Genomic DNA, 115,343 nt, shown 5'->3' with positions numbered 1-115,343 from the left:
GATATGATTTGAATATTTTGTTTTTTGGAAAAAGCCTCAAATACCGGACCTGGCCCTGTATACCCGATATCAATCTGATTGTTTAATAAGGCGTCGACAACCGCAGGCCCCGCCGAAAAAGCACGTGTTTCGAATTGTCCGTCAAATTGTTGTTCGAATAACTGATGATGGATTGCCAGTAAAGCCGGAGCGTGAGTTAAATTGGGTATAAATCCGATTCGGATTTGTTGTGTGGTTTGTTTCGTTTCCGAAGCGGCATCTCCAATGATTTCAACGACACCCGCTCTGAGATCCTGAGAAATGCTTTGTAAGTCCTGCGTTGATCCGGCAACGGTGAGTACGGAGGAGGCTTGTTTTTCAGATAAACGTGCTACTTCATAAGCGGATGACAACGATTGCTGGGCTAACGAAGTTACGGTGTGCAGATGCTGGATCAGCAGATCCTTGCGATGGCTGGCCGTATGCAGGAGCTGACTGGCCTCGGCTGAGTGTTCCGTGATATGAGACAGATTCAGATGGATCGAATCGAACTGCTGCTTCGTTTCTACAACCGCTTGAGAGACGTTTTGCGAGGATTTACGTGTCTCGTCTACAATTTCGCTGAAGGCTCTCACTTGCTGCTGCATACCCTGAAGCAATCCGGTAATAGTCCGTCCGTTGACCGCACTTTCGACGGCCAGCTTTCTCACCTCCTGGGCAACCACTGCAAAGCCTTTACCTTGCTCGCCAGCGTGGGCCGCTTCAATAGAAGCATTCAGGGAAAGCATTTGAATGCTTTGCGAGACTTGAAAAATAGATTCCATCGCTTTGGAAATAACTTCTGTCTTATGCTCCAGATCTTTCATGGTAGTATGTAATTTATTCGAGATTTCCTTATTATGTATCGATTGCTGAGCTAGTAAATCAACCGTGGACTTGCCGGTTTCCGCTGCATGCAGCGATTGGACCGTAGCGGTCTCCACGTGCTGGATCTGTTGGACGGCTGTGTTCAGAACCTCACCCAATGCTTCGGAATGGACCAGACTTTTCTCGGTTTCTTCGGACTGAAGTGCAGCAGCGTTAACAATTTCATGGATGGACAACGAGACGGTTTCCATATTTTCTATCGTATTCTTTACAAAATGAAGAAGTGAATCTGTAGAATCCGATAAGGTGCCGCTAGTTTGGTAGAGCTTTTTAAATTGTTCTACAGGATGGTTTGGCTGGACTGAATCTGCTTTTTCCAAGGCTTTAAAAGAATTGATAAAGTGTAGGCTTTTACTGAGCAGTGTCATGGAATCAACCTCCTATAAATAATAAAAAAACTGATCGTGTGCGGTACTTATCTAAGTCATGTATAATAAATTAAAACATAGTATTCTTATTGGAATAATTGATGAATAATTTATCACGCTTGTATTTATTTGTCAATTGAAATAAAAACAAGCCATTTCCTCGAAGGAAATGACTTGTAAATACAATTCAAACAGCTTATGAAGAAGCTGAATATGAGAAGGCATAGAGCAAAGCGACGGCTACACTTTGAATTTGGATAATTGATCCAGGAGCTCTTGCACCATCGCGCTTAATGCTTCGGAGGAGGAGGAGATTTCCTCCATGGACGCCAACTGTTCTTCAGAGGAGGCTGCTATGCTTTGCGAATTTGCCGAAGAGTCCTTGGCAATTCGGGCAGAGCGATCGATTGATGACGCCACCTGCTCGGAGCTTGCAGATATTTGCTGTACCGCGGCCGAAACCTCATCAATTTGTTGATTGACGCCGCTCATTTCCTTGGTGATCGCTTCAAATAACTGTCCGCTTTCCGACACGGATGCTACACCTTTGACGACCTCAAGCGTGCTTTGACCCATGGCGCTCATAGCCAGGCTTGTTTCCTGAGTCACGTCATGAATGAGTTGAGCTACATTTTCCGCAGCAAGCTTGGTCTGCTCGGCCAGTTTGCGGACCTCGGCGGCAACGACGGCGAAACCTTTTCCCTGCTCGCCAACACGTGCAGCCTCAATTGATGCATTCAGTGCAAGTAAATTGGTCTGTGTGCTGATGTTGGTGATGACTCCGATAATACTACCGATCTCTTCTGATTTGGCATTCAGACGGATAATAGAGGCCTCGGATTGGTCAACAGAGGAACGGATGACTTCCATTTGCTGAACCGCTTCATGAATGCTGTGGTTTCCTTTTTCCGTTTGATCCATAATTCCTTTGGCTGCCTCTGCAACGTTGACGGTCGAATTGGCAATTCGATTCATGCCCTGGGTCATTTCATCCATAGCTCTGGAAGAATCGTAGGCCTGCTGCTCTTGCGTCTCGGAGCCCATGGCTACCTCCTGGATCGCTTCAACAATCGTTTCGGTAGCGCGTGTCGTCTCTTCAGCACTGGCTGCCAGCTCCTGTGAAGTAGCTCCAGCTGACATGGATAAATCGCTGACCAGCTGAAGGAGCTGGCGAAGCTTCTGGATCATGACATTAAAATGCTCAGCCATGACGCCAAATTCGTCTTTGCTGTTGACAGGAACCGTATGGGTGAAATCGCCTTCTGCCAAGTTTTTCAATATGCTGATCACACTGTTCAGTGGATTCACAATGACCTTCCATACAATCAAGGCCAAGAGCAGCCCAAGTAATAATAAGGAAGCGACTGCAATCCCTATGGATATGTAAAGGCTGTCGTAATAGGCCTGAAGTACGGCCGTTAGAGGAACAACGGTTTCTATGTACCACTTGTCCTTGCTGCCCTGAACGGTAATTGAATCAAAGTCGCGAATGGAGGCTACACCGTTTACGTTGTTGGAAAACGTCTGGGTTTTCCCGTTTTGCAGTTGGTCCCACACTTGCTGCTTATCTGGACTATCTACATAATTTTTGGCAACCAGGTCAGACTTTCCACCATGAGCAATATACATGCCTTTGCCTGATATTACGGTGATGTAGCCACCTAATGGTTTTTCTTTCTCGATCTGCTTTTGCAGCGTATCCAATGCGATATCCGCACCTAATATTCCAATAAAATCTCCTTTGGCATCGAGAATAGGATATATAACAGAAGTCATCAATACCTGCTTGCCGTCAACCTGATAGGCGTAAGGCTCGATAATAGTGATCTGCTTGCTGCGTTTTGCTAATAAATAATAATCCCCAGCGCCTTCCTTCTCGTAGTCCTTCAGTGGTTCTATCACTTGTTTATCGTTGCTTCTAACAATATAGGGGATAAAACGACCTGTTGCATCGTCATAAGGTGCTTTATTTACATTAGCTTTATCATTACCATCAAAAGCATTGGGTTCCCACAGCGTGTAAAGAGCGAGAATGGATGGCTGCTTTTCCAATTCCTTGCCTAAAATTCGGATGATGTCCTCACGGGATTGCTTCTTTTGTGTGTTAGCATCCAGAGCGACTACGGATAAGCCCTTGAGAACCGAGCTGATACTGACCAATTCCTCCTCCAGGGAGATGGAAAAGTCTTGTCCTGCCTGGTGAGCGCTTAACATGCCTTTGTCCAGACTGATGGTATACAGCTGCTTCAGATTCAAAGCGATTAAACAAGCAAAAACGATGAGAAGAGAAAAGCCGAGTGTCAAGGAAAGCTTCAACGAAAGTTTTAAGTTTTTGTACCATTGCATAATAGAAGTCCCCTTCATACATAGATGATTTGTCTGACTACATATTAACATAGGCAGCTGGTGTATAGGATCATTTTAAACGTAAATTGTTAGGAAAGTGTACGGTTCAGATTAGAAATTATTTAATGTTATTCATATCTTTTGCAATCATTACCAAATGGAACGTCTGGTATAGGAAAGTAGAGTGTGATCATGGTATTGTAGTATGATAGATATGAGGTTAAATGTGTAATTTGGAACCAAGATGGAGGGTAGATCCAATGGCTAATCCCATAACGAATTTGCTTACAGGGGCCAACACGACGTTGGTCAAGGAACCCTTACTTGAAGTCACGGTTTCTTGGGAAAGCGCTCCGGCTGGGCTGGATATGAGCTGTTTTATGATAGGTGGCAATGGCAAAGTACCTTCGGATGATTACTTTATATTTTATAACCAGCCTGCCGATCCGCAGCAGCTTGTGGAATATAAGGCGACAGAGGCGAAGGCGATCGTTTTTTCCATTAATCTGGACAAGCTTTTGGCGACTGAAATTGATAAATGCGTATTCGCTGCAACATTGGATGGACCAGGAACCTTTAAGGGTGTCAACGGCTGCAAGGTGACAGGCCACACCTCTCAAGCAGACATCGTGTATGAAATCAAAGAGGCGGGCGATGAAACATCGCTGGTTTTAGTGGAATTGTATCGCCATCAAGGCTGGTGGAAGCTGCGTGCCATTGGCAGAGGATTTAACGGAGGGCTACAGCCATTGGCAGAGGCTCATGGTGTAAGTGTGGCTGATGAGGAGAATGAAGCTGTGATGGAAGCAGAGGACACTGCATCCAGTCCGGTACCCGCAGCGATACAAGCAGGGAATGAGTCATCTGCACCCGTACCAACACCAGCACCTGCAAATGCTCCTGCAAATGGAACCAAGCCGACTTCGGTTTTTGCAGACCAAGCCGCATCGACATCTGTGTTTTCCTCTCAATCGAGGTCAGCCTCGATATTTGCTTTACAGCCAGCTACGACATCCTTATTTGATGCTCAACGATCTCGGATATCGATGTTTGATGCCAAATCGGGAAGCGTAGTATTTAACTAAGGTTGAGAAATGTAAGTATAATCAATAAATAAACACGAAGCAGTCCGTAAGGGCTGCCTCGTGTTTATTTGCATCATAGGATAATAATCGCTGTCGATGATTCCCGAGTATGTCCTGCTTGTGCTAGTCTAATACCACATTGGCCGATCTCAATCTATTCTGGAGCTCCTGTACATTAATATGCTGAGGACTTACTCCATACTCTACAGCTAAACCCGCCGCAGTTCCCGCTGCTTGCCCAGTCGCCATGCAGCTGGGTGTTAAGCGCGTTGTCGCCAGAGCTTCGTGAGTTGTGGAGATGCAGCGTCCGGCGGTCAGTAGATTCGTAATTTTCTTGGACAGCAGGCAGCGGTAGGGGATATCGTAAGCGCCATCTCCTTGTACCCAAGCGGCTGTTACGCTTTTATTGGAGGGGTCGTGGATATCAATCGGATAGCCGCTGCGGGCAATGACATCCTCAAACCTGCGTCCCCCAACGACGTCCTCCGCTTGCAATGCATATTGGCCATCGATCCGTCTCGATTCCCGCACGCCGATCTGTGCCCCCACTTGAGAGATGGAGGCGCGCTCAAAGCCAGGCAGGTTTTGCTGCATGAAATCGGCTACCATCATCACCTGCTTGCGTCCAAGTGTCTCAGCCTCGGTCAAATCCTCGACATTCGTTCCGTTTAACCCCTGCACCCTCGTTGTATTGACCAGTACCTCATCGTCATTAGGACCTGTAAAAAACAGCACCTGATCACGATTGATCGGCAAATCGGCTTCCTTCCAATGCTTGAAAAAACCTAATACACCGGATAAAGGCAGCTCAGCGAGCTCGCTGAATGGTGTTTTTTTATAAAATTCATCAGGATGATCCATCATATACTGCTTCACCTTGGGCAAATCGACACCGCGCATGCGGAATTTCATCGTCATCGGCTGTGTTTTGCCGTCTTCGTCCCGACCCGTCAGGCAGGGTGCCCCTGATAAGTGAGCGACATCCGCATCTCCTGTCGTATCGATAAACACCTGTGCACTTACTTCTATTTTGCCGGACTTGGTCGTGATATGAACCGCTTCGATTCGATCTCCGTTCACTTGTACGTGGTCGACAAAGCTGTGCAGCAGCAGCTTTACCCCGGCGTCCTGAAGCATGTCAACAGCCAAAATTTTGTAAACCTCCGGGTGGTAAGGGGTAATGGTGTTGACGAACCCGACTGTGTCGCGGAGGTGCCCGGGTGAAGCATTTTGCGCCATCAAACGATCAATGATTTCCTGTCCAATGCCCTTGATCACCTGCTTGCCTTCCACCGTATGGAACGTCATCCACGGATAGACGAGTGCCGCTGTAGACATGCCTCCGATAAAACCGTACCGCTCGATCAAAATGGTTCTTTTACCGCTTCGTCCTGCTGCAATTGCTGCGCAAACCCCGGCTGGTCCTCCTCCACATACAACAATATCTGCCTCGATCCGGTTATTCTGAATGGTATTCGCCATGATGGTTATCGCTCCCGTTTGTGTAGAATGGTTTTCATATCGCTCATCTAGGGCTTATTATAAAGAAACAATAACTTTAAGTTGAGTTTAAATTTAGTTTAAAAAATGATTGCAATCGTTTAAATCATTTTCGATTTATCCAATTTTATATAAAGATCGGGTGAAGGTGAATGGCAAGAAAAAAAAGCATCACATTACTGCACATTGCACAGGAGCTTGGATTGACCATACAAACCGTCTCTAAGGCGCTGCGCGGACATCCGGGGATGTCGGAGGAGACCCGAGGGCTTGTCATCCAAACTGCCGCCGCTCTTGGATATCGTACAAAGGAGCAGCTGCGTCAGCTGGAGCAGGAGAGAATTGCACCGTTTCCTCTGTATACACGACGGTTTATTCTTGTGCAGAGTGAGCGGTCACTTGGTTTCCTGAGGCTGCTGCTGCAAGGACTGCACGAGCGGTTTGCTGAGTACGGCCATCGGATTGACACGCTGCTGCTTCCCGAGCCGACCTCACCCAAGCAATTCCGTCATTGGCTTGAGCTGCATAATGTAGGCTACGCCGATGGTATCTTTATCGCACCGCGGATTGTGCCGGGATTCATGGAGCAAAGCCTGCTGGAGCTTCAGCTGCCGCGGATTTTGCTTAATTACCCACCACCTGAGACCAAGGTAGACAGTGTGGTTTGGGATGTGTACGAAGCGATGTATATCGCAGTTCGAACGTTAGTCCGTGCAGGGCATCGACGAATTCTGTATGTGGGAGATATTCATCTGCAGCGCGGCTTTATCTTGCGTTGGCAGGCATTCCAGGAAGCAATGAAGGAAATCGGAGTGCACGTAACGGAAGAGGAGCATGCGGTCTCTCGCAGAGATTCCGGACAACCGTGGCTGGACGATTTTGCACTCAAATACGAAATCTATAAGCCTACAGCTGTGATCTGCGGAATTGATGAAGAGGTATCGCCAGTTTACTATAGGTTGCAGACTTGGACGAAGGTACCGGAGAACTGCTCACTAGTGGGGTTTTTGAACGAGCCGATTGATCATCTACCACTTGTCGACCGACCTGCGCTGCTGATCAGGGAAACGGGGTATCGTGCTGCCGACCGAATGCTTTGGCGCATTGCGAACCCGCAGCAGCCTTATGAGCATATTCGATTGAAGGGCGATTTTGTGAGAGGGGAGACGATAGGGAAAAGCTTTTCCTGACGACAATTTTAAGCGTGCTCTAACAGTAGCGAGACTATGAAGATTACTGCAGCAGGAAAACTTGATTAAAAAAGTAATTTCATCTATTAGGTAAGAAAACTGGGACCGTTGCCTATCGTGACAGCGGTCTTTTTTTGATTTGTCCGGTTGGGTACATACCGGACGTATCTTATTATGAAATTGTTAGGAAAATTAACATGGAAATCGTACCTTACTAAAATCGGTTTAATATTGATGTGTCATAATTACAGGGCAGGTTGATTGGGCACACGGATGAGGACCTGCTAACCAAGATTACTTATCATATCAGGCTAGATTTTTATATAGAGGGTATGTTTACATAACTATGAAGAACAGGATGTGCTTTACGATGAAATTTTATAAAAATATGAGTTTGACAAGGAAATTAATTCTCTCGTTCGCTATGATTTTATTAATTCCATCCTTGCTGATTGGAGCGGCTGCCTACATGACAGCCAAGGACCAACTGAAAAAGGAGCTGCGACTTACTGCAGACCAGAATGTGGCGATGATGAGCAGTTCCTTGGATCAATATGTACGGATGGAGATGAGCAATGTCGATGGATTGGCCAGGCTGCTGGCAAGCATCTCCATTGATCAGAAAGATACACATACACGAGAGCTGATTGACGCTTTTACATCAAATCATCCCGAGCTGGAGCTGCTGACTCTTGGGAACGAAAATGGTGCGTGGATGAAATCTCCGGATCCGGGTGCCCAAAAATATGATCCGAGAGAGCGGGACTGGTATAAAGACACCTTGAAAGACTCCAGTAAGGTGGTCATATCGAATCCCTATGTGTCGGCAACAACCGGTAATACCGTAGTGACCATTGCGAGAGCCTTGCCCGACAAAAAAGGAGCCATAGGAGTTAACTTGAGTCTTGCGAAGCTGGCCGAGTCTATCAATCAGGTCAAAGTAGGGAGTAAAGGCTATATTTACGTATTGGATAGAACGCAGCGTTTTCTGATGCATCGCGATCATAAGTCAGGTGAGGAAGCACAAGGGGATCATTACCCGTTATTTTATAAGGATGAGTCAGGAAGAGTAGAATATATACTTAAAGGTGAGTCTAAAGAGTCCTCTTACGGTACAGTGACCTCGGCCGGTTGGAAAGTAATCGGCACTATGGATGCGCAGGAAACGGAAGAAAAAGCTGCGAAAATTTTTGGCATTACCACGATAGTAGTTCTGGCCTCACTGTTGTTCGGCAGTTTGCTCGTGTATGGAATTATTCGTTCTATTAATCGTCCGATGAAAAGCTTGATGGGTACCGCGATCTCTTTAAGTGAGGGAGATTTACGGAATAATGTGCTTGTCGATTCCAAATGTGAGATTGGGAAACTTGGAGATAGCTTCAACAAAATGGTCGGCTCCCTGAAAACGATGATTGTCGATATTGGGGAAACCTCGGCTTCATTAGCGGCCTCATCCCAACAATTGAGTGCCAGCTCTGAGCAAAATAATAAGGCTACGGAGCAGATCGCTTTCTCTGCTCAGGAAATGGCAAATGGTACAGTAACTCTGGTTGCACGTATTTCTGATAGTGCCAGAGTCACTGGCATCATGATTGATGAATTGACCAAAATTTCCGAGCTTGTTCGCCGTTCTTCTTTGAGTGCTTCAGAGGCTCGGAACTGGTCGGATGAAGGATCTATGGTGTTGGGGTCGGTCATTCAACAAATGAACGTCATAGGAGACAAGGTTGGCGAGATGGAGACCATAGTCCGTGAGCAGGCATACCGTTCTCAGGAGATTTACCACGTGATTTCGCAAATCACCGAGATTACCAACCAGATCAATCTGCTTTCTTTGAATGCTTCGATTGAAGCGGCAAGAGCAGGCGAGCATGGAAAGGGATTTGCAGTTGTTGCTGCAGAGGTGAAGAAGCTGGCGAGCCAAACCTCGTTATCCTCTGAGCAGATTAATGTATGGGTCGGAGAGATCCAAGGTCAATCGGTTCAAGCTTTGAAGTCTATGGAGCTTGCTGCCAAAGAAGTATATGAAGGCAAGCAAGTAGTCAGTCGGATGGGTGAGTTGTTTACGGATATTAAGCATAAAATTACTGATGTGTCGGATCAAATGCAGGTAGCCGCTGAATCTTCGGAGAGTGTGACCAAGGGGACAGAGGAGCTCGGAGCTGTGATGAAGATCGTCTCCGAAATTACGGATGCAACAGCGGAAAACACAGAGCAAATTTCTGCCGCCGCGCAGCAGCAGATGGCTTCTATGGAGGAAATAACAGCCTCGGCACAGGCATTGTCTTACATGGCTGAGGAATTGCAAACCAAAATCGATACTTTCAAGAGCTAAGCTGACACACAGATGACATTTTGCATAAACTAAGGTATGATTTGGATAGCTACGAATTCAGGCGGCGTTCCCTTACGGAACGTCGTTTGTGTACAGACAGGAGTGAAGCGATGATATGGATTTACGTAAAATGAGAATTTATGATACAGAACATACACATTCAAGCGAAGAGCGGGACGAATACGAGAAAGACTACGCACGCTTGATACAATCGCCTGCTTTTCGGCGCTTACAGGGCAAATCGCAAGTGTTTGGAGCGGGCTCCGGAGATTATTATCGGACCCGGCTGACCCATTCACTCGAGGTTTCGCAGATTGCACGTGAAGTAGCCAGACGGATGCAAAAGGAGTACCCTTTTCTCGCTGCGCGCGAGCATCCCGGATTGATGCTGGACCCGGCTGTTGTGGAATGCGCGGCGCTTGCTCATGATTTGGGGCACCCGCCCTTTGGTCACAAGGGAGAAGAAGTATTGGATAGGCTGCTGGCTGAGGAGCATGGTCTCGCTTATGAGGGGAACGCCCAAAACTTTCGTATTCTGATGTTCCTGGAAAAACGGGCAGGCAGCGGCAGCGGTTTGGATTTGTCAGCGGCTGTGCTGCTCGGTATTAATAAGTACCCTTACTCTTTGGAAGAGGAGGGCAAACTTAAAGGCGTATACGCGATGGAGTGGGAAGCCATCAACTACTTGCGGGAGGCTTGGGCCATGCCAAAGGGCTGCGCAACATTAGAGGCGCAGCTGATGGACCTGTGCGACGATATCGCCTACTCCACCCATGATATCGAAGATGGGATTCGGGCCGGTAAAATATTGATGAACCCGACATTTTTTGCAGATAACAGGCTGCTTGAAAATCTAATCCAGGAAATCCTTGATGACGAAGGCAATGGAGCGGTTGGATGGGATCAGGTCGATATGCATGCTATGGTCAAGCAGGTATTGGCTGACTATTTGACACAATGGGAAATGATTTATTCCGAATGCAAATATGAATCCTCGCGCACACGTCGTGAAATGAAAGCAAGATGGGTGAGCATGTTTGCCCAAAAGGTAGGGATTATTGATGATCCGGCAAAAGGCTGGAAAAGAGTCACTTTCGTGCGTGACGGGCAGGAGGATCTGGATCTGCTGCGAACGATGGAAATCTTAAAAAAGCTGGCGTGGGTTACATTAATCAAGGATTTTCGGGTTCAGCGTTTGCAAAAGCGCAGTGAAATTATGCTTCAACGACTATGGGGCAGCTTCAAGGAGTATGAAACCGGAAGAATGATTATTCCCCCGGATTGGACCCAAAGCTATGAGCAGCATAAGCATAAATGGAGCTGGCCGCGTATGGTAGCTGATTATATATCGGGGATGACCGATGCGTATGCTGAGAAGGTGTATGCCGAGCTGTTTGCCAGTAAATCCGGATCGATCTATGAAATGGATTAATGACATGTAATATATGTAAATTGTATAAATATTAACGAGTCGTCGAAGCGGAATAGACAGGTGCAGCTGTCATCGATTTAAGACGCTGAACGAGCGGTCTCTCCACATACCAATAGAACATACAGCATAATAATAACGCTATCGTAAAGCAGAGCACAGTCGTGATGGTAGGACCACACCATACGTCAAGGTGAGCTGCTTTGGCGAGCTTCAGCGTGACAGACAGGAACCCAAGACTGGTTAGCAATATCGAATAGGAAGCATTGCCAAGAAATTGAGCGAACCCCAGCCAAGAGGGAGCCGCTGAACGCATAGATCCGATGCCAAGCAGAACGAGTGACGATCCAATGGTGTACAGAACATTCGGATAAGCGAAGGTCGGGTCGATATAACGCAGCACCCAGACAACAGGGAAAACCATCAATCCTGCTGCAAGTGAGTAGCCTCCCTTGCCAAGGTTAAATCGGCGAATAGTCCACGCAATCAGCATCCCCAGCACAAATTGCAAATGCATCCCATCAAACAGAAAATGCAGCCATGCGTTATCCTTCATATGTATCCAACCACAATTGATGAAGCCGACGATCAGCAGCCACAGTGAAAATAGGGCAAGGATCGTTTTTTTATTCAGAACGAACAGCAGTGAAAAGATCAAATAAAAAAACACAACATAGATGAGCGACCAGGCGACGCCAAGAATAGGTACTTGACTGTAAGGCAGCAGTAACAGGGAGGTAATAATCTCCAAGGGTTTTGTTTCGTAGCCATTACCAAACGCAGGAACGAGAAAATAGATCGGAATGACAGCGGCATTGACCAGCCAGTAAAGCGGATAAATACGCAGCAGCCTTTTGAGCATAAAGGGGCCCCACATGTGTGCTTTTCCGAAATGCCGATGATAGAGAGTAAACATCAAAAAACCAGTCAGCACAAAAAAATAAGCATAGCCTCCGGAACGATCCATGCCACTAACCGCCAAAAAGTTAATATGAAAATATTTCTGTGCCAACTGAGAGGTGTGAAACAGCATCACCAGTACAACAGCAATACCCCGAGCGGCTTGAATCAGGGGAATGGTTAAGCGATTGTCCATGATTTCAAATTCAGCTCCTAATATTTGGTTGTTATCTTGAGCCGTTATCATCTCATCTGAAAGTGAAAATATGATGACAACAGCCTGAAGATTAGCTGAATTTTAGCTTAAAATAATGAACCTACCGCAAGGGTAGCCATTCCCTGATTAGAAGCCTCCTGACAGGATCAGAAGCAGTTAAACTGCTCAATACGTTGAATATCCAAACCAAAATACAACCAGAAGCCTGCAGGTCCAAAACCGTACCACCGGTAACCAGCTATCGAATTACGGCCGACGTGAGTAAGGAACATCCAGTAGGCGTCACCGTTTCTTTGCCAAATGTACACATACCGATTGATACATCTACGGATACTGCCGGGATCAACCGCTAGGGCAGACACGCCTGATTGCTGCGGGATGAAGGAAGGAGGTGGGGATTGTGGTCCGCCAGTTGCGCCAGGGCCTCCTTGAGGTGTACCGGGAGGAAAGCCGCCACCACCGCCGCCTGGAAAAGATGGAGGAAAGCCACTACCGCCACCACCGGGAAAAGACGGAGGAAAGCCACCACCACCGCCGCCTGGAAAAGACGGAGCAAATCCTCCACCGCCACCACCGGGAAATGGTGAACCAGGAAAACTGGTGCCAGGCCCTTGTAATGAGCGAGTGGACAATCCACCACCAGTTCCTTGTGGAAAGCTGCCTGTTCCAATTCCTTTGGAATCAAGCGAACTGCTACCGGTGCCAGATGTCTGCGCCGTTACAGGAATTTTGTTAATACTTATCTTTTTTTTCGATTTTTTTGAAACTATTTGCTTTCGACTCATCTTCAGCAGCTCCTTATGTTGGCTCTCATCACAACATATGCTACAAACGCCCATGTGTTACTTGTCCTGAACGCTCTTCTACTTGCTGCTGCCAAATTTGATTGAAATAAAGCTTTCCATAGCTGCCTATCGATCTGATGTGATAAGTTGGAAGCAGCCCTATATATAAGGCATAGAGAGAAAAGGAGTGTTACTATGCTGGATGCTTCATCACATTCGCCAGCATCTTCAGGCGTAGCGCTGGATTTGCGCAAAACGGCACCATGGATTATTTTTATTATTTTTTTCGGTGTCCTCAATGAAACGGTTTTTAATGTTTCCACACCAAGTATTGCTGCACAGTACCATTTGACGCCTTCGGGGGTCAGCTGGGTTGTAACGATCTTTATTATTTTTTTCGGAAATTGGTTCGGTCATCTATGGCAAGCTTTCTGACGTCTACAGTCTTAAGAAGCTCATCGTGATCGGTATTATCGTGTACAATATTGGGTCGATTGTGGGGATCGTGTGTCAGGCTTGGTATCCGGCGGTCATTGCGGCAAGGGCGATACAGGGAGCAGGCGCATCTGCAATTCCGGCACTAATCATGGTTGTGGTCGCCAAATATTTTTTGCCTGCTGATCGGGGCAAAGTATTCGGAATTTTGAATTCCACCGTAGCTTTTGCGATTGGGATCGGTCCGGTGCTAGGCGGGTTTATCTCTGCAGCGTACCATTGGTCATTTTTGTTTTTGATTCCGCTGTTTACGTTGATTTCAATTCCCTTTTTTCGTAAGGTATTGCCGGATGACGAGTTGCGCGGCGGAAAGGTCGATATTCCCGGTGCGGCTATGATCGGCCTTAGTATCGCTTCGCTCGTCTTATTTTGTACCGATCCTACGTGGTATTACTTTATTATCGGTGCAGCTTTAATGGTTGGGTTCATCGTGCACATCCGAAGGGTGGATCATCCGTTCATCGAGCCATCGTTGCTGGCCAACCGCTTATTTCGCAGCGGGTTGATTGTTAGCTTCATCCTCAACTGTACCGTGATGAGTATTATGTTTGTGATGCCGCTTCTGCTAAGTGATCTTAAAGGATTGAATACGAGCGCTATCGGCTGGATTTTGTTCCCTGGTGCGATCAGTGCTGTTGTATTTGGACCGATCGGTGGGGGATTGGCGGATAAAAGGGGTAATAACTTCGTCATAGCGATTGGAGTCACCTTACTGGCTTGCAGCTTGATTATGCTATCGTCGTTATTGGGAATGAATGTCTGGTTTATATCGGGCGCTATGGTATTAACGTACATTGGGTTTTCATTTATTCAGACGGCGCTGGCCAATAGCGTGTCTTTGACACTTGATATGGAGCAAACCGGTGTCGGTATGGGTTTATTTAACCTGGTCGGATTTATATCGGGAGCTGTAGGGGCAGCGGCAGTGGCCAGAGTGTTGGACAAAAAGCTGATGAATTTCCCGCTTAATCCGTTGATGCACGAGGTGGGGGGATACCTTTACAGTAACCTGTTGCTCGTATGTGCGGTGGCAGTTGTGGTTGGTGCGACCGTGTTTTTTCGCAGCTACGGAACCATGAAGTTTAAATCTCAATAAGATCGGCAGCTATTCAGTCCCCTTCCATCTGTTGGAAGAGGACTTTTTGAGTTCAGGACAAACTTATTTATTAGCTAAGAAGGTAACCGTAGTTCCTTGACCAGGCTCACTCTGAATGTGCAGTCCTTTGCTATATATTTGCTTCAAACGTCGGTCTGTATTACGCACACCGATTCCAGCCCTAAGGTTGGAGGAGCTGTCGAGTATTTGCAGCCGCGTCTTCTCATCCATTCCCACGCCGTTATCGATGATCGATATTTACACGTGCTTGACATGCTCGATAATTTGGAGCCGCACCGTTCCGCCTTGGGAGCGCATTAATGCACCGTGTCGGACTGTGTTTTCAATCAATGGCTGAATAGAGAGGGGAGGGATAAGCAAGGATAGATTTTTATCCACCTCTCACACAATTTGCAGCCTTTCTTCAAACGTTCCTTTTCGATATATAAACAAGAACGAACGAGATCCAGTTCATGGGTGAGCGGAACGAGTCGATCCAGATTATGTGAATTAAAGCTAGCACATAAATAATTTCCAAACGTTTCTAGCAGTGTGTGCATGCGGTTAGTATCAATATCGCTTAAAGCCGCTATGGAGTTTAACATGTTAAATAAGAAATGCGGCTGGATTTGTGCCTGTAGATACGCCGCTTCAATGCGCAGCTGATCACGCACGGACTTTTTTAATGCGGTTAAAGCTCTCACTCTGGACATCAGTTCCATCGTATCTATCGGTTTAGTAACGTAATCGTTGGTACCTGCAAGGAAGCCGAACTCTATATCTTCAGGTCGATTGCGCGCGGTGAGAAGCAGTATGGGCAGCTCAGACATGGAAAAACGTTAAAAACGAAGCTATTCCTTTATTTATGTCAAAAAAGCTGCCATTTAATACCTGAGCAGCGTGAGTATCGCTTGACGGTAATTGCCCAATTTTGTATAGGGAAAATGTTCGAAAGATGAGTAAATATTCGGTTATATAAATAGCTTGATTTTTCAGTAACCATTGGTTACTATATAGTTAATAACCAATGGTTACACATGTAGAAAGGTGATGAGTAGATATGGAAAGTAGCGATAAAAGCATTCGTAAGCAGGGCGAGAGAGCGGAGGAAACGAAGCGCAATATTGCCGAATCAGCAGCGAAACTGTTTACAGCAAGAGGCTATGATGCAGTCACTATGCGGGAAATTGCGAAGGATGCGGGCTGCTCCCATACAACCATTTATTTATATTTTAAGGATAAGGAAGTACTTCTGGAGCAGCTTGCGATACCGCCGCTGCAAACTCTTGAGACGCTCCTATTATCGATACAGGCGCATGAGGAATGGTCAGAGGCTGAGAAGCTGAAGGAGAAGAGCCGTCAGTTTTTACGGTTTTGCCTGTCACACAAAAGCATGGTGGCCGTTATTCTTGGAGTGAAGTCCGTGAGGGTGGATGAGAAGGATCCTGAGGGGGACTTAAACAAGCTGCGCAATCGGATATTCGGCTATTTAACTGAAGGCATTGAGCACTTCATACCAGCGGCTAATGAACAGGCACGAATCGATCAATCACGTATTTATTTTTTCATGTTGTACGGAATGGTTTTCACTTATATGAACAGTGAAGAACCGCTGGAACCGCTGCTCAAGCGGATTTTACCCATTATGGATAAAGCAATTGAGGTTCTGCTAGCTGGTATGCTGCACAAGAGGGACAGTAGTCAGTTGGTGACAGCCATGAAGCCGGAAACGCAGCAGGATAAAAAGCAGGGTAAGCGAGAAAAATTGGAGAAGCAAGAAAAACAGGAGAAACAAGAAAAGCAGGACAAAAAACAGGATAAAAAGCGTAAGGACAAAAAGTCGAAAAAGCAGGAGGAGAAATAGCTATGAAAATCGTACGGATTTCCGAGCATATTTGGGCGTGCAAAATATGGTTAGTCATCCCGATCACAGTATGGATCGTGAAGTCGGAACAGGGACTTTCGCTGGTTGATACAGGCATTTCCTTAATGGCGGGCGGCCTGCTTAAGCAAATGCAGCAGATGGATGCGCCACTGGAGCGAATTTTATTAACCCATGGTCATTCCGACCACGTTGGCAGTATCAAAAAGATCCGACAGCAGCTTCATGTTCCTGTATTTGCTCATGCCGAGGAAATTCCTTATATGGAGGGCAAGCTTCCCTACCCGCGCCGATCCAAAGCAGAGGCATCTGTAGAAATCGATTTGGCCCAGCCGCTCGCTGTTTCTAGTAAAAGTACTGCATCTTCCCAATCTGAGCAGGCTTCAGATTCGCGTACCAGACAAGAAGCACGGTCAGGTGATATGCATGCTTTGGACGTCGTAGGCGGACTCACGCCTTACCTCACACCCGGGCATTCGCCAGGTCATGTGGCTTATTATCATCAAGAAGATAACGTACTGCTGGCGGGAGATCTGTTTACTGCGAACAGAGGCAAGCTCAAAAAGCCAATGGCGATGTTCACAGGCGATATGCAGCAAGCGATAGAGAGCAGTTCCATTATCGAGCAGCTTAAGCCTAAGGTACTCAGCATTTGTCACGGTGGAGAGGTATACTCTCCGTATGAGCAGTATGATTCTTTTCGACTTGCGTTTAAGTAACGTATTGATCTGTATCATTTATTTTTGTAAAAGGTATTGTCGAGGCTGGCAATCTATAGTAAGATCGAATTAAGCGCTTAACCTAATTAGGTTCAAGCGTCGGATTTTTACAGGTTAAGCGCTTAATCAACTTTGTCATTCATAAATAACACTAATGTATGCTGCTATGAACATCAGATCACTACAAATGGCCATTACCATTGGCGAACCCAATCACTGTTAATTGAATGAATCGATGGAAGGGAGACACGTGAATGAGTACGATTAGACTTACTATGGCTCAAGCTCTGCTTCGTTTTTTGGATAAGCAATATATTTCGCAGGATGGTGAAGAAACCAAGCTTTTTAAAGGAGTTATGGGTATTTTTGGTCACGGTAATGTGACGGGTCTTGGGGAAGCGCTGGAGCGGAGTGCAGGAGACCTGGTCTACATTCAAGGGAAAAATGAACAGGGGATGGTCCACGCCGCCGCTGCCTATGCCAAGCAAATGAATCGCAAACAAATATTTGCCTGCACGAGCTCGATTGGTCCCGGGGCTCTGAACATGGTTACTGCTGCTGCAACGGCAACGGTCAACCGGATACCTGTACTGCTGCTGCCAGGAGATAATTTTGCAACCAGACAACCGGATCCGGTGCTTCAACAGCTCGAGGTACAAGGAGATTATACCGTATCCGCTACGGATGCATTCAAGACAGTCAGCAAGTATTGGGATCGTATCGTGAGACCCGAGCAATTGCTTACAGCAGCAGTTCAGGCTGTTCGCGTGCTCACTGATCCTGCAGAAACAGGTGCGGTCACACTGGCTCTACCTCAGGATGTCCAGGCAGAAGCTTATGATTATCCACTTTCATTTTTTGAGAAAAAGGTACACTTTATTGACCGCCGTCCACCGGCCTCAGATTCATTGAATAGAGCTTTGGAGCTTATGAAGGGCAAAAAGAGACCGTTGATCGTTGCAGGTGGGGGTGTGCTGTATGCGTCCGCTACAAAGGAGTTGGCTGCATTTGCTGAAGCCTTCGGTATTCCGGTTGCAGAGACACAAGCTGGAAAAAGCTCGCTGCCGTGGAATCATCCCTTGAATGTTGGTGCGATCGGGGTAACAGGAGCACTTGCCGCAAATCTGCTTGCCAAGGATGCGGATCTGATCATTGGTGTAGGAACTCGCTATTCGGATTTTACAACGGCGTCCAAATCGGCTTTTGCACATCCTGAAGTACAGTTTATCAATATCAACATCAATGGATTCGATTCGGCAAAGCTTGGTGGAGCGTCAGTTACAGGGGATGCGCGAGAGTCGTTGAAAGCGCTTCAGGAAAAACTCGCTGCCGCGCATTACGAGAATGGCTATGGCTCTTCTGAAATTGCGGACTTGAAGAAACGTTGGGATGGCGAGGTTGATCGCTTGTATGCAGCCCAGCATGAAGACGGATTATCCCAAACCCGCGCGCTTGGCGTCATTAATGAAACGCTGGATGCCTCCTCGGTTATTGTGTGTGCTGCGGGCAGCCTTCCCGGAGATTTACATCGGCTGTGGAGGACGCTTGAGCCAAAGACGTACCATATGGAATACGGATTCTCATGCATGGGATATGAGATTGCTGGTGCTTTTGGAGCTGCTCTTGCCGAGCCGGAGCGTGAGGTGTATGCAGTTGTGGGAGACGGCAGCTATTTGATGATGCATTCCGAGCTGGTTACTAGCCTGCAGGAAGGTCGCAAAATAACGATTTTGCTGTTCGATAACCACGGCTTCCAGTGTATTCATAATTTGCAAAGAGGTCATGGAAGCGACGGCTTCGGTAATGAATTCCGTTATCGCTCCGAAACTACAGGTCGTTTAACCGGTAATGTGATGCCGATCGATTTTGCTGCACATGCGCGTGCCTTGGGAGCAAAAGCGTACAAAGCGAATACTGCCGAGGAACTGCAAGTCGCGCTGCTGCAAGCCAAGGAAGAGACGATTACGACATTGATTGAAATTCCGGTTGTCGCTGGAACGAATACGGATGGTTATGAATCGTGGTGGAATGTGGGCGTGCCCGAGGTTTCGGTCAGTGATAAAGTGCTTGCCGCACATCAGGAAATGAAATCCCGTATTCAGGCGGTCAAGCTGATTTAATATTAAAAGTTTATGGAATGCATGGTCATCTAATCGAATTTATAAAAGGAGAGTTTGTGCATGCTGGAACTGCCATTTAAGCTGGGCATCCATCCGATCAATTGGGTAGGCGAGGACGTTAAGGAGCACGGTGACGATACGACCTATGAGCAAATTCTGGATGATATTCAGGCTCTGGGTCTGACAGGAACGGAAATGGGCCGCAAGTACCCGACAGATCCGGAAATTTTGCAGAAGGAACTGTCCAAGCGTGGGATTCAGCTCGTATCACAGTGGAAATCGGTGCTGTTTTCTGATCCGGCATACCGGGAATCGGAATTGGCCGCTTACCGTAAGCACGTGGAATTTTTACATGGAATGGGCAGTACGGTGATCAGCACCTGCGAGGTTGGAGGCTCATTGCACTTTGACCCACGTCGCACACCGAACGAAAAGGAGGTGCTGCGGCTGGATGAAGCAGGCTGGCAGAGCCTCGCCGAAGGCTTGAATGCAGCTGGCGCCATTGCTCAGGAGTATGGTTTAAAGCTGACCTATCATCATCACGGCGGAACCGCAGTGGAAAGTCCGGAAGAAATTGATCGATTGATGGAGCTGACCGATCCTACTAAGGTATATCTGCTCTATGATACGGGTCATGCTTATTACGGAGATGCTGATCCCCTGCAGGTTCTGCTCAAGCACTATGACCGTATTGCGTATATTCATTTCAAGGATATTCGCCAGGAGGTGCTGGATGAGGCACGTGCCGAACAAGTCGATTTTGTTACGTGTATTCGCAAAGGCGTGTTCACCGTTCCCGGTGACGGATGTCTCGATTTTGGACCGATTTTAAATGAGCTGCTGGCACGTGGTTACGATGGATGGGCGATGCTTGAAGGAGAGCAGGACCCGGCAGCACATCCCGCATATAAGTATGCCAAGAAAGCATTGGAGCATATGGAGTCCTTGATCATCAAAAAATGATAATAAGCCAAAAGCCAGTAAGCATAAAACGAATCAGAATCAAGCCAATAAGAAAGCTAGTGCTGAAAACAATGACCAGGAAAGAAGGTAATCAAGCTATGACCTATGTTACGTTTCCAACCGGAAAATCACTGGATTTTACAGCAATCGGGCGGCTGTGTATCGATTTGAACGCTAACGAAATTAATCGACCGATGGAAGAAACAATGACTTTCACCAAGTATGTGGGAGGCTCTCCGGCCAACATTACGATTGGGATGTCGCGATTCGGGTTAAAAACCGCTTTTATCGGAAAAATTGCCGATGATCAAATGGGACGGTTTATTGCCGATTACCTGCAAAAAAATCACATTGACACGACGAACGTTGTGACGGACCATACGGGTGCGGTGACGGGGCTTGCTTTTACAGAAATCAAAAGCCCGACAGAATGCAGCATTTTGATGTATCGTGATAATGCGGCTGATTTGCGGTTGACTGCCGAAGAGGTTCAGGAAGATATCATCGCGCAGGCGAAGGTGCTGCTGATCTCAGGAACGGCACTTGCTCAAAGTCCATCGCGAGAGGCTGTATTCCAGGCGCTGCAGTATGCCAAAAAACATGGTGCGGTCATCGTATTCGATCTGGATTATCGCCCTTACACATGGGTGTCGCCTGAAGAAACAGCCGCTTATTACAATTTGGCAGCAGAGAAATGCGACATTATTCTAGGTACTCGTGAAGAGTTTGATATGATGGAGCGATTTGAGGCCAATCCGGAGCATAGCGATAATGTGACTGCATCCAAATGGTTTGATTACTCAGCCAAGATCGTGATCATCAAGCACGGCAAGGACGGTTCGATTGCGTACACGAAGGACGGTGAAGGACACCGGGCACAGAGCTTTCCAGCCAAGGTAGTCAAAACGTTCGGTGCCGGCGACTCTTATGCGGCAGGCTTTTTATATGGCGTTATGCAAGGATGGACACTCGAAAAAAGTATGGAATTCGGCAGCGCGGCTGCGTGTATCGTTATTTCCAGCCACAGCTGCTCGGATGCGATGCCTTCGGCCGAAGCCGTGCATGATTATATCGAACGCTGCAACCGCGGCGAAATTACGGCATCTTAAGCTTTAATATCAGAGGGGAGAACAACTAACATGGCACAAACTTTAAAAAACTGGATCGACGGCGCATGGGTCGAGTCCGTTTCCACACAAAGCGAGCCCGTCTACAATCCGGCAACAGAAGAAATATTGGCATATGTTCCACTTTCTACTTTGGAGGATGTGGACCTAGCGGTACAAACGGCAAAAGAAGCTTTTAAAACGTGGAGCCGCACACCGGTTCCTCGCCGGGCACGCGTTCTGTTCAAATACCAGCAGCTGCTGGTCGAGCATTGGGAGGAGCTGGCTGCTCTCGTCACAGAGGAAAACGGTAAAAGCTACAATGAGGCTTATGGCGAGGTACAGCGCGGTATTGAATGCGTGGAATTTGCAGCCGGTGCTCCGAACCTGATGATGGGCAAACAGCTTCCGGATATAGCCTCCAACCTGGAATCGGGTATGTACCGCTATCCTGTAGGTGTCGTTGGCGGAATTACGCCGTTTAACTTTCCAATGATGGTTCCATGCTGGATGTTTCCGCTGGCAATCGCTTGCGGTAATACGTTCATCCTGAAGCCTTCTGAGCGTACGCCGCTGTTGGCGAATCGGTTGGCAGAGCTGTTTAAGGAAGCTGGCTTGCCAGATGGTGTATTCAATATTGTTCATGGCGCACGTGATGTGGTTAATGGGGTGCTGACGCATAAGGATATTCGCGCGATCTCGTTTGTAGGCTCACAGCCGGTAGCCGAGTATGTGTACAAAACTGCCTCTGCCCATGGCAAACGCGTACAAGCGTTGGCTGGCGCAAAAAATCACTCGATTGTGATGCCTGATGCAGATCTGGATGGCTCGGTAAAAGAAATTATTAATGCTGCTTTTGGTTCAGCGGGAGAGCGCTGCATGGCCTGCTCCGTCGTCGTAGCCGTTGGCGAAATTGGTGATACATTGGTGAACAAGCTCGTCGAGGCTGCTAATCAGCTTACGATTGGCAATGGGATGAACGACGGTGTGTTCCTCGGTCCCGTGATTCGCGGACCTCATAAGGAGCGTACCTTATCCTATATTGAAACTGGCGAAAATGAAGGCGCGCTGCTCATTCGTGATGGCCGTAAGGACGAGGCTGCAAGCGGCAAAGGCTATTTTGTCGGGCCGACGATTTTTGATCAGGTGACGAGCGAGATGAAAATTTGGGAGGATGAAATTTTTGCTCCTGTATTGTCTATTGTCAGAGTCGCTACATTGGAGGAAGCTGTAGAATTGGCTAATCGCTCGGAGCTGGGCAATGGCGCCTGCCTGTTTACGAAAAGCGGAAGCAGTGCTCGTCAGTTCCGCGAAACGATCGAATCCGGCATGCTGGGGATCAATCTGGGTGTGCCTGCGCCGATGGCTTTCTTCCCGTTCTCGGGCTGGAAAAATTCGTTTTATGGCGATCTTCACGCCAACGGTACAGATGGAGTGGAGTTTTATACACGCAAGAAAATGGTTACTGCCCGTTGGTAACAGCTATCCGATGAACGGTGTGAACAGGTGGAACCTCGCGTAGAAGCCTGTTCGCCTCGTCTCGTCGGTACAATAAACTATTACGGCACAGATATTTGACAGCAAAAGTTGAAGCAAGCTTTACCGAAGGAGTTGATTCACATGACATTGGTTTCCATGAAAACGATGCTGCTGCAGGCATTGGAAGGACAATATGCGGTGGGGCAGTTTAATTTAAATAATCTGGAGTTTACGCAATCCATTCTGCAGGCAGCTCAAGCGGAGCGTGCACCTGTTATTCTGGGTGTCAGCGAGGCTTATATTCCTTATATGGGCGGTCTCCCTTGCATTGCAGGTATGGTCAAAGCGCTGATCGAACATTATGATATCACCGTTCCTGTAGCGCTTCATCTGGATCACGGTTCCACCTATGATCTTTGCATCCGGGCGCTCCATGCAGGTTTTACCTCAGTCATGATCGATGCCTCACATCATACGCTTGAGCACAATATCGATGTGACACAGCGGGTTACGCAGGCAGCACATGCACTTGGTGCTACGGTAGAAGCGGAGCTTGGACGGATTACCGGCCGCGAGGACGATCTTGTGGTTGATGATGCCGATGGGATGTATGCAGTACCTGAGGATTGTGTGGAGCTTGTTCGTGCTACGGGAATTGATTGTTTGGCACCAGCGCTTGGCTCTGTGCACGGTCCTTATCGCGGCCAGCCGAAGCTTGGCTTTGAACGAATGGGGCAAATACAAAAGCTGACCGGATTGCCTCTCGTACTGCATGGGGGAAGCGGTTTACCGGATGAGGAAATTCGTCAGGCCATTGCGCTTGGAACGAGTAAAATCAATGTGAATACGGATAACCAAATGGCCTGCACGGAGGCGATTCGCAGCTTTTTGAACGACAATCCGGCTGCTTATGATCCACGTAATTACCTGATTCCGGCGAAAGCAGCCATTCAGGCAAAGGTACAAGAAAAGATTCGTTTATTCGGAAGTTCAGGTAAAGCGGGAGGGAGTGCATCATGAAGAAAATCAGAATTGGGATCATTGGCGCAGGGCGTATTGGCAAAATTCATGCCGATAATTTGCTAAGACTGCCAGAAACGGAAATTGTAGCTGTAAGCGACTTGTTCGCTGGCCCCGAGCTGCAAGCTTGGGCTAGCGAGAGGGGAATCGCTATTGTCACTACCGATAGCAATGAGGTCATTGCTAATCCGGAGATTGACGCGATATTTATTTGCTCCTCGACAGATACACATGTACCGCTTATCAAGCAGGCGGCTGAGGCTGGCAAGCATATTTTTTGCGAAAAACCGGTGAGTATGGACATTCGACAAACGGAGGAAGCGCTCGAAGCTGTACGCAAAGCTGGAGTGAAGCTGCAAATCGGTTTTAATCGCCGTTTCGACCACAATTTCAAGCGTGTTCGTGAGCATGTGCAGGGAGGTTTGATCGGTGAGCCGCATATCGTGAAAATTACTTCGCGCGATCCGAATCCGCCGCATCCGGACTATATTAAGGTGTCTGGCGGGATTTTCATGGATATGATGATTCATGATTTTGATATGGCCCGTTTTCTGTCGGGTAGTGAGGTTGAGGAAGTACATGCGATCGGTAACGTGTTAATCAATCCTGTATTTGCCGAGCATGGCGATGTGGATACGGCTATTGTTACACTTCGTTTTGCGAATGGAGCACTCGGCGTTATCGACAACAGCCGCCAAGCCGTATACGGGTATGATCAACGGGTTGAGGTATTTGGATCCAAAGGCAGCACAGCGGCTTCCAACGATCATCCGACCACGGTAGAAATCAGCACGGTGGATGGTATTACACGTGACAAACCGCTGCATTTTTTCCTGGAACGCTATAACGCCGCTTATGTGGAAGAGACACAAATGTTCATTGATTGTATCGTCAACGACAAGCCGCTGCCGGTTGAAGGCAATGATGGCCTGCAGGCGGAGCGAATTGCATTAGCTGCCAAGCTGTCCAGCCAATTGGGCCGTCCCGTAAAGGTAAGTGAAGCGCTAAATCTGCTTATTCAGCCGTTGAGATCGGAATAAATTGATATGACGCTTACGAAGTAGTTTTCTAACGAAAACTTGAAGTTTATGCTTACGAAGTCAGCTTCCTACGGAAGCTTTTAGGAGGGATCCACCATGTCCAAATTGATAGTTAAGCCGGAGCAGGCACCTAACGCTGAAGGGACCGTTTTAACGGTTACACCTCAATCGGCCGGTTGGGAATATGTTGGTTTTGAAGTGCTGAAGCTGTCGGAGGGTCAGGTTGTGAAACGCGAAACCGGAGATCAGGAGGTATGCCTGGTACTGCTCAGTGGAAAAGCGGATGTAGCTACCCATAATGAGGCATGGGAGGGAATTGGGCAGCGGATGAGTGTATTTGAAAAGACACGTCCTTATTCCGTATATGTGCCCAACGCTGATCATTACGAGGTTCGTGCGTTGACTGCGGTAGAATTAGCGATATGCTCAGCACCAGGACATGGCAATCATACGGCGCGTTTAATCGGACCTGATCAAGTAGGCGCAGAAACCCGTGGCTCTGGCAGCATGGAGCGGCAGATTCATAATATTTTGCCAGAGCAGGAGCCGGCCGATAGCTTGTTAGTCGTTGAGGTATTTACGCCAGGTGGTCATTGGTCGAGCTATCCACCACATAAGCATGACCGGGATGCACTTCCTGATGAGTCACTGCTGGAGGAAACCTATTATTTCCATGTCCAGCCGGAGCAGGGCTTTGCGATCCAGCGTGTCTATACAGACGACCGTTCGCTAGATGAGACGCTTGTTGTTCAAGACGGCCAGACGGTGCTGGTGCCAAAAGGCTATCATCCGGTTTCTGCGCCTCCGGGCTATGAGGTTTATTACTTGAATGTAATGGCTGGACCCAACCGGATTTGGAAGTTTCATAATGATCCTGATCATGCATGGCTCATGCCTAAACCACGTTAATTTTATACGTTGTTGAATATCAATATCACTGATGATTCATCCCATGAAGCATCGCTGTGCAGCTTGCAGAAGCTGACAGTGATGCTTTTTTTGAAAGATATTGAAGAAGATAGAAAGCACGATTGATCATGTTCCCAATCACGCTATAAAAGACAGCAACCGATAAAGGAATCAAATCCTTTTATGGTTGCTGTCTTGATGAGTGATATCATTTTACAGGTTCATGTTAGATGAATGTTCTCGAAATAATAACAAGCAGAATGAAGAGAACAAGAATAACACCTGTAGTTGTTCCCAAACCAAAGCCAGCACAACTACCGCAACCTACACCAAGACCAGCGCCATATCCCATAGTTCCAACCCCCTTCCATTTAACCTTCTGTATGTTATGTTGGTTAGCGGCTTACGGATTGGACTCATGGAAAATGTGTGTTTGGTAGGGAGTAACAAGTCGTTCCATGGTTGATAGATTTACATAAGCTATGGTGTGGGAGACAACGCCAACGGCTCCCATACAATCCCATAGATTACTCCCAAAATAGACGGTTGCCTTTATGGGATCGTCTATTTCCTTATGGGCAGCCTAAACGCGTAGCTAGCATTCGGTGACTGAAAAGTTGTACACTGTGTAAATAGTAGGAAACCATTTCTGTAATGAAGATGAGATCCATAATCAATAGATTGTAGAGGTGACAGTATGGACTTATGGTCTTATCCCTTGGGTACATTTAAACCGGAGATGCATCCAACCTCAGAGCACCGTGCCATATGGATGGAGGACATCGCTCATATTCCCACAGCGCTTCGACTGACGGTGCAGAACCTCAATGCTGAGCAGCTGCTGGTACCTTATCGGCCTGGCGGCTGGAATACCCAACAGGTCGTGCATCATGTGGCCGATAACGATATGAATGCTTTTATTCGTTTTAAAAGAGCTTTAACAGAGGAAGCCCCTGTTGCAGGTTCTTATCGCGAAGAATTATGGGCTGAGTTAAGCGACTATAAAGAAGCGCCAATAGAAACGTCATTGATACTGCTGGAGTCGCTTCATCAGCGATTTGTTGTCTTGCTTCGTTCATTATCACCGGAACAATTTCAGCGTACTTTGATAAGTCCGACTCATGGTATCATGACGCTGGATATCGCAGCTCAAAGATACGCCTGGCATGGGCGGCATCATATCGCACAAATCGATTCACTCAAAGAACGTATGGGCTGGATATAAGCCTCATTGAAATATATCATAGTGCTTATTGTCGTAAAAAGCCGTATTCTGCTTGGCCGATGGCTGTGTGGGATACGGCTTTTTGTGTCATTTTCACCGCAAATGGTACATCTTCAACCTAATTTACCCAAGTCAGTTACCTATATGTAATGTATCGACAAGTCACAATTCCGGTAGTAGGATATGGGTATTACAGCATGTTGTACACAGCGGCGTTGAGAAATACCAGTTGGTTGCGATGTAGCGTTGAATGATGAATGGTTACGATGCTAGCGTTCTTTTGAACGCTCTTAGGAGGTTTCGTTATATGTTTCAGGTGCTGATAGCTGAAGACGAAATATGGATTCGTGATGCAGTTGCAGAAATGGTCGAGCGACTTGCACCTCAATTTAATGTTGCGGGCGAAGTAGGGAATGGGGATGAGGCATGGAGCTTTATTCAGGAGCATTGGCCGAGTATCGTAATCACAGATATTATGATGCCTCACAAAAACGGTCTTTGGTTATGTGAAAAAATCGATCAGGCTCATTTACCTATCGTTACGATTGTTGTAAGCGGTTACGATAATTTTCAGTATGCCAAGAAAGTCATGCGTTATGGAGTCACCGAATATTTATTGAAGCCGCTTGATGAGGAGGAGCTGCACGGTGCTCTGAAGCGATCCATCCAACGGCTGGAGGGCATGTCCGAAATCCATGAAGGTGTACTTAATATCCAAAAGTTTGTCGAGCATTTGCCAGAAATGAGCCGACACACCGTACAATCCGAGCTGAACAATTTGTTAACAGCCATCTTCAAGCTCAAGCTGACTACCCCAAGCTATCGCAAGAGCGTATTCGCTATTTTATCGTCCAAATTGAACGAACTGCTGCAAGCATTTGGCACGCAGCAGACGCATATGTCCTTAGCAACTGAGGATGAGCAGGCGATTCGTAAGCACTTTACAGACCTCATACAAGCATGGATACTGATCTATCCCCAATATGCGGATCAGAGCGGTAATGCATCGATTAAACGGGTATGCGAATATATGGATGTTCATTATTTTGAGAATTTTGCTCTGGCGCGCCTGGCAGAGATGTCACATATGAGCATTTCTCATTTTAGTATGCTGTTCAAAAAAACGACAGGCCAGACCTGTTTAAACTATTTGAACCTGATTCGGATTCGTAAAGCCAAGGAGCTGCTGCAGGAGCCTGACTTGAAAATATATGAAATCGCCGATATGGTCGGTTATTCCTCACTGCCCTATTTTAACCGGATTTTCAAACAAATTGTTACGATTACCCCAGTGGAATATAGGAAGAGAATGGGCCTATGAGAGCCTTCGTGATGCTGCGGAAATTTTCGATCAAAATGAAGATGGTGCTCGCCTTTCTCAGTGTCAGTGTATTATCGGTTCTGCTGCTGGGACTGCTGTCCAATTATTATTACAGCAAAGCGGTTGAAAAAGAATTTTTTAATATATCCAATGAGGCGACAGCACGTTTGAATTACCATCTCGATTACTATTATCAGCAGCTTCAGCAGTCCACGCAGTACTTGATCCAGAATGATACGATTCAGGAATGGCTGATCAGCAAAAGCTATACCAATCTCGATAAGCAGAATGTGGAGAAGGAGCTGAGGAGATATCTGGCTCTGAATTATTCGGAGATTCAGGGCATGTTCATTATTTCCAAGTCGAATCAGATCGTGTCGATGGCACAGTATTTTGGCAAGCTGGATCGTTTTGAAGACGAGCCTTGGTATGGCAGGCCGGTATCCCCGAATATTATTATTCTTCCAACTCATACAGCCAAATATGAAGGAGCTTATGGGCGACCGGTCATGTCCGTACTGCTGCCGATCTATGATAAGGAAACGATAGAACTGATCGGGACTTTGGCAGTAGACATCTCTTTGCAGGAAATAGATCGTGCGTTCAAAAGCTCGCAGCTGGCAAAGTCGGGGATATTTTTTATTTTGGCGGGTGACGATTCTATTGTGTACCATCCGAATGAGGAATTGAACGGGCTTCAAAAGAGACAGACTGAGCTTGCAGGCCTGAAGATTCCGGATAAGGGAGAGACCGCGATTCAACGGTTTCATGGAGACGATTATTTGATTGGCAGCTCACTTTCACCTGTAACCGGCTGGCGAATCGTATCCTTAGTCCCTTTTGCAGAAGTGGCGGTAGGCTTAAGCTCGGCAAGAATTTCGATGCTGCTGGTGCTCGCTATAATTACTTGCCTCGTCATCCTGGTGGTTCCATTATTGTCCAATCGTTTTGTCGATCCGATCCTTACCTTAAGAGGCTTGATGAGACAGGTAGCCAAGGGGGATCTGAGCGTGCAAACGGAATCAGTACCCGGCCAGGACGAGCTGCAGCAGCTGTTTCACAGCTTTAATATTATGGTCAAGCGGCTGGATGAGCTGATTGTAACCAATTCGAATCTGCAGCTGAAGGAAATGCAGGCGCTGCTGAAGCAAAAGGAAACCTTAATCAAGGCGCTGCAAAATCAAATCAATCCGCATCTGCTCTACAATACGTTAGGCATCATTACGAGTATGGCCTATCTGGAAAAGGTACCAGTAATCGAGAGAATGGCCCGCAATCTGGCCGATGTGTACCGCTATACAGCCCAATTCACGGATATGGAAGTATATCTGGAGGAGGAACTGGGGCAGCTTCGCAAATATTTGGATATTATTCATGTCCGGTTTCCGAAGCATTTCCAGAGTCGCTATTTTATTAATGAAAAGTTTATCCGCTGCCGCGTTGTGAAGTTCATTCTTCAGCCCATTGTGGAAAATGCCGTGAAATATGCGATTGAGCCGAGAGGCGGGGAAGGTGTCGTCATAGTTAGTGCGTACGATGAAGGGCGCGATCTGATCATCGAGGTCGCGGATAACGGACCCGGAATAGCGGACGCGGAATTACAAAGAATTACTGAGCAGCTGGAGATGATTTCGACCACAGTTGAGCAAAATTACACGCAGCAGGATTCACTTGGGTTAGCCAATGTTCACGCGAGGCTGGTGCTGCAGTATGGCAATAAATATGGCATCAAGCTGAGCTCGTTCCCAGGACGGGGTGCTGTTGTATCGATTCGAATACCGATTCACCTCGAGTAAGTAAGATTGAACCGGAAATCATAGGATCAGATAATGTATTCGCTTTCAACATGCAGTATGTTAGTTATGTAAGATTCATATTGCCTGAGGGGGAACGTAGAATGGTTAAATGGATGAAAATATCCGCCGCAATTACACTGTCTGCCAGCATCGTTACAGGGTGCTCGCAAGGGGCTCCAAGTGGGAATGCAGCCGTAGACAAACCCGCAGATAGCAAGCCGGCTAACGCATTTAGTGAGAAAATCAGCATTAACATGATGTCAATCGCCTATGAAGGCGGTGCTTGGTCAGACAAACATCCGGTCATCGATGAATTAAATAAAAAGCTGAACATTGATTTGAAAATCCAATGGGTTCCATCCGACAACTATGTAGAAAAATTAGGGGTTATGGCGGCGTCCAATTCGTTCCCGGACGTATTCAGAATCAACAGCGCTGAGTTTTTGAAATGGCGCGATAAAGGCGTATTTCTCGACATTGCGCCGATCCTCAAAAACTATCCGAATTTAACGAAGGAAATACCGATGGAAACGTATGCTATCGGTAATCCCAAAGGTAAAATCTATGCCTTACCGAACTGGACTCCAGAATCCCGGGAAACCTTATTCATTCGTCAGGATTGGTTGACCAAGCTTAATTTAAAAGCTCCGACAACGACCGATGAGCTGTATGAGGTTGCCAAGGCTTTTGCCAAAAACGATCCGGACGGTAACGGCAAAGACGATACGATAGGTTACTCCATTGCGATCCAGAATAACAGAAGCTTCAGTCGTGCTGCCGATCCGATCCGGTTTGCCTTTGGACTCGCTAATAGCTGGAAAGAAGTGAACGGTGCTATTGTTCCATGGCAGGCACAAACGAAGGAATTGAAAGATTTCCTGGGTTTCATGAGCAGAATGTATAAAGATGGAATTCTCGATAAGGATTTTGCTATCAATAAAGGACAAGATCCGGATTTCAAATTTGAGGCCAATAAGGTTGGATTTACGGATGTTCCTGCCACCAATATTTATGATACAGGCCTTCCGAATTTGCAAAAGCTGGTGCCTACCGCGCAAGCAGTTCAGCTAGTACCGCCGAAGGGTCCTACAGGACTTCAAGGGAATACGACTTATGCCACAACCAATAAGGTTGTTATTAATGCCAAGATCGATCAGAAGAAGCAGGAACGCATTATGGCGTTAATGGATTATATGGTCACACCTGAAGGACATTCACTAATCACTTACGGAGTAGAAGGTATTCACTACAAGAAAACCGGTGAGAAATACGAGGTGCTTCCGGCATTCGAAACAGATCGTCCGATGTTGATTAACTTCTGGTTCTTCCATAAGCTTGATCCGCTTAACACTGTTAGACCATGGGAGGATCAGGAGAAGCCGAAAAAAGTGCTTGCTCTGTTCGACGTGAATAAGAAGTATGCAGTGATTGACAAAGGAGCAGGGCTATTCTCGGAAACGTCTACCAAATCGGGAGCTACGCTTGACCAGAAGCTGATGAGCGAGATGGTAGCGATCATTATGGGTGAAAAACCTGTGGATGCTATCGAAGCAGCCGTAGATGCATGGAAGAAAAATGGCGGAGACAATATTATATCTGAAATGAACGAACAGTATAAATTGACGAAATAAGCAATGAGCATGCCTGTCCCGAAGAGGATCAAGCTGACATCATGCTAAGGAAAGGACAATGATGTATGAAAGCGATAAGTACAGAGAGCAAGCTGGAGGGCACCCTTTCATTGGCTAAGAACAAAAGGAGCAACCGTGCCTGGAAACGGGGGATTCCCCTCTATCTGATGATTTTCCCGGGATTGTTGTACTTTATCATTTTTAAATACATCCCCATGGGTGGGGTCCTGATTGCATTCCAGTCGTTTGATCCCTTCGACGGATTTCTTAACAGTGATTGGGTAGGCCTTGATAACTTTCGCAAGCTGTTTGGGGAGCAGGACTTTACGCTGCTGCTCAAAAACACCCTGATTCTGAGTGGGATGAATTTATTTCTGTTCTTCCCGGCTCCGATCCTGCTTGCTTTATTGCTTAATGAGGTCAGGCAGGCATGGTTTCGCAAAATTGTGCAAACGGTCGTGTACATCCCGCATTTTTTATCCTGGGTTATCGTCGTCAGTATTACGATTCTGCTGTTCTCGGTACAAGAGGGTGGTGTCAACAAGCTGTTAATGGAATGGGGCTTCGACCCGATCCAACTGCTTACGGATCGTGGATATTTCCGCTATGTGTATGTATTTCAAAGCATATGGAAAGAGGCTGGTTGGAGTGCGGTTATTTTCTTCGCCGCACTTGCTTCCATCGATCCCACGTTATACGAAGCAGCCGTTGTTGACGGGGCGAGCCGTTGGCGGCAAATGTGGCATATCACGTTGCCTGGATTAAGAACGACCATCATTATTCTATTCATCCTGAGGGTCGGCTATTTAATGGATACCGGCTTTGAACATATCTTACTGATGCAAAATCCAACGAACCTGCAAGTATCAGATGTATTCGATACCTTTGTCTATCGTACTGGTATCGTGCAGGGAGACTTTAGCTATACAACAGCAGTTGGGCTGTTCAAATCGGTAATCGGGCTGTGTCTTATTATTGGTGCTAATCGGATAGCTAAGAAAGTCGGAGAGGAAGGGGTCTATTGAGATGAAAGCACATGATTTCAGAGGTAGGGCTCCTGTATACCAAACTGTCGTTTTTTCTTTGCTGGTTCTGATTGTATTGATAGCTGTGGTTCCATTCCTGTATGTGCTGCTGGCTTCCTTTGCCACGAAGCAGGAAATTTTAACACGAGGCTTTTTTCTGATACCGAAGGTTTGGACGACTAACGCTTATGCCTATTTGATGGAAAACCGCAATTTTCTCAAGTCTTTTCAAAATTCGGTTGTAATCACAGCTACAGGAACGACCATTAGCATGGTGCTTACGACTTTAATGGCGTACGGATTATCCAAAACCTGGTTGAAGGGACGCAGAATTCTCAATTTCCTCGTTCTGTTCACGATGCTGTTCAGTGGAGGTATGATCCCGCTCTATCTGCTTGTAAGAGGCTTGGGCTTACTTGACAGCTATTGGGCTTTATTCTTAACTGGAGCGATTGCCCCCTTTAATCTGATTGTGATTCGCAGTTCGTTCCAAAATTTCCCGATGGAAATTGAGGAGTCGGCACGAATCGATGGCTGCTCGGAATTCGGTATGCTGTGGAGAATTGTGATTCCACTATCGATGCCGGTAATCGCAACCTTTACCTTATTTTATACGGTTGATTATTGGAATTCGTACTTCAGCGCCCTCTTATATATTAACCAATCGGATAGATTGCCTATACAAGTGTTCCTCCGTCAAATGCTGATTCAACCGAGTGAAAATATGGGGGCGTCCGTGGAAGGTCTGGAATTCAGCCCGGCTGTACGAATGGCTGCGGTTGTGTTCACAGCGGCCCCGTTGCTGGTCGTATATCCTTTCCTGCAAAAGTATTTTAACAAAGGAATGCTGCTTGGATCGGTCAAAGGCTAGGGATTTGCCTTACATCTGTAAGGATAATATTCCCCCAAATTCATCCGTCTTACAGAGTCCTGATCACTATATGAAAGTACGATGAATACCAAAGACGTATTCAGAGTGCCCTAAATTACTACACTCAAAAAAGTACGGTGAATACTAAGTGGAGTGGTCAGGGTGTTCCGGAGATAGCGCAGCGGTGCCTTTGTTCCCCGATTTTTACCGCTAAATGTTTTATACAATCTGAAAACAGGGGAACAACAGCAATCGAAGGAACACCTTGACCGCGTAGCGACTCTTATTCACCATACTTTTAATCCCACCCTTAAAGGAGCTAACCAAAATGGAAAAAAACTTGCTCGGCACGAACGTCATAGCACAAATCGGAATATTGGTTCATGACATTGAGAAGACTTCACAGGCGTATGCCGACTTTTTTGGAGTGGAAAATCCAGGCTGGGCAATAACCGGAGCTGTAGATGTAGCTGAAACGGAATATCGGGGAGAACGCTCGGAAGCGAGAGCCAAGCTGGCATTTTTCAAAATGGGCTCGCTGCAGCTGGAGCTGATTGAACCAGATGAGCATCCGAGCACTTGGCGTGAATATTTGGATGAGCATGGAGAAGGTCCACATCATATCGCATTCAGGATCGAGGGCATGAAGGAGATCGTCACAAAGCTGGATCGCAACCAAATGCCTCTCGTGCAAAAAGGCGAATATACAGGCGGAAGATATGCTTATATCGATTCGCTGGAGCCGCTCAAGATCATTATTGAGCTGCTGGAAAATGACAAGAAAAACTAGCCAGTATATATCATATAAACAGGAGGCTACGGGTATATGGAGCATATAGAGAATCATAATCTGGTGAAAATCGGAATTGTTGTAGACGACATCGAAGACGCAGCCAGGCATTATGCAGAGCTGTTCGGGATCGAGATGCCAAAGATTCGGGTTCCTGATCCGGATCGTGTGCCTCAGCACACGGAAAGCGGATATACGTGGTATCGTGGTAAGTTCATCCGCGGACAGGTGAAGCTGGCCAACTTGCAAATGGGACCCGTGACTGTGGAACTGCTGGAAGCTTATGATGAGCCGGGTCCTTGGAACGAGTTCAAACAGCTGCAAGGCCAAGGGGTTCATTTTATAACGTTCACCGTTCCTGGCTTTGAACAGCATATTGATTTTGTAGAAAGTAAGGGCTATCCGCTGACGCATAAAGGTGAATACGGAAGTGGTCGATACAGCTATTTTGATACAATCGCCAAGCTGGGAGTAACCCTGGGTCTGCAGGAGCTGGGCAAACCACTGAATACACCCGTTATGCCGCAGGCAGGTGGTGAGTCAGCATGAATATAATCATTACTGGTGCAAACCGCGGTCTCGGCTTTCATCTGTCGACGATAGCGGCGCAGCGGGGCCACAATGTTATCGCTGGTATTCGCGCTGCAAGTCCTGATGGTCAGCTGCTTGAGCTGATCAACCGTTACCCCGGCCAAATCAAGGCTGTAGAGCTGGATGTCAGCCGTGAAGATACGGTTGCCCGGTTAGCAGAAACGCTGCGAGCGGACAATCAAGCTGTAGATGCAATCGTCAACAGCGCTGCAATCTTGCTCGGCAGAGGGGGAACACTTGAAACCCTTTCGCTGGATGATGTTGCACAAAGCTTTGAGGTCAATTTGTATGGGCCGATGCGGGTAGTCAAACATTTGCTGCCCTTGATGCCGGACGGTGGCCAACGGATCATCCTGAACATATCCTCTGAAGCTGGAAGCTTGTCCAATGCTTATGGTGGGGATTATCCGTATGCGCTCTCCAAAGCCGCGATCAATATGTTTTCCAAGCAGTTGAAGAAGTATGTGAAAGCCAAAGAGATCCGCGTGTATGCGCTGCATCCGGGCTGGATCAAAACAGATATGGGCGGAGAGAAAGCTCCTGGAGATCCGTTGGAAAGCGCTATCGGCATTCTGGATATTGTGGAAATGAAAAAGGAGATTGCTCCTGAACACTATTTCATTAATTTTAAAGGCGAACCGATGCCGATCTAACATTTATCTTGTGGCAAGGATGGAGGGAAACAGTAAATGAAGCTTATTTATGCAATCGTTGGAGATTATTACCATGCCGAGGAACCGATCAGGGAAGCTCTGAACCTGGCAATAAAGCCTCTTACGGACAGCGGCTCCTATACTTTGGAGTACATATCGGCTGAGGAACTGATGGAGCGGCTGCAGACAAAACCGGCGGCAGTGATTCTCTTCAAGGAAGACAGGGTTAATCCCAAGGATGAAATCGTCCAGCATTGGTTAACGGAGCCAATATCGGCAGCTATTGTCCGCTATGTGGAAGAGGGAGGAGGCTTCCTCAACTGGCATTCGGGTTTAGCCTCTTATCCGCCCGATTCGGCATTTGTGAGCATGCTGCGCGGTTATTTTATTTCCCATCCGTCCAAAAATCAAATGGTTCAGTATAACGGTAAGGTTCCTTCAGACAACTCTCAGGGGACCTCAAAGGAAATTTCATTCGAAATTATGGATGAGCACTACTTCGTTAGCTGTGATGAAGCCAATACGAGCGTTTTTCTGAGATCGGAATCCATCGATGGCAGCTCGATTGCGGGCTGGCAGCATACGTCAGGTCAAGGAAAGGTTTGCTGCATAACTCCGGCGCATAACAAAGAGGGGCTGCTTCACGATAGTATGATTGAGCTGCTCAGAAGCTCGGTTCAGGCTGTACTGTGACTAAGGATGAAGCAAAGGAGAAACGTCTATGTTTCACGATAAAGTAGCTTTGGTTACGGGTGGGAGTCAAGGAATAGGGCTGGCTATTATGCACGCTCTGCTACGCGAAGGGGTTTTTGTTGCTGCGGTCTCCCGGGATGCCAATAACTTGAAGCAGGCTCTGGATTCAGTTGACCCCCAGTATAGGGATCATGTGACCGGAATTCAAGCGGATGTGAGGAGCGAAGAGGAGGTACACCATGCCATTCAGCGGGTCATGTCGACCTATGGACGTATCGATATCCTCATTAATTCGGCCGGGATCAGCATGCGTGAGAAACAGAATCTTCAGGATACGGATGTTAAAGAATGGAACCGGATGATCGATATTAATTTAACAGGTACTTACCTGATGTGTCGTGAAGTCATCCCTGTGATGAAGTCACAGGATATGGGATACGTTATTAATATTTTATCAACGGCATCATTTCGAAGCGGCTCCGGGAATGGGCTGTATGTGGCATCCAAATATGGCGCACGAGCTTTAACCGAAACGATCATCGAAGAAAATAGACGTACCGGAGTCAGGGTGACTTCCATTAGCCCCGGAGCCGTGGACAGTACGATCTGGAATCATAAAACCGAGCCGATCACACAGGAAGAGCGCTCCACGATGCTAAAGACCGATGATATCGCGAGCATCGTTGTGTATCTGGTTAATCTCCCGCCCCGCGTTCATATTGATAATATAACGGTAACCCCTTGGTATCGTTAATCAGATATGTATAGAGGATCACCTGACATGATGCATGCAGGTGATTTTTTCTGTACAGTAAATTTTTACATATTCCCTTGCATAATTTCCCTTCTGATTGCAGAACCTTTAAATCAAAAGGAGGGAAAATTATGCAGGATCGCAGACAGGCATGCGCGGTACTTGGCCTTACCGAGGACGCAATTGAGAAGGAAATTGAGGACCGATATTTTTTTCTGATGAAGAGGTACAAATACCTGGATGCTGATGAGCAGCCATCCCCTGGGGAGCCTATTTTTGCTAAAATTAATGAAGCGTACCGCTTTTTAATCGGGTATGCGCCGCTGCAGCCGGTTGTTTTTCGTGAGCTGGGATGGAAAGACAAGGTTCAGCATGTTCGGGACAATTATATGATGGAGATTACGTATTCGGTTGTACTCGTGCTGTTCATATTCGCTGTAGGTGTAGGGGTTACCGAGTTATATTGGGCCTTCAAGGCAGGAACGAACAATATCGGCGTGTATTCCCCGACAGATTTACCGATGTCCGAGCACGCAGGAAAGAAATAAATACAAATTAATCACATAAATAGTTAATAAGCCGCATCAAAGATGAGCGGCTTTTTCTTGTAGAAGCATTTATAAATTTATGGAAATGGATGCGGATATGGATTAAGCTGCTCCAATGTAAGAGGCTGCTTCAAATACCCAAGTTCTGCTGGTATACGCAGTACTCTTTCTAGTCCTGATAAGCGGGTAAGGTTATGTCCGAATGTCATCGGCAGCATGCCCGGAATGATCACTTTCACACCATGCAAATCGTTGCGTAATGTTTCGGGTGTTGTCTGATTGACGACAATAACATCCAGCTTCAATCTTTTGAACACCATAAGAATGTCCTTTAAATCCTCTGTCAAATCTGTGTGTGGGATCGTTACCTGCTTAAACGCTTCAGCGAACGTTTGCAAGGGCTGATGGTTATCGAGCAAAAATCGCAGGCGCGACTCCGCTTGCGGCAGGCCGTATAATAAGGAGTGGTCCTCCATTTGGCGAACCTGGGAGGAATCTTCGAGCATATGCAGGTAGGTTTCGCGGTCGGCTTCCAGCTTCGTGCTAAGCGACCCGATCATGCCAGCGAGTTCATGAATAGCGCTTATCGCGGCTCTTATCGGATCCAGATGAGCGCCAGCTGCACATACGAGATTCGCTCCCGTTGGCCTGGTGTTCTTCGCTAATGCCCACACAGACGGAATTCCGTTCTCCATTGTAATGTTAAACAACTGAACCTCGTACCCTGCAACCGCCCGCAAACGGTCGACCATTAAGCGCAATTCCTTATTATCAGTGGAATAGGGATCAAGACGTGGTACCGGAAGCTGTGCATACCAGGTCATCAGGAACGAATCACGCTCCACAACCTCCAGAATTCCATACAAAATAGCCTCCTCCATATTGCTGCCAAGCGCACATCCGTTGGAGGCTTCATTCACATAGCCTTCACCATAAGTCACACTATAATACGCCAGCAGCTCCGGAACGAGAATCGAACGTTCCTGCATAAACGAATAGCCCCAGACCCAGTCAATGGGATGGTTCGGATGAAACGGTTGGAATGGAAAATCCTCCTGCGTATACTGCTCATCTGTATACACACCTACATCAACCGGATTGAGCGCTTGCTCTGCGAGATTGTGATAGGTGTCACGAATTACGGTTCGTTTACCGCGCGGTGCCTGACTGCAATATCGCTCCAATCCTTCCAATATCGCGGTCAGCGTGCTGGTCACATAGGAATGAGTGCGGCCTGCTGTCACCTCGTCTCCTGCAAACAAGAGAAGGTTGGCATGGACAGCAGCAAAGGGTGAAGCAAGATCTGGCTGATATACATTAAAAAGTCCGGTTCGGGAATCGAAATAATCTTTGATTAATACATCCTTCATTTCGTTAACCGAACGACAACGAAAGCTATCGGGACTGCTCTTAGGACTTGGCTGGAGCTTAATTCGGGCTATCGTAGCAGAATCATCGGGTAATTGACCGCACACGGGACATAGGGGGTCGGGTAAAAAAGGGTGTATGGAGCTTTTCAAAGTTATCAAGTTAACGAGATAGATTCGACGTTCCGTGAGAGCCAGCTTACCCTGCAGCACTCTCTGTACTTCTGCTTCAATTAGGCAGGATATGTGCAACAAGCCACCAAGCGAGATGCTGGATTCATCGGGGCCGCCCCCGTAAACTAATTTTTTCAGCTGCTGCTCGGACATTTCCAAATTGCGTCCTGCCATCTGATAACGCGTGTCCGCACATAACGAGCATCCAGGTGAGCCGGGTCGTACTAAGGGTCCGATCACACCTTCATCACCAAGAACACAGACATTGATCCAGGGGATGCCTGTCGGCTGCAACAATTGTTCGATTTCGTTAATCAAGAAAGAACTGGCTTCATCCTGCAGAACAACAACCAATTGTGCCGCTTCCGGTATCCTCTCCTTGAAATCATTCAGGAGGACGATTGAATAGGAATGAGACATTCTCCGGTACACGCGGTCCGCAAGCCTTCCCTCTCCGACAATCGCGATGACAGATTTCATCGAGAATCCTCCTCTCTCACCAGAACGCCCCAAACCCCTACAAGCCCTTCTTTCAAAAAAGGCTCATTGGCCATATCCATCACATGCAGTCGCTTGCTATCGCGTTTCAGGATTTGCAAGGCAGCAGCCAAGATTTCAGATGATGTTCTCTCTTGTGTGGAAGGAATGATCAGGTGGGAAGGTTCTTTTGTTTCCAGTATCACAGATGCTGCTACGAGTCCTGACGGCGGGAGTATCAGTTGTGTGCTTGTTGCGAACAGCAGAGCTTGCTGCAGCACGCTTCTTAAGGCCAATGTCGTATTCAAGCCTACATGACCATGCCAAAGGCCGTTTATACCGACCCATACAACAGGAAAGCCGTACGATTCCATACCGAGACCGATCGTCGGCGCTCCCTGTATAAGGGTCAATGCCTGCAAATAGTATTTACAGCGTTCATCTTCGACGTTACCTGGCAGCACTTGACGGATAAGAGGTTTCCGGTTGATCAACGATTTGGTCAATGTGTCAGTCAAGCAAATCAGCAGCCCGCGGCACACTCCTTCTGCGACCGTTTCACCCGCTCCGATACCAACAAACGGCTGAATTGCAGCCCCATTTTCATGAGCATACGGGTATGGAGGCAGCTCTGGAGTGAGTAAAGTAGACAATTGCTTTACATATGCTTCAATCCCGGCTAGTCCTACATCCCGTCGTGCCTCCTCATGAGTCAGACCTGAGCGAATCACATCAGGCAGCAGCTTGGCTGGTCCTTCCGAGAGAGGATCAGCAACCTGAACACGGCACTGTGCCAACGGCAGCTGCCCCAAATCACCTTCCTCCCAAGTATGGAAAATCCCTGCTGCGGATGAGGTTAGTCTGCTGAAATAGGGAAACCATCCATAGGGCTCTCTTTCCTCCTTAGTCAGCACATCGGGAATTTCGAATTCTTTTACATAAGATGTACGATCAGGGGCTGTAAGGAGTCCAGTAACGAGCGGATGGGGTACAAATGAATGCCAATCGCCTTCCAACGTATTTAGATTAAGTAAAAAGAAAGCCTGCTGCGTTGAAAATTCAGTCGCTCCCGACAACGCTTTGAGCCACTCAAACACCATGACGTTCGCCAGCATGGTTCCTGCCGTGGACGAGAAGTCAGACGAGAGGTGGGTACTGCCAAGAACAGCTTGGTGGAGCCGACGCCACGCAGACTCCCAGCAGCCCTCCATGTCCGGATGGACGAGCGGCCCAACCAGTCCTACTTGCTGTATACAGAATGCCGGCAGCAGCAGTTTCTGCTGTACTTTGCAAACCGCATTCAAGTTCCGAAGTTCTTCGATATGAGTTTCCTGCGAGACGTACAAAATCGAATGAAAGGGTGCGACTGTCTCGTGCCATTCAGTTCTCCCGCTGCTATCCAGACAAAGTTCTTCTATGACTGCCATAGGATCTGTTAAACGAGCATGCTCGACCAATTCCTTCAGCTGTTCACGATCAGTAGGTACGGATTCAGTAATTAGTATGTGGAAACGGAGCCATCCTGATTCAAGCAACGCGTCAGCCAAAGATACCAAAAAAGGACCGCAGCCTATCGCCAACACCTTGGTATGGAGATATGGTTTTAAGGGGACGAACGATTCAGAATTTTTCATATCATCCTCCTGAAGGGTCAAGTTAGAAATCTACATCCATACTTACATCTTTTATCTTATGTATGATCGTTTGTCCTTCATGCTAAATTTCGCACGTATGAAAAGGACAGACGAATAATAGCATTCGACCTGTCCTTTTATTGAGGATTCCTTGATCCATAATGATGAATGAAACATCGCCAATTTCTTCGGAACTCATCCAATTGTACATCGGATATCCAATAGATTGGAAAACTTTGATCAGTGTACTTCGGGTTTTCCCATGTTAAGATGAAACTCTCTTAAAAAGACAGCGAGTTTCCAAGCTGCTCATCTTGTTTTTTTAAGAGACACAATTCAGGCCGAAGCTTCTAATAGAGGCATGGGGGAACCTATTATTTGGGGTGAAGCCATATTCATGGCCGGGTCCTTACTCTTTGATCCGAACCCGTCAGCTAACCTCATAGGCCGCAAAAAAGAGAGGATGTTCAAAATGGTTTTGAAGAAATCTGTATTAACTGGTTTACTCGCTCTGGGTACGATGGTTGGAGCCACGGCTGTTTCAGCTGCTCCATGCACGGTAACTACAGGTAACGATACGATGTCGGTGGTCGCCAAGCAGCAAGGAATTAATTTAAGTGATCTGCTTAAAGCCAATCCACAGATTACCAATGGCAATAACATTTGGCCTGGTATGGTATTGAATCTTCCTGGCATAGGCACAGGTCAAGGATTAGGCCAAGGAATGGGCTTCGGTTCAGGAACTGGCGCAGGTACAAACGTAGATACAGACACAAATGTAGATACTGGAACAAACGTAGACACAGGTACTAATGTAGATACAGACACAAATGTAGATACAGGTACTAATGTAGATACAGATACTGGTGCAGGTACAAATACAGGAACTGGAACAGGTGTGGAAACAGGTTCAGGTACAGACTCTGCTGTTCAGCAAGGGACAACTGAATCAACCTTTGCCAGTCAAGTAGTTGACCTGGTGAATCAGGAGCGCGCGAAGGCAGGTCTGAATCCGCTGACTAGCGACAATGCATTATCAGCTATGGCACTGGATAAAGCGAAGGATATGTACAATAATCATTATTTTGATCATAATTCTCCGACCTACGGTTCTCCATTTGATATGATGAACCAGTATGGCATCAAGTATACGTATGCCGGTGAAAACATTGCTATGGGTCAAAAGACTCCGCAGGAAGTCATGACTTCTTGGATGAACAGTGAAGGACATCGACAAAATATTATGAATCCTAATTATACAAAAATTGGTGTATCTTATTATAATGGCGAGTGGGTTCAGGAATTTATTGCGAATTAAGCATATAACCCCTTTTGCCTAAGCGAAGGGAGATAACAACGGATGAAGCGAGTGAAAGCATTTGTTGTGGGGATCGCGCTGCTTCTTATGAGTCTGGGTACTGTGCATACGGACCAGGCTCAAGCGGCGGCTCTACTAACAAAGGGAATATCAAGCGGAGATGTATGGGATCTGCAATTCCGTTTAAGAACAATAGGTTATGATCAACATGTACTGGATGGACAATTTGGTTCACAAACCTTGGCAACCGTTCGCCAGTTTCAAAAAGATTATGGATTAACTTCTGACGGAGTTGTCGGCGATCAAACGTGGAAATCGCTAAAAAACTATTCGTTAAATCAGGCCGAGTTGGATATTATGGCCAAAGTTATTTATAGCGAGGCTCGTGGTGAACCATACGAGGGTCAGGTTGCTGTCGGAGCCGTGATCATGAACCGGATACAATCCGGTCAGTTCCCCAATAATATTCATGATGTTGTATTTCAACCGGGGGCATTCACGGCTGTCGATGACGGACAATATACGCTGACCCCTGATGCAACCGCATATTTGGCGGCGCAGGATGCTTTGCGTGGCTGGGATCCTACGAATCAGTCACTTTATTATTTCAATCCAATAACCGCTACCAGCAAGTGGATCTGGTCTCGACCCCAGACCGTAACCATCGGAAATCATATTTTTGCCAAATAAGAGTGTGAAAGACAGTAATCGATAAAGGGAGCGTGCTCCCTTTATTTCGGTCACTGTCTTTTTATTGTCTAACTCATATTAGAATGTTCTCAAAATAATAACAAGCAGAATGTACAGAACCAGAATAACACCTGTGGTAGTTCCCAAACCGTAACCTCCACAACTGCCACAAGAAGCGCCAACTCCACCTACATATCCCATAGTTCCAACCCCCTTCCATTTCACCTAATGTATGTTATGAAGGCAAAAGGCTAATGGATTGGACTCATGAAAAATGTGCGTTTGTACGGGAGGAACAAGTCGTTCCAAGATAGATAAATTGACGTATGATATGATGTGGGAGAAGCCGCCAACTGCTCCCATGCTAACCCATAGATCACCCCAAAAAAAGACGGATTCCTTCGGGAGTCCGTCTTTTCGTTATGATTCTCTTCATTAAAACGGCATTGTAACCTGTCTGCCGGTTAGAGCTATTAAGTTGTTTGCAGAACAAACTTCTCCACGACATGCTTAACTCCATCCTCATTGTTCGACAAGGTAACATAATCGGCAATTTCCTTAAGCGATTCCACGGCATTACCCATCGCCACACCAAAACCCGCAGCTTCCAGCATTTCATGATCGTTCCAGCTGTCGCCAATCGCCATAACTTCTGACATCTCATAACCAAACCGTTCAGCCAAAAAGCGGATCGCATGCCCTTTTGTACCTTCACGATTCACGATTTCAAGGAAGTGAGGCTTCGATTTCGTAATATGTACGAGATGACCGATTTCATTGCGAAGCTCTACCGCCACTTCATCCAATCGTCCGGGATCATCGATAATTAACAGCTTGGTTGATGGCTTATCCGCCAGCTCGTGGAACTCAGGATAGACCGTATAAGGGATCTTCGATAGTGCAGCATAATCTCTGCTTTTATCATTATCTGCTTGTACATACAAAATGTCGTCTAAATATGTTTGCAGATGAAGCCCATTGCGCTCGCAATATGCAAAAATATGACGTGCCGCGTCAGTGGGAACTGTACGTTCATAAATCGTTGCGCCATCCTCGGAATTTTTCACCAACGAGCCTTGGTAGGTGATGAGCGGAACATTCAAGCCCAGCTGGGCAGCCATTTGTTTGGCGGATGCATACATCCGGCCGGTTGCCAGTGTCACGGTAACGCCCTGCGCCAAAGCTTTTTCCAAAGCCGTCTTGGTTCCTTCGGTTATTTCCTTGCGGTCGTTGATCAGCGTATCGTCGATATCGATTGCCAGCATTTTGTACATCGTGGATCCACTCCTTTGTCTGTCTACGGCTCTTATTATACATGAGAAACGGGAACATCGCACTGGCTTGACAGTTGATTATGAATGACACACTACGGGTATCGGGAAACCAGACGATTCGATAGGAAGCATGAACCAACGCTCATTCTTTCTATGAAATAAATAGACATTGGTCAATAAAAATGGCCTATTTGGGTACTATAAAAGTGTTAAAAAATTTAATGTTAAGAAATTGTAAACGTTTTATTGACAAAATTGACTACTACCGTGTATGATGAAAACAAGTTAATAGTTGTGTAGGAGAATAGGAGATACACATAAACTGCTTGTTTTATAACAAAGCATTTTATGTGTTTTTTTATTCTCTAAATGTGTACCCGCGTTACCCAGAAAAGCTGAGTGACCGTGTCAGCGAACATCTGAGTATCCCGGCTCAAGGAAGGGAGCTTCAACTCGGCAGAGGTACCATCTGTGAGTGAGAAGGGAACGCTCCCACAACTGATAAACGTAACTTTTCTAAGAAAGGGGTATGCAAATTGTCATCCAATGAAAGCGTTTTAATTAAGGCAGATAGTGCATTACTTAGAAAGAAAAAGTTAGGAGAAAACCTGTTAGCCTATTTGTTTTTGGCACCTTCCCTGATTCTGTTCATAACCTTTTTATTTTACCCTATGCTGAAATCTGTATACCTTAGCATGACCATTACTGATCCTCGTGGAAGGGTCGTTGAGTTCGTTGGGCTGGATAATTTCGCGGATTTGTTAACCTCAGGTCAATTTTATTCGAATTTAAAAGTAAGTTTACTGTTCATTTTGTTAACTGTACCTACTTCGATCATTTGGTCCCTTTTTTTGGCAGCGATCACGCATAACAAATTGCGTGGGATGAAGGTTTTCCAGTTTATTTTTTCACTGCCTATTGTTATTTCTGTAGGTACCGGTTCAATTATCTGGTTTTTGTTGTTTCACCCAACAGCGGGTATGCTGAATTATTTCTTAAGCTTTGTTCATATCGGTCCCATTCCGTGGTTAACCGACCCTTCCTGGGCACTAATATCGATTTCTCTCATGACGATATGGATGAACATGGGCTTCTTGTTTATCGTATTATCCAGCGGACTTCAAGGTGTTCCTGAGGAAATATATGAAAGCGCCAAAATTGACGGCTCCGGACCTGTACGGACATTTCTCCAAATTGTTTTGCCACTATTGACGCCTACGATCTTTTTTGCCCTAATTGTATCAGTAATTGGTGCTTTCCAGACATTTGGGCAAATTCACATTTTAACTAAAGGCGGCCCTATGAATTCAACCAATGTTGTGGTGTATTCGATTTATCAGGACGCGTTCGTTAATTTCCGTTTTGGGATCGGGAGCGCACAGGCTTTGATTTTGTTCCTGATCATCCTGGCCTTGACCTTGTTCCAGTTTAAAGTTTTGGAGAAGAAGGTGCATTATCAATGATTGCAAAGAGAATCACACCGGTTATTCAGTACCTGCTGCTGCTTTTGATGGCTCTCGCGGTTTTGTATCCGCTGTTATTTAGCGTATTATCGTCCTTCATGACGGAGAAGGAAGTTTCCAACTTCCCACCGCCCTTATTCCCATCCCAATTGTATTTGGGGAATTTCAAGCAGGCTATCGAAAGCTTTCCCATTATCCGTTTCATTTTAAACAGCTTTATCGTGTCATCGGCAATCATGGTGAGCCAGGTCATTACATCAAGCTTAGCCGCCTATGCCTTTTCCTTCATGAAGTTCAAAGGGAAAAACGCGTTGTTTGCGATCTTTCTCGCTACTATGATGATTCCATGGGAAGTTACGATTATTCCGAATTACTTGACGATTAAAAGCTGGGGTTGGATGGACAGCTATCAAGGTTTGATTGTGCCTTTTATGGCGGGAGCATTCGGTGTATTTCTACTTCGCCAATTTTTTCTGCAGCTGCCAAACGAGCTGTTCGATGCATCAAAAATCGATGGCTGCGGACATATCAGAAACTTTTTCTCGATTGTTCTTCCTCTTTCGAGACCGGCACTTTCAACTCTTGGGGTTTATGTTTTTCTGACGCATTGGAACCACTATCTATGGCCATTGTTAATTACGAATCGACCTTCGATGAGAACGGTGCAAATCGGTGTCGGTATGCTCCAGCATGCTGAGGTTATGTCGTGGAACCTGATCTTGGCAGGTGTTACCTTGGTGCTGCTTCCTTCTTTTCTTTTATTAGGTATGGGTGTTAAGCAGCTGGTAGGCGGAATTACCGCAGGAGCTGTAAAAGGATAAACAAGACTTAATGATCCGGCTTTTATTATCAGGCCTGTCATATATGCAATCACTTTGAATGAGGAGAGGGAAAAACGATGAGAAAAAAAGGGTTTACGGGCTTACTAATGGCTTCCATTATGATTTTTCTAGCTGGATGTAACGTAAATATGGGTGAAGGCGACGGTGCTAAAAAAACAACAGAAGCGCCCAAGGCAGGCGAAAGCAAGGCTAGTAGTGCCCCGAAAAAAGTTGTATTCTGGCATGCTATGGGCGGATCGAATACCAAGGTTGTTGAGCAGCTGGTGACCGATTACAACTCATCCCAGAATAAAGTTCAGGTAGAGGCTGTGTATCAGGGCAGCTATGACGACCTGCTCAGTAAGCTGAAAGCTTCGATGGGCACGAATGAAGGCCCTTCCGTTGTCCAGATGTATGAAATCGGAAGCCGCTTTATGATCGATTCCAAGGCGATTACGCCGATGCAAAATTTCATTGATGCCGATAAATGGGACATTTCGCAGTTGGAGCCGAATATTGCTGGTTACTACACATTGGGTGGCAAGCTGTATTCGATGCCTTTCAATACGTCTAATCCTATACTGTACTACAATAAAGATTTGTTCAAAGCAGCTGGTCTTGATCCCGCCAAACCTCCAAAGACATACGAGGAGTTGAAAACAGCGGCTGATGCTATTACGAAATCCGGTAAAGCTACTGGTGCCAACTTTGCGATTTATGGCTGGTTTATTGAGCAGTTCTTCGCTAACCAGGGAGCCGAATATGTAAACAACGGGAATGGCAGAACTTCGCCGGCTACAGAATCGCTGGTGAACTCGGATGCAGGGGTGAAGACATTGACTTGGTGGAAGGACCTTGTCGATACGAAAGCCGCCAACAACCTGGGACGTAAAACAGATGATTCCAAAAAAGCATTTTCGGCTGGGCAAGTGGGTATGATTCTGGAATCCACAGCAGCACTTAAAGGGCTTGTAGACAGTGCAGCTGGTAAATTCGAGGTCGGAACCGGATACCTGCCTAAACCTGCGGATGCCAAAGAAGGCGGCGTCGTTGTCGGTGGAGCGAGCTTATGGATGATGAATAATAGACCGGATGATGAGCAAAAGGCGACTTGGGATTTCATTAAATTCTTGACATCACCTAAAGAGCAAGCCTACTGGCATATCAACACCGGGTACTTCCCAATCACTAAAAAGGCTTATGATGACGATACGGTTAAAGAAAACCTCAAAAAGTTCCCGCAATTCCAGACCGCTATTGATCAGCTGCACCAAACCAAGCTGAACACGGCTACACAAGGCGCAGTCATCGGTGTATTCCCTGAAGCCAGACAAATCGTCGAAGGTGCGATCGAAGAGGTGCTGAACAACAAGAGGTCACCTAAGGAAGCTTTGGATGGAGCCTCCAAAGAGATCAGCTCGAAAATTCAACAATATAACAAAACGGTAAAATAAAACGAAAGAGGGCTGCGGCCCCTAGCAGAAAGGGTAAAGTATGTCAAACAATAAACCTATGATTATTGCACATAGAGGAGCAAAAGGGATGGCCCCGGAGAATACTCTGGGTGCCTTCCAGCTTGGTTTGGATCAAGGATGTGAAGGAATCGAACTGGATATTCATTTGACCGCTGATGGTGAAATCGTAGTATGCCACGACCTGACCTTAGATAGGACGACCAACGGCAAAGGCCGTATTGTGGAGAAGAAACTGTCAGAAATCAAAACCTTGGACGCGGGCTCCTGGTTTGGAGACGAATATAAGGGAGAGACCATTCCGACCTTGAATGAGGTTATGGACCTTGTGCCCGATTGGATCATGATCAATGTGGAAATTAAGTATGCATACGAAGGTCAAATCGAGCATAAACTGTTAGACTTACTGAAGCAAAGAAGTCGTCTGAATAACGTTGTGATTTCATCCTTCGACCATAAGTGTGTGAGGCGGATTAAGCTGTTAGAGCCCGAAGCCAAAATCGGATTGCTGTATCAATCCAATTTATTGGACCCGACTGCTTACGCACGCAGCTTTGATGTGGATGTGTATTCGCTCCACCCTTATTATCAACTGTTGGATGCAGAGGATGTACAGAAAGCTACAGAGAGTGGACTTTATGTATATCCTTATACAGCGAACGCAGAAAGCGATCTGCTAAGATTGACCCAAATCGGGGTTTCCGGGATTATTACAGACTATCCGGGCCGATTGGGTGCGCTATACCAAGGCAGGGAATCGCAATAACCTAATAATCTGTGACAGGCCCCCAAAAACGTTGCCCTTATGTTAAGAAGACAATGTTAAAATCACTCTTAATTACGAAAAAGCCTGATCCAAATATTAACTGGACACAGGCTTTTTTAGCTATGTGGCGTTAACCATTTCACCAAGAGAGGAGACTGGATTTGATGAGTGTTTGGGAAATAAGTCATTGGGAACTGGTCGTTCGAATGATTTTGGCAGTAGTCCTGGGTGGTTTAATCGGTATTGAAAGAGAATGGAGTAATCATGCAGCGGGCTTTCGCACGCATATCTTGGTTTGTCTGGGGTCCGCTACCATCATGCTTTTATCCAGCTACGGTTTTTCGCAATTTGCCAATGAATACAATGTGAGAATGGATCCCGCTCGTTTGGCGGCACAAGTCATTAGCGGTATTGGTTTTCTTGGTGCCGGGGCGATCCTCCGTAACGGAAATATGATCAAAGGACTGACAACGGCCGCATCCGTGTGGGTTGTTGCTGCAATCGGTTTGAGTGTGGGCGCGGGTTTTTATATGGGCGCCTTGCTGTGTACGTTTCTTGTATTGATCAGCTTGTTTTTGCTGAATAAATGGGAAAAACATTTGCTTCGCAATCGAAGATACCACGAAGTGGGTATTCATATTATCGACAATCCAGGCTCGCTCGGCAAGATTGCGACGATCTTGGGGGATTACGATCTTGCCATCGTTAATTTGAAAATGATACCGAACGAAAGTACGCCGGACGATCCATTAGCAGTGCCCTCCATGCAAATCCTGTTCAGCTTGAAAATTCAAAAGCAGGAGAATCTGGTTATTGCTCTGGAGCATATCGCGAAGCTGGACGTCGTTCTTTCGTTAGAGTCTCAACATATAACTTCTATTAAAAGCACGGGGTCCAAAATGAGTGTTTTTTCCGAATAAGCTTAAGTCTGGACATTGTCCAGAACCATTCATGCACTCTTCCAAGGATGAAGTCACATCTTTAGGAGGAGTGCATTTTTATGTACAATCGTATTCGAATTATGTGATAGAATGCTAACTAATAGAGCATGTTGAGGTATGGAAATTCGGTTTACTATTTGAATAACAGGAGTACTTACGATGCCGATCTGGATTCGATCATTATTAGGAATCAACAGAAGTTTCAGAGTAAAGCTGATTCTCAACTTATCTGTCATTATCTTGCTGGCTTTTGGCGTAACCGGTTATTTGACGTACCAGTATAATATGAGGCTGTTTGAGGAGGAAATCAGCAAACAGTTTTCGAGCACGAATCAAGAAGCGCTGGCCAAGATGGATCTTAAAGTACAGGAGATTATGCGAATTTCGCAAACGGTTGTGTTTAATCCGCAAATTGAAAAGATGATTAGACAAATCAACTCGAATGAGGGCTTTGATGCATTCAGCGTATATTATGATAAAAAGCAAATTGAGGATCAGATTTTTCAGATTAAAACCGATGCGCCTTATATTACTGGAATGTATCTGTATGATCTGGACGGAAACTCTACGTACTTTAAGTACACCACCTCAGCGATCAACACTCTAGATCAAGATGTGTTTAGAGTCATTCGCTCAAAGCTTGATGATACCTATGGAGATCTGATATGGATGAATATGGCCTTGCCAAGCTCGATAGAGCCGAGTGGGCTTAGGAAAACGATTATTACATCCCGATTGATGAAAAATAGCAACTTAAATACGTACGGTGTGCTGGTAATCACGATAGACGAATCTTTCTTTTCCAGTGCGCTCAAAGAATTGACGAAGGAAGGAACAGGTGATGTCCACTTGTTCAATCCGAATAAGGAGCTGCTTTACAGCAACTCACCGCAGGACTCGGAGGCAAGACTTCAGCAGCTGAGAAGCCTTAATGAAACTGAAGTTATCCATAATGATATGTTTGTTCAAGGCGAATCCAAAACGACTTCATTCAAGCTGGTGAGTGGTACTTCATTGACAGAAATTCAGAAGAAAAACCGCGAAATTTTTCAAAGAATTGTATATTCCGGTTTGATCAGCATTTTACTCACGAGCGGTTTAATTGTGCTGTCTACGGGAAATTTGCTTAGACCCCTTAAAGATCTGTTACAAGGCCTGCGTAAGGTTCGATCCGGGGATTTTGAGGCGCGAATCCAGATTCGAACGAAAGATGAGCTGGCTTATATCGCGGAGAGCTTTAATAATATGGCGGAGCATGTGGAGCGGTTGATCAAGGAAGTGTATATGACCCAGTTAAGTGAGAGAGATGCTGAGCTTAAAGCGCTGCAGGCGCAGTTGAATCCACACTTTTTGCATAATATGTTTAACGAGATCTACTGGAAGCTGTATTTGCAGAACGAGAAAGAAACGGCGTCCTTGATCGCTGCGATATCGGAAATGTTAAAGTATTCTTTAATGCCCGTCAAAACCTTAACTACCGTGAGAGAGGATTTGCAGCAGATCCGTAATTATGTCAAGCTGCAGGCGGAGCTGTTTGAAGCGGATTTGGAAACCATTATCCAAACGGATGAACAAATTCTCGAATGTGAAATTATGCGTTTTCTGATTCAACCGCTTGTCGAAAATGTATTTGTCCACGGATTCCGCAATAAAGTATCACATAAAATCCTCTTGATCAAAGCACGCAGCCTTGGTGGTTTTCTGGAGATCGAAGTGACGGATAATGGCTGCGGTATGGAGGAATCGATCATTTCTTTGCTGCTTAGGCGGGAAGGAACTTCCTTGCCACAACGTTCGGACGGGCGGGAAAGCCTTGGGGTGAGAAGTGTCGTTAGAAGAATCGAGCTCATACACGGTCCGCCTTATCGCCTGGAGATTGTTAGCGGACTCGGAAGCGGGACCACGATGCGGCTTATATTGCCCAACATCAACATTCAGAAGGGAGAACAGGAGCATGCTGAAAGGTAAAGTGCTTATCGTGGAGGATCAGCCTAATTTTCGAAAGGGACTGACCAAGATGTTTGAGGAGGGGCAGCTGGGATGGCAGGTTGTCGGGGAAGCCGGGAATGGACAGGCTGCTCTGGAGCTCCTGGACCAAGTCAAGCCCGATCTGGTGCTTACCGATATCCGCATGCCAGTTATGGATGGCATTGAGTTCGTCGGGCATTTACGCCGCAGCTACCCGGATATGCTGGTGGTCATTTTGACCGGGTACAAAAATTTTGAGTATGCACAGGCGGCCGTACGCCACGGAGCGCTGGATCTCTTGATCAAGCCGTGTACAGAGCAAGATGTGCATCAGGTGATGAACAAAGCGTACGAGCGCTTTTATGAGAAATATGCGCTGCTGGAGAAGCAGCATGTGCAGCACAAACAGCAGCAGGATCAGGAGCTGCGTGCGGCTTTAATGGACTTGCCTTATTCGCTGGCTATATCCAGCAGTCTGGACGAAATTCTGAGGGGCCAGGAATTGTGGCTGCTGCATTGGGTTTATGAGAACACGGCTATTCATCATTACGGTAAGCATGATATGAGTTTGCTTCAGTTTGCTTTCTCCAACATTGTCGAGGAGCTGGTGAAAGAAGCAGCAATTCACGCAAGACTACTGCTCGTTGAGCACGACCGCTTTGTTCTGATCGCGGAATCGGGCATGTTGGATGAGAGCTTGAAAGCAGCGATTCGGGATGCATCGTTACAATATTTAAAAATTCGGATTGAGATGATTTCGATGGGGGCCGCACCTACTGCCAAACATTTGGCTGGCTTATACAACAGGTTCAAAGGGTGGGATGAATCAGTAGACCCGCACGCTGCAGGCGAGGGCATAGGAGGTTATGGTACAACACTGTCATCCAACCAGGCCCGAGTCAAGGAATTGGAAGTTCAACTGATGTCTGCGATATTGATGGGCCAAGAGGATAGTCTTCAGCAGCTGTTGGATCGACTCGTTAAGGAGCTGTCCAGCAAATCACCGGAAGAGATGAAGATAGGGGCATTATCGCTTTCGATTGCTTTGCTTGGAACGATACAGAAACAATTCGATCCTGATGAAAACAGCCTGCTGCCCAAAATCCCCAGTGACATGCCGGAGGCCAACTGGACTCCAGAAGAGGTCACCCTGTGGGCGAGCGAGCAAGTGAAGAACTTTTTACTGCTGTTTAATAACTGGCAGGCACTTAAAAATGACAATTTGATCGAGAAAGCCGTCAAATATATTGAAGAATATTATAATGAAGCTTGCAGACTGACAGATGTAGCAGCTTATGTGCACCTCAATGCAAGCTACTTCAGTGTATTGTTCAAGAAAACGGTAGGTGAGAGCTTTACCCGGTTTGTCACACGAACCCGTATGGACAAGGCAGCTCTGCTGCTGCGTAACACCGATATGAAAATTTTTGAGATCGCTTGCGCTGTCGGATTTGATGAACCGAATTATTTTACGAATGTGTTCAAGCAGCAGTATCAAATGACACCCAAAGAATATCGGAATTATCGGGTACCCGAATGATAGGTTTTAAACAAATATAAACAGATACCCAATGAAATTATAGATTCTTCTATAATTTTTCAAGGGTTTTTTTTGTTAAATCTCTTATGATTAGGTTATAAGAAATGAATGAATGAAGGAGTGAAACATACGTGAGAGGAAGTACCCAAGGAGACTCCCGGAATTCAACAATGGCTCTTCGAAAGGCCTCGTCCCTGCACCGAAGAAGAAGATTGAAGCAAAATATCCCATTGTTTATGATGTTGGTTCCTGTGTTTGCCTTTTATATTTTATTCAAATATTGGCCTATGGGCGGTCTTGTTATCGCTTTCAAAAATTATAATTTTGCAGATGGCATCCTGCATAGTCCATGGGTAGGCATGAAAAATTTTAATATCCTGTTCTCCAGCTCCAATACGCTCCAAATTATATGGAACACATTTTGGCTCAGCTTTTTGAATTTGGTCATCGGATTTCCCGTACCTATATTTCTGGCGATCCTGCTTAATGAGGTCAGAAAAACCTGGTTTAAAAAATGGGTGCAAACGATCATTTATTTGCCGCATTTTTTCTCATGGATCATTGTATCCGGTATCGTACTTTCGTTATTTGCCACTGACTATGGCTCGATCAATAAGGTACTCAAGCTGTTGTCGATAGAACCGATCACCTTTTTGTATGAGTCTAATTCCTGGGTTACGATATTCGTAGGCTCCGGCATTTGGAAGGAGATGGGGTTCAGCACCATTATTTACTTGGCAGCTCTGACGACTATTGATCCTTCCCTGTACGAATCGGCTGGCATGGATGGTGCCTCCAAGTGGCGGCAAATTTGGCATATTACACTTCCTGGCATTCGCCCGACCATTATTTTACTGCTTATTCTTGCTATGGGCCGGTTGATGGAGGTTGGCTTTGATCAAGTGTACAACCTGCAGAACGCAGCGGTTGCCGACGTGTCCGAGGTCATTAGCACTTATATTTATAAAATTGGTTTGGGTAGCTCGCAGTTTAGCTTGACGACCGCCATGGGGCTGTTCGAGTCGATTATTGGCTGTACGCTTGTGTTGATCGCCAACCATATTGCTCGCAAATTTGACCAGGCTTTATTTTAGAAGGGAGTACTGCATGAAAGCAACCAAAGGAGAAACCATTTTTTATGCCGTCAACTATGTACTGCTCGCGGCAATTGCCTTAACCTGCCTGCTGCCCTTTATCCATATCATAGCCTTATCGCTAAGTGATCGTTCATCGGTGGAATCGGGACATGTTTTTTTCTGGCCGGTAGGTATGCAGTTTACGGCTTACAAGATTTTTTTCATTACGAGCCCAGCTTTTACAGCGTTCAAAAATAGTATTATTATTACGGTTGTCGGCGTCACGCTAAGTATGCTGGGTACGGTACTGGCTGCTTATCCCTTATCGAGAGGTTATTTAATAGGACGTCGCTATTTCATCCTTGCCATGGTGTTTACGATGCTGTTCTCCGGGGGATTAATTCCCACTTATCTTGTCGTCAAGAACTTGTCCTTAATTGATTCCTACTGGGCAATCTGGCTTACCGGATTCATCAGTACGTACAATATGCTGCTCATGCGAAGCTATTTTGAAAATATCCCCCATGAGGTGGAAGAATCTGCTCGTATTGACGGATGCAACGATGTATCGCTGCTGATCCGAATCATACTGCCATTGTCGCTTCCGATGCTGGCCACACTGGCTCTCTTCTATGGAATCAATTATTGGAATACGTTCATGAGCGTATTGATGTATATCAACAAAAGCCAATTGCAAAATTTAACGGTAGTCGTCCAAGCTATGCTGCAAAAAAACGATCTGTTGAATTCCCCCTCCCTTAATTCCGATGAGCAGCAGATGGTTGCGACCGAAATGGTCAAATCGGTAGGCGTCGTCGTGCTGGTAGTTCCGATGCTGGTGGTGTACCCATTTTTGCAAAAATATTTTGTGAAAGGCGTTATGCTCGGTTCTGTTAAGGGTTGATTACGAGGGTTGTCCAGTTTAACAAAACTAACCAATATAATTTCAGGAGGCGTTTGTGTATGAACAGAAAGCTTTGGATGGGAATGACCCTGGGTGTCGTAGCATTAGGCACAGCACTGGCTGGCTGCAGCAGCGATAATAAAGAAGGGGCACAAGCCAACAGCACAGATGGGGCAGCAGGGAATAAACCGGCGGCAGCGACGACAACGCCAACCCCGGCAGCTCCAGCCAAACGCGGAGATATTACGGTTACGATGTATGATCGTGGAGCCGTACCTGCTTCGGAGGGGAATTATGAGGATAATCGCTGGACCAAATGGATTAACCAAAACGGGCCTGCCAATGTGAGGTTCGTTCCCGTGCTGCGCAGCGATTCAACGAAAAAATTAAACGTACTGTTCGCGTCTGGTTCTGCCCCTGATATTATTAACGAGTATAATACGCCGTTTCGTGGCAGCCTGTATGATCAAAAGCAGCTGATGCCTATTGATAATGTTTTACCGTCTATGCCTGAATACCAGAAGCTGCTGACCCAATATCCACAGTTGAAAAAAGCGGGAACCAAGCCGGATGGCAAGATATACGAGATTGGCAAGGTAAAAGAAGCTACGCCTGCACATATTTTATTGATTCGTACCGATTGGCTGAAAAAACTGAATCTGGCGATGCCAACCACAACAGATGAATTATTGACCGTTGCCAAGGCATTTGCCGATCAAGATCCGGATGGTAATGGCAAGAAGGATACATATGGATTGAACATGAGCACATATTCAGAGCAAGCAATTAATGAAATATTCGGGGAGAGCTCATCCAGCACTTTGTTGGCTTGGGACATCAAGGATGGGAAAGTTGTCCGTGCCTGGGATAAAGAGCTGGCTTCCCTTACCTTCAAGAAGCGTCTTTACGATGAAGGGCTTATCGATAAGGATTATATCAATGATAAAGACGGGGCCAAGGCGAAGCAGGACTTTTTAAATGGCAAGATCGGCATTTACGTCAAGTTTACAGGCGGTTGGTATGATTTTGTCATGAATGATTATGCGACGCTGAAGAAAAACGTACCCGGAGCGGAAGTGGCACCACTTGCTTATCCAAAATCACCAATGGGGACGTTCACAGGCGCTATCGATAACCCGATTCAAATGACAACCGTGATTAACGCGAAGGCGAAAAACCCCGAGGCGGTTGGACAATATCTGAACTTTATGATGAAGTCGGAGAACGCATTAAAAATCATTAATGGAGATGAAGGCACCCACTGGAAAAAGGCTGCAAATGGATGTCCTCAAGCTATTGACCCGGCTAAATCGAAAAATGAAGTCGGTTACGCTGGTGACTATACGATGTTCTTCTCCTCAGGTGTTGATAAATGCACGTTCGTCTTGAGTGGCTTTAACCCCGAGGTTCCTGAGCAAAAAGCAGGTATGGACATGTATAGAGACATCCAGAAGGTGTACTTCGATTCCAAAAGAGAATACCCAGGTATCACCTTAGGTGATCATATGCCCGTGTATTCTGCTGATCTCAACTTGATCAATACAACTATTCTTAAAGAAAAAGGCGATCTTTTTGTCAAAGCTATTATTAGTGGAAGCAAATATAGTCCTGAACAGGCGATTAAGGATTCACAGGCTGCCTGGGATAAAGCGGATGGTAAAAAGCTTGAGGAATTCATGAACAAGTGGTATTCCGAAAATAAAGACAAAGCGTTCATGGCTAAGGATGTTAATGAAATTGTGAAACAACAAATGGAGCAAGTGAAGTAAATTAACGAGATAGTCGGGATTCACCAGGAGCTGGACATGAAATAGCGGGCTGGCTGTACATGCCGTGCTCGCTTGAGTGCCTGGCTTCTTCTTATCGGTTATCTATATCATGAGGAGGATTAATGTAATGAACAAACTACAAGTAGCCATCATCGGTTGCGGCGGTATTGCCAATGGCAAGCATTTGCCCAGCCTGAGTAAAATAGATCAAGTAGAAATAGTTGCCTTTTGTGATCTTATTGTGGAAAGGGCCGAGCAGGCCGCAGATAAGTATGGCAATCCAGGAGCAAAGGTATTTGAAGACTATCGCGAGCTGCTGGCGAATCCATCCATTGATGTTGTTCATATCTGCACGCCGAATGATAGTCATGCCGAAATTTCTATTGCGGCTCTGGAAGCCGGCAAGCATGTCATGTGTGAAAAGCCGATGGCCAAAACGGCTGCGGATGCAAGACGAATGGCGGAAGCCGCCAAGCGCACGGGCAAAAAGCTGACTATCGGTTACAATAATCGCTTTCGTGCGGATAGCCAATATTTAAAGAAGGTTGTTGAGGAAGGAGAGCTGGGAGACATTTATATGGCTAAGGCCCATGCGGTTCGCAGGCGCGGGGTTCCGACCTGGGGCGTATTTCTGGATGAAGACAAGCAGGGCGGGGGACCACTCATTGATATCGGAACACATGCGCTTGATTTGACAATGTGGTTAATGAACAATTACGAACCTAAGGTGGTACTCGGCGTCACTTACCATCAGCTCTCCCGCAAGCAGAATGCAGCTAATTCATGGGGCTCCTGGGACCCGGACAAGTTCAAGGTGGAGGATTCGGCGTTTGCGATGATCATCATGAAGAACGGTGCAACCATTATGGTTGAATCGAGCTGGGCTTTAAACACACTCGATACGAAGGAAGCCAAATGCACGCTTTGCGGTACCGAAGGCGGGGCCGATATGCAGGATGGCTTGCGCATCAACGGTGAAAAGTATGGTCGATTGTATGTGAATCAGCTTCAGTTTGAGGCCAAGGGTGCGGACTTCTATGATGGCAAGAAGGAGAGCATGTCGGATAAAGAAATTCGTATGTGGATCGAAGCGATCATCGATGATAAGGAGCTAATTGTAACTCCAGAGCAAGCGTGTGTAGTTTCAGAGGTACTGGAAGCTATCTATGAATCTAACCGAACAGGGCGCGCTGTCTATTTTGACGAGTCTAACTGAAAAGAGGCCATCGGGTATGCTGAAATTAGCGATGTTAAGCTTCTGGCACGTACATGCCAAGGATTATGTGCGTCAGGCTGTTGAACACCCGGATACGGAAATCGTAGCTGTTTGGGATGAGATTCATTCCCGGGGCAGGAGCAAGGCTGAGGAGCTTGGAGTCCGCTTTTATGAAAATCTGCATGAGCTGTTGGCTCAGTCTGATATTGATGCTGTTATTGTGGTTACCCCGACGACCAAACACACGGAGGTGATCCTGGCAGCAGCTCAGGCAGGCAAGCATATTTTCACGGAAAAAGTATTGGCTGCGACTATAAAGGAATGCCACGAAATCCTGGCTGCTGTAGCTGCCGCCGATGTTAAGCTTATGGTTTCCCTGCCTCGGTTGAATATGGCATTTGCTCAGAAGATTCAAGCCATTATACAGGAGGGTTCGATAGGGACCATTACTTCTATACGGATGCGTCTTGCTCATAACGGTGCGCTGCCAACCGAACAAGCTCCTAATGGAGCACTGCCTGCGTATTTTTTCAATCTGGAGCAGTCTGGCGGTGGGGCCTTAATCGACCTTGGCTGCCATCCGATGTACTTGGCCCGTTGGTTCCTGGGTGTCCCGTCAGGCGTTAGCGCAAGCTTCGGGTACATCACCGGAAAAGAGGTGGAGGATCATGCGGTATCCATCCTTCAATATCCAAATGGAATACTAGCCATTGTTGAAGCTGGATTTGTTAATAGTTATTCTCAATTTGTCGTCGAGGTGCAAGGAACCGAAGGTAGCTTAACGTATTCAAGAAGCGACAATAAGTTGTTCGTTCGAGGCTCGAGGTTTGAGGGAGATGCGGGCAGTGGGTGGCAGGCCGTAACAGATATGCCGGCTGAGTCCCCTTCCGCATTTGAACAATGGGTAACGCATATTCGGGAGGGTACGACAGCAACGGACAATATACAAATTGCGCTTGATTTGACCCGTTTAATGGAAGCTTCCATCATATCGGCTCGTTCGGGTACTGTATGTCCGCTCAGTCACCTTACTGAGTAAAAAACTAGTGGAGGCCATCAAATGCTGAATAAAGGGGAATATTCTTTTTCTACATGCTGGAATATTAAGAGACATACGGTAGGCAGAGAAATGATTGAGGAGATCAAGGAGCTTGGCTTCCGAAATGTGGAGCTTAATTACAACGTAACTGAAGAGCTGCTGACCACGATAGAGCCGATGATTGAAAGAGCGGAGATCGGCATTTCCAGCGTCCATAACGTCTTTCCATTTATTAATGACAAAGATTACGATACAGATTCTGTGCTGCTCGGATACGATGATGAAGTCAAGCGGAAACGCTCTGTAGAGCTGTTAATTCGTTCTATTGAATATGCGGTTCGTTATGGTGCAAAAGCTGTCGTGGTGCATCCGGGAGAAGTACCTTTTGCTTATAACATCGATTCGGAATTAAAAAAGCTGTATCGGGATTATGGTAAGGATTCACCTGAATACCAAAAGCTGTGGAATGAAATGTTCGACCAACGCGAACGCATGAGCGCACACTATTCGAGACGGATTCAAGACAGCTTGGAGGAAGTAAGCAACCATGCCGCCATGCGAGGATGGAATGTGGCTATTGGTATCGAAACACGTGCCCGTTGTTATCAAATGCCAACACTGCTGGAAGCCAAAACGATATGCGATAATCTCAAGGGAAGCCCGGTTTCCCTATGGTACGATATTGGACACGCGATGATGATGGACCGGATGGGTCTGTACGATAATCTTCAGGATTTGCAAGAGGTTAAGCGCTATATCTACGGTGTCCATATCCATGAAACGCTGGAGCTGTCCGATCACTATTGCCCGTATGTGCACAGCAAGGATTTGCATTTCTTTGACCACTTCCTGGAAGTGATCGATCTGGCACAAGTGAAGGTCTATGAACTCAAGGCGGTATGTCAGCCTGACGAAATCCATGAAAGCCATAATCTCATCACTCGCAAAATTGCAGCTCTTAACCAAAAGGTGGATTGATATGGACCCCATTGTGACGAAGCTGTTCCAAATGAATGATGATTGGACGGAAATTTCGCTGAACAGGCAGGTTACCGATGCCAATTCCAAATATTATGGCGGGATCATAGATCCCGATAGCGGTATTCCGAAGGCTAACCATCTTGGTACCCCTGCGGTGATGGCAGCATGGACTGCAGCGCTTGTCAATCCAGACTCACGGTATTTTCGTGATGCGGGGCTGCTACGTGCGCTCAGCCGAGCTGCCGTATTTATGCTGAACCGTCAGCATGCCGATGGCACGATAAGTCTCGGCTCGACGAACTTTAATTCCCCGCCGGATACAGCATTTGTCGTGGGCGGGGTTACCCAGATTTATCGTCTCCTGCAAAGGCAGGAATGGCCTGAGGCGATGGCCGCGTTAACCCCCATACAGCTGTTTCTGGAGCGCACCATGCCAGCGCTGCTCACCGGGGGCTGTCATACACCTAATCATCGTTGGGTGATGACAGCGGCGCTTGCCCAGCTGTACGAAATATTCACAATACCCGAGTTAATCGATCGTGCGGAAGAATGGTTGGCAGAAGGCATGGATATTACGGAGGATGGGGAATGGACCGAGCGCAGTAACGGTATATACAATGTCGTGAGCGATATCTCGCTGTATCATACTGCCCGCGTCTTGAACCGTCCAGACTTATTAGCATACGTCCGGCGAAATTTGCGTATGATGGTTTATTTGATTCACCCTTCCGGCGAAGTGGTCACGGAATATTCCGGTCGGCAGGATCTGGGCCAAGTGTACGATATGTCCAATTATTTCTTGATCTACCGTTTGATGGCATCTTATGACCGTGATCCGCTTTTTGCGGCTATGTCCGATTACGCGGCATCGCTAATGACCAGATACAAAGAAGGCGTCAATAACCATCCGATGACAGGTGTTCTGTTATTTCCATCCGATCTGGAAGGGCTGGCTAGAGCGGAATTACCGGTATCTTATAAAAAAATCCTTAATGCGTCTCATCCCTTACGTGAACATCTGAATATGGCAAAGGCGGCAGGAAATGATGTGCAGCTCGAGCACAGCAGCATGCATATGGCGTTCGGTGCTCCGGTTATCCGGATCAGGGAGCTTGAAGATAGTGTGACGATGATGGCGAAAGCTCCGGCTTTCTTTTCGCTTCGTCATGGAAAAGCGCGATTGCTTGGCGTCAAGCTGTCTACTTCATTTTCACCTGGAGTCGTCAAATTTGACGAATTAAGTGAGACGGCAGATGCTTACAAATTAAGCCAGACCTTGGAAAAGGGCTACTACGGACCGATACCGAAGTCTCTTTTACCCGATCTTCCGAATCGTGAGCAGCTGAGTCCCTGGTATTTACTGCCGCATCAACAGCGACCGGTCACGCATATGCAGCAGCAGACCTTAACGGTAGACATCACACAAGGTGCTGCGGAATGGAAAATCCATATTCGCTCCGATGAGCGAGAGGATGTGATGATGCAGCTAACCTTTATTCTTGGAGAGGAAGGCAGCATTGAGGGCAGCGATATTGAAGATCGAGGTCAAGGAAGATTTATGCTGAAAAGCGGATCATTTACGTATACGACTGCAGGAAGTGCACTTGAAATTTCATCGGGTGCTTACGAGCACTGGCTGCCCGATGTTCGCAATGACGATCATCCAGCTGGCTGTCAATATGTTCATGTGAATGTAATAACACCGCTGGACCGGATTTTCACGATTCGGCTGCTGTAAGAGATAGGACACATTTAAGCAGACATATCATGTAAAAGCTTATATACTAGACGGTTGCCATCATGGGGCCGTCTATTTCTTTTTGTCCTCTAACTGGTAGCAACGACTCCCCGCGCACAGCGGATTTTATGAGGAAACGGTTGTATATTGTGACGATCTGATGATGCCCTGCTTCTATAATAGTATAGATGTGGGAAGCTCTGAATAAAACCCGAGGAGGAACAAAGGATGTCGAAACATCGTATTGTGGTTGTCGGCTGCGGCAATATATCCAAGGCCTGGATTGCATACACGTTGAAGCGAGACGATTCCTCAATCGTCGCACTCGTCGATATGCACCTGGACCATGCCGAGGCGGCAAAAGCAAAGTATAAGCTGGAATGTCCTGTGTATACAGATGTGCGGGAAGCGATAAGGAAAAATGAGGCTAATCTCGTGTTTGATCTTACGATCCCCGAAGCGCATTGTGCCATAACAACAGCTGCTTTCGAGGAAGGCTGTAATGTTTTCGGTGAGAAGCCGATGGCGTCCTTCATGGAAGAAGCCGTGATTATGGTCAAGGCGGCGGCTGATTCAGGTCGGACCTACGCGATTATGCAAAACCGGCGTTACCTGAAGGAAATGATGGCATTCCGCGATCTTGTACAATCCGGTACGGTGGGTCCAATTGGCTTCGTGACCTCGGATTTTTTCCTGGGGCTGCACAATGGTGGCTACCGTGAAACGATGGACAATCCGTTACTGCTCGATATGGCGATTCACACCTTCGATCAGTCGCGTTTTATAACAGGTAAAGATCCGGTAGCTGTTCACTGTACAACGTTTAATCCTGCCGGTTCCTGGTTCGCTGGCGCTGCGGCAGCGATCTGCACCTTCGAGTATGAGGACGGGTCCTGCTATTCGTATCGTGGGTGCTACAGTGCGGAAGGAGCTCCAACCTCATGGCAATCCAGCTGGCGTGTCGTCGGCTCCAAGGGTACGGTGATTTGGGACGGACGTACTGCGCCTTATGCGGAGGTTGTGATACCGACGGAGGAAATCGTTCACGAGAATAAACACAAACGCATCACACCAGAGCTGACATGGGCAGGTCAGGAGCAGCATGCAGGATGTCTGGATGACATGTTTGACGCATTGAACAAGGGTCATATTCCTTCTACGGTGTGCACAGATAATATTAAAAGCCTGGCTATGCTGCACGGCGCGATTCGCAGCTTGAAAGAGGGCTGCAAGGTGCGGATTTAAAATATACACTCGAAAGTCGGAAGTGCTCGATTTGGGTATCGCTTAAATTCATGATCTTCTATAATATAGAAAATACGTGGGATACATAGAAAAGATACAAAGAATAGATTGAATTGGAGGTACATCCATGTCCAAAGTGAAGCAGCTATCCACGCTGTTGTCGTCCATGCAGGTGATTGACCTGTCCCATACATATGAGGAAGATATGCCTGTTGTTCTCTCGCATTCACGCTACTTTCACACGCTGTGGGATTCGTTCGAGACGGGAAGTATTGCACTAGCTTACCAATTGATCATGAATGAACACTGCGGAACGCATATGGATGCGACCGCGCATTTTATTCAGGAGGGTCATCCGGCTCATCAGTATATGGATGAAACGCCGATCACGCAATTTTACGGGAGAGCGCTGACGCTCGATTTCTCTCATTATACAGAAAATGATCTGGTGTCGGCGGCGGAGATTGAACAATGGGAACAGGACAATGAACGTATCCAGACGGGGGATATTGTGTTTTTCCGCTTTGGTTGGGATAAGTATTGGATACCACGGACGGTTAGTCTGCAGTTCAGTAAAGCGTGGCCAGGTATTAGCGGTGAAGCTGCGCAGTTGCTGGTGGATCGTGGAATCAAGGTTGTCGGTTGCGATGCGATTGCCATTGATGGAAAGGTTTCACAGAATGCGCCAGCTCATTATACACTTTTAGGCAATGGCGTCAATATTGTTGAAAATCTGACCAAGCTTGAGCAAATCATCGGAGAGTCTTATGTAGTTATTGCTCCACTAAAAGTAAAGCAGGGCTCCGGTGCTCCGATGCGGGCGCTGGCGTTTAAATAAATATCTTTTATATAGCTGAATTGGAAAAGGAGCACGAGCATGAACGACAAACCGAAGCTAGGGCTTGGCGGACATTCATTTATCGAGGCATTGGGCAATGATCCTGTGGCATCTTTCGAGGAACAATGCAGCATCGTTGCAGCTTGCCTTGATAATGGTATTGATGTTATCGATACGACCTATTATCAGGAGCGTGTCGCTCTTGGAAAAGTATTGAAGCAGCTCGGACGCCGTAATGAAGCGCATATTCAAGCCTGGAATTTCTTTCAACAGCTCGGCAAGGAGAACGATCTGGTGGGTCCGACGACTTACGAAGCACATCATATCGATGTCATGCTGGAGGAGCTCGGCACCAATTATATCGATACATTAGTCATTCATACACATGATGATGAAGTGAAGCTGAACATGGAGCTGGAGCTGGCAAGTCGTTGGATAGCAGAGGGTACAATCAAGCGGGCTGCGTTGGGTATGCTGCGATTGAAGGACCTCGGGTATGTAAAAAGTGATTCTCCGATTTCTTGCGTGCTCGCTCCCTATAATGCATTCCGTCGCGATGCTGAGGATACATTCCGCAAAGCAAAAACGATGGGGCTCGAGGTTATTGCCATGTCGCCATTTGTTCGCGGCTGGAAACTAGATGAGATCGGTGAGGATAAATTAAAGGCGGCCGATATTCTTCTTCGCTGGGCAGCGCATAGCGAGCTTGTTGATCTCGTGATCGTATCCATGCGTAAGAGCGAATGGGTTGCGACTAACCTCGATACGCTTCAGCGTGGTGCATTAAGTCGGGAGGAAGCAGATCAGCTTGAGAGCTGGGTTCAACGTCTGGGCAAGGACTGACCGCGATCCTGCTCAGGTATCCGAGTGAAGGCGAAAGAAACAGCTTACGAATTGAAAATGTTGTAAAGTAGGACAAAGGGTTGAGCAGAGGCTATTTCTGCTTAACCTTTTTAACTATGATCAATGAAAATGAAATTAATTGCGTTATTGTTCTTGAACATAATGTATGATAGTCTCGTTAAGCAATAATCAATATATATATAATAATAAAGAAGGTAACTGGGATGAGTTTATTCGTACGTGAAACGTTTTTTTACAAAAGATTTGTGCTGTTGACGCTAATGATCGGATTACAAAACATCATCACCCTGGGGGTTAACCTATCGGATAACCTGATGCTTGGCGGCTACAGTGAATCGTCGCTTTCGGGTGTAGCGCTTGCCAATCAGATTCAGTTTTTGCTGCAGATGCTGGTGATGGGAGCGGGCGAGGGCATGGTGATTATGGCATCACGTTATTGGGGTGCCAAGGATATAGGATCAATCAAAAAGGTGATCAGTATCGGAATGCGCCTTGCAGTTCTTTTGAGCGTGGTTATGCTGGCCATCGTCTTTTTCTTTCCCCAAGGCTGTTTGTCGCTTTTTACTAATGATCAGAGTGTTATTTCTGAAGGGATGGCGTATCTCAAAATTATTTGCTTTTCCTACGTGTTTTTCGCAATAACGAATATTCTACTTAGCTCCTTGAGGAGTGTAGAGACGGTCAAGATCGGGTTAATGGTATCGTTATCTACGTTAATTATTAATGTGTGCTTGAATTATGTGTTGATCTACGGTCATTTTGGGTTTCCTGCTCTGGGAGTGAGCGGCTCTGCGATCGCAACATTAATTGCGCGAATTATTGAAACTGTAGTCGTTTGCATGTATATCAAGCGAATCGATACCAAAATTTTATTGAAGCTGAAGGATTTCTTTTCTATCGACCCGGTTTTATTCAAGCAGTATATCAAAATCGGATCACCGATATTGCTTTCGAATGCATTATGGGCAGGTGCGATGGCTATGCAAACAGCTATTTTGGGACATATGGGAGGTCCGGCTATTGCAGCCAACAGCATCGCTACGACCATTTTCCAGCTGATATCGGTAGTCATCTTTGCTTCGGCCAGCGCTTCAGCCATACTGATCGGCAAGACAATCGGCGAAGGGCAGCTGGATAAAGTGAAAGCTTACAGCAAAACCTTGCAAATCCTGTATGTTATTATCGGTTTGGGTACGGGCTTCATATTGTTTGTGACCAAGGATTATGTGATTAATTTGTATGCGATTTCTTATGATGCCAAAGCTCTTGCTCTGCAATTTATGACAGTGCTGTCGATCACCGTAATTGGAACCGCCTATCAGATGCCATCCTTGACGGGTATTGTGAGAAGTGGTGGAGACACGAAATTCGTGCTGTATAATGACTTTATTTTCATGTGGCTGGTTGTGCTTCCGGCTTCGGCACTTTGTGCATTTGTCTTTAACTTGTCTCCAGTGGTGACGTTTATGTTCCTGAAGTGTGATCAGATATTGAAATGCTTTGTGGCCATTGTCAAGGTCAACCGATTTAAATGGATTCGTGTTTTTGACCGTTAACGTTAACGAATAGGATGATAAATAACCGATCGAGATCCAGGCAGTATCCCTGGGTACGATCGGTTTTTTGTTTCCAGAGAATGAAGAAGCTGGGAGGGATCGCTGTATTTTATGAGATGAAAAAGCATCGAGAGTTAACTTTAGTTAATAGTAGGACTCATTTCTATTTGCTAACATGGTCTGTGGTGTAAGGTTTTTCGGAGAATGAACAGACACGAACCAGGGCCAAGTTGGAATCCAAAGGTTGGCGGTTGGATGCAGACATATGGAGGAGAGAAGAATGAAGCAATTAGGGAAGTTCTTACTTTGCTGGATACTCATTTTGGGCGGGTTTCCATTGTTCCCAGGGAATGTGGTGCATGCAGATGGTACGGTCGTTCCGCAAATAGCAGCAGGGTATTACCACAGTGTAGGGCTGATTAGTGATGGGACAGTATGGTCGTGGGGAAGGGGCGACATCGGACAACTGGGTAACGGGGAGACTGTGAGTCGAGCCGTTCCAAGGAAAGCAACGATCTCAGGCGGCGTGAAGTCGATTACCGGAGGGGTACGAAGCAGCTTCGCGGTGTTAAACGACGAGAGTGTGGTGGCTTGGGGTTCCAACAGCAACGGTCAGCTGGGCGATGGTACGACAACAGATCGAACCATTCCTGTACAGGTAACTGGTCTAAGTCATATTAAGGCGGTCTCTGGAGGCGTCGCTTATCATACTCTTGCTCTGGATGGAGATGGCCAAGTATGGGCCTGGGGGAAGAATGATAATGGCGAACTTGGTGATGGGACGACAAGCCAACGGACAAGTCCTGTGCAGGTCAATGGTATAAACCATGTAACAGCCATCGCTGCAGGTGGATATTTCAGTCTTGCTCTTAAAGATGACGGTACGGTTTGGGCGTGGGGATTGAATGATAATGGCCAACTAGGGATAGGTTCGACCGCGCAGCAGATTTCGCCTATACAGGTACCTGGTCTTAGTCATGTGACGGCAGTCGCTGCAGGAGGTAATCATAGCCTTGCACTCGATGCTGATGGGAACATTTGGGCTTGGGGACAGAATAGTTATGGTGCAGTAGGCGATGGGACGAGAACGAATCGAACGATTCCAGTGCAAATAGCAGGTCTAAGCAACATGACGACCATTGCCGGAGGTGGTTTTCATAGTCTCGCTATAACAAACGACGGAAGCGTGTGGACCTGGGGGTATAACAATTATGGTCAACTGGGAGATGGGACGACAACCCAACGTAATTCACCCGTGAAGGTATCTGGTCTAAGCAAGATAAAGGCAATTGCCGGAGGCGGATTTCACAGCTACGCGATGAAAAGCGATGGTACGGTCTGGTCATGGGGCTTTAACGGCAGTGGCGAACTGGGTGACAATACTTCAACGACTCGCTTGTCGCCCGTGCAAAATAAGGCAGTGATGGATGCGACAGCTCCAACCCTAAGCAGCGGAGTGATCTCTGCATCCTCCTTGACTTCCACGAGTGCTGCTTTGAATTGGACGAAAGCAGCGGATAACATGAGTGAGCAGAATGCTCTGCAATATATGGTATACCGCTCTGTGAGCAGCAACATCCAAACGGTAAGCGATATGGAAAGAAAAGGAACGGCACTAGGTACCTATACTGAGGATATAGGAAGATTGGATGTAACGGGATTGCAGCCCGGCACGACCTACTACTTCAACATCATTGTCAAAGATCTCGTAGGTTATAAGAGCGCCTATATGATGCAGACGGTCACTACAAATTCAACCTACACCGTGACCTATAGCGCGAACGGCGGCACAGGAGGAAACGTACCGACTGACAGCAAAGCTTATGCGCAAGGAGTGACGGTAGCCGTATATGGCAACACGGGGAACCTGAGCAGGCCGGGATACACCTTCGCAGGGTGGAACACACGGGCGGATGGAAGTGGAACAGGTTATGTTGCTGACGCGACATTCGGCATGGGTACATCCAATGTTACGCTGTATGCGCAGTGGACGGCCATTCCGATTAACACCTACACCGTGACCTATAGTGCCAACGGTGGAACAGGAGGAAGCGTACCGACCGACAGCAAAGCTTATGAGCAGGGAGTAACGGTTACCGTATATGGCAACACGGGAAACTTAAGCAGACCGGGATACATCTTCGCAGGGTGGAATACACAAGCGGATGGAAGAGGAATGGGTTATGTTGCTAATGCGACATTTGGCATGGGTACGTCCAATGTCATACTTTACGCTATGTGGACGGAAGCAGCGGATACGACCGCACCCACAGTAATCAATTATGCACCCAATAATCATGCAGTCGGGGTGAGGGTTGATGCGAGTTTCGTATTGGCCTTCAGCGAGAACGTAACGGCGGTTGCTGGCAGAAACATCATGATCAAGAAGGTGCTGGACAATAGTCTCGTTGAGACGATTGCTGCAACCGATACATCGAGGGTTAACGTATCGGGGGATACGGTTACGGTCCATCCAGCAGCGAATTTATCCTTTAATACCACATATTACGTGCAAATCGACGAAGGTGCGTTCAAAGACCTAACGGGTAATCGCTTTGCAGGTGTTGACGATGCAGCAGCTTGGAGCTTTACTACAGAGGTAGGACCGGACACAACCACACCCAGCAGTGATGCGACTTTAATCGGTTTGAATATATATGCAGGTACGAATCAGATAGCAGTCAGTCCGGTGCTAACAAGAGGCACGACGGAATATACAGCGAGTTTGACGAATAACATGTCGTCGGTTACTGTGGCCGCGGCGGTTTACGAAAGTCATGCCAGTGTGACGGCGAATGTGTACGACAACGCCAATGCGCTTGTACTTGATAAGGTTAGCCTGACAAGTGGACAGGCAAGTGATCCGTTACCAATGAGCGTGGGCAGCAACCGGATCGAACTGGTTGTAACCGCGCAGGATAGCACGACAAAGAAGTACACGGTGACGGTATTTCGGGCGAGTTCATCGGTTGGAGGCTCGCCAGGAGACTCGTCCGACGGTGGATCATCAGGCGATTCGTCCGATAGTTCATCCAGCACCCCATCTGATGGAATGGAGCAGAGCATGCAGGAAACGCAAACGGGTTTGGGGGTGACTGTGAGTGGTCAGCTTCAGGACCGGATGGCGAAATTCTCGATTACAAAGGAAAAAGGGCAAACCGTAATGACTGTTAAAGTGGATTCGGATAAATTGAAAGCGCAGCTTGACAAAGAGGGAGAACAGCCTGTAGTCGTTATTTCAGTGACACAAATAGTCGACAAGGTTGCTGCAGTACTAACCGGGGACCTGGTGAAAGCTTTGGAGAAGAAGCAGGCTCTACTGGAAGTCCAAACGCCCAATGGGAATTATAAGCTGCCGGCAATGGAAATCCAAATCGATCAATTATCGAAGCAGTTGGGAGAGCAAGTATCGCTAGCTGATATTGAGATCCATCTGGATATAGCCAGGAGCGATAACGACAAGGTCCGACTCATCAATAACACGGCAAATCAAGGGCGATTTACCGTTGTTGTTCCACCTATCGACTTTATGGTCACGGCCTTGTATAACGGTAAATCGATCGAAGTGGGCACGTTTAGTTCCTATGTGGAGCGGGAAATTCCACTGCCGGATAGTGTGAGTGCGAGAGAAATTTCAACTGCCGTGGTATTGGAAGCAGACGGAACGCTCCGTCACGTGCCAACACGTGTTGGGGCTCGCGACGGGAACCGTGTTGCGGTTATTAGCAGCCTGACCAATAGTACCTATTCGCTTATTTGGCATCCGATGACGTTTACGGACCTCGAAGGACATTGGGCGAAAGAGGCAGTGAACAACTTGGCGTCGAGCCTGATCGTGAGTGGAATAGATGGAATCCACTACAGACCGGATGCAGCCATTTCCCGCGCCGAGTTTGCGGCAATTATCATACGGGCACTTGGTTTACCTGAGAATGGAAAAATCACTGCTTTTACGGATCTATTGTCCACAGATTGGTATGTGGGTGCGGTAACCAAAGCGCATGAGTACGGAATCATCGAAGGATACGCAGATGGGACATTCGGTCCGACAAAAACGATCACACGTGAAGAAGCACTGACTATGATCGCTCGCGCAATGAGGATCGTTGGACTTGAAGATAGCGTAAGTGCTGCAGAGACAGAAACCATACTATCCAGATTTGCGGACAACGCAGCGATTGGCGAATGGTCCAAACGAGCGGTTGCTGCAGCCGTGAAGGGTCAATTAGTCACAGGCTCCGAAACCGGATTGATGCCGAAAAACGAAATGACAAGAGCGGAAACGGCGGCAATTATTCAGCGGATGCTGGAAACGGCCAATTTAATCGATAGTAAATTTACCCAATAACCAACTTATCATGGGGCTATTCCTGAGTAGAAGTACTTACACAGGGAAGCTCCTTTTCTTTATTAATCAGGGTTGGATTTTCAATTTTAGAAATAATGAATATAATAAGAGGAAGTATTAAGGTGCAAGCAATCAATCATACGAGGTGAATCATGAAAGCTTATTTAGATCTTCTTAGGGATGTTTTAGATAACGGTGCACAGAAGGGGGATCGTACGGGTACAGGGACGATTTCCGTTTTTGGAAGACAGATGCGAATTAATCTTCAAGAAGGCTTCCCGCTCTTAACGACAAAGAAGCTTCATATCAAATCCATTGTGCATGAACTGTTGTGGTTTTTAAGCGGCAATACGAATATCAAGTATTTACGTGACAATGGTGTGAGGATTTGGGACGAATGGGCTGACGAAGAAGGAAATCTCGGTCGGGTCTATGGTGCTCAGTGGAGAACATGGCTTGGTCCTAATGGACAAGTTGTTGATCAGATTACGAACGTGATTGGGCAAATTAAAAGCAATCCGGATTCGCGTAGACATTTGGTGAGCGCATGGAATCCTGCAGAAGTCGATGGTATGGCTTTGCCGCCCTGCCATTATGCTTTTCAGTTTTATGTTGCGAACGGCAAGCTGTCGTGCATGTTTCAGATGAGATCGATCGACACGTTTTTGGGGCTCCCCTTTAATTTGGCGTCGTACGCACTGCTAACCCATATGATTGCGCAGCAGTGTGATCTGGAAGTCGGGGATTTAATCTGGACGGGCGGCGATACACATATTTACTTGAACCATTTGGAGCAGGTTGAGCTGCAGTTAACTCGAGAGCCGTTCCCGCTGCCAACACTTCATATCAAAAGAAAACCCGATTCGATCTTCGACTATACGTTTGAGGATTTTGAATTTGTCAGCTATCAGGCACATCCGGGGATCAAGGCCATTATCGCAGTTTAAGCTTAGCTGTCAATCGAACAAGGGGGATCATCATGACCATATCCTATATTTTCGCAATGGATGAAGCAAGAGGTTTTGGCAAGGATAACCGGATGCCATGGTATTTACCGGCGGATTTTGCTTATTTCAAAAGAACGACTCTGGAGCATACGATTTTGATGGGACGCAAAACGTTCGAATCGATTGGCAATAAGCCTTTGCCCAAGCGGCACAACGTGATTTTGACCAGAGACGAGGACTACACCGCAGAGGGCTGTGATATTGTCCATTCGGTCGAAGAAGCGTTGGAGCGCTTTGGACACGGCGGGAGCTGGGAAGGCAAGGAGCTGTTCGTCATCGGCGGTGTTGAGGTATTCAAGTTATTCATGCCGGATGTGGACCGAATGTATATCACGGAAATTGCTCATCGCTTTGAAGTCGATACGTACTTTCCTGAGATCAATGAAGCCGAGTGGCGGGAAGTCGCCAGAGAAGCCGGAGTCACAGATGAAAAAAATGTGTACAAGCACGATTATGTCATCTATGAGCGTATCCAACCGGCGGGCGAACGGAGTTGATCATATGAAGAAGCTCTGGGGCAAGCAAGCTGCCGCGGCAGCGATCGCTGTTCTTATGTTGGGCTGGATAGCGCCAGATCCAACAGCCGCGGCTAGCGGTTCTTTACCGCTGCAATCAACCGTTGTTCAGGCAAACGGTAAAAGCTTTACGATACAATGGACGACAATCGATCTGTCGGACCCGCATCTTCGCGTGATGCCGGTAACAGCGGCAGAGGGGATTGGTCATGTGGAAAGCTTCGCAACCATGATCGATCACAGTGGCGCTGTGGCGGCCATTAACGGAACCTTTTTCGATGCGTATGAGCAGGACGAGAGTTTAAGGCATCCGAATGGCTTACTTGTGGAGTCCGGCAGCTTTGTACGGTCGGGTGACAATGTATCGCTCGGTATCCGCACAGATAAGTCAGCGTTGATTCATCGACTGGAGACCGCTCTTACATTCAAAGTCAAGCATAACAAAAGTGTATATACCGTATCGCCATGGGGAACGAACACTTATTATGGTGATGAAGATTTGGATCAGGTGGTCGCGTATACCCGCCATTTTGCCGAGCGGATTGATCGGACGGGCGGGATGAAGGTTATCATCGAAAATGGACGGATCACGAAGATGACCGAGCAATCAGCCGACGTTCCTGAGCAGGGTTATGTGATCTTCGTAGGGCATTCCAGCAATAATGACAAGAACCTGCTGCCGCATCTTCATGAGGGTGATGAGGTGGAGGTCGAAGCGCTCATCGTGGATGGGAACAGCGGAGTCACGGAAAGCTTGCCACAATCGTGGGACACGGCTATGGGTGTGGGACCGAAGCTTGTGACCGATGGACAGGTTGATATCGATTATGCGAGAGATGGCTTCGATGATCCGAGAATTACAAGTACAGCCAATACTCGCAGCTTTGTCGGTGTAGACGGGAATGGCCAACTGCTGATGGGGACACTTTCCGCGGCGACGGTTGCAGATATGGCACAGGCACTTGTCCAGCTCGGTTTAAGAGAGGCAATGAACATGGATGGCGGTGCCAGCTCTGGCTTGTATGTCGAAGGGGCTATGAAGCGTACACCTGGAAGATTGCTGAGTAATGCTCTGATCGTGAAGCGTTATGAGGACCCACAGGTTCAGGTGACCGTGAACGGAAGCTTCGTGCATGAATTTCGTGGCTTCATTAAGAAGGATGTGACGATGGTACCGTTTCGCGGCATTTTTGAACGGATTGGTGCGGACTTCCATTGGAATGAGCAAGAACGGGTGTTGACGTCCAAACGTGGTTCCATCGAGCTCGTGCTCCGGCCGGATGTGCTTGAAGCGACAGTGAATGGCAAGTCTATCCAGCTCGATCAGGCGCCGACTATTGTGGACGGACATATTTATATTCCGCTTCGCTTTGTCGGGGAGACGCTCGGAGCGAAGGTTGGCTGGGATCAGGGGCTGTATCGCGCTACCTTGGATCTGAAGTAAGTGCAAGGAATGCCAATGCTGACAAAAGCCAAGGAATGAATACAGCGATTTTGGTGCATCTTATGGGAGAAGTAACCACTGAAAGGATGTGCCCATAATGACTGAAGTCAATCAGCACCAGATGCCCCTGCGGCATGTAATCGACAATGCGGAGAAGGCAATTCAGGTTGCCAAGGATGCAGAAATGGCGGTACGCCACGCACAGATTGATTCCAATCCGCAGAAGCTGGCTAGCTCTATCGATCAGTTGGAGACGGCAATGCGTACTGTGCAGCAGGCACAAAGCCAGATCCATATGCAGGAAATTGAGCCTAACCAGCAGGTGCTTAAGCAGGTTCAGGAGCAGCTGACGCAAGCCGAGCAAAGTTTGGATGTAGTCCTTGGGAATTCAGAACAGCCCAAGCAGATGCGTTAATCCGCATAGAAGAACGTTGTCAATCTGATCAGGGAGGGTGGCGGTTGATCCTCAGCTGCCGCATCTCATTATGTATCCGCCCGAGAACACCGTCAATTTGGTGGTGTTCTCGGGCTGTTTGACAATCTTTGTCGCGGCCGAAATTATATGTTAACATTATGACTACTTGCTGCATACGTATGGAAGATGTTTTATGCCTAAAGGGGCCGCTCACAAGGGGGCACCGAGAATTGTACTTGATGAGGTGAAGCTATGATAATAATAAAAAGCAAGCAGGAAATAGCTCAAATGAGAGAAGCCGGACTTATACTTGCACGCTGCCATCAGGAGATAGCCAAACGAATCAAGCCGGGAGTGACATCTTGGGAAATCGATCAGTTTGTCGAGAAGTTCCTTCAGGAGAATGGCGCCACACCTGAGCAAAAAGGCTTTCACGGATACGAGTATGCTACCTGCGCATCCGTTAATGATGTCATTTGCCACGGATTTCCCAAAAAAGAGCCCCTCCGTGATGGCGATATCGTCACCATCGATATGGTCGTTAATCTCGATGGATGGTTAGCCGATTCGGCATGGAGCTACAAGGTAGGCAATGTATCCGCAACAGCGGATAAGCTGCTGAGAGTAACCAAGGAAAGCCTGATGCGAGGTATTGAGCAAGCAAGAATCGGCAACCGTATGGGTGATGTGGGATATGCCATCCAATCCTATGCAGAATCCGAGGGCTTCTCGGTTGTGCGTGATTTTGTCGGTCACGGGATCGGGCAATCCATGCATGAAGAACCACAGGTTCCTCATTATGGACATCAGGGCAAAGGGATTCGATTTACGGAGGGTATGGTCATTACGATTGAACCGATGATTAATGAGTTTGCTTACCAATCGAAGACTGATCCCGATGGATGGACAGCGAGAACGTTGGATGGCGGTCTATCTGCTCAGTACGAACACACGATTGCGATTACGAGTGAAGGACCGATTATATTAACACAACTTTAACAGAATAGGCTGTGCTTGAGTCAAAAAAGACCAGAGCACAGCTTCTTTTTTATGTTAAGCTGGAATCAAAAAAGTTGCTGGGTGGAGTGTAAAGATGAAACGCGTGTCATGGCTTCATATATTGGCAGTCTCTTTTCAATTAGGGTTAACCTCGTTCGGTGGCCCCGCGGCGCATCTTGGTTATTTTCATGAGAAATACGTGAAACGCAAGCAGTGGATTGATGAGGGAAGCTATGCCGATTTGGTTGCTCTATGTCAATTTCTTCCTGGTCCGGCGAGCAGCAAGGTTGGCATCGGGATCGGCTTTATGCGCGGCGGGGTCATAGGGGCTATTATGGCATGGATCGGGTTTACACTGCCTTCAGCCGTGGTGCTCGCCCTCTTTGCCTATTGGTCTCAGGGCTGGGATGCGTCGAGTACAGGCTGGCTCCATGGACTTAAGCTGGCGGCTGTAGCCATCGTGGCGCAGGCCGTATGGGGAATGGGTAAAAGTCTGGCGCCAGACCGCGGAAGAGCAACGATAGCCATACTGACAACTGCAATAGCACTACTTTTTCCATCTACCTATACTCAGTTAATTGTCATTATAGCGGCAGGTGTAGTTGGTCTTATGATCTACAAGCAGAGCAGCACGGTAATGGAAAAGCCTGTGCAGGCTGTATCTCCTGCGTATCGGAGGCTTGCTATCGGCTCGTTGATTGCATTCGTCGCTTTGTTATTCCTGCTCCCCATGCTGCGAAGTTTGACCCCTAACATATGGGTGGCGATGATCGATAGCTTTTACCGTACAGGTGCACTTGTCTTTGGAGGTGGCCATGTGGTGCTGCCATTGCTGGAGCAGGAGATAATGCCGACGGGCTGGTTGAGTAAGGAACAGTTTCTAGCGGGTTATGGAGCAGCGCAAGCAGTCCCAGGTCCTTTGTTTACGTTCGCCTCCTATTTGGGCTTTATGATCCATGGCTGGGTCGGTGCGGTAGTTGCGACGATAGCCATTTTCCTTCCCGCCTTTTTGCTGGTGCTAGGGGCTTTGCCCTTCTGGAACAAGCTGCGCAAACAGCCTCAAACCCGAGGTGCGCTAACTGCTATTAACGCAGCTGTTGTCGGAATACTGCTCGCTGCTCTTTACGATCCGGTATGGGTGAGTACAGTGCGAACACCTGGTGACTTTGTGATGGTACTTGCTCTGTTCGGAGCTCTGCTATTCTGGAAGCTGCCATCATGGTGCATGGTGATTTTGTCAATTGGCGGCGGGATGCTGCTTGCGGTTTTCAATAGCTAACCAAATAAAATGAACAAAATGGTCTTAAAATGCAACCTTTTTCAGTAATTAAGGGTATATATGTTTAAGGATATATATGATGATATCCGGTATACTGATTGGAACGGAGCTTACATATGAAAAAGAAAATATGGATTATAGCTTGTCTGTGTGTGATTTTGCTAGCGGGTGTTACGGGCCTATATACGTATTCTATTTATAGTCAGGCGGAAAAAGCATTAGATAAAATGAGCGCACCTGTACCTGTCGTTGTGCCGATCAAGGAGTCAGCCAAGGTCAAGCCGCTTACCCTGCTGCTGATGGGAATTGACTACCGACCTGAATCCGCTAGCCTGAATTCGGATGTGATCATGGTGGTCACGTTGAATCCAGATAAAAAGTCGGCGACCCTCGTATCGCTGCCGCGCGATCTTCAGCTGGACCCGGAGGGTCTGGAAGCACGTAAAGCGAACTATTATTATCCTCATTTTATGCTGAAGGACAAGGAAACGGCGTTTGCCAATACAAAGCAAATCTTCAGTGACTTGTTGGGCATCCCGATCGATTATGCGGTGACGGTTGATTTTGACGGCTTCCGTAAGGTAGTTGATTTGATGGGTGGATTGACGATCGACGTCGATATGAATATGCGTTATGTGGATGATGAGGATGGAACCGATATTAATTTGAAAAAAGGGACGGCTTTGCTGAATGGCAAGCAGGTGCTCGACTTTGTCAGATACCGCAAGTCCAACCGTAATACAGAGGAATCGAGCGATCTGGAGCGGAATCAACGTCAACAGCAGGTGCTGAACGAGCTGCTCACTTCTCTGAAAAGTGTGGATGGCGTCACCAAGCTGGGTTCTATTATTGGCACGCTGGGTGATCACATTCGAACGGATGTGCCAGCTTCGCAGCTCCGTGATTTATTAAGCACTTATTATGATATTTCACCTGAAAAGGTGGAGTACATCCCATTGGACGGAGAGTGGGTCAGTCCGTATATCGTAGTGTCGGATGAGGTGATCAATAAAGCACGTTTTGCACTGAAGCTGCAGCTGAATGGAGGCGTAATGCCGGAGTCAGATGTGGATTCGGAGTCTATTATCGATTTTGGGAAGAACACTGAAAGTGCGGGCGTGGGAACAAGTACAGGAGCTGATGGGACATTACCTGGAAGAACTAATGAAGATCGAACCGGCACGCAGGGAGCAGTGGGATCAGGTAAGGGTACAGGTACGAGTGCAGGCACAGGGAAGACTGGCAGTGGTGGTACCAGCACAAGTCCACAAAGCAGCAAGCCAACGAGCGGTACGACTGTAAGTCCGAAGCCGCCTGTAAATAGTGACAAAAATACGATCAGTAAGTCTACATATGAGGGCCGGACAGGTGAATGAGCTGATAAAACGATTAGTATCATAACAGGATGGACATATAAGGATGGTACCTTAAAGGTGTGAGACTGAACGAATCGATCTGAATAAATTTTGTTGCATTGGAAAAAATATCCCTTAGACCTTAAGGAGGGATACATATGCCCAATCAAAAAATCGATATTGAAACAGATGGAGATCCGGAAACCATCTATGAAGACACAGATGCACATGAACGAACAGGGTTTATGGTCGAAGATACGAAGCAAATTCGTGATGAGAATGCCAATGAAGTAGAATATTGAGACCGTTAGCTTATCGGTAAACACGCCTCCAAGCACATTGGTGGCGTGTTTGCTTGCGTACAAATACTTCCGCAGGTTTGACGATAAAAAAGGGGCCCCTTATTTAAGGAGTCCCCGCATGAATACAACGTATTTTGTAACCTGATTTCCGTTAGTTTCAAGCCAGCTTTAATCGAATATAAAATACAAGCTCGCCGTCCTTTTGCTCGACACCGATGGAACCTTCATGCGCTTCAACGATACTTTTGGCTATAGCCAGCCCCAAACCGGAACCTCCTGTGTCCGAGGAACGCGAGGCATCGACTCTGAAAAATCGTTCGAATAGCTGCTCCAGCTCCTGCTCGGTCAGTTCGTCGGCTTTGTTGCCAATCCGAACGATGCCGTAGCGCTGCTCCTTGATCATACTGACCGTGATGACCCCGGGCTTGGGACTATACTTCAGCGCGTTGCCCAGCAGATTTTCGAATACACGGATCATCTGATCGACATCGATGCTGACAAATAATTTTTCCTTGGGGATATGGCGCGAGAGGATAACCTGCTGTTCCTCGGCTGGTGTCACGAATTCCTCCAGCAACTGCTCCAGCAGATCATTGAGCGCGATGCCTTCTTTATTTAACGGGATATCCTGATGGGTCAGCTTCGTATACATAAATAGATCGTTAATGAGGGAATTGAGCTTCTCCGATTTATTGTAAGCGATGCTGAGGTAAGTCCGAGCTTGCTGCTCCGTCTCATAATTACGGTCATTTAACAGTCGGAGATAACCGATAATAAGCGTAAGCGGTGTGCGCAGGTCATGAGAGACGTTGGTCACGAGCTCGTTTTTCAAACGCTCAGCCCGGCGCTCCTCTTCGATTTTCAGCTGCAGCTTCTCAGCCATCAGGTTCATATTTTTGGCAAGCGAGCCCAGCTCATCGTCACTTCGCTCCGGCACCCGGGAGTTCAGATTGCCCGTTGCAATTGTAATGAGCCCTCCGGCGAGCTCCTCAATATAACGCATTTTTTTCTGGGTCACAAAGTAGAAGAGCACGATAAATAGGATAAACGCACCAACCATGGGAAAAGGACTTTCTCCGCGTTTGTAGCTGATATTCGGCTCAGGAATGCCGCTCACATACAGATAGGCGGGTTTCGTCTTATAAGTGACCGGATACAGGCTTGAAGCCTCCTGCCGCCGCGTCAAATTTTGCTGTCTGCGAGTGTCCATCGAGCTGCGGATCGTTTTATGAATATCGATGCTGGTTTCAGCCGTGTTCGGGCTTTTATATATGACCGTACCAGACAGGTCGGTAACCATAATTTTATAACGATTACTTGAACTTTCACGCTGTACCTGCTCCGTAAATTCCTGTTCGCGCTGCTTTTCAATCAGGGCCTGTGCTTCGGGACTTTGTTTCTCGGTCTCATTATAGTGGTGGTAGTCATCGCTTAATATGCGAGCCATATTCTCGGCAGCATTATCGATACGCTGCACCCCGGATTCATAGTCAATCACAGGCTCCTGCTTGATGCCGCCGAATATGGCAGAGCTTAAGGAGTAGAAGATCAGCGAAGCAGCCAGACAGAAGGCAAAGGTGACCATCAACTGGAGACGCAGGCTGCGACCGACTTGTCCACTCAGCATACGAAACAGGTCCATAGCGAACAGGATCAAGCCGCGCAGTAGATTAAACGGGAACCAGGTAAAGGGAAAGCGGTTCAAACGAGACTGAGGATGGATATCCGAATATTTACTCAACTTTGTAGCCAACCCCCCAGATGGTTTTAATATATTTGGGCTTGCGCGGATTGGATTCCATTTTCTCGCGAATTTTGCGGATATGAACCATGACCGTGTTGTCGGAATCAAAATAGGCTTCCTGCCAGACCGCTTCATAAATTTTTTCGATACTCCACACGATGCCGCGGTGGCGGGCGAGCAGTTCCAATATGGCAAATTCACGAGGTGTCAGCTTAATGCTCCGTCCATCCAACTTGACTTCGTGAGTCTGTGTGTTGATAAGCAGCTCATCGACCTCGATTTCATGCTCTTTGTTTACAAGAGGGATATTGAGCCGGGTGTAGCGACGCAGCTGTGATTTGATTCGGGCGATCAACTCTAGTGGGTTGAACGGCTTGGAGAGATAGTCGTCAGCGCCGCTGCTGAGTCCAATAATTTTGTCCATATCCTCTCCTTTGGCAGAGAGCATAATAATGGGCATGTTTTGCTGTTCACGGATTTTGAGACAAGCCTCTATCCCGTTCATTCGGGGCATCATAATGTCGAGCACGATCAAATCCACCTCTTCTTTTTGCAAAATATGTAGTGCGGCTTCTCCATCGGATGCGCGCAGCAATAGATAGCCTTCGTTCTTTAAATAAATTTCCAGCAGATCGATAATTTCCTTCTCATCGTCGACAATAAGTATTGTTTTGGGAGCTGCGATATGGGCTTCCTCCTCCTGACTATCCTGTGTATAGCCTCATTATAATCGGTAGTTCTTAATTAAATGGCAGGGTATATCTTAACAATTTCTTAAGCCGGAAATAACAAGAAGGCCCGCTGAGGAAGTCTCAACAGGCTGCATACAAATAAGTGATAAGAATAAGTACAAGTAAGATAAGCCAGATTGATGATCGGTGAGCAGCAGGTGCAACGGCTGTTTAGGTTAGCAATTCCCTTAGGAATTCTGTTGAATAAAGAGCGGAGCGACCGTGGTGTTCTGTAGATAGCGGTGCGGTGCCTTTGTTTCCGGAATTTTACCGCTAAATGTCTTATAAAATAAATCTGGAAACGACAGCAATCGGAAGAATACTTCGGTCGCGCAGCGGGACTTATTCACCAGAATTGCCCTATTTTTTTAGGAACACGATCGTATACTGAATCGCTTCCAGCACCTGCTGGACAAAAGCGACGTTTTCTTTTTCCCATTCATCGGGGTCATCAAGATAGTGCTCCTCCAGAAACTGCTCCAGCTGCTTGGCAGCTTCTTTAAGCTGTGCATCTCCTGCAGCAGGCTTGCCTCTGAGCACCTGAATGGCCAATCGCATCGATTTGCAGGCGTTTTTCACAGAAGGGTATTCATCCCGCTCCCAGGCCTCAGGCTCATCCATCTCATAATAGGGAATCCATTTCTCAATCAGGCTTGCGGCCTGTTTATTGTCCATTGAATTCAAAGCATGTGCCCTCTTTCATTATATCGTCAATATGCTGTCATTAAATGTACCATTAATGTCCCGAATATCCAAGAGCCTGGTTCGGCAACTCATAAGTCTGAGCCAAGTAAAAAGGATACGGCAGCTGCGCCATATCCTTGAAGATGAAGCTAGAGCAGCTCCACTATGATGGGAAGATGAATCGTCCAGACTGCTGGTATCGACGACGATTCATCTCCAATTATTTGTTTAACATTACAGGGATTGAATACATTGGTAGGTAATGATGAGAACGAACGTGAGGAGTGTAGCTCCAGTGGCATAAGTGAAGCGTCGGTGGGAAAGTGTCGTCATAATTAGTTCTCTCCTTTATGATGAGTTAGCGTAGTAACAGGTAGTTGATGACTATCGTGTACGCCTCTGTTTATATTTTATAATATCATAATTGTTTGTAGTGTTAAAATTTTGTGAAGTGAAGGCTGATATCGACGTGTGAAGCGGCTCAACGCTTCATTTTTTTTAGTTGCTCCAGCACATAAAAGGTACCTCGCCAATGAATGCCGCCCTGCCGCAGCGTTAGCCATACGGAACGTGTGACGATATAGCTGAGCAAACATACGGTAGCGGGGAACACGAGCAGCTCCTTGCCGATCTTGCCAATCAACGATTGAATCAGCAGGCTGTAAACGGATAACATCAGTACAATGGAAAGTACATAACTCCAGAACACCCAGCCGTCCAGCACGAAGATCGCGACAAAAGGGAAGAAAAACAACAGCAATTGTCCAATCACGCCAGCGGCAGCAGGCAGCACGCGATATTGAAAACCGGAAAAAATATTTTTCTCCAGTCCTTGCACAGCCTCACGCAGACTCTTGTACCATTCCACCGCTAACTGCGTCCGACCTGAGGCCAGCCGCTGGCGCAGACCTGCTTGCTTAACCCGCATGCCAAGCTGCAAATCATCGTCAGGGCGAAATGCGAACGCCTGGTGGGTGCCGATCCTATCATACGCCTGCCGGGTAATCATATTGAAAGCACCGACGCCCATCCCATGCTTGTGCTGACTGTCGATGTTGGCGCGCCAAGGTCGGATATATAAAGATAAGGCAAAGAAGAAATATTGCACGAACGCGCTCAGCCAAAAGCTGTTAACAACGATCTTGGGTGTCAATGTCAGATGGTCAGCTTCGGTTTCCTTCATATAGTGCACCGCATCGGCAAGAGCGTGCGGCTGAAACAGCACATCCGCATCAGTAAATAAAATAACTTGTCCGCGCGCCTGCAGGAAGCCTTGATACAGCGCGTGGTTTTTGCCAAGCCAGCCAGCGGGGAGTGTTGTAACATGGATGATGGTCAACGGTACCTCTACCTGCCGTTTGCCTTGTGACCATTTGCGCAGCTCCTCCAGCTTGTGACCAGTGCCGTCTTGCGAACGGTCATTAACCGCTATGATTTCGAACCTAGGATACGTTTGATTAAGCAAATGCTTAACGGTTTCGGTGATCGAGGCCTCTTCTTCCTTGGCAGCTATGATGACAGATACGAGTGGGAGCTCTTTCGCTGTAGTACCGCGTGGCTGCGCCAGGCCTGCGGATGCGAAGGATTCCGTGGAAGCGGAGCCTCCCGGCTTGGGACTTGCAGGCAGCTGCCGCATCAGCTTGCGTGCCCACAGCGTATCACCAAGCATCATGATCCAGTAACCGAGCGTCAGGATGACCAGCAGCTTGAAAATGAACATGGATGATCCCTCCCATGAAGCGCTTTTTTTAGCATTATAGCATTGGCAGCCCGCATTGAACAAATGGATCAGAGCCATCTCATAATTTTTGTGCTACAATAAATACATTCATGATTGTATAAGAGCAACCGCTAGGAGGAGTCTGATGAAAGAGGCATTCCCGATCATACGTAAAAGAATCAAGGGACCCGAGCTTGGCGAATTTATGCTTTCCATACGGAGGAGCGGGGTAAGGACGGAGGATCTGGTGTTTCTATGCATCGGTACTGACCGTTCGACTGGGGATTCGCTCGGTCCGCTGGTAGGCACGATGCTGGAGGAGGCGGGCTATACCCAGGTGCTGGGTACCTTGGAATTCCCTCTGGATGCAAGCAATATGATTCATCGACTGACCAGCCTGCCGTTGATGAAATCCGGTAAATCATTTATCGCTATCGATGCCTGTCTCGGGCAGTCTTCTTCCATAACCAGCTATCAGGTGTCCAATCAGCCGATGGAGCCTGGCAAGTCGGTGGGGCGGATGCTGCCGCCTGTAGGAAATTATTCGATTGCCGCTATTGTTAATCATAATGAGGGGAATCAATATGCGATACTGCAGGGTACCTCGTTGTATCGGATTATGACAATGGCCAAGGAAATCACAACCAGCATCATGGACGTATTTCCATTGGAGTCGGCTGCAGGGTTAACACCGGAGGGAGAATTAGGATGAGCATGAGAGAAGGTGGAGGCGGAGGCGGCTGGGAAGGTGGAAGCAAGCAAACCTTACAAAGCAGAGGTAAAGCCACCTTGAAGGAAGTATCGCTGCGGCGGATTTACGGCTTGTTTCGCGGATACCGTGTGCAGCTGGTTATTATTATTTTACTGGCATTAGGTGCCGCATTAATTGGACTTATACCGCCGCTCGTGATGAAGGAAATTATAGATACAGCGATCCCACAGGGTGACAAAAGGAAACTGATCGAATTGATCGGATTGATGGTGCTGCTGCCTGTCAGCAGCGGCTTACTCAGTGTATGGCAAAATCACCAGAACACCAAAGTCGGTCAGGGCGTGATGCGCGATTTAAGACGCTCGTTGTTTGCCAATTTACAACGGCAGTCCATGAGCTTCTTCACGGACGCCAAGTCAGGGGAGATTATTCAGCGGCTAACTGGCGATGTGCTAGCGGTGCAAAATGTAGTGACAACCCTCGTTGTATCAGCTGTCACACAGGGTGTTATTGTGATCACGACGATCGTCATTTTATTCGTATTGGATTGGCGCCTTGCGATATTGGCTACGGTTATTTTACCCTTATTTATATTGCCTGTTCGTAAGGTATCTCAGATTCGCAAGCGGCTGCGGGGCGAAACGCAGCGGGTACGCGGCGAGATGTCATCCCAGCTTGGGGAAATTTTTGGTGTATCCGGTGCATTATTAACAAGGATTTTCCAGCAGGAACGCAAGCAGGAGCAGGATTTTGACGTGCTGAACCAGCGGGTTATGGATTTGGAGCTGAAGCTCAATCTGGTCGGTCGGTGGTATGGGATGGTGCTCGGTGTATTGGGACCGCTCGGCACGGCATTGATATATTTGTACGGTGGTTGGAATGTGGTCGAGGGATCGATGACGATAGGCGGTATCGTAGCTTTTGCTGCTTATTTGGGACGATTGTACGGTCCGATTGGCACGCTGCTGAATCTTCAGGTGGAGGTTCAGACGGCACTTGGCGTTTTTCAGCGGATATTCGAATACGAGGATATGGAGCCTGATGTCAAAGATTTGACTGGGGCGAAGGCGCTGTCTTCCGTACAGGGGCAGGTTGGGTTTCACCATGTTTCGTATGCCTATCAGCCAGGTCAATATGCATTGCAGCAGGTCACCTTTACTGCACTCCCGGGTGAGGTTGTAGCTATAGTAGGGCCAAGTGGTGCCGGAAAATCGACATTGATCGGCATGCTGGCCAGATTGTACGATCCGACTGAAGGGGTTGTGACGATTGATGGTCATAACGCTGCGTCCGTCACATTGTCATCGCTGCGCGAGCAGGTGGCCTTTGTTACACAGGAATCATTCCTGTTCCATGCGTCAGTTCGTGATAATTTGTTGTTTGCCAAGCTTGACGCAACAGATGAAGAATTGGAGAAGGCCTGTCGGCAAGCTTATATTCATGAGACGATTGCGGCAATGCCAAATGGCTATGATACGATGGTTGGAGAGCGTGGTCATCGGCTGTCAGGTGGAGAAAGGCAGCGTCTGGCTATTGCCAGAGCGATTCTCAAGAACCCGCGCATTCTTGTGCTGGATGAAGCTACCTCGCATCTGGACTCCGAATCAGAGGCTTATGTACAGACGGCGCTGGATTCCTTAATGCACGGACGCACGACGCTCGTGATTGCCCACCGGCTATCAACGATTTTGGCGGCGGATCGGATCATCGTGCTTGAGGCTGGACGTGTGCTGGAGTCGGGGCGCCATACCGAGCTGCTGGATCAGGACGGCTTATATGCGCGACTGTATCGGACCCAGTTCGAAAAGGTAGCATTAAGCTAGCATCAATCCGAGCCTGGCAGCTCACGTGTTTAAGGCTGAATGGTTGAAATACCCTGCCAGTACATCCGCCAGACGCTATGCATCCGCTGCTCAAAGTGATCAGGCAAATAGTAAAATTGCTGAATAAAAGCACCATCCAGCATGCAATAATAGGAGGCAATCAAATCTGTGATTTGCTCGCTGCGAATGATGCCTTGCCGCATGCCTTCTGCAAAAATATGGGTCAACGCCGTCGACAGCGTGTTCTCGGATGCAGTAAACCGGGCTCTCAGCTCCTCCTGTAAAGTGATGGGCGGAAAGAGCATAGCTCTTTTTATAAAGGTCATGTTGATTTCACTTAACAAATACGTCCGGCATGTATCCTGCCAGATACCAAACAACTGATCGTGGATCGAGTCGTCGCGAATTTCGTTAATAAGGGCTTTAATACGCTGCTGCTGCTCGCTCAGCACATCTTCGAATACAGCTCGGAACAAATCATCTTTGCTGGGGAAATGAGCATACAGGGAAGGTGTCTTGATTCCTACCTCTTTGGCAATCTCGGATAAGGGTGCTGCATCATAGCCGTTTTGCGCAAACAAGCGCAGAGCGGCTGTTTTTATTTTACTTGCCGTCATCGGACATCCACCCCTTATAAAGGTAACTAGCATGTAGTTATCCTAATCAACGTTAGGTTACTTTATTTTATTATATATGACCGCTTATTACAATAATAGCGATTTCTTGGTGAAATCGATCGAATCGATGTTAATCCAATGGTGTGACCTAATTTGGTTAATTTCAGCGACCTGTCGAAAAAGGATGGATTATGTTACCTATCAATAATATAATATTCAGTAGTTATTAGTGGTGGACATCAGATCGCCAATAAGAGAGGACGAACCGCATGCAATGGATTAAGAATGCACGAATAAATAGCAAGCTGCTCTTCATGATCGTACTTCCCATGCTTGGGCTGTTGTACTTCTCTGTCAATACGATTTATGAAAAAGTGAATGAATTGTCTGAGATTAACAAGCTTCAGGTGTTGGTTACGGCCGAGGTTTCCATGAATGATTTAATTCATGAATTTCAGAAGGAGCGTGGTCTCGTCACCGGATACTACGGGGATAAAACCGTTAACCGCCTCAATATGCTGATAGCACAGCGCAAGCCGACGGATGAGAAAATCATCGCGATCCAGCAGCAGCTGCGCGCGACGGATTCGGATATCCTGGGGGAAAAGTTTTATAAGGACTTCTCGGATACGGTAGCGAAGCTTGATAAAATTACCGCTCTTCGCACCCAGATCGATCAGGATAAAATCAAGGATACCGAGGCGCAGGCCTATTACATAGATGTTGTCGGCAGTTTTTTTACAATGATGGAAAATATGAATCAATCAGGCTCGAACAAACAAATTTCCAATATGCTGTCCTCTTATATTCAATTCTCCCGCAGCAAGTCTGCGGTCAGCAAGGAGAGGGCGGTGATCTACAGCGCCCTTACAGAAAGAAGCCTTGAGCTCAGTGATGTGACCCAGATCAATTTACTGGAGAACGAGCAGAAACTTTATTATACGGTGTCCGCGACGTCTGCGACTGCTGATGCACGCAGCTTGTATCAGAACACGATCAAAGGTCCTTCCATTGACGAATCCAATCGGTATATTCAACAGATCCTGAAGCTGGAGCCTGGTAAGACGCTTGGTATCGATCCTGAGAGATGGTACGCAGTTTCCACGGATCGTATTGATCTGCTCAAGCAGGTCGAAGACGGACTTTCCAAAGAGTTGCTGCAAACGATGGATACGATTCGAAAAAATACGACAAAATCATTAATTAATGCCATTATTTTAAATATTATTATTATTGTTGTCTCCGTTCTGGTCATTGTCGTGATTTCAAGAATGATGGTTGGGCAAATTCGCACTCTCAAGAATTCGACGGAGCTGATATTACTAGGTGAGACGGATGTACATCTTCATGTAGACTCCAAAGATGAATTCGGCGAACTCATGAATGCTTTTAACCAGATGGTACTTAGTTATCGTGAGGTTATTACGCAGGCAGATCGGATTTCTTTAGGCGAATATGAGCAAACGATTGTTCCGCGTTCAGACCGCGATCAACTGAGCGTAGCCTTGATCAGGATGCTTGCTTCTTTAAAGCATACGACCGAGCAAAATGAACAGCAATTCTGGCTCAAAACACAGCTAGCCCACATTACAGGTATGGCCCAAGGTGTGATTAGTCTGCAGCAGCTGGTCAATGAGCTTATTTCGGAAATATCAAAGCTGGTCAAGGCGGGTCAGGGTGTATTTTATGTGAAAGAAACGAATAAAAACGACCCGTATTACGGCGAATATGTATTGCTCGGCAGCTATGCGCATAAAGAAAGAAAAAGCATATCGAACCGGATCCAGTCGGGTGAAGGGTTAGTGGGGCAAAGCATTCTTGAAAAAAAACCAATATTGCTAACGGATGTGCCCGCTGATTATATCCAGATTAACTCGGGACTTGGGGAGCATAAGCCACTGCAAATTATGGTGCTTCCTATCCTCTTCGAGGATGAAGTGCTCGCGGTAATCGAGCTTGCCTCATTCAGAGCTTTCACCGCCATTGAGCATGACCTGCTGGAGCAATTGGCTGCATCACTGGGAGTTGTGATCCATAGTGTGAACAGCCGTCAGCGTACCGAGCAATTGCTGCATGAATCCCAGCTGCTGACCGAAGAGCTTCAAACCCAGCAAGAGGAATTGCGGACTGCGAATGAAGAGCTGGAGGAGCAGACCCGGATGCTCAAGCAATCCGAGGACAAGATGAGGATCCAAAGCGAAGAGCTGCAGGCGATTAACGAGGAATTGGAAGAGAAATCGAATTACCTGGAGCTGCAGAAAGCCGGTATTGAGAAGCAAAATCAATTCATTCAATTATCCAAGCAGGAATTGGAAGAAAAGGCAAAAGAGCTGGAGCTGGCGAGCAAATATAAATCCGAATTCCTCGCCAATATGTCGCATGAGCTGCGCACGCCGCTGAACAGCTTGCTCATTCTGGCCAAATCGTTAGCTGCCAACGATGAGAACAATTTGTCCGATGACCAGATTGAGTCAGCCAAGATTATTCACAGCGGAGGTCTGGATCTGCTAAGGCTGATTAATGATATTCTGGATTTGTCCAAGGTGGAAGCAGGCAAATTAGACGTTCAGCAAGAAGAAGTCACGATCGATACGGTGCTTCAATCGCTGCAGATTCAATTTAATCCTGTTGCCAAAGAAAGAGGTCTGCAGTTTGAGCTGATTCGTGAGAACAACGTTCCGAATAAAATCATTACGGACGGGCAGCGTGCCGAGCAAATTTTGAAAAACCTGCTGTCCAATGCGCTCAAATTCACTTCTTCCGGTTCGGTTACGCTAAGGATCGCACTGGCAGACACTCAGGCTTCCTATCACAACAGCGACCTGTCCGCCAACGGAGTTCTTGCCTTATCGGTCACAGATACCGGAATCGGAATTCCTGCCAATAAGCAAAAAGCGATATTCGAGGCGTTCCAGCAGGCCGATGGTACAACGAGCCGCAAATATGGGGGAACGGGCCTCGGGTTAACGATTTCCAGAGAACTTGCCAAGCTGCTGGGTGGCGAGATTCATATGCAGAGTAAGGAAGGTAAGGGTAGCACCTTCACCTTGTATCTGCCACTGAGTGGGGCGGTTATACCAAGTGCGGAAGCGCGCAGCCAGCCTGCTGTCCGAAGTGCGGTACCAGAGTCCGAGCTACCAAGTAGTGAGACGCAGGCAGCCAGTGCACTTGAGGATGATTTTGTACCGCAAATCAAAGTGTTTTTGCCTGATGACCGCGAGCTGCTGCAAATTCCGGTTCAGGAAAAAACGATTTTGATCGTTGAGGATGATCGTCAGTTTGCGAAAATCATGATGGATATGTCACGAAAAAAAGGTTTTAAATGTTTGGCAGCAGGTGATGGCTTCAGTGCCCTGCAAATTGCCAAGCAGTATATCCCAAGCGCGATTCTGCTCGATCTAGGCCTGCCCGATATGGATGGACTTAAAGTATTGGACCATTTGAAATATCACAATGAAACCCGCCATATTCCGGTTCACATTATTTCGGGAAGAGATAAAAACTCGGATTCCTTGCAGCGTGGAGCCATCGGTTTTCTGTCCAAGCCTTTGGATTCGGACGACTTTGATACCGTATTTGCCAAAATTGAAAATGTGCTGCACGAACGTATCCAGCAGGTGCTGGTCGTTGAAGATGATTACAACAATCAAAAGGCAATCCGTGAGCTGTTGAAACATAAGAAGGTCGAAATTCATAGTGTGTATACCGGTAAGGAAGGTCTGGAGCGGATGCGTGCTGAGACTTTTGATTGTGTGATTCTGGACCTGACGCTGCCGGATATGACGGGCTTTGAGATGCTGCAGGAGCTGGTCAAGGATATGGAGAACCCGGTGCCTCCAATCATTATCAACACGGGTAAAGAGCTCAGCCAGGAGGAATTTAAGGAGCTGAACCGCTTTACGGACAGCATTGTCATTAAAGGCGTTAATTCTTCAGACCGTTTATTGGACGAGGTATCGTTATTCCTGCATAGCATCCATAAGCTACTGCCTCCAGAGCAGAAGGAAATGATTCGGATGGTGCGTGACTCCGATGAGACGCTGAAAGGGCGTAAAGTGCTGCTTGTGGATGATGATCTTCGGAACACTTTTGCCTTGTCCAAGATTTTGAAGAAACACGGGCTGGAAGTGATCATGGCCGATAACGGCAAGCTGGCTTTGGACAAGCTGGACAGCGAGAATGGCATAGAGCTCGTCATTATGGATATTATGATGCCCGTGATGGACGGCTATGAAGCGATCAGCCGAATACGTGAAATGCCGAAGTTTCAATCGCTTCCCATCATTGCGCTGACCGCCAAGGCGATGACGGGTGATCGGGAAAAATGTATAGAAAGGGGAGCCAACGATTATATGACCAAGCCTGTGGATACCGACAAATTATTGTCATTAATCAGAGTATGGCTCTTTCAATAACAATGAGCGACAAAATATCGGAAAAGATCGAGATCGATCTTCTCCTGGATGCGATCTTTCTGCGGCACGGGTATGATTTTCGCAATTATGCCCGTTCCTCTTTGATGAGAAGATTGCACTATATCAAACAAAAAAATGGCCTGACGTACATTTCTGATATGATTCCAAAGGTGCTGTATGATGAAGCTTTTACCAACCAACTGCTGTTGGATTTATCGGTGACCGTTACCGAAATGTTCAGGGACCCGGAGTTTTTTGCGGAACTGCGCAAGCAGGTTATCCCTTTATTGATGACGTATCCTTTTGTGAAAATCTGGCATGCAGGCTGTGCAACAGGTGAAGAAGTGTATTCGATGGCGATCCTGTTAGAAGAAGAAGGCTTCTATGACCGTGTTCAGATCTACGCAACGGATATTAATCAGGAGTCGCTGCAGATTGCCAAGGAAGGCATTTATTCTCTGGAGAACATTCGTAAGTTTACTTCAAATTATCAAAAAAGCGGAGGCAAGTCCTCCTTTTCAGATTACTACCATGCCAAATATCAGATGGGTAAAATCAACGAGGATTTAAAAAGGAATATTGTGTTCTCCCAGCACAATTTGGCTACGGATCAAGCCTTTGGCGAGATGCATTTGATCGTTTGCCGTAATGTGCTGATCTATTTTGATAAGCAGCTGCAAAATCAGGTCTTTCGTCTTTTTAACAGCAGTCTCGTTTCTCGCGGATTTTTGTGTATCGGCAGCAAGGAATCGATCGAATTTTCAGATATTCATTCAGATTTTGAGACGCTTTCATGCAAGTGGAGAATTTTTCGAAAGCAATTACCTAAGTAGCTTGATCAGACACCTGGAAAGGAAGTCACAAGGTTATGAATCAATTGGAAGCAGTCGTTGTTGGTGTATCTGCAGGGGGACTTAAGGCTTTGGTAACCATACTGGCTTATCTCCCGGCGGATTATCACCTCCCCGTCATCATTGTTCAGCATCTGCTAGAGGGCAGCGACAGCTTTCTTGTCGATTATTTGAATGAACAGGTCAGCATCTGTGTCAAAGAAGCGGCAGATAAAGAAGCGATCCGTCCCGGTTATGTTTATGTGGCCCCACCCGGCTATCATCTGCTGATAGAGGATGAACGCATGTTTAGTCTTTCGATGGACCCCAAGGTGAATTATTCCCGTCCATCGATTGATGTGCTATTTGATAGTGCTGCATTTGTTTTTCAAGAGAAGTGTCTCGGCATCGTTCTAACGGGAGCTAATCGCGATGGCAGTGAAGGGCTGCGTAACATTAAGATGAACGGAGGCCAGGCCATCATACAGGACCCGGCAACAGCGGAGTACAATATTATGCCGCTCGCGGCAATGAGTGTGGTCAAGGTCGATCAACTTTTAGCCTTGGACGAAATTGGGAAATACCTGCTGGAGCTGCAGCCTTCCAACCGATGATTCATAATGAATACAATGAGGAGGAGCCTATGAACAGTCGAAATGATAAAAGCCAAACATTAAAAATATTGGTAGTCGATGACCGCAAGGAAAACTTAATTGCGATGCAAAAAATATTACGCGTGCTGGATTGTGAGATATTCATCGTTGAATCCGGCAATGAGGCGTTATCGTTTACGCTCAGGCATGATTTTGCGCTTATTTTATTGGATGTCAATATGCCGGAGATGGATGGATTCGAGCTCGCAGAGCTGTTGCGCAGTAACGACGAGACGAGCCAGATTCCGATCATTTTTGTAACGGCCAGCGATACGGAGGACCAAAGTGTATTCAAAGGCTACGAGAGTGGCGCCGTCGATTATTTGTTCAAGCCGGTTAATCCGGATATTTTGTTAAGCAAAGTACGGGTATTCCTGGAATTGAACCTGAGGAAGATCGAGCTGGAATCGATGCAAACCGAACTGAAGCGAAGCAATGAAAGCTTGATGGAATTTGCTCAGGTCGTTTCCCACGATCTCAAAAATCCATTGAATGTCATTACGGGTCTCAGTGAGCTTCTGCTCGCCCGGCACAGCTCTGAATTGGGTATGAAGGGACAGGGGTACATTTCGAAAATTTCCGTAACAGCAGAGCGGATGACGCATCTGATTACGGATTTGCTATCCTACGCACAATTAAATGCCAGTGCATCCTCTTATACCGAAGTGGATCTTAATGAAGTTATCAACCATGTGATCACGGATTTAAGCAGCACCATTGAACAGAATAAGGGTCAGGTCATGGTCAGGCATAGATTGCCGATCATTCAAGCGGATGCGACACAAATGTATCAGCTATTTCAAAATATTATAGGTAACGGCATTAAATACCATCGTGCTGAAGTTACGCCGATTATCCAGATCTCAATGGTACACAACGAAGAGGATGGTGCCTTTACGGTGCTGATTGAGGATAACGGTATCGGGATGAGAAGCGAGGATATTCCCCACATCTTCACCGCCTTCAAAAGGCTCGATAATGCCAAAGGCTATGAAGGCACCGGGATTGGGATGGCCACCGTCAAAAAAATTATCGATCGGCATCAAGGCTCGATAGAAGTCACAAGTGAACTGGGGCAGGGAACCGCATTTGTGATTAAAATGTATGAATCGCAGGAAGAGATGTAGAACAGCATAATCTCGGAGGCGTGATCCGCACGCTTTTGCATCAACTTGTTCAACGGACTTTTATACATAGGATAGAGACGCGACCTATATCCAAAAAGAGCCTTTCCGCCATTTTACTCAGCGGCCAAGGCTCTTCTCATTTCCAACTATATAAAATTATTTATTTACCTTCACTACACGAGTTGCAAACATCCTATCATGAAGTGCACGTTTTTTACCATCCCAGCCTGCCATCATATAACCGACGCATAGAATAATACTGGATACAAATTTACCGACAGTCTCTCTTAAAATAATGATTCCCCAAGTATTTGGAGTTCCATCATTACGAATGACTTTGATGCCTGTAGCCATCTTGCCTAAGGTTTGTCCCCAGATCACAGTCATTACAATATAATAAACGCCGGCTAGTAACGACTCGATCAAAGAAACAGCAGACGGTGGCTCCAGTAAACTGTAGCCAAGTAATAAATGAACAATAATGAATACGGTTTGTAAACAAACTCCATCCAACAGAGTAGCCCCGCATCGAATCCAGAACCCTGCGTATCTTCTTTCAGTGCCAATGGTTTCTGAATAAGAAGTTTTCCCCCCTGAATATAATGGTTCTGATCTTGTTTCGCTTTCCATCCCTCTTCACTCCCTCTAAGAAATTAATATTTAAAAAGGTACATAAGTCGAGGACCTATGGATACTTCTGGTAGTACTTCTTGCAACACCTGCGCCGCAGGAGATGCCGATTGAATCATCGCACCGCTGAATAAATCCGATAAAGAGGGCTCCTTTACATAACGGACCACCTTTGGATTGGGAATTCCTGTTTTTTCTGATGCATAGGCAGTAGCTACCTCCATAGTTCCGAATGCGTCGATCAGACCTAAGGCTTTAGCTTGTTGCCCTGAATAGATACGTCCGTCTGCAAGCTTCAGTACCGTCTCTCGCGGCAGCTTACGCCCTTTTTCAATAACTGTAACGAACTGTTGATAACTCTCATCTACCAGCTTTTGAAATATTTCTCTCTCTTCTGGTTTCATCTCCCGAAGTGGACTTGCGATATCTTTGTATGCGCCACTTGTGATTGTATTTTCCTTGTAACCAAGCCACTCAGCTGCTTTCTCATAATTGGCTATAGAGAAAATAACGCCCAAACTGCCTGTTAAAGTTGCAGGATTAGCAAATATATAATCTGCTGGAGCCGAGATATAATAACCTCCTGAAGCAGCCATCGAGCCCATACTCACAATAACCGGCTTCCCGCTTTCCTTCAGCTCCACAATTTTGGAATGAATCTCGTCTGAAGCTACTACCTCTCCCCCCGGACTGTTTACCCGGATCACAACAGCTTTTACATCTTTATCCTTGCGAGCCTGCTCCAGCTGGGTAATGTAGCTGCCTGCATTTAAACCGCTTGAAAAGCTCCCACTTTTTTCAGTAATAGCACCTTCTACAAACAGCTGGACTACTTTATCATTGCCTTTACCTTGAACGGTTTCTTCATTCCACTTTTGCTTACCTCCCATTACATTCCCACTCATTAGCGAGTCAGACTTCGTAATAAGAATTACTACCAAGCTTACAAATAATACGCCTACAATTAACCAGGCCCATCCCTTTCGTCCCATTGATGCTTCCTCCCCATTGAAATGAGCTGTATATATAAAATTAATTATAGCTATAAGTTCCTCTTATACTTTTCTCTTCATCCATTCAACTAATCCAACGTTATATTCACCATGAATTCGACTGACCTCTTCATAACCAACTAGTCTTCCATCGTTAATCAGCATTACTTTATCCAACAAGGATTCAATCTCATCTACCTCATGAGTAGTCATAACCAAAGTCTGTTTCTGTGGATCGATTAATGCTATAACGCTGCGGATAATATCCTCTCGTACCAAGGGGTCCAGGCCTGATAACGGCTCATCCATCACTATTAAAGGCACCTGTCGTGCTAGAGTCAATGCTAATTTCAATCGGGCGCGTTGTCCTTTCGATAATTGAGAGGCTTTCTGCTCTATATCCAATTGAAAGGTTTGAACCACCTCTAACGCCTTATCCCCATCAAAATCTTCAAACATCTCATCGTAGAATTGCAGTGCTTTTTTCACAGTATGGAACGGATAATACACATCAGCCTCCGGCAAAAAAGCAACCTCTCTAGAGCTTAGTCGCTCCGGGGCGCGGCCATTCAGCAGCACACGACCCGCACTCGGTTTTTGCAATCCGGCCATTAATTTAAGAACGGTGGATTTACCGCTGCCGTTTCTCCCTATAACCCCAATTATTTCACCTCTTGGAATGGTAAAGCTCACCTTATCTATAGCTATTTTACCGAAGAACCTTTTCTCCACTTGATCAAAAATGATAATAGGCTCTGACTTCGCAGTTTCTATGCCCATCTGAACCCCTCCTCCACTTAGTAAGTCTACTTGCTTTTACTTTCCAAAAATGCCTTTACCCCAGCAATAATTTCCTTTTCGGAATAGCCCAATTCCCTCATCTCATCTGCAAAACGAGTAATTTGCTCTTCCTTCAGCTGCTCTCTCATCAAAGCTAGCCTTGAGCTGTCTTCTGTCACGTAGATACCCTGTCCCCTTCGACTTTCAACAATTTTCATCCGTTCTAACTCCATATTCACTCGTTGTACGGTATTTGGATTTACTCCATATATGACCGCCAGATCACGTACAGAGGGTAATTTCTCACCAGGTTGTACCTCCCGTCGAACAATTTGTCGGCATATACGCTGCACCAGTTGCAAATAAATCGGTTGTGTGTTCGAAAATTGTTCAACCATACCCTACACCTCCACTTTGCGATCCAAGAGCCATGCCGATAAGTACAAACATACTGCCATATTCAACCATACCCACAGCTGTTCACCAAAAGAGTTGAATAAGCTTCCTGCCCCGTCGACAGCCGGGTTACCCCAGTGGAAAAGATAACGATATACGGCAGTTTGCTCAAAGAAATATTCCAAGGTTGAAATGGCTAGAAGGAACAATACAGCCAGAGGCCAGTTCCAGCGTCCAAATCGGTTTCTTAACGCCGAAGCAGTAAGATACAGCAGTACTAATGTAATCGCCAGCGCAAAGGATATGGAGATAAACTCCATAACAAGGGAAATATTAAAACTATTGAATACGACCAATATTTTCTGAGCTTCAACATTAATTTCAATTCGATTCTCTTCCCCGCTTAACCATACAACTCCAGATTTTTCAACAGCTTGCACCCATAAGAAAAAAGCGGTTGAAACCAATAAGCCAGAAATGAATTCAACTAATGCAGCTGCATACTTCGCCGCTAACAGCTTCCAGCCAGGTAATGGCAATTGCAACCAAAAGGGGTCCAACTTACGTTCCTTTCTCAAGCTTATCAACATATATGCGGCGGGAGCAAAAAAATGGAGATACATAATAAACAGCCATAAATTACTAAACAATCCAGATTGAAAGCGATATGAGAAAAAGACGGATAAGCCCCCCAAAATTAATACAACGCTTAAATAAATCCATATAGGCCCTGACCATCTTGTACCGAAGGCCAACTCCTTCTTGAACAAACTCCACCAAACCTTCAACTGCAGTTCCCCCTAAAAATGCAAAAGATACAAAACTAGTGTACTACCACAATAGTACACTCATTCAATAGTTGTGTCAATATGTTCCAATAAATTGAGTTTTCAATTAAATACAATAAGAAAAGCCTTCAGAACGTTTAGATATAAATAATAAATCCGTTGTTCTCACCCTTCGATTACAATAAACTGGTTTCAACAAGGTATGACGCTTTTAAGACGATTCCTTTATCTGTTATAAAGAAAGGTTGTGATTTCAATTGAATTTGGAGACGTTCCCGTTATTGGAGACTGAACGCTTTGTATTGCGTCAAATGACGCTTGAGGATGCACCTACCGTATTTGAAATATTTTCGGATGGTGATGTTACAAAAGATATGGGGGAGGACCCATTCGATAGTATTCAGCAGGCAGAAGGTTTAATAACCTTTATGAACAACCTGTTTCATCAAAATAAAGCCTTCAGATGGGGAATTATATTAAAAGAGAATAATACCCTGGTAGGTACTTGTGGATACAACGGTTGGGAGACCCATCGAGGTTCCCGTGGAGAAATTGGTTATGATTTGGGCAAAAAGTATTGGCGGCAAGGTTACATGACGGAAGTATTAAAAAGCGTCATTGCTTTTGGTTTTGAAACGATGGAATTCAATCGGATAGAAGCATTTACCAACCTGGATGCTGAACCATCGATGCTTTTATTAAAAAAGCTTGGTTTTAACGAGGATGGCATTTTACGTGGATATGCTTCCTTTCATGGAGAATACGTTGATCAACGTTGTTACTCTCTATTACAACGAGAATGGTTGTCATGATTTTAAGGCAAAAATTACAGTACCGTGGAAAGGCACACAAATAAAAATAAACAACCACACCTCGCCTCAGCGACATGTGGTTGTTTTCATTGTTAATATAATTGAGTCATCAATTCATAATCCCACCAATATTTGGACGAATTGGTCGTTATGTTGGTAAGGCGGTTTGTCATCCCGTCCAACAGATATAGGTTACGGCTTGCGTCAACATAATAATCACCGGGCAAATAAGGGTACAGCTTGGCTGCAGGTTTATTTCCATCTAACGCATAGATGCCGTCCGTTTCCTTGATTTGTTGGGGCGGTAATAAGTCGCTGTAAGCTCTAATTATTAAAGCGCCCTGATCAACATACAGTAGATCAAGGTTTTCCGCCTGAGTCTGATTGTTCATGGATGTCGTTGTACCATCAGAAGAAACATGCAGAACCTGGCCGCGAAGTCTGGCAGTACGAGCAGACATGGAGGAGGGAGCTTGGCTAATGAACCAACTGGAACCGTCCTTATTGGGTATCAAATAATTCGGTCTTTGATTGAATTCGGGAACCGGTACCGCTCGTCCGTCTTTTACAATGAATGTAAAGCTGTCTTGTGGGGTGTAAATATCCCGATCCGAGTAATACACTGTGAGATGCACAAAACTGATTTGATTGTTTACAGGTAGAACTATACTTTCAAACGAATGGACCTTGTTGCGCAAGGCAATAGGCATTACGTTCGATTTTGTCTTATCCTTCTGTTTATCCTCCGTACTGGACGAAAATGACAGCAATTCGAGCTGTTTATATATAATCGTCTGGTCTTTCAATTCAACTTTTTCGTTTTTATTTTCAAAATTGGCAGCCTGATAAGGTTGAAAGCGGTCCTTTTCATGCTTAGCGATCTTATCAGCGGCATCCTTAGCAAGTCGGACCGGTGCCCCTTCCAGCGATTTATTTATTTGATATATATCATTTTGGTTGCCGTACGCATAGAGGAAATCACCCTCATCATAAAACAGATGGTAAAGCACTTTATGCTGAATGGTCGCTAATTTGAACCCTGCTTTATTATCCCAGCTCGTATCCCATTCAAATTCATCATGGGTAAAGCGCCAGGTCATAGGGAAATAAGTGATGTCGCGGAACTGCAGAATCGGATATGGCTCATTAGCATTATCGATATTTTTCCAGTTGACGTTGATCGGATAGTCAGCAACTGTTGCCGTGTAATCATGGCTCGGATCATTGTTAAATCCCAGACTTTGCTGTGGCTTTTGCCGGAACTGGTTGTTTCGCAATATACTCAATCCGCTTTCCTGATCCCAGTTAACGGACAAGCTTAAGGCACGGCTGTAATCCCAGGTCATAGGAAAATAAGTAATATCGTTATAAACGAGCAAAGGATATTTTTGGTGCTCATTTTCAATCAGGATACCATTGAGTTCAACGTTAAACGCAGGCATATGTACTTTCACTTGTTTGGGAGCTGCTGATGCTTGATCAGTTGCATGGATAATTGATACAAACAAAAGCACGAGGCTAACAACACATTTAATAAGACGATTGAGGAAGGACATGAGGGTTCTCCTTTATAGGCTATTTTACAATTAGACGTGAGGGTTTTGGAAAAAGTTTCTAATGTGGAAGGTAATGATATACCATAAAAGTAGATTATTAAATCTGAAGAGAACATGAAAAGGCTTCTCGATCAAGTAATAAATATAATTTATATAAATAATCCCTGTTATAGAGATATTGAATCGAACTTCTTGACGGTTGATAGCATATTTACTACGAGTGTAAGGGAAGGGAGGAAAAGTCTTTGAGGGGATTACCCATAACTGAAGAGCAAGCGAAAGAGATGTATGAGGAGCATGCCCCATATGTATATGGAATTGCACTTATGATGACGAAATCAAGGGCACTAGCCGATGATATCGCGCAGGAAGCATTCCTTCGTGCCTTTCACAAATATCATTTGTACGATCTATCGAAACCTTTGCGACCGTGGTTATTCAGAATCACGTTGAATCTGATCAGAGGTACACTACGAAAGCAGCGATGGCTTACCTGGATGGGACAAGTACCGGAGACGGCAGCATCTGAATCGCTGGAAGATCTCATCATGCAGAATGAACGGGAACAGGAATTGTGGATGGCTGTTAATTTATTATCTGGGAAAAGACGAGAGGTCATCATTATGCACTATTATACCGGACTGTCTCTGCGAGAAACCGCGGCTGTGCTAGGAATCCAGGAAGGGACTTGCAAATCCAGGCTTCATGCCGCTTTGAAACAATTGCGAACGGACAGCAAGGAACATCATCTTTTCATCGGGGTAAAGGAGAATGTGAAATGACACTGGATTCCCAATCTAGACAGAACCTTGGCATGGATCTACCGCCTGAAGTAGCCGATGCTGTTCAGAACCGCATGAGCCATCTTCGACCCTCGGTATCTTTCGATACTTTGTGGCAGCGGTTCGAGAAGTCTGCTCTCGGTGAACCGAAGGTTCATCATCCTGGAGTCAAGCTCGTACGCAGAAAATGGTTATTAATTGTTAACGCCTTTGTCTTATGTACGGTGATCGTTATCGGAGCATGGCTTCTGTCACCCTCAGTTGGTGCCGCTCTTCAAAAATCGAAATTTATAGAGCTGCTGTACAAGAGCTCTGGTGCTAGTTTTGGCAACGGACTTGAGCGAATCGAACAACAAAATCTAAGCACACAGACCAATATTTCAGTGACCGATAAGGACATCCGATTGACTGTAGCCGATGCCTTTTTTGATGGTGTTCAAATTGTGGTTAATTATGAGGTGGAATTCCTTAAGGGCAAGAAAAACTTGACCTCTGACGATGCTGCAGTATATTACAAATTGAAGATGGAAGATTCCCACTCGGCCATGATGTGGACCCATGTGTTTACAATTACCGGAGACCATACGTTTGTAGGAACGACATTACTTAATACCTCTGTACTATCTGATAATCCGCAGCTTACCATGTTGGTAGAGCGAATCGGCAGCATCCAGGGCAATTGGAATGTTACGATCCCGTTATCGACCGAGAAGACAGCGCCTCTAACGACCAAATTTCGACCTCAAACTTCGGGCAATTATCATGATAAGCATTTTACCGTGGATGAAATCATCTTCACACCTGTATCGACGCAACTTATCATAAAAGACGATGATATCGAGGGCGATTTGTTTTATTGGATCAAAGATGATCTGGAGACTCGATTTGAAGAAGGCGGAGGCGGGGGAGGGTATGGAGAGAGACGTCTGAACTTTAGCCCCCCGTCGGCGATTAATCCCAAACCAGCTTATGTAACGCTGATGATTAATAGAACTCAGATTATTAATGCTCATGACGTAATACAAAGAGACATAATAGCAGATTATACAGGTACATTTCCTATTGTCCTCGAAGGAAATAACGGGGGAATCATTAAGATCACAGGCGTTCAGTTTTTAGATGATACAACGGTAGTAGATTACGAATCGAGCGATTCAGGAAATCAACTCCCATTCCTATTGCTGGAAGACTCAACGGGGAAAAGGATATTAGCCAGCAAGCGTCCAGTTCGCGCAGCAAGGGACAAGTATGCTTACAGGGTAGAATACCCAAGACTTGAGTCAAGGTCCCTAACCCGCTTCGTCAATCTGGTCGAAGAATACGTTAAGGAGCTGCCGAAGCCAATAGAAGTCAGGATTCCGCTGAACTGGGATCATACGAAGACCCCAACAAGTCCATAAACATCTATATTGAGAACAGGCGGCCCATGGGTCGTCTGTTCATTTTGTTGTTGGTGTATAAAAAATCCGGCTCTACGCACACTGAGTGAAAGAAGTTATGGTTAGGGGGATCTTAATTGGGTACTGCAGGTAATAAACTATCTATTGCAGCCTTGGGTGGCGTTAATGAAATTGGCAAAAATATGTACCTCATTCAATTCGAAGATGATATCGTAGTCATCGACTGCGGCTCCAAGTTTCCCGATGAAAGCTTATTAGGGATAGACTTAATCATTCCAGATATTTCCTATCTGCTGGAAAACAGAGATAAAGTGCGGGCATTGATTATTACTCATGGACACGAAGATCATATCGGCGGCGTCCCCTATATATTGAAGCAATTGAATATGCCGATTTATGCAACACGGCTAACGCTTGGATTAATTCAAAATAAATTAAAAGAGGCCGGACTGCTCGCTGAGGCTGATCTGATCCAGATCCATTCTGATTCCAGTGTTGAATTAGGTTCGATGTCTGCTACTTTTTTTAAAACCAATCACAGTATTCCTGATTGTCTGGGCGTTGTATTTCATACACCTGAAGGCACAGTTGTACATACAGGAGATTTTAAATTCGATTTGACGCCAGTCAATGAGCAGTATCCGGACTTCCATCAGATGGCACAAATCGGCAAAAATGGCGTATTAGCTTTATTATCCGAAAGCACCAATGCGGAGCGTCCCGGATTTACTCCATCGGAACGAATTGTAGGTGAGCACATCGAAGAAGCCTTCAAAAGGGCTACGCAAAAAGTGTTTCTCTCCACCTTCGCATCCAACGTCCATCGGCTGCAGCAAGTGGTAGATGCGGCTTTGGTAACGAATCGAAAGCTGGCCTTGCTCGGTCGAAGTATGATCAATGTAGTCAATATTGCTTCGGAGCTCGGGTATATCAATATTCCTGAGGGCATGCTGATCGAAGCGGCAGATATTAATAAACTGGCTTCTGATCGAATTGCTATCCTGTGTACCGGAAGCCAGGGCGAACCTATGGCTGCTTTATCCCGGTTGGCCAGCTCCAACTATCGACATGCCGAAATTGTAGCCGGAGACACTGTCATAATAGCCGCAACACCCATACCTGGAAATGAACGAAATGTTGCACGAATCGTAGATAATTTATTTCGTATCGGAGCTAAAGTGATCTATGGCTCTGGAACGGTAACGGGGATGCACGTATCTGGCCATGCCAGCCAGGAAGAGCTCAAATTAATGCTTACTTTGATGAAACCCCAATATTTTATACCCATTCACGGAGAATTCCGCATGCTTCATCAGCATAAATGGCTGGCTGAATCGGTTGGGGTCGACAAGGACAACATCTTTATCATTGATAACGGTGAAGTCGTGGACATTGAGAATCAAGTGGCCCGCCAAACTCGAAAAATACCATCAGGCAATACCCTTGTAGATGGCTGGGGCATCGGTGATGTGGGAAATATCGTATTGCGCGACCGCAAGCATCTATCGGAGGATGGAATCCTTGTTGTCGTGGTTACACTTAGCAAAATGGACGGTAAGATATTATCCGGGCCCGATATCATCTCCCGCGGCTTCGTCTATGTTCGTGAGTCGGAGGATTTGATGGAGGAAGCCAGTGCTATCGTAAAAAACACAATAAACCAATTGCAGGCGCAACATATGAATCAATGGAATTCGCTTAAAGTCAATGTGAAGGCTGTGCTAGGACGCTTTTTATATGAGCAGACGGGAAGGCGACCCGTCATTCTGCCGATCATTATGGAGATTTAAAAGCCCTTATGGCAAAACAAACATCCCATTCCACCTTCATGTGGTTTGGGATGTTTGTTTTGCCAAGCTCCTCTAAGGGGCTAACTCCAACACGGTTACCCTGTATTCGGTCACGGGAGCTGGTGTCTTCTTCACTTCCTCACTGCCTGTGTAAATGCCAGTAATCGTCGTGGGCCCCTTCTTGAAGCGAACATTGCCGGTCAACAGCACATAGCCGTTATTAAGTTGAATCATTGCATGGTTATCATCAACAGAGGTGATCGTGCCCTGAAAACGGATTTTTTCGTTCTTGTGGCTTATCATCTCCGTCAATGGAATATCCAGTGGAGCTCCACCCAGCTTCGTATCGGCCATCGTTTTGACAAAGGCATAGCGGCCATTACGATACTCGTAAACAGCCTTCTGTCCGGCACCATCACCTGTCGGGTTATCCATAATAATTGCTCCCGTGGGATCGTAATCTATTTTATCAGCTTCAACATCGAGAACTTTAAAAAGCTCAGGTGTATTGACCTCATAGGCAAGATAACGAACCTTGCGGGTTTTGGAGGCGGCTTCGATCAACAAAGAAGAGATCTCCTTTTTTTTGCCAATCTGGTCTGACCACTGAATCGATTTTACTGTGATGCCTTGATCGATAGCGGTTCGTGACATTTCGATCTTCTGATCGGCAAGCAGACGGGCCAGCACAAGGGTTTTATTATCGAGCACACCTACAGCGGTCAGCTTGGCTCCAGCCTGCCCCTTGTTACTGATTACATTGGTAAAGGTAAGCTCAGTGCCTGCCGCCTTGCGCAGCAACTGCTGCGGATCGGCTTCGAGCCAGCGCTGATCGAGCTCACTCACTTCCTTATTCGTGTCCTTGTATTCGTTCAACACCTTATATAAAGCTACGGCATCTGCGAACTTTTGGGTGGTAGCGAGCTGTTCAGCGCGCTCGAATTGCTTGCGGATCGTCGTTTGAATATAGGTATTTATTTTAGATGAAGGACCTCCCAGCTCACTGGACGTCTGGAATAGCAGGGCGGCTGCAATAAAGCCTTTTAAATCATTTTTTTCCAGCTTGGACAACGTCGCTTGCGCATAGCTCTCGAGCTTCGGCTGCAGCCAGGCGGCCTCAACGTGGTTAGTGTCATAGAATTTGCGGATACCCGCAACCTCCTTTAACACCTCTCCGATTGATTTGGTTTTGCTGCTGGTATCCAATCGGGCTTGATCGTAGCGCTCCAGCAGCTTATTCAGCTCCAGCTTTTTTGTGTTTTCATCCTTATAGTAAGCGGCAGGCAGCTGCAGCAAATAAGCGATATTGTTGTCTCCATTAAAAGTCTTCTTGCTGATATCGCTCTCCAGACTTTTGACCAGCAGCTGCTTGGCGTATGCGAACGCATTGTTAAAACGTTCCTCCATTTGCTCGGAGGCCGACATTTCGGCAAAACGTTTTTGCGAGGCTTCATCCAGCGCCGCGATCTCCGAGGCCTTAGTCTGATACGTGTTGTAGGTTTTCAGCAGCAGGGTGATATCGTTCACGTTTTCGGCCGCCTTCAGGTCCGTGGAAAGGGAAGTGAACCAGCTCTTAAGTGCAGCAGCGGGATTCAAGGAAGCCAGCGCCGCGGCGGTTTCCGTCTCCTTATAGTCAATGATGCGAATTTGTTGGGCTTTGGAGTAGGCTTGCTGAGCCTCAAGCTCGTTTCCTGCAGCTTGCAGTTCCACACCTTTGGCGTACAGATCTGTCTTTTGCCAGCTGATATAGCCTTTGTATCCGGTCAGGCACAACACTGCCGCCAGTACAATAGCAGCCGCATTGCGAGTTCGTTTCGAACGTTTGTACATGAAAGATGCCAATGGGCAATCCTCCTTTCTTGATGATTTTAGTGTGGTGAATATTATGCTACGCTATCTCCAGAACACCACGGTCGCTCCGATGTTTATTCACTATACTTTTAAATGATTCCCTGGAGCTCAGGATCGGACTCGTACTTTTGCTTCAGAAGAGTTGTTAGCCTTGGGTACAGCTGTGGAAAATCATCCGGGCCTTCAGCGACCAAATGACACAGTCGAATCAAACGTTCACGAGGCAGCTCCTCGATAAAATCGGCGATTTGATCCTGGTACTGGAGCACATAAGCCTTTACCCGCAGCGCGGCTGTAAATACGAGCGCGAGCGCAATATGCCCACCCGGCAGGGCTTCGATTTCTGTACGGTAGCGAATGGTATAATCAATAGCATCCCGTTTGACCAGCTCAGGGTTCACCTTGCTCACCTCAAACAAATACAGCACAAAATCAATATCGAAGGCTTCGGGCAGCAGCGTGCTGAGCTCGAGGTCCATATCCTTACGCAGATTAAAATGATTCAGACAGATGATCTTGAGAATTTTCACTTGATTGCCGGTAAATAAATAACCAATTTCCCGCAGCTTTTCATAAGCTTGTTTATAATCCTCGGCCTTCAAATCGGCAGCCGCATCCTCGGTATCCAGTAGCAATCCTTCGCGAATCGTACGATTTTCACTCTGCAGCAGCTCGTTGAGCAAGCTTTTCTCCAGATAGGGCGTATATTTTTTGCGCAGCAGGAGATACAGCACAATAAGCGCTATTCCTGCCAGCAGCGAAATCAGCATTTCCGTCAAATTTTTGCTCAGCACTATAGCTGCAAGGGCTCCTGTACCGACAATCAATACGTCTCTTTGGGCATGGCGTTTCATAATCGTCTGCAGTAAAGGCAATAACGGAGTTAATTTTCCATCTGCCCCGCAATACAGACATGTATCTTCCCACAATGAAGAGTAGCTGCCGCAACCTTTGCATTGCTTCAAACGTTCATAGGTATGGCTGGTTCGACGACTGGGTCGAAAATGGGCAGCGATTTTATTTTTCATGAGCATCACCCTGGTTTAATTGACTTTTGAAATCGGCATCAATGCGGTCCAGGGAAAGCTCATTTCGTTTGTTTTTATGAAACTGGGTCCACCTGAATAGAATGAAAATAACGGCTAGCGCCAGCAAGGTATAGGTTAGCATCCAATGCACCTCCATTGTATCGACCACAAGGCTCAGGTTGAAACGCTCGGCGTATTTGGACTTGTCCGACTGCGCTCATTTCCTCTTCGATATGTGGGCTGTAAGTAACCTTAAGAATATCATAAGAAATGGGACAGTGGAATTTTATGCTCTAAAAGATTAAGATGGTGAGTAGATAGTCTATTTGTATATGAATGTTTTGGAGGATTAACAACGTGAAGAATAATAGAACACTTATAAGGATCGCTGCCGCCATGCTTGCGTTGGTGCTGGCTTTCCCGCTCTATACGCTGGCAGCGGGCAGCGACACGAAGATCGATGCTGTGCTTTCGGTGGATGTCAGTACCTCCATGAACGAAAGCGATGTGAACAAGGTAAGCAATGAAGCGATGAAAATGTTTATCGACATGGCTTCTGTCCAAGGTGACAAGATCGGTGTGGTGGCGTATACGGATCAAATTTTGCGGGAAAAGGCGCTGCTGAAGATCGGCAGTGCAGCCGACAAGCAGAGCTTGAAAACGTTCATCGATCAGCTGACGAGAGGGCCTTATACCGATATAGCTGTTGGAGTCAATGAAGCCGTAAAAATCCTTGAATCCGGCGGCAGCGAGCCCGGACATGTTCCGTTGATCGTTCTGATGACCGATGGCAATAATTCACTGAATGCCGGTAAGAGCCAGCAGCAGTCCGATCAGGTGCTGAATGAGGCCGTGAAGAAAGCCAAGGATAAAGGCATTCCGATCTATACGATTGGCTTGAATGCGGACGGCACTTTGAACAAGGATGTTCTGGAGCGGATTTCGACAGAAACAGGTGGCAAGCTGTTCATTACCTCGACGGCTGACAAACTGCCGCAAATATTAAGCGAAATTTATGCGAGCCACCTGAAGCTTAAGGTTGTACCGCTCACAGGCATTACGGCGAACGGTCAGTTCCAGGATGTGACAATTAACATTCCCAATGCGAGCGTGCTGGAAGCGAACATTTCGATGATGTCGTCCAAGCCGGTGGAAGCGAAGTTGTTCAACCCTGCGGGCCAGCAGCAAACGATCCCTTCCGACAAAATTATTTATACTGCTTCCTCCGCTTATACGCTAATAAAGCTGATAAGTCCGGTGCAAGGCGATTGGAAGCTGCAAATTAAAGGCGTACCGAAAGAAAAAATCGACATTAATTTAATTTATAACTACGATGTGCAGGTGTCGATGGAGGTTTTGTCGTCTAATTCTTATAAGCCTGGCGACACAGTGCCGATTAAAGCATTTTTGGAGTCGAATGGTGCCAAGATAACGGATGCCGATTTATACAAAAATCTCAAGGCGGCACTGGTCGTAACCGATCTCGATACGAAAAAAACGTCGGAAACACCACTAACGGCTTCGGTACAAGGTATAGAAGGAACGTTCAAGATCGCTGAGGCACATGACTATGAAATCAAGGTCAAGGCAGAGGATGCGAGCTTTGTTCGCGAATCACAGCCAGTGACCGTTTCCGCCAAAAAAGCCGGAGCTAGCACACCTGTATCCCCCCCAACCACTGGCAGCAATGAGGCGACTGCGGGAAGTACTTCGGCTCTGGTTGGCCCTATAGCCTGGATTGTGGGGATTTTGCTCGTATTGATCGCAGCCGTATTGTTCGCATTATCACGATGGAAAAAGGCGAATAAAGGCTTTTACGGACAAATGGTCGTAGAAATCAAGGATGAGGACACCGGAGAGCGAACAACCCCGCAGTACCGCAAGCTGAATGCCTTCAAAGGCAAGGTGGAGCTTCACCAATTGCTGCAGCTGGCGCCGGAATTTGCCGAAACGAAGCAGATCGTGTTTAAGCCGGGACCTGGAGACACGGTCGTTCTGTACAACCAATCGGGTTGTGTTATCGAAAAGGGCGGTCGTTTATTCGACGCAGTAAACGGCAAGGAGCTTAAAAACAACGATCGCATCAAAATTTTATTGCAAAATATTAATAAATCGATCACGGTTGAATTTATCAAATAAAATCCATGTGCAAACGATGAAACAGGATGCGACAATATGTCGCAGCAGGGAGACTAGCCTTCGTCAGGTGTCGAAGACATACCTCCCCTCCTTACCCTGAACATTCACGATTTGGACAAGGCATCATATAGGAGGCCATCAATATGAAAGCAGTTGTCAGAGAGCATATTCAACAGCTGGATGTGTCAATGGGCGGAGGCATTATCAGCGACAAAATTCGTGTCGATACGATAGACAATCCGATGCTCGTTATCGGGCTTGGCGGTACAGGAATAGACGCGCTGCTGCGTCTGAAATATCAGATCAACCGCAGATTCAAGCTGCCTGAGGATCCATTCACGAAGAAGAAAAAGGAGAAGCCGGCCAACGTCGAATTTCTCGCACTGGAAACGAATGAGCATGACCGCAACAAAAAATATAAAGGCATCGGGCTCGATCCGCTAACTGAGTTCGTGCTTCTCTCCAATGCCGAAATCGGCAGCGTCCTGCAAAACCGCAGCATTCTTGAGCCTTACATTCGTGAATGGCTGTCGCCCGAGCTGACAATTACAGATGGCATTAATGGCGCATCAGGTGTCAGACAGGCCGGACGTCTGCTGCTGTTTACGAAGATCGTACAGGTTGTACAAACCATCGAACGGAAAATCAAATCGTTATCTGTCGGCACGAACAAGAAGCTGATGGTATTCGTGCTGACGGGCCTTGCCGGAGGTACAGGTAGCGGCTGCTTCCTCGATATCGCCTATATCGTACGGGGTATCATGGAGCGCGATTACGGTTCCGCAGGGGTAGATAAGGTAAATATACTTGGTTACTTGTTCACGCCTGACGTTAATTTGGCGAACAAAAGCCTGACTGAGCATTCACGCGAATATATTAAAAAGAACGGCTATGCGGCGATGAAAGAACTCGACTACTGGATGAATGTCGATGAGCGTACTGAGCGCTTCAAGCAGCAGTATGCGAGCATCCTGAATGTCAATTCGCCGATGCCTCCATTTAATTTGGCACATCTCATATCTGCTACGAATCTCGAAGGCAAGCTGCTGGAAAATGCCTATGACTACTGTATGAATGTAACGGCGGAGAATATCACCAACTTTATGGCCAGCGAGGACAAAAGTTCCGGCGAGGAATTTGCGATCCATGACTATATCAGCAACATCCGCACGAATATTAACCAGATGCCGAAAACGTATGCCGCCAACTATCAATACAATATTTTGGGTGCGTCCTCTGCGGTGCTGCCGATTGAGGAAATGACGACTTACTTGGCCTACAAGGTGTTCCAGCGCATGGAAAAGATGTTCGACGCCGGACCAACACAGGAAGAAGTGGAAAAGCTGGCGCACAAGCTGGGTATCGATCCTGACTCTGTGCATCGCGAATTCGACAAGCGTGTTCCCGAGCCGATTCCCGGTTATCAGAACAGCGAGCGGTTAAGCTATAACAATGTCATCAAGCAGCAGGTTGTCAATATCGATACAGAGCTGGAGCAAAGCTTCCTGTCCCGTGCCCGTGAGGAATATATCAAGAGCCGCAAGCAGCTGCCCGGTCAGATCAAGGAAAACTTCACTGAGCAAATGACGAAAATTTTCGGCAATCCCGAGCAGGGACCGTTTTACGTGTCGAGGATTATTTTGCAGGACAAAGGCTTTTGTCTGCTTAAGCTGATCTCCTCCTATATAGAAGCACTGCGTGAAAGCATCTACCGTATCCCGCGTGATGTGGAGTCTGCCGAAGAGCAGTCGGTTCAAAAAATGACCGAGGCCCGCAGCGCGTTCATCTCCAAGGACAAGAAGAAGGATGCTTTTATCGAGTCCAAAATCCAGGAATATCTGCTGCACGCAGACCGCGAGCGGATGGAGCAGATGGTCGAATTTTATGAGGATTTATATAAATTGATCAATGATGAAAATTCGCGGATTTATCAGGTGTTTTCCGAGCTGTTGAATGAGCTGAATAAAATATTCGAAAAGAACGGCCGGATTCTGACCAATGGTGAAGAAGCAGTCGATCACAAGGGGAACCGTACCTATTATTGGAACGTTGTTAGCATCCCGGATATTGCCTCGCTTGTTGGTGAAGTGACGAATGAGAAGAACGTCAATGAATTGATCCGTGACTTTACGAGCGAGCTGCTGGCCAAATCAAACCAGTGGATCAAAGAGCAGGAAGTGGACGTGATCAGCTCGATATCCGAGTTTTTGACTGATCACTTTGGCGATTTGATCACCAAATCGATGGAGGATTATTTGATCATCAAGTATGGACATGAGGATTCCATCGAAAAGCTTGTGGAGCAGCGGATTGCGAGCCGTCTTTATGAAGAAGCGAAGCCGGTGTTTCATTTGAGCAATAGCTCAGGGCATTTTAATTTCCCTTCGTGGGGTTTTGTTTCGGTACCTTTCAAAGCACCAAGTATTTTCAAAGGTATTCGTAATTTCCAGGATAACGCGATTGCCAACTCACGCTTTACGATCAAGGAAAGTCAGGTGAAAAACCGCATATTCTGGTTGAACACCCAAAATGGGATTCCGTTGTTCCTTTATACGCCGATGAAGGTATACGAGGAAAGCTATGAGCGTACCATTCTTGAGCCGGAGGGTGTTGGCCGCCATTTGGTGCAGACGGATAAGGTCAATTGGACCTACCTGCCATCACCGATTCCGGAAAAATCATGGGGTGACACGTACCAGAATGGACGGGTGAAAAGCTACAACGCCGAGGTGCGTTATTCCTTCGAACGCGCGCTGACACTCCATGTTATCCGTCAAAAAGGAGTCGACAGCGGGACGATTAACCGTTACGAATGTATGTTTACGCAGCCTTTTGACCTGAACCGTTATTTGGAGGCCTACTCCTTACAGCTTGCTGCATCCAGACCGAATCTGGGAGAGCTGCAGCGCTGCGTGGGCGATTTGAAGCAGCTGCTTGAAAACGGACTTGAAGTTGAACGGACAAAGGATATTTTTGGCAGCGTAAATTCGGATATGGCCAAGGAAAACCTGATCCGTTCTCCTGAGCTGCTGAAGCTGGTTAAGGATGAGCTGAGCAAGTACGACCGGATTGCCGAGAAAATTGCTGAGTTCGAAAAGCTGCTGAACGCTCATAAGGACGAGGAAAAGTTCATTACCAATTTCATCGAAGCCATCTATACCTCGACCATTACCAAAAAAGGTGCGTTGTACGTCTATGATCACGACGTTGACGAAGATCCATGGGAGCCGTTCATTAATTTGATGAAGGTTAATAAATTTGTCGATTTCGAAATTTACAGCAAGCTTCGCGAGCTGGACGAGAAACGACAAAATCTGCTGCAGCGCAAAGCGTCCCGACGCAGCCAAAGCCTGACTGCATCGGATGATATCAAGCTGCTGGTCGAAACCTTGCGTCAGATGGCCGAATCGTATCAGGAGTCGAAAAATGAGCTTGACTACGAACGCGCCGAGCTGGCTAACGGCGAAGCGATGTACCAGTTCTATAAGCAGGTGTCGAGCAGAGTAAATGACATCTTGAAAAGTTTAAGATAATGTGGGGAGAAGGCAGGTAGGGCTCAGCTTTGTGAATATGGATTCATTGTGCGGTTATTCCGAGAAAGGGAAGGTATTCCACCGCTGTTGAAGTTCAAGTTGTTTTTATTATATTTTTTTATAGGTTACAACTCGAACTTCAAAGGCGGCCGTTACACTTTCCATACCATTCCCTTTCCCTCCATAACCTCCATGAATCCATATTCACCTGATCAACCCCTCAACAGCCTTCTCTAGTGCGAGGGTAGAAGGGCGACTGTAACCCCGCCCGCAGGGGGCAGGGGTTAAGCGTCCAGGTCCTTTAAGCTCAGGGGCTTCAGAGCTGACCTTGGCACTCCCAAATTCTCCCATACCACCTTAAGTAAGCGTGTCCCGAAGGGACGATAAGCGATTAAAACCCACAACATGCTGGGTTTACAGAAGCATCCAAACCTAAGCGTGTCCCGCAGGGACGATAAGCGGCCCGAGAAACAAACCGTAAGCATACGGCAAAGGGAGTCCAGAGGGCAGCGCCCTTTGGGGCCCTCCCTATAGGGAGGGTTTGGGAGGGTAAAAGTAGCCTTATGAAAGGACGGAGGTTGAACAATAGTGAATTTACGCGAAAAGCTGCTCTCATTCGCGAATGCATATTCCGCGGAAATGGATCACACAGGTATCGATGATGATGAGCTGCGCAGCATCAACCATCCAATTGTTTTTGTATTTCTGGGTGATCAGTCTGTGGAAGCCTTGGAGGCAGTTCATGCCTTAAACAGCACGAAGTGGAATAACTCCGCAGGTGTTGTTTATCTGCATATAGGCACGAAGGCTCACGCGGCGCGGGATAACGTATATGGCTGGAGCTTACCGACCTCGTCAGAGGACAAGCGCAGCCTCCGTCCTTCGATTCATGAGCAGTTTTATGCTGATGAATCGAAGCTGCTCGAGTTGAACGTCACTTTACGCAGGATGAATAGCCGAATCTCTGAGTTTGGACGGATGTACACCCATCTGCAGCGCTTGAACATTGCCGTAGTGACCTGTCTGGACGATCCGTCCAATGTACTGCTTCCGGAAATTTCCGTTTTGATGCAAACCATCTTCGGAGAGCAATTCCGTTCCGTCGCCATTGATCTGTATGGTTTGCTTGAAGAAAAAGCAGTCGGGGAGCAGTTTGCGCTGCAAGCCTCATTGGGTGTCAGTTTTTTGCGAGAGCTGGATATGTACCAGAGCAGGGATTACCAGTTTGACGGGATGCTGCAGGTGACGGGTGAAGGTGTTCGTCTGCCTGTTGTTCACTCGCCATCGCCACTGTTCGATGTGGTCTATTTGTTGAGCGATAAGGATGAACGGGGAATATTTGCTGATCATGGGATGCAAGGCAGCTATGAAACGATTTGCAACCTCAACCTGTTGAAAAACCGCAAAACCATGAACGAGCTGGACCCGAAGCATGGTGCGTACAATAATCAGCATTTTAAGCAAAATGCGACCCCGCCGGATGGAGACGGACGAGTTTATGCGTCTGCTGGTTTTTCCAAGGTGAAGCGGCCGAATCCGGCAATAGCGCTAACCGTTCTTTATCATATGTACAGACATCTGCTGGAGCGGATGAAGGGGAATGCGGAGCTGGGCACAGGATTTGTTCAGGAGCTGCTTGACCTGGAGCCGCAGCGGTGGGATCATGATATTCGCTCGTTATTGCCGGATCGTGAGCGAGCCGTAGCCGGAATGTTTGGTCTTTTGCACGATAATGTTTCCTTGTCTGATCTGCAGTCGATGACGCTTCGTCAGGCAGAGTCGGCTTTGTATGGAGGGAACGCACAATTCTTTTTTGATACTAACATTGTCCGAGTGCTGGATAAGGCTTTTGTAGACCGGGATTTTGGCGGAGGGCTGAAGAAAAAACTGGATAACCGGATCATTGATCACCCGTTGTACGGATTTTACGCTGCCTATCTGTGTTCTGCGGATGGTGTGAGCGGCAATTTGATCCATGAGCTTCAGGAATACGTGAAGGAGGCTGCCAAGCTGCTGGAGCAAGGACAAGAAGAGCTGGAGCAGCTGTATGCGGATCGTATGGAGGATCAGCCTTTTGCCAAAGTGTCGTTCTGGGGCCGGATTACGAACAAAACCTCAGTCAAAAGCCTCAGTCGTCCTTTGCTCGAATTGATCTATGGGATGAAGCTGGATTTGCTGCTGCAGGAGATGAAGCTGAAGTTATTGAAGCTGTACCTGCATGAGCTTGAGAACCTGCATGAGCGGGCGAAGCCTTTTGTAGCGCGGCTGCATCAAATGGAGAAAACGTTACAGGATGCAAGCCGGGGCAGTATTTCAATGACCAGTGACTATCTAAGCCGCAACATTAATGAGTATTACAGACATGGGGTAGAGCAGATTGTAACGGAGCTGGAGAACCGCCGTGGTGCGCAGGTTTATTTTGAGGAGCGGCAAATGGGCAACGTTTCGCAGCTGCTGGTTCAGGGGGAGGACCATCTGCTGGAGCGGTTGATTGGGATGGCGCGTCGGGAAGTATTTGTGCAGCCTTTGTTTCAAAAAACTTTCGAAGACGAGCTACTGGAGCGGGCCAACGTAGCTGCCAGCTATGATAACCGAGAGGTGCTCTCCAAAGAAGACCTGTTCCGTGATTTATACAGCACACTCGAAAATGAGGCTGCAATACGCGCTGATGTTTACCATTCCACACATAAACACCGTTATATCGAAAAATATTTTTTTGGTGATTACGAAAGTGAATTTATTCGTTATGCATTTGCTATCGATCAGGGCAGCCGTGCCTATAAGCTGGGTTGTGTTCAGGAAATGAAACACAGCGGTATCGAAAAACTCAACATTATGGGCGGCTTCCGGATCGAGGATCTAATGTATTACCGAAATGGCAAACGTTATTACGATACGTATTTGCAGAATGGTTTTGTGTTCCATAGTATGAACAATGTTTGACGGCAATCCCTAGAGCATGTACAAAATACAAAACGCTCGTTCAAAGAACCACCAACTTTTGGTATGATAGACTCATCTGCAAACCAGCACCACACCAAAAGTCGAGCTTGTCCCGTAGGGGCTAAAGCGCCCCTAGAACACATAGTCATGCAAACCAGCACCACACACAAAAGTCGAGCTTGTCCCGAAGGGGCTGAAGCGCCCCGAGAACACATAGTCATGCACACGAGCACCACACCAAAAGCCAAGCGTGTCCCAAAGGGACGAAAGCGCCCCGAGAACAC

At 46.7% G+C, this 115,343-nt stretch carries 95 protein-coding genes and 1 riboswitch (1 of these 96 running past the window's edge); of the genes, 69 read left to right on the top strand and 26 right to left on the bottom strand.

The window, feature by feature from the left end; translation table 11 throughout:
* Positions 1-1,274, bottom strand: partial view of an aliphatic sulfonate ABC transporter substrate-binding protein gene (locus tag OB236_RS01675; protein WP_262682348.1) — the 5' portion only. 652 nt of this gene lie to the left of the window's left edge; the window shows 1,274 of its 1,926 coding nt (coding positions 1-1,274); the start codon lies at positions 1,272-1,274; its stop codon lies beyond the left edge, outside the window.
* Positions 1,275-1,514: 240 nt separating this feature from the next.
* Entirely contained in the window at positions 1,515-3,620 is a 2,106-nt protein-coding gene (locus tag OB236_RS01670) for a methyl-accepting chemotaxis protein (protein ID WP_262682347.1), read from the bottom strand.
* 260 nt (positions 3,621-3,880) lie between these two features.
* On the opposite strand from OB236_RS01670, the gene OB236_RS01665 reads away from it, so the two are divergent.
* Positions 3,881-4,705 (top strand): TerD family protein, encoded by an 825-nt coding sequence (locus OB236_RS01665; protein WP_262682346.1) that lies wholly within the window; start codon positions 3,881-3,883, stop codon positions 4,703-4,705.
* Between the two features lie 123 nt (positions 4,706-4,828).
* Here the strand turns inward: OB236_RS01665 and OB236_RS01660 are convergent, their stop codons facing one another.
* A complete protein-coding gene (locus OB236_RS01660) occupies positions 4,829-6,187 on the bottom strand; it encodes an FAD-dependent oxidoreductase (RefSeq protein WP_262682345.1) in 1,359 nt (452 codons plus the stop codon).
* Positions 6,188-6,357: 170 nt separating this feature from the next.
* Here OB236_RS01660 and OB236_RS01655 point away from each other — a divergent pair, with 170 nt between their 5' ends.
* The 3 genes from OB236_RS01655 (at position 6,358) to OB236_RS01645 (ending at position 11,162) form a co-directional block, all read left to right on the top strand.
* Positions 6,358-7,395, top strand: coding sequence for a LacI family DNA-binding transcriptional regulator (locus tag OB236_RS01655; RefSeq protein WP_262682344.1), 1,038 nt, complete (start codon positions 6,358-6,360; stop codon positions 7,393-7,395).
* A gap of 370 nt (positions 7,396-7,765) precedes the next feature.
* Positions 7,766-9,730, top strand: coding sequence for a methyl-accepting chemotaxis protein (locus OB236_RS01650; protein ID WP_262682343.1), 1,965 nt, complete (start codon positions 7,766-7,768; stop codon positions 9,728-9,730).
* Positions 9,731-9,845: 115 nt separating this feature from the next.
* Complete coding sequence (locus OB236_RS01645) at positions 9,846-11,162, top strand: deoxyguanosinetriphosphate triphosphohydrolase family protein (protein WP_262682341.1); 1,317 nt, start codon at positions 9,846-9,848, stop codon at positions 11,160-11,162.
* 31 nt (positions 11,163-11,193) lie between these two features.
* Here OB236_RS01645 and OB236_RS01640 read toward each other — a convergent pair whose 3' ends face one another.
* A complete protein-coding gene (locus OB236_RS01640; protein WP_262682340.1) occupies positions 11,194-12,255 on the bottom strand; it encodes an acyltransferase family protein in 1,062 nt (353 codons plus the stop codon).
* A 167-nt stretch (positions 12,256-12,422) separates the two neighbouring features.
* Entirely contained in the window at positions 12,423-13,061 is a 639-nt protein-coding gene (locus OB236_RS01635) for a hypothetical protein (protein WP_262682339.1), read from the bottom strand.
* A 195-nt stretch (positions 13,062-13,256) separates the two neighbouring features.
* Between OB236_RS01635 and OB236_RS01630 the strand changes: the two genes are divergently transcribed.
* Positions 13,257-13,496, top strand: a complete 240-nt coding sequence (locus OB236_RS01630; RefSeq protein ID WP_262682337.1) for a hypothetical protein — start codon at positions 13,257-13,259, stop codon at positions 13,494-13,496.
* Between the two features lie 25 nt (positions 13,497-13,521).
* Positions 13,522-14,652, top strand: a complete 1,131-nt coding sequence (locus OB236_RS01625) for an MFS transporter (protein ID WP_262682336.1) — start codon at positions 13,522-13,524, stop codon at positions 14,650-14,652.
* Between the two features lie 63 nt (positions 14,653-14,715).
* On the opposite strand, the gene OB236_RS39920 is transcribed toward OB236_RS01625, so the two are convergent.
* Positions 14,716-14,883 carry a hypothetical protein gene (locus OB236_RS39920; RefSeq protein WP_332843719.1) on the bottom strand — a complete coding sequence of 56 codons (168 nt, stop codon included), beginning with the start codon at positions 14,881-14,883 and terminating at the stop codon, positions 14,716-14,718.
* A gap of 116 nt (positions 14,884-14,999) precedes the next feature.
* A complete protein-coding gene (locus tag OB236_RS01615; protein WP_262682333.1) occupies positions 15,000-15,482 on the bottom strand; it encodes a histidine kinase in 483 nt (160 codons plus the stop codon).
* 230 nt (positions 15,483-15,712) lie between these two features.
* Between OB236_RS01615 and OB236_RS01610 the strand changes: the two genes are divergently transcribed.
* From OB236_RS01610 to iolB, 9 genes are all read left to right on the top strand, one after another.
* Complete coding sequence (locus OB236_RS01610; RefSeq protein WP_262682332.1) at positions 15,713-16,516, top strand: TetR/AcrR family transcriptional regulator; 804 nt, start codon at positions 15,713-15,715, stop codon at positions 16,514-16,516.
* A 2-nt stretch (positions 16,517-16,518) separates the two neighbouring features.
* Positions 16,519-17,253 (top strand): MBL fold metallo-hydrolase, encoded by a 735-nt coding sequence (locus OB236_RS01605; RefSeq protein ID WP_262682331.1) that lies wholly within the window; start codon positions 16,519-16,521, stop codon positions 17,251-17,253.
* A gap of 254 nt (positions 17,254-17,507) precedes the next feature.
* Positions 17,508-19,373, top strand: coding sequence for a 3D-(3,5/4)-trihydroxycyclohexane-1,2-dione acylhydrolase (decyclizing) (gene iolD, locus OB236_RS01600; RefSeq protein WP_262682330.1), 1,866 nt, complete (start codon positions 17,508-17,510; stop codon positions 19,371-19,373).
* Positions 19,374-19,433: 60 nt separating this feature from the next.
* Entirely contained in the window at positions 19,434-20,336 is a 903-nt protein-coding gene (iolE, locus tag OB236_RS01595) for a myo-inosose-2 dehydratase (RefSeq protein ID WP_262682328.1), read from the top strand.
* A gap of 98 nt (positions 20,337-20,434) precedes the next feature.
* On the top strand, positions 20,435-21,445 hold the full coding sequence (gene iolC / locus OB236_RS01590) for a 5-dehydro-2-deoxygluconokinase (RefSeq protein ID WP_076229746.1): 1,011 nt from the start codon (positions 20,435-20,437) through the stop codon (positions 21,443-21,445).
* A 30-nt stretch (positions 21,446-21,475) separates the two neighbouring features.
* Positions 21,476-22,921, top strand: coding sequence for a CoA-acylating methylmalonate-semialdehyde dehydrogenase (locus tag OB236_RS01585; RefSeq protein WP_262682327.1), 1,446 nt, complete (start codon positions 21,476-21,478; stop codon positions 22,919-22,921).
* A 141-nt stretch (positions 22,922-23,062) separates the two neighbouring features.
* On the top strand, positions 23,063-23,941 hold the full coding sequence (gene fba, locus OB236_RS01580; RefSeq protein WP_076229748.1) for a class II fructose-1,6-bisphosphate aldolase: 879 nt from the start codon (positions 23,063-23,065) through the stop codon (positions 23,939-23,941).
* Entirely contained in the window at positions 23,938-24,981 is a 1,044-nt protein-coding gene (gene iolG, locus OB236_RS01575; protein WP_076229749.1) for an inositol 2-dehydrogenase, read from the top strand. Before fba ends, iolG begins: the two co-directional genes overlap by 4 nt.
* A 96-nt stretch (positions 24,982-25,077) precedes the next feature.
* Positions 25,078-25,890 carry a 5-deoxy-glucuronate isomerase gene (gene iolB / locus OB236_RS01570; RefSeq protein ID WP_262682326.1) on the top strand — a complete coding sequence of 271 codons (813 nt, stop codon included), beginning with the start codon at positions 25,078-25,080 and terminating at the stop codon, positions 25,888-25,890.
* A 226-nt stretch (positions 25,891-26,116) separates the two neighbouring features.
* Here iolB and OB236_RS01565 read toward each other — a convergent pair whose 3' ends face one another.
* Positions 26,117-26,242 (bottom strand): YjcZ family sporulation protein, encoded by a 126-nt coding sequence (locus OB236_RS01565; protein WP_218639008.1) that lies wholly within the window; start codon positions 26,240-26,242, stop codon positions 26,117-26,119.
* Between the two features lie 345 nt (positions 26,243-26,587).
* Between OB236_RS01565 and OB236_RS01560 the strand changes: the two genes are divergently transcribed.
* The 12 genes from OB236_RS01560 (at position 26,588) to OB236_RS01505 (ending at position 37,788) form a co-directional block, all read left to right on the top strand.
* On the top strand, positions 26,588-27,115 hold the full coding sequence (locus OB236_RS01560) for a YfiT family bacillithiol transferase (protein ID WP_262682324.1): 528 nt from the start codon (positions 26,588-26,590) through the stop codon (positions 27,113-27,115).
* Between the two features lie 307 nt (positions 27,116-27,422).
* The gene (locus OB236_RS01555) at positions 27,423-28,436 is read left to right on the top strand and encodes a response regulator transcription factor (RefSeq protein WP_076229753.1); all 1,014 of its coding nucleotides are present in this window, start codon (positions 27,423-27,425) and stop codon (positions 28,434-28,436) included.
* Positions 28,433-30,232 carry a sensor histidine kinase gene (locus OB236_RS01550; protein ID WP_083689203.1) on the top strand — a complete coding sequence of 600 codons (1,800 nt, stop codon included), beginning with the start codon at positions 28,433-28,435 and terminating at the stop codon, positions 30,230-30,232. Before OB236_RS01555 ends, OB236_RS01550 begins: the two co-directional genes overlap by 4 nt.
* A gap of 101 nt (positions 30,233-30,333) precedes the next feature.
* A complete protein-coding gene (locus tag OB236_RS01545; protein ID WP_262682322.1) occupies positions 30,334-31,863 on the top strand; it encodes an extracellular solute-binding protein in 1,530 nt (509 codons plus the stop codon).
* 65 nt (positions 31,864-31,928) lie between these two features.
* Positions 31,929-32,888 carry an ABC transporter permease gene (locus tag OB236_RS01540; RefSeq protein ID WP_262682321.1) on the top strand — a complete coding sequence of 320 codons (960 nt, stop codon included), beginning with the start codon at positions 31,929-31,931 and terminating at the stop codon, positions 32,886-32,888.
* A gap of 1 nt (position 32,889) precedes the next feature.
* Positions 32,890-33,759, top strand: a complete 870-nt coding sequence (locus OB236_RS01535; RefSeq protein WP_262682320.1) for a carbohydrate ABC transporter permease — start codon at positions 32,890-32,892, stop codon at positions 33,757-33,759.
* A gap of 328 nt (positions 33,760-34,087) precedes the next feature.
* Complete coding sequence (locus OB236_RS01530) at positions 34,088-34,549, top strand: VOC family protein (RefSeq protein WP_076229757.1); 462 nt, start codon at positions 34,088-34,090, stop codon at positions 34,547-34,549.
* Positions 34,550-34,585: 36 nt separating this feature from the next.
* Positions 34,586-35,098, top strand: a complete 513-nt coding sequence (locus OB236_RS01525) for a VOC family protein (protein ID WP_262682318.1) — start codon at positions 34,586-34,588, stop codon at positions 35,096-35,098.
* A complete protein-coding gene (locus OB236_RS01520) occupies positions 35,095-35,793 on the top strand; it encodes an SDR family oxidoreductase (RefSeq protein WP_262682317.1) in 699 nt (232 codons plus the stop codon). Before OB236_RS01525 ends, OB236_RS01520 begins: the two co-directional genes overlap by 4 nt.
* A gap of 36 nt (positions 35,794-35,829) precedes the next feature.
* The gene (locus tag OB236_RS01515; protein WP_262682315.1) at positions 35,830-36,486 is read left to right on the top strand and encodes a ThuA domain-containing protein; all 657 of its coding nucleotides are present in this window, start codon (positions 35,830-35,832) and stop codon (positions 36,484-36,486) included.
* A gap of 28 nt (positions 36,487-36,514) precedes the next feature.
* Complete coding sequence (locus tag OB236_RS01510; protein WP_262682314.1) at positions 36,515-37,240, top strand: SDR family oxidoreductase; 726 nt, start codon at positions 36,515-36,517, stop codon at positions 37,238-37,240.
* 131 nt (positions 37,241-37,371) lie between these two features.
* Complete coding sequence (locus OB236_RS01505; protein WP_076229762.1) at positions 37,372-37,788, top strand: J domain-containing protein; 417 nt, start codon at positions 37,372-37,374, stop codon at positions 37,786-37,788.
* A 77-nt stretch (positions 37,789-37,865) separates the two neighbouring features.
* Here OB236_RS01505 and OB236_RS01500 read toward each other — a convergent pair whose 3' ends face one another.
* Together OB236_RS01500 and OB236_RS01495 are read right to left on the bottom strand one after the other, a co-directional pair.
* The gene (locus OB236_RS01500; RefSeq protein WP_262682313.1) at positions 37,866-39,809 is read right to left on the bottom strand and encodes a TOMM precursor leader peptide-binding protein; all 1,944 of its coding nucleotides are present in this window, start codon (positions 39,807-39,809) and stop codon (positions 37,866-37,868) included.
* Complete coding sequence (locus OB236_RS01495; protein ID WP_262682312.1) at positions 39,806-41,440, bottom strand: bacteriocin maturation protein; 1,635 nt, start codon at positions 41,438-41,440, stop codon at positions 39,806-39,808. The genes OB236_RS01500 and OB236_RS01495 overlap by 4 nt, the downstream gene beginning before the upstream one ends.
* Before the next feature lie 329 nt (positions 41,441-41,769).
* Positions 41,770-41,905: riboswitch (cyclic di-AMP (ydaO/yuaA leader) on the top strand.
* A 7-nt stretch (positions 41,906-41,912) separates the two neighbouring features.
* Between OB236_RS01495 and OB236_RS01490 the strand changes: the two genes are divergently transcribed.
* Both OB236_RS01490 and OB236_RS01485 read left to right on the top strand, forming a co-directional pair.
* The gene (locus OB236_RS01490; protein WP_262682311.1) at positions 41,913-42,758 is read left to right on the top strand and encodes a CAP domain-containing protein; all 846 of its coding nucleotides are present in this window, start codon (positions 41,913-41,915) and stop codon (positions 42,756-42,758) included.
* 42 nt (positions 42,759-42,800) lie between these two features.
* Positions 42,801-43,448, top strand: coding sequence for a cell wall hydrolase (locus OB236_RS01485; protein ID WP_262682310.1), 648 nt, complete (start codon positions 42,801-42,803; stop codon positions 43,446-43,448).
* A 78-nt stretch (positions 43,449-43,526) separates the two neighbouring features.
* Here the strand turns inward: OB236_RS01485 and OB236_RS01480 are convergent, their stop codons facing one another.
* Entirely contained in the window at positions 43,527-43,649 is a 123-nt protein-coding gene (locus OB236_RS01480; RefSeq protein ID WP_256711237.1) for a hypothetical protein, read from the bottom strand.
* Positions 43,650-43,921: 272 nt separating this feature from the next.
* Positions 43,922-44,722 (bottom strand): Cof-type HAD-IIB family hydrolase, encoded by an 801-nt coding sequence (locus OB236_RS01475; RefSeq protein WP_262682309.1) that lies wholly within the window; start codon positions 44,720-44,722, stop codon positions 43,922-43,924.
* A 536-nt stretch (positions 44,723-45,258) separates the two neighbouring features.
* On the opposite strand from OB236_RS01475, the gene OB236_RS01470 reads away from it, so the two are divergent.
* From OB236_RS01470 to OB236_RS01340, 27 genes are all read left to right on the top strand, one after another.
* On the top strand, positions 45,259-46,185 hold the full coding sequence (locus OB236_RS01470; protein WP_262682308.1) for a carbohydrate ABC transporter permease: 927 nt from the start codon (positions 45,259-45,261) through the stop codon (positions 46,183-46,185).
* Positions 46,182-47,006 carry a carbohydrate ABC transporter permease gene (locus OB236_RS01465; RefSeq protein ID WP_076229769.1) on the top strand — a complete coding sequence of 275 codons (825 nt, stop codon included), beginning with the start codon at positions 46,182-46,184 and terminating at the stop codon, positions 47,004-47,006. Before OB236_RS01470 ends, OB236_RS01465 begins: the two co-directional genes overlap by 4 nt.
* 77 nt (positions 47,007-47,083) lie before the next feature.
* Positions 47,084-48,460 carry an ABC transporter substrate-binding protein gene (locus OB236_RS01460; RefSeq protein WP_262682307.1) on the top strand — a complete coding sequence of 459 codons (1,377 nt, stop codon included), beginning with the start codon at positions 47,084-47,086 and terminating at the stop codon, positions 48,458-48,460.
* Positions 48,461-48,500: 40 nt separating this feature from the next.
* The gene (locus OB236_RS01455) at positions 48,501-49,244 is read left to right on the top strand and encodes a glycerophosphodiester phosphodiesterase (RefSeq protein WP_262682306.1); all 744 of its coding nucleotides are present in this window, start codon (positions 48,501-48,503) and stop codon (positions 49,242-49,244) included.
* Between the two features lie 164 nt (positions 49,245-49,408).
* Complete coding sequence (locus tag OB236_RS01450) at positions 49,409-50,164, top strand: MgtC/SapB family protein (protein ID WP_076229772.1); 756 nt, start codon at positions 49,409-49,411, stop codon at positions 50,162-50,164.
* A 180-nt stretch (positions 50,165-50,344) separates the two neighbouring features.
* On the top strand, positions 50,345-52,153 hold the full coding sequence (locus tag OB236_RS01445; protein WP_262682304.1) for a sensor histidine kinase: 1,809 nt from the start codon (positions 50,345-50,347) through the stop codon (positions 52,151-52,153).
* Positions 52,140-53,693: a response regulator transcription factor gene (locus OB236_RS01440; protein ID WP_262682303.1), complete on the top strand. Its 1,554-nt coding sequence runs from the start codon at positions 52,140-52,142 to the stop codon at positions 53,691-53,693. Before OB236_RS01445 ends, OB236_RS01440 begins: the two co-directional genes overlap by 14 nt.
* A gap of 170 nt (positions 53,694-53,863) precedes the next feature.
* Positions 53,864-54,787, top strand: a complete 924-nt coding sequence (locus OB236_RS01435) for an ABC transporter permease (protein WP_262682380.1) — start codon at positions 53,864-53,866, stop codon at positions 54,785-54,787.
* Positions 54,788-54,800: 13 nt separating this feature from the next.
* Positions 54,801-55,673 carry a carbohydrate ABC transporter permease gene (locus OB236_RS01430; RefSeq protein ID WP_262682301.1) on the top strand — a complete coding sequence of 291 codons (873 nt, stop codon included), beginning with the start codon at positions 54,801-54,803 and terminating at the stop codon, positions 55,671-55,673.
* Between the two features lie 59 nt (positions 55,674-55,732).
* On the top strand, positions 55,733-57,442 hold the full coding sequence (locus tag OB236_RS01425) for a type 2 periplasmic-binding domain-containing protein (protein WP_262682300.1): 1,710 nt from the start codon (positions 55,733-55,735) through the stop codon (positions 57,440-57,442).
* Positions 57,443-57,569: 127 nt separating this feature from the next.
* Positions 57,570-58,658: a Gfo/Idh/MocA family protein gene (locus tag OB236_RS01420; protein ID WP_262682298.1), complete on the top strand. Its 1,089-nt coding sequence runs from the start codon at positions 57,570-57,572 to the stop codon at positions 58,656-58,658.
* Positions 58,659-58,674: 16 nt separating this feature from the next.
* Complete coding sequence (locus OB236_RS01415; protein ID WP_262682297.1) at positions 58,675-59,697, top strand: Gfo/Idh/MocA family protein; 1,023 nt, start codon at positions 58,675-58,677, stop codon at positions 59,695-59,697.
* Between the two features lie 21 nt (positions 59,698-59,718).
* Positions 59,719-60,675: a sugar phosphate isomerase/epimerase family protein gene (locus tag OB236_RS01410; RefSeq protein WP_262682296.1), complete on the top strand. Its 957-nt coding sequence runs from the start codon at positions 59,719-59,721 to the stop codon at positions 60,673-60,675.
* 1 nt (position 60,676) lies between these two features.
* The gene (locus OB236_RS01405; RefSeq protein WP_262682294.1) at positions 60,677-62,416 is read left to right on the top strand and encodes a hypothetical protein; all 1,740 of its coding nucleotides are present in this window, start codon (positions 60,677-60,679) and stop codon (positions 62,414-62,416) included.
* 228 nt (positions 62,417-62,644) lie between these two features.
* Positions 62,645-63,661 (top strand): Gfo/Idh/MocA family protein, encoded by a 1,017-nt coding sequence (locus tag OB236_RS01400; protein ID WP_262682293.1) that lies wholly within the window; start codon positions 62,645-62,647, stop codon positions 63,659-63,661.
* Positions 63,662-63,788: 127 nt separating this feature from the next.
* Complete coding sequence (locus tag OB236_RS01395; RefSeq protein ID WP_262682291.1) at positions 63,789-64,499, top strand: cyclase family protein; 711 nt, start codon at positions 63,789-63,791, stop codon at positions 64,497-64,499.
* 39 nt (positions 64,500-64,538) lie between these two features.
* Positions 64,539-65,342, top strand: coding sequence for an aldo/keto reductase (locus OB236_RS01390; protein ID WP_262682289.1), 804 nt, complete (start codon positions 64,539-64,541; stop codon positions 65,340-65,342).
* A 224-nt stretch (positions 65,343-65,566) separates the two neighbouring features.
* Positions 65,567-66,919, top strand: coding sequence for an MATE family efflux transporter (locus OB236_RS01385; protein WP_262682287.1), 1,353 nt, complete (start codon positions 65,567-65,569; stop codon positions 66,917-66,919).
* A gap of 280 nt (positions 66,920-67,199) precedes the next feature.
* Positions 67,200-71,267, top strand: a complete 4,068-nt coding sequence (locus OB236_RS01380; protein WP_262682286.1) for an RCC1 domain-containing protein — start codon at positions 67,200-67,202, stop codon at positions 71,265-71,267.
* A 152-nt stretch (positions 71,268-71,419) separates the two neighbouring features.
* The gene (gene thyA / locus OB236_RS01375; RefSeq protein WP_262682285.1) at positions 71,420-72,214 is read left to right on the top strand and encodes a thymidylate synthase; all 795 of its coding nucleotides are present in this window, start codon (positions 71,420-71,422) and stop codon (positions 72,212-72,214) included.
* A 32-nt stretch (positions 72,215-72,246) separates the two neighbouring features.
* Entirely contained in the window at positions 72,247-72,771 is a 525-nt protein-coding gene (locus OB236_RS01370; protein WP_262682284.1) for a dihydrofolate reductase, read from the top strand.
* A 4-nt stretch (positions 72,772-72,775) separates the two neighbouring features.
* On the top strand, positions 72,776-74,233 hold the full coding sequence (locus tag OB236_RS01365) for a stalk domain-containing protein (protein WP_262682283.1): 1,458 nt from the start codon (positions 72,776-72,778) through the stop codon (positions 74,231-74,233).
* Between the two features lie 97 nt (positions 74,234-74,330).
* Positions 74,331-74,648, top strand: a complete 318-nt coding sequence (locus OB236_RS01360) for a hypothetical protein (protein ID WP_076229797.1) — start codon at positions 74,331-74,333, stop codon at positions 74,646-74,648.
* A 252-nt stretch (positions 74,649-74,900) separates the two neighbouring features.
* Complete coding sequence (gene map / locus OB236_RS01355) at positions 74,901-75,647, top strand: type I methionyl aminopeptidase (RefSeq protein WP_262682281.1); 747 nt, start codon at positions 74,901-74,903, stop codon at positions 75,645-75,647.
* Between the two features lie 94 nt (positions 75,648-75,741).
* On the top strand, positions 75,742-76,926 hold the full coding sequence (locus tag OB236_RS01350; protein ID WP_262682279.1) for a chromate transporter: 1,185 nt from the start codon (positions 75,742-75,744) through the stop codon (positions 76,924-76,926).
* A gap of 116 nt (positions 76,927-77,042) precedes the next feature.
* Entirely contained in the window at positions 77,043-78,302 is a 1,260-nt protein-coding gene (locus OB236_RS01345; RefSeq protein ID WP_262682276.1) for an LCP family protein, read from the top strand.
* A gap of 137 nt (positions 78,303-78,439) precedes the next feature.
* A complete protein-coding gene (locus OB236_RS01340) occupies positions 78,440-78,583 on the top strand; it encodes a hypothetical protein (protein ID WP_262682275.1) in 144 nt (47 codons plus the stop codon).
* A gap of 157 nt (positions 78,584-78,740) precedes the next feature.
* On the opposite strand, the gene OB236_RS01335 is transcribed toward OB236_RS01340, so the two are convergent.
* From OB236_RS01335 to OB236_RS01320, 4 genes are all read right to left on the bottom strand, one after another.
* On the bottom strand, positions 78,741-80,324 hold the full coding sequence (locus OB236_RS01335) for a sensor histidine kinase (protein WP_262682273.1): 1,584 nt from the start codon (positions 80,322-80,324) through the stop codon (positions 78,741-78,743).
* A complete protein-coding gene (locus OB236_RS01330) occupies positions 80,317-81,012 on the bottom strand; it encodes a response regulator transcription factor (RefSeq protein WP_262682379.1) in 696 nt (231 codons plus the stop codon). The genes OB236_RS01335 and OB236_RS01330 overlap by 8 nt, the downstream gene beginning before the upstream one ends.
* Before the next feature lie 406 nt (positions 81,013-81,418).
* Positions 81,419-81,742 carry a hypothetical protein gene (locus OB236_RS01325; RefSeq protein WP_262682272.1) on the bottom strand — a complete coding sequence of 108 codons (324 nt, stop codon included), beginning with the start codon at positions 81,740-81,742 and terminating at the stop codon, positions 81,419-81,421.
* 481 nt (positions 81,743-82,223) lie between these two features.
* On the bottom strand, positions 82,224-83,462 hold the full coding sequence (locus OB236_RS01320; protein WP_262682270.1) for a glycosyltransferase: 1,239 nt from the start codon (positions 83,460-83,462) through the stop codon (positions 82,224-82,226).
* A gap of 145 nt (positions 83,463-83,607) precedes the next feature.
* Here OB236_RS01320 and yyaC point away from each other — a divergent pair, with 145 nt between their 5' ends.
* Together yyaC and OB236_RS01310 are read left to right on the top strand one after the other, a co-directional pair.
* Positions 83,608-84,174, top strand: a complete 567-nt coding sequence (gene yyaC, locus OB236_RS01315) for a spore protease YyaC (RefSeq protein WP_262682269.1) — start codon at positions 83,608-83,610, stop codon at positions 84,172-84,174.
* A complete protein-coding gene (locus OB236_RS01310; protein WP_262682268.1) occupies positions 84,171-85,997 on the top strand; it encodes an ABC transporter ATP-binding protein in 1,827 nt (608 codons plus the stop codon). The genes yyaC and OB236_RS01310 overlap by 4 nt, the downstream gene beginning before the upstream one ends.
* Before the next feature lie 29 nt (positions 85,998-86,026).
* On the opposite strand, the gene OB236_RS01305 is transcribed toward OB236_RS01310, so the two are convergent.
* Positions 86,027-86,614, bottom strand: a complete 588-nt coding sequence (locus tag OB236_RS01305) for a TetR/AcrR family transcriptional regulator (protein ID WP_262682267.1) — start codon at positions 86,612-86,614, stop codon at positions 86,027-86,029.
* A 269-nt stretch (positions 86,615-86,883) separates the two neighbouring features.
* Between OB236_RS01305 and OB236_RS01300 the strand changes: the two genes are divergently transcribed.
* The 4 genes from OB236_RS01300 to OB236_RS01285 are packed head-to-tail and all read left to right on the top strand — an operon-like array spanning position 86,884 to position 93,639.
* Positions 86,884-91,029: a response regulator gene (locus OB236_RS01300; protein ID WP_262682265.1), complete on the top strand. Its 4,146-nt coding sequence runs from the start codon at positions 86,884-86,886 to the stop codon at positions 91,027-91,029.
* On the top strand, positions 90,939-91,862 hold the full coding sequence (locus OB236_RS01295; RefSeq protein WP_317259306.1) for a CheR family methyltransferase: 924 nt from the start codon (positions 90,939-90,941) through the stop codon (positions 91,860-91,862). Before OB236_RS01300 ends, OB236_RS01295 begins: the two co-directional genes overlap by 91 nt.
* 35 nt (positions 91,863-91,897) lie before the next feature.
* Positions 91,898-92,473 (top strand): chemotaxis protein CheB, encoded by a 576-nt coding sequence (locus OB236_RS01290; protein ID WP_262682263.1) that lies wholly within the window; start codon positions 91,898-91,900, stop codon positions 92,471-92,473.
* A 29-nt stretch (positions 92,474-92,502) separates the two neighbouring features.
* The gene (locus OB236_RS01285; protein ID WP_262682262.1) at positions 92,503-93,639 is read left to right on the top strand and encodes a sensor histidine kinase; all 1,137 of its coding nucleotides are present in this window, start codon (positions 92,503-92,505) and stop codon (positions 93,637-93,639) included.
* Positions 93,640-93,795: 156 nt separating this feature from the next.
* Here OB236_RS01285 and OB236_RS01280 read toward each other — a convergent pair whose 3' ends face one another.
* The 5 genes from OB236_RS01280 to OB236_RS01260 form a co-directional block, all read right to left on the bottom strand.
* Positions 93,796-94,269: an RDD family protein gene (locus OB236_RS01280; RefSeq protein ID WP_262682261.1), complete on the bottom strand. Its 474-nt coding sequence runs from the start codon at positions 94,267-94,269 to the stop codon at positions 93,796-93,798.
* Between the two features lie 23 nt (positions 94,270-94,292).
* Complete coding sequence (gene sppA, locus OB236_RS01275; RefSeq protein WP_262682259.1) at positions 94,293-95,261, bottom strand: signal peptide peptidase SppA; 969 nt, start codon at positions 95,259-95,261, stop codon at positions 94,293-94,295.
* Between the two features lie 63 nt (positions 95,262-95,324).
* The gene (locus OB236_RS01270) at positions 95,325-96,041 is read right to left on the bottom strand and encodes an ABC transporter ATP-binding protein (protein ID WP_262682258.1); all 717 of its coding nucleotides are present in this window, start codon (positions 96,039-96,041) and stop codon (positions 95,325-95,327) included.
* A gap of 26 nt (positions 96,042-96,067) precedes the next feature.
* Positions 96,068-96,439, bottom strand: a complete 372-nt coding sequence (locus tag OB236_RS01265; RefSeq protein ID WP_262682257.1) for a GntR family transcriptional regulator — start codon at positions 96,437-96,439, stop codon at positions 96,068-96,070.
* A gap of 3 nt (positions 96,440-96,442) precedes the next feature.
* Positions 96,443-97,225 carry a hypothetical protein gene (locus OB236_RS01260; protein ID WP_262682256.1) on the bottom strand — a complete coding sequence of 261 codons (783 nt, stop codon included), beginning with the start codon at positions 97,223-97,225 and terminating at the stop codon, positions 96,443-96,445.
* A 257-nt stretch (positions 97,226-97,482) separates the two neighbouring features.
* On the opposite strand from OB236_RS01260, the gene OB236_RS01255 reads away from it, so the two are divergent.
* Complete coding sequence (locus OB236_RS01255; RefSeq protein WP_262682255.1) at positions 97,483-98,037, top strand: GNAT family N-acetyltransferase; 555 nt, start codon at positions 97,483-97,485, stop codon at positions 98,035-98,037.
* Between the two features lie 92 nt (positions 98,038-98,129).
* On the opposite strand, the gene OB236_RS01250 is transcribed toward OB236_RS01255, so the two are convergent.
* Positions 98,130-99,593: a hypothetical protein gene (locus OB236_RS01250; protein ID WP_262682253.1), complete on the bottom strand. Its 1,464-nt coding sequence runs from the start codon at positions 99,591-99,593 to the stop codon at positions 98,130-98,132.
* 245 nt (positions 99,594-99,838) lie between these two features.
* Between OB236_RS01250 and OB236_RS01245 the strand changes: the two genes are divergently transcribed.
* From OB236_RS01245 to OB236_RS01235, 3 genes are all read left to right on the top strand, one after another.
* The gene (locus OB236_RS01245; RefSeq protein WP_262682252.1) at positions 99,839-100,375 is read left to right on the top strand and encodes an RNA polymerase sigma factor; all 537 of its coding nucleotides are present in this window, start codon (positions 99,839-99,841) and stop codon (positions 100,373-100,375) included.
* Complete coding sequence (locus OB236_RS01240) at positions 100,372-101,775, top strand: DUF4179 domain-containing protein (RefSeq protein WP_262682250.1); 1,404 nt, start codon at positions 100,372-100,374, stop codon at positions 101,773-101,775. Before OB236_RS01245 ends, OB236_RS01240 begins: the two co-directional genes overlap by 4 nt.
* Positions 101,776-101,891: 116 nt before the next feature.
* Positions 101,892-103,565 carry a ribonuclease J gene (locus OB236_RS01235; protein WP_262682248.1) on the top strand — a complete coding sequence of 558 codons (1,674 nt, stop codon included), beginning with the start codon at positions 101,892-101,894 and terminating at the stop codon, positions 103,563-103,565.
* 72 nt (positions 103,566-103,637) lie between these two features.
* On the opposite strand, the gene OB236_RS01230 is transcribed toward OB236_RS01235, so the two are convergent.
* The 3 genes from OB236_RS01230 to OB236_RS01220 all read right to left on the bottom strand — a co-directional run bounded on the left by OB236_RS01230 (position 103,638) and on the right by OB236_RS01220 (position 106,586).
* On the bottom strand, positions 103,638-105,407 hold the full coding sequence (locus OB236_RS01230) for a hypothetical protein (RefSeq protein ID WP_262682247.1): 1,770 nt from the start codon (positions 105,405-105,407) through the stop codon (positions 103,638-103,640).
* Between the two features lie 98 nt (positions 105,408-105,505).
* Positions 105,506-106,444 (bottom strand): hypothetical protein, encoded by a 939-nt coding sequence (locus OB236_RS01225; RefSeq protein WP_262682246.1) that lies wholly within the window; start codon positions 106,442-106,444, stop codon positions 105,506-105,508.
* A complete protein-coding gene (locus OB236_RS01220) occupies positions 106,434-106,586 on the bottom strand; it encodes a hypothetical protein (RefSeq protein ID WP_262682244.1) in 153 nt (50 codons plus the stop codon). Before OB236_RS01220 ends, OB236_RS01225 begins: the two co-directional genes overlap by 11 nt.
* Before the next feature lie 254 nt (positions 106,587-106,840).
* Here OB236_RS01220 and OB236_RS01215 point away from each other — a divergent pair, with 254 nt between their 5' ends.
* The 3 genes from OB236_RS01215 (at position 106,841) to OB236_RS01205 (ending at position 115,059) form a co-directional block, all read left to right on the top strand.
* Complete coding sequence (locus OB236_RS01215) at positions 106,841-108,583, top strand: VWA domain-containing protein (RefSeq protein WP_262682378.1); 1,743 nt, start codon at positions 106,841-106,843, stop codon at positions 108,581-108,583.
* Between the two features lie 143 nt (positions 108,584-108,726).
* Entirely contained in the window at positions 108,727-112,116 is a 3,390-nt protein-coding gene (locus tag OB236_RS01210) for a tubulin-like doman-containing protein (protein WP_262682243.1), read from the top strand.
* Between the two features lie 588 nt (positions 112,117-112,704).
* The gene (locus tag OB236_RS01205; protein ID WP_262682242.1) at positions 112,705-115,059 is read left to right on the top strand and encodes a hypothetical protein; all 2,355 of its coding nucleotides are present in this window, start codon (positions 112,705-112,707) and stop codon (positions 115,057-115,059) included.
* Positions 115,060-115,343 lie beyond the last annotated feature (284 nt).

Source organism: Paenibacillus baimaensis (genome assembly GCF_025567575.1).
Note: the sequence above shows the minus strand (reverse complement) of the source record. Positions and strands in the feature narration are given on the sequence as shown.

Bases quoted from the DNA above. Each gene is read 5' to 3' on its own strand.
- OB236_RS01215 (WP_262682378.1), top strand. From the start codon at position 106,841: ATGCTTGCGTTGGTGCTGGCTTTCCCGCTCTATACGCTGGCAGCGGGC.
- OB236_RS01300 (WP_262682265.1), top strand. From the start codon at position 86,884: ATGCAATGGATTAAGAATGCACGAATAAATAGCAAGCTGCTCTTCATG.
- OB236_RS01490 (WP_262682311.1), top strand. From the start codon at position 41,913: ATGGTTTTGAAGAAATCTGTATTAACTGGTTTACTCGCTCTGGGTACG.
- OB236_RS01515 (WP_262682315.1), top strand. From the start codon at position 35,830: ATGAAGCTTATTTATGCAATCGTTGGAGATTATTACCATGCCGAGGAA.
- OB236_RS01520 (WP_262682317.1), top strand. From the start codon at position 35,095: ATGAATATAATCATTACTGGTGCAAACCGCGGTCTCGGCTTTCATCTG.
- OB236_RS01445 (WP_262682304.1), top strand. From the start codon at position 50,345: ATGCCGATCTGGATTCGATCATTATTAGGAATCAACAGAAGTTTCAGA.
- OB236_RS01240 (WP_262682250.1), top strand. From the start codon at position 100,372: ATGACACTGGATTCCCAATCTAGACAGAACCTTGGCATGGATCTACCG.
- iolB (WP_262682326.1), top strand. From the start codon at position 25,078: ATGTCCAAATTGATAGTTAAGCCGGAGCAGGCACCTAACGCTGAAGGG.
- OB236_RS01400 (WP_262682293.1), top strand. From the start codon at position 62,645: ATGTCGAAACATCGTATTGTGGTTGTCGGCTGCGGCAATATATCCAAG.
- fba (WP_076229748.1), top strand. From the start codon at position 23,063: ATGACATTGGTTTCCATGAAAACGATGCTGCTGCAGGCATTGGAAGGA.
- OB236_RS01535 (WP_262682320.1), top strand. From the start codon at position 32,890: ATGAAAGCACATGATTTCAGAGGTAGGGCTCCTGTATACCAAACTGTC.
- OB236_RS01480 (WP_256711237.1), bottom strand. From the start codon at position 43,649: ATGGGATATGTAGGTGGAGTTGGCGCTTCTTGTGGCAGTTGTGGAGGT.
- OB236_RS01420 (WP_262682298.1), top strand. From the start codon at position 57,570: ATGAACAAACTACAAGTAGCCATCATCGGTTGCGGCGGTATTGCCAAT.
- OB236_RS01305 (WP_262682267.1), bottom strand. From the start codon at position 86,614: ATGACGGCAAGTAAAATAAAAACAGCCGCTCTGCGCTTGTTTGCGCAA.
- OB236_RS01425 (WP_262682300.1), top strand. From the start codon at position 55,733: ATGAACAGAAAGCTTTGGATGGGAATGACCCTGGGTGTCGTAGCATTA.
- OB236_RS01610 (WP_262682332.1), top strand. From the start codon at position 15,713: ATGGAAAGTAGCGATAAAAGCATTCGTAAGCAGGGCGAGAGAGCGGAG.
- OB236_RS01280 (WP_262682261.1), bottom strand. From the start codon at position 94,269: ATGGAAAGCGAAACAAGATCAGAACCATTATATTCAGGGGGGAAAACT.
- OB236_RS01345 (WP_262682276.1), top strand. From the start codon at position 77,043: ATGAAAAAGAAAATATGGATTATAGCTTGTCTGTGTGTGATTTTGCTA.
- OB236_RS39920 (WP_332843719.1), bottom strand. From the start codon at position 14,883: ATGGATGAGAAGACGCGGCTGCAAATACTCGACAGCTCCTCCAACCTT.
- OB236_RS01460 (WP_262682307.1), top strand. From the start codon at position 47,084: ATGAGAAAAAAAGGGTTTACGGGCTTACTAATGGCTTCCATTATGATT.
- OB236_RS01265 (WP_262682257.1), bottom strand. From the start codon at position 96,439: ATGGTTGAACAATTTTCGAACACACAACCGATTTATTTGCAACTGGTG.
- OB236_RS01540 (WP_262682321.1), top strand. From the start codon at position 31,929: ATGAAAGCGATAAGTACAGAGAGCAAGCTGGAGGGCACCCTTTCATTG.
- sppA (WP_262682259.1), bottom strand. From the start codon at position 95,261: ATGGGACGAAAGGGATGGGCCTGGTTAATTGTAGGCGTATTATTTGTA.
- OB236_RS01220 (WP_262682244.1), bottom strand. From the start codon at position 106,586: ATGCTAACCTATACCTTGCTGGCGCTAGCCGTTATTTTCATTCTATTC.
- iolG (WP_076229749.1), top strand. From the start codon at position 23,938: ATGAAGAAAATCAGAATTGGGATCATTGGCGCAGGGCGTATTGGCAAA.
- OB236_RS01525 (WP_262682318.1), top strand. From the start codon at position 34,586: ATGGAGCATATAGAGAATCATAATCTGGTGAAAATCGGAATTGTTGTA.
- OB236_RS01210 (WP_262682243.1), top strand. From the start codon at position 108,727: ATGAAAGCAGTTGTCAGAGAGCATATTCAACAGCTGGATGTGTCAATG.
- map (WP_262682281.1), top strand. From the start codon at position 74,901: ATGATAATAATAAAAAGCAAGCAGGAAATAGCTCAAATGAGAGAAGCC.
- OB236_RS01415 (WP_262682297.1), top strand. From the start codon at position 58,675: ATGCTGAAATTAGCGATGTTAAGCTTCTGGCACGTACATGCCAAGGAT.
- OB236_RS01585 (WP_262682327.1), top strand. From the start codon at position 21,476: ATGGCACAAACTTTAAAAAACTGGATCGACGGCGCATGGGTCGAGTCC.
- OB236_RS01360 (WP_076229797.1), top strand. From the start codon at position 74,331: ATGACTGAAGTCAATCAGCACCAGATGCCCCTGCGGCATGTAATCGAC.
- OB236_RS01380 (WP_262682286.1), top strand. From the start codon at position 67,200: ATGAAGCAATTAGGGAAGTTCTTACTTTGCTGGATACTCATTTTGGGC.
- OB236_RS01250 (WP_262682253.1), bottom strand. From the start codon at position 99,593: ATGTCCTTCCTCAATCGTCTTATTAAATGTGTTGTTAGCCTCGTGCTT.
- OB236_RS01550 (WP_083689203.1), top strand. From the start codon at position 28,433: ATGAGAGCCTTCGTGATGCTGCGGAAATTTTCGATCAAAATGAAGATG.
- OB236_RS01440 (WP_262682303.1), top strand. From the start codon at position 52,140: ATGCTGAAAGGTAAAGTGCTTATCGTGGAGGATCAGCCTAATTTTCGA.
- OB236_RS01660 (WP_262682345.1), bottom strand. From the start codon at position 6,187: ATGGCGAATACCATTCAGAATAACCGGATCGAGGCAGATATTGTTGTA.
- OB236_RS01615 (WP_262682333.1), bottom strand. From the start codon at position 15,482: ATGTCTGAGCTGCCCATACTGCTTCTCACCGCGCGCAATCGACCTGAA.
- OB236_RS01665 (WP_262682346.1), top strand. From the start codon at position 3,881: ATGGCTAATCCCATAACGAATTTGCTTACAGGGGCCAACACGACGTTG.
- OB236_RS01510 (WP_262682314.1), top strand. From the start codon at position 36,515: ATGTTTCACGATAAAGTAGCTTTGGTTACGGGTGGGAGTCAAGGAATA.
- OB236_RS01450 (WP_076229772.1), top strand. From the start codon at position 49,409: ATGAGTGTTTGGGAAATAAGTCATTGGGAACTGGTCGTTCGAATGATT.
- OB236_RS01555 (WP_076229753.1), top strand. From the start codon at position 27,423: ATGTTTCAGGTGCTGATAGCTGAAGACGAAATATGGATTCGTGATGCA.
- OB236_RS01565 (WP_218639008.1), bottom strand. From the start codon at position 26,242: ATGGGATATGGCGCTGGTCTTGGTGTAGGTTGCGGTAGTTGTGCTGGC.
- OB236_RS01505 (WP_076229762.1), top strand. From the start codon at position 37,372: ATGCAGGATCGCAGACAGGCATGCGCGGTACTTGGCCTTACCGAGGAC.
- OB236_RS01670 (WP_262682347.1), bottom strand. From the start codon at position 3,620: ATGCAATGGTACAAAAACTTAAAACTTTCGTTGAAGCTTTCCTTGACA.
- OB236_RS01435 (WP_262682380.1), top strand. From the start codon at position 53,864: ATGGCTCTTCGAAAGGCCTCGTCCCTGCACCGAAGAAGAAGATTGAAG.
- OB236_RS01530 (WP_076229757.1), top strand. From the start codon at position 34,088: ATGGAAAAAAACTTGCTCGGCACGAACGTCATAGCACAAATCGGAATA.
- iolD (WP_262682330.1), top strand. From the start codon at position 17,508: ATGAGTACGATTAGACTTACTATGGCTCAAGCTCTGCTTCGTTTTTTG.
- thyA (WP_262682285.1), top strand. From the start codon at position 71,420: ATGAAAGCTTATTTAGATCTTCTTAGGGATGTTTTAGATAACGGTGCA.
- OB236_RS01655 (WP_262682344.1), top strand. From the start codon at position 6,358: ATGGCAAGAAAAAAAAGCATCACATTACTGCACATTGCACAGGAGCTT.
- OB236_RS01605 (WP_262682331.1), top strand. From the start codon at position 16,519: ATGAAAATCGTACGGATTTCCGAGCATATTTGGGCGTGCAAAATATGG.
- OB236_RS01455 (WP_262682306.1), top strand. From the start codon at position 48,501: ATGTCAAACAATAAACCTATGATTATTGCACATAGAGGAGCAAAAGGG.
- OB236_RS01370 (WP_262682284.1), top strand. From the start codon at position 72,247: ATGACCATATCCTATATTTTCGCAATGGATGAAGCAAGAGGTTTTGGC.
- iolC (WP_076229746.1), top strand. From the start codon at position 20,435: ATGACCTATGTTACGTTTCCAACCGGAAAATCACTGGATTTTACAGCA.
- OB236_RS01285 (WP_262682262.1), top strand. From the start codon at position 92,503: ATGAACAGTCGAAATGATAAAAGCCAAACATTAAAAATATTGGTAGTC.
- yyaC (WP_262682269.1), top strand. From the start codon at position 83,608: ATGAAAGAGGCATTCCCGATCATACGTAAAAGAATCAAGGGACCCGAG.
- OB236_RS01385 (WP_262682287.1), top strand. From the start codon at position 65,567: ATGAGTTTATTCGTACGTGAAACGTTTTTTTACAAAAGATTTGTGCTG.
- OB236_RS01645 (WP_262682341.1), top strand. From the start codon at position 9,846: ATGGATTTACGTAAAATGAGAATTTATGATACAGAACATACACATTCA.
- OB236_RS01340 (WP_262682275.1), top strand. From the start codon at position 78,440: ATGCCCAATCAAAAAATCGATATTGAAACAGATGGAGATCCGGAAACC.
- OB236_RS01650 (WP_262682343.1), top strand. From the start codon at position 7,766: ATGAAATTTTATAAAAATATGAGTTTGACAAGGAAATTAATTCTCTCG.
- OB236_RS01495 (WP_262682312.1), bottom strand. From the start codon at position 41,440: ATGAAAAATTCTGAATCGTTCGTCCCCTTAAAACCATATCTCCATACC.
- OB236_RS01545 (WP_262682322.1), top strand. From the start codon at position 30,334: ATGGTTAAATGGATGAAAATATCCGCCGCAATTACACTGTCTGCCAGC.
- OB236_RS01290 (WP_262682263.1), top strand. From the start codon at position 91,898: ATGAATCAATTGGAAGCAGTCGTTGTTGGTGTATCTGCAGGGGGACTT.
- OB236_RS01395 (WP_262682291.1), top strand. From the start codon at position 63,789: ATGTCCAAAGTGAAGCAGCTATCCACGCTGTTGTCGTCCATGCAGGTG.
- OB236_RS01365 (WP_262682283.1), top strand. From the start codon at position 72,776: ATGAAGAAGCTCTGGGGCAAGCAAGCTGCCGCGGCAGCGATCGCTGTT.
- OB236_RS01320 (WP_262682270.1), bottom strand. From the start codon at position 83,462: ATGTTCATTTTCAAGCTGCTGGTCATCCTGACGCTCGGTTACTGGATC.
- OB236_RS01630 (WP_262682337.1), top strand. From the start codon at position 13,257: ATGCTGGATGCTTCATCACATTCGCCAGCATCTTCAGGCGTAGCGCTG.
- OB236_RS01640 (WP_262682340.1), bottom strand. From the start codon at position 12,255: ATGGACAATCGCTTAACCATTCCCCTGATTCAAGCCGCTCGGGGTATT.
- OB236_RS01430 (WP_262682301.1), top strand. From the start codon at position 54,801: ATGAAAGCAACCAAAGGAGAAACCATTTTTTATGCCGTCAACTATGTA.
- OB236_RS01390 (WP_262682289.1), top strand. From the start codon at position 64,539: ATGAACGACAAACCGAAGCTAGGGCTTGGCGGACATTCATTTATCGAG.
- OB236_RS01225 (WP_262682246.1), bottom strand. From the start codon at position 106,444: ATGAAAAATAAAATCGCTGCCCATTTTCGACCCAGTCGTCGAACCAGC.
- OB236_RS01475 (WP_262682309.1), bottom strand. From the start codon at position 44,722: ATGTACAAAATGCTGGCAATCGATATCGACGATACGCTGATCAACGAC.
- OB236_RS01500 (WP_262682313.1), bottom strand. From the start codon at position 39,809: ATGAAATCTGTCATCGCGATTGTCGGAGAGGGAAGGCTTGCGGACCGC.
- OB236_RS01270 (WP_262682258.1), bottom strand. From the start codon at position 96,041: ATGGGCATAGAAACTGCGAAGTCAGAGCCTATTATCATTTTTGATCAA.
- OB236_RS01410 (WP_262682296.1), top strand. From the start codon at position 59,719: ATGCTGAATAAAGGGGAATATTCTTTTTCTACATGCTGGAATATTAAG.
- OB236_RS01405 (WP_262682294.1), top strand. From the start codon at position 60,677: ATGGACCCCATTGTGACGAAGCTGTTCCAAATGAATGATGATTGGACG.
- OB236_RS01635 (WP_262682339.1), bottom strand. From the start codon at position 13,061: ATGAGTCGAAAGCAAATAGTTTCAAAAAAATCGAAAAAAAAGATAAGT.
- OB236_RS01465 (WP_076229769.1), top strand. From the start codon at position 46,182: ATGATTGCAAAGAGAATCACACCGGTTATTCAGTACCTGCTGCTGCTT.
- OB236_RS01295 (WP_317259306.1), top strand. From the start codon at position 90,939: ATGTATAGAAAGGGGAGCCAACGATTATATGACCAAGCCTGTGGATAC.
- iolE (WP_262682328.1), top strand. From the start codon at position 19,434: ATGCTGGAACTGCCATTTAAGCTGGGCATCCATCCGATCAATTGGGTA.
- OB236_RS01350 (WP_262682279.1), top strand. From the start codon at position 75,742: ATGAAACGCGTGTCATGGCTTCATATATTGGCAGTCTCTTTTCAATTA.
- OB236_RS01560 (WP_262682324.1), top strand. From the start codon at position 26,588: ATGGACTTATGGTCTTATCCCTTGGGTACATTTAAACCGGAGATGCAT.
- OB236_RS01485 (WP_262682310.1), top strand. From the start codon at position 42,801: ATGAAGCGAGTGAAAGCATTTGTTGTGGGGATCGCGCTGCTTCTTATG.
- OB236_RS01310 (WP_262682268.1), top strand. From the start codon at position 84,171: ATGAGCATGAGAGAAGGTGGAGGCGGAGGCGGCTGGGAAGGTGGAAGC.